Here is a 113673-nt window from a genome sequence, read left to right as displayed (position 1 = left end):
ACTCCCTGCCGGGTTCACACACCGGAAGCAGCACTCTGTGTCCGCTGCTGTGCAAAGCATTCACGAGCGGCAGGGTGGGCGGTTCTTGTCCCACGCCGAGGTACACGCACGCTATGCCGGGCTGGCCGCCGGTAACCGTCCCGGCCCAGGCTTCGCCGTGCACAGCCAAGGCGTTGCCTGCCGCTTCCAGTTGCGCCGGGGTTAGGCCCGCTCGCCGGCGTCGGTGGGCGGCCCGGATATCGTCCTTGACCGCGTTCGTTTCCTGCAGCATGGTGTCCTTCCTGCGTTGCCGGCACTCAGCGGCTTCTGGCCGGATGCCAGCCTGCCGCGCCGGTGGTTACTGAAATGCTTGACGCTGACGTTAGATTAGTCCGGTGAGCACCAGTAACCCCAGAGTCCGCAAAGCCGTCATTCCCGCCGCGGGCCTGGGCACCAGGTTCCTGCCCGCCACGAAGGCGATGCCCAAGGAAATGCTTCCCGTCGTGGATAAGCCTGCCATCCAGTATGTGGTGGAGGAAGCCGTGCATGTGGGCCTCAACGACGTCCTGATGATTACCGGCCGCAACAAGCGCGCCCTGGAAGACCACTTCGACCGGGTGCCCTCCCTCGAATCGACGCTGGAGGACAAGGGCGACACGGAAAAGCTTGCGTCCATCCAGGCGGCCAGCCAATTGGGCGACATCCACTACGTCCGGCAGGGCGACCCCCACGGACTGGGGCATGCGGTGCTCCGGGCAAAGCAGCACGTGGGCAACGAAGCCTTCGCCGTCCTGCTGGGGGATGACCTGATTGATGCCCGCGACGAACTGCTCAGCACCATGATCGACGTGCAGGCGAAAACGGGCGGGTCCGTCGTCGCGCTCATCGAGGTGGAGCCCTCGCAGATCAGTGCTTACGGCTGCGCCGACATCCAGGAGATTGACGGGGAAGACTACGTCCGCGTCAACCGGCTGGTGGAGAAGCCCACGCCCGAGGAAGCTCCGTCGAACCTTGCGCTGATCGGGCGCTATGTCCTGCACCCGGCCGTGTTCGAAGTCCTCGAGCACACCGAGCCGGGGAGGGGTGGAGAAATCCAGCTGACGGACGCCCTCCAGGAGCTGGCCACCGGTGATGCCGAGGGGCATGGTGTCTACGGAGTGGTGTTCCGCGGCCGCCGCTACGACACCGGAGACAAGCTGAGCTACCTCAAGGCCTGCGTCCAGTTGGCCGTCGACAGCGAAGACCTGGGCCCGGGCCTGCGGGAATGGCTGCCCGGCTTCGCCGCCGACCTTTCCCGGTAACCCAATGCACACAGGTCCTATTTGGCCAGTCACCCTCGAGTCGGGCGACCTGGTCCTGCGGCCCATCCGGTACCGCGACAAGAAAGAGTGGACCGAGGTACGGTCGCGCAACAGTGAATGGCTGGCGCCGTGGGAGGCATCCAACCCGGACCCGGCGGGCGGCCTCCCTGACTACCGGCACATGGTCCGCTCGCTCAATATGCAGGCTGCCCAGGCCACTGCTCTGCCTTTCCTCATCACCGAGTGGCAGCCGGGCCTTCGGAAACCCGCCATCGTGGGGCAGTTGACAGTATCTTCCATCGTCTGGGGTTCGGCCATGATGGCCACCTTGGGATACTGGGTGGACCAGGGCAGGGCAGGACGGGGGATAGCGCCCACCTCCGTGGCGCTGGTAACCGACCACTGCTTCCAGGCGCTTGGCCTTCACCGCATGGAAATCAACATCCGGCCCGAGAACGGACCAAGCCTGCGGGTGGTGGAGAAACTGGGCTTCCGGGACGAAGGGTACCGGCCACGTTTTCTGCACATCAATGGCAAGTGGGCCGACCACCGCTCGTTCGCCCTCACCGCGGAAGAAGTCCCGGAGGGCCTGTTGGGCCCTTGGCTGGCATCGCGCCGGTCATAAATCCAATGGTTTGCCCTCAGGGGCACGACACACCCTTGGTAATGCGGCCTGAGCAGGCATGATGCTCATACGGTTTTGAGTGTGGACTTCCCCCTTAGCAGCTCAGTGATCCTTGTGGTTGCCGTCGCGCTCTGGATTGTATGGGTTGCCCCTTACGTCCTCCGGAACCGCAGGCACCAGTTCCAGCCCGCCGGCGACTTCCTGGCAGACGCCCCCGCCGATGAAAGGCCGGACCCGCACCCCGGCCTGGTCCTGAACGTCGCCGCCCAGCAGGAGAAAGCCATGGAACCCGTGAAGAGTGCCGCAGGCGCTGCAAGCACCCCACCCCCGGCCAGGTTCCGCGTCCGCTACGGCCGCACTGCCCTGGCCCTTGTGGGACTGCTGTCCCTGGTCACCGCCTTCATCTCGGGTGTGCTGCTTCCGTTCGGCATCGGATCGCCTGCTCTTCCCTTCACCTGCACCCTGGTGACCGTCGCGTCGGTGGCACTGCTGCGCTGGCTCGCTGTCCGTGACCGCAAGGCGAAGGTGAACGCCGCCTTCGGCTCTGCCATGAGTGCCCCGGCACGCCGCCCGCAAGACGCCGTCGTTATTCCTGCCAAGCCCGAGGCGGCTCCCGTGCTGCCGGAAAGCACGCTCTTCGATGCAGAGGCGGGCCAGGCGAAGGTGCAGCCGCTGACGGCCGTGGAGCTGCGTGAAGCGGCCCTCGCCGTCGCAGTGGCTGCCGGTGACACCAGCGCCGCAGCTCCGTCCCCCATTCCCGTGGGCACGCCCTGGGAGCCCGTGGAGGTTCCCAAGCCTGTTTACGTGGAGGCGGCCAAGGCTGAGCGCCCTGAGCCGGAGCCGTTGGAGCTGCCGGAAGCGCCCAAAGCAGTCGGCAAGCCGTCCTTGAAGAAGGGGGCTGCGGAGGCAACGGCAGCAGAGGGCGGCGAAACGGAACAGTTGAGCGCCCAGCAGTTGTCCAAGGCACAGAGCGCCCTGAGCAACCTCGACGACGTCCTCCAGCGCCGCCGCGCCTAGGGCCACGCGGGGGAGCTTCGCATTACCGGCAGATGCCCGTGTGCGTCGATTGGCGTTGGGGATGGAAAATTTGTAGCCTAGGGACACCGGTTCCGCACCAGCCTGGGATATCTTGCAGGAGCAACTGGTTCCGGGGCTATAGCTCAGTTGGTAGAGCGCTTCGTTCGCATCGAAGAGGTCAGGAGTTCGAATCTCCTTAGCTCCACTAAAAGAGCCCGCTGGAAACAGCGGGCTCTTTCGTTGCCTCTTGCCCCATGCTGCGAAGCCTGTCCGCGAAACGCCGGGCAATGCGCGCGCGCTTCCTGCAGCACAGGCCTAGAGTAAGCCCATGGGAATCATCATCGGCCTTCTGGTCCTCTGGCTCATCCTGTCCATCCTTGGCTTCGTCGTGAAGGGCCTTCTCTGGCTCGCCATCATCGGCCTGGTCCTCTTCGTCGCCACCGGCGTCTGGGGTTGGCTGAAACGCAGGGCCAACGCCTGATCATCATCCGCCTGCCGGGCTGCTGTGCGGCCAGGTAGGCGGCTGGTACCAACCGCCCAAGGACCCTGGTCTTTTCGTACCGGCGGCGCCACGCTGGCTCCATGAGCCTTGCAGTGAAGCCGGGCGGCCTGACGCCATTGATTCCTCCGGTCCGGCGCAACCTTGCCGCCAACCACGCCCTGCACCCGGACCGCCCGTGGATCCGTGTCCTTCGGGTCCTCATAGGGCTGGCCGTCCTCGCCGCAGTGGTCCAGAAGACGGTGGATGCCACCCTGCCCGGCAATGATGTGGACATTGCCCAGCTGTATTCGGAATTCACCGTGCAGGGGAACCTCGCTTTTGGTCTTGTCCTGATCATTTCGGGAGTACGGCGGCGCGGCTCGCTGCCGTACTGGTGGGACCACTTCTTTGGCGGACTGGTCCTGTACCTGGTCATGACCGGGATCATCTACGTGGTGCTCGTGGCTCCGCCGGGCGAGCCCTGGTGGACCTGGGACCTGTACTGGCCGCAGCTTGTCCACCACCGCCTGGCCCCGTTGGTGGCAGCCCTTGACTGGGTCCTGGTAACCCGCACGATCCGCGGCCCCTGGTGGCGGCCCGCTGCGTGGCTGGGCTACCCCGTAGTGTTCCTGGCCTTCTCGTGGATCCGGGGCGGGCTGGACGGGTGGTATGTCTACGACTTCCTTGACCCCACCATCGACGGCGGCTGGCCCAGGGTGCTGGCAACCACCGGCCAGGTCCTGGCCGCGTTCCTGGCAGTTGCGGTCCTGGTGCACGCCGCGGGCAACGCGCGGGCGGCGCTGGCAGCCGGGAAGGCCGTCCGGGCCAGGGTTCCTAAATCCAGCCCTTCTTTTTGAAGATCCCGTACATGAGCGCCCCGGCGGCAACCATGAGGACCAGGGCGTAGGGATAGCCGAAGGTCCAGTGGAGCTCGGGCATGGTGTCGAAGTTCATCCCGTAGATGCCGGCGACGAAGGAAGGCGCGAACAGGATGGCAGCCCAAGAGGAAATCTTCTTCACCTGCTCGTTTTGCTCGGCGCTGGCCTCGTTCTGCCGGTTCGCCGTGAGGGTTCCGTCCAGGGTCAGGGCATTTTGCAGCAGGTCCCGGAAGGAATCCGCCCGGGAAATCACCCGCTCGACATGGTCTTCCACATCGCGCAGGCGGTGCCGCAGGTCGCCTTCAACCTGGTACTTTTCGAAGCCCCTTTTGAGCTGGTCCAGCATCTCCGGCAGGGGGTGGATGGCGCGCTGGAATTGGATGACTTCACGTGCCAGTTCATAGATGCGGCGGGACACGGAAGAGTCGCCGCTGAACAGCTGGTCCTCGATCTCGTCAATGTCGTTCTCCAGCCCGGCCACCACGGGCGCGTAGTCGTCCACCACGCGGTCCAGCAGGGCATACAGCACCGCTTCGGGTCCGTACTGGAGGAGATCATGCCTTTCCTCCAGCCGCCGTCGAACGGTGGCCACACCAGCTGTTTCGGCGTGCCGTACGGTCACCACGAAGTTCTTGCCCGTGAAGACGTGGAGTTCACCGAACTCCACCGTCTCGTCCTCATCCAGGTACCGCGCCGGCCGAAGTACCGTGAAAAGGTTGTCATCGTAACGCTCCAGCTTGGGCCGCTGGTGGGCCGAAACAGCGTCCTCCACCGCGAGGGCATGGAGCCCGAACTCGGCGGCCACAGCAGCCATTTCCTCAGCGGTGGGCCGGTAGAGCCCGATCCAGGCCATGCCGCCGTGCCGGGCCAGGGTCTCAAAGGTCTGTTCCAGGTTTTCAGGCTCTGCGTGGCGGACGCCGTTGACGTAGACGGCGTTATCGATGATGGTCATTCAGGAAATCCTAGCCGCCGGGGCTGTCGCGCTGCTGAGGCCGCTGATAAGGGGTTCGGTGCGGTAGGGGATGTGGGTGTGCAGGGCCAGCACCGTCTCCGTCCGGATCACGCCCCTGATCCTCAGGACCTGCCGGAGGGACGACTGGAGGTTGTGCGTGTCAGTGGCCACCACCCGGCACCAGACGTCCCCGCGTCCGGAGATCTCGTGGACTTCCAGGACCTGTGGGATGAGCCGCAGCCCCGCCACAACGCCGTCGAGCTCACGGTGGGAGACCTCGATGGTCACGAACGCCACCACGTCATAGCCCACCGCCTCCAGGTCCACTTCGCGGCCGCCCGGGCGCAGCACCCCGGCCCGCAGCAGGCGTCTCACGCGGGACTGGGCGGTGTTGCGGGCGATGCCCAGGGACTCGCTGAGCTCGCCGATCTGGATCCGGGGATCCCTGATGAGGGCCAGGAGGATCTTCAGGTCCGTGGGATCCAACTTATTCAAGATCGTCACTCTCCATCACGCTGCGCTTCGTAAATTGATTATTCTGCTCAATTATCCTCGCAGTAATGGATGGATAGGGCAGCAGTGCCGCACTCTTGAACCATCAATGTTGTATCCGCGCCGGGCTCCCACAAGGACTACCTGCCGTGGCGATCCCTAAGGCGGCAAAATGACGGTCTTCAGCGAACTGCGGATGCGCCCGGTAACGGCCATGCCCAGCGGGTGGAATGCCTCCACCACCGCGCGGCTGGTAATTTCCGGTGCGGCCATCTTCCTCCTCCTGGTGGGCGCCAACCTGGCCACGCCGCTGTACCCGCTGCTGCAGGCCAACCTGGGCCTGTCCAGCCTTGATGTGACCGCCGCTTTTGCCAGCTACGTTCTGGCGTTGGTGGGAACGCTGCTGCTCGCGGGGCACTGGTCGGACCATATCGGCCGGCGTGCTGCGCTCCTGGTTGCCGTGCTGACCGGGCTGGCGGGCGGCTGGATCTTCGCGGAAGCGGGAACACTGGCCGCCTTGTGCGCGGGCCGGGCACTACAGGGAATGGCTGTCGCGCTGGCCACCGGGGCAAGCGCCGCTGCCCTCCGTGAACTGCTCCCGTCCCGTCCGGAGTGGGCATCGCGCTTTACGTTGCTGGCCTCATCCGGGGGAGTGGCCGCCGGCCCCGTCATCGGCGGGCTGCTGTCGCTGCTTCCCGGCCCCACCACGGCCCCGTACGTCGTCCACTCTCTGCTGCTTGCCGGTCTCCTGGTCCCGCTGTACCTGGTCCGTGCCCGCCCGGCCATCATGGTGCCGGCAGTGTCCCGGCCGCTGCATGCCCTGGCCCCGCGCCGGCCTTCCGTTTCCCGCCAGGCGAGGGGCGCATTCTGGCTGGCGTCCGCCGTCGGCTTCCTGAGCTTCGCAGTCTTTGGCTTCTCGCTGTCCCTGGCACCGGGTTACTTTGCCCAGGTCCTTGGCACTGACTCCCGGCCGTTGATCGGTGTGTTGGCCGGCCTGCCACTGGGCGCGTCAGCACTGAGCCAGCTGGTCACCGTCCGGGGCCGCCTGACCGTTCCGGTCGGACTCGCAGTCCTTGGCGTCTCCGTCATCCTGCTGGGGGCCGCCGGCGCCTGGCACAGCCCCCTGCTGCTGGTGGGGGCCGCGGTGACTGCCGGGCTGGGGCAGGGCCTGTCGTTCCGGATTGTCTTCAACGACGTTGCGGACAGGGTGGAGCCCGCCCGCCATGCCCAGATCATCAGCACCGTCTACGTCATCACCTACCTGGGGAGTGCGGTGCCGGTCCTGGGCCTTGGCTGGGCCAGCGCGGCGTTCGGGATGGCGCCGGCCGTCCAGGGCTTCGTCCTGCTGTGCGGCGTCGCGGCTCTTGGCCTGTCAGCCTGGACGCTCGCAGCCATGGCCGTCCGGCAGCGAAAGTGACACCCCGCCTCCCCAAATGAGCAGGGCAGGGCTAGTCGGGAAGGGGCCCGTGGTTGCCCTGGATGTGTTCGAAGACCAGGGTGGTCTCGGTGTGCCCCACCACGGGATCGGTGGCGAGGTTGTCCAGGACCCAGTCCCGCAGGTCTTCGGTGCTTCCGACGGCGATGTGCAGCAGGTAGTCCACCGAACCTGAGGTGTGGAAGGTGGAGAGCACAGCCGGCAGGTGCGGGACGCGTGCGGTGAAGCGGTCGATTTGGTCCCGGTCGTGGGCGCGGAGCCGCACGGCCACCAGCGCCTGCACGGACCTGCCGATGGCCGACAGGTTCAGCTTCGCCTCATAGCCCTGCACGATGCCCCTTTCAGACAGCGCCCGGGTGCGCATCAGGGCCGTGGATGGAGCGATCCCCACCAGTTCGGCGAGCTGTTTGTTGGAAATCCTCGCGTCAGAGACGAGGGCTTCCAGGAGCCGTTCGTCGATGGCGTCGAGCGGTTCAAGATGTGGCCCGGGCCTGGGGTTCCTGGGATTCGTACTCACTGCGGTTCCTTCCACGCGATCTTTCGTTCATCCTAGACCGCAGAATCGTCGCCATCCGCTCAGCGCGGGCGTGCCCTGCCGAATATCCAAGCCCCTTTTAGAGCTGGGGAAGCCGCTTAATTCACGGACGGCGCGGCGGACCTTAGGAAGGGGCTGTTTCGGCCCGGGGATGGACGACGGCGACAGTTGCGGCAGTGACGCAGGCCAGCGCCATGACGGCTCCCGCCAGGGCGCCCCAGCCCCACGCCTGGAAGACCAGGCCGCCCGCCCATCCAAGGAGGCTGGAGCCCAGGTAGTAGGCCAGGTTGTACAGCGAGGCCGCCTGGGCCCGGCCGGTACTGGCGATGGCGCCGGTCCACCCGGACCCGATGCTGTGGGCGGCGAAGAAGCCCCCGGTGAACACCACCAGCCCGGACAGGATCAGCACCAGGGACGGGGTGAGGGTCAGGGCGAGGCCGGCCACTGCAAGCGCAAGTCCCGCGAGCAGGACGTTCCGACGGCCATACCTTGTGGTCAGGCCCGCAGCCCAGCGGGAGGAAACAGTGCCGGACAGGTAGGCCAGGAAGATCAGGCTGATCACGGTGGCCGGGAGCCCGAACGGCGCAGCGGACAGCCGGAAACCCAGATAGTTGTAGACGGCCACGAAGCCGCCCATCATCAGGAAGGCCTGGGCGTAAATGGCCAGCAGCCGGACATTCCGAAGATGGGCGGCGAGCGTCTGAATGGCGTTCCGGAGGCCGGCGGCCTGGGCCGGAACGAATCCCCGGGCCCGGGGCACCAGGACAAGGAATACGACGGCGGCAACGGTCGCCAGCAGGGACACGGCCAAGGCCGCCGAGCGCCAGCCCCAGAGTTCACCAACCGGCCCCGCCACGAGCCGGCCGGACAGGCCGCCAAGGGTGGTGCCGGCAACATAGCTTCCTGCAGCCAATGCGGCATGGGCTTTGCTGACCTCTTCGTTGAGGTAGGCAATGGCGATGGCGGGAATGCCGCCCAGGGCCATCCCTTCCAGTAGCCGCAGCACAAGCAGCATGGTGAAGTTCGCGGACAACGGCACCAGCAGGCCCAGGACGGTGGCCGCCGTGATGCCCCACATCATGGCCTTCACCCGGCCAATGCGGTCTGCCAGGAAGGACCAGGGGATCACCGTGGCGGCCAGCCCCATGGTGGACAGGGAGATGGTGAGGGCGGCCTCGGCAGCAGTGATGTCCAAGTCGGCCGCCATGAGCGGCAGGACCGCCTGGGTGGCGTAAAGCTGCGCGAAAGTGGCCACACCGGCGCACGCCAGTCCGGCGAGGACGCGGCCGTAGTCACGCGATCCCTTGAGATGCCCACTCCAGACGGGTGAGGGGCCGGTGCCGGCTGGTGCCTTCTGTCGCATCCAGCCAGCGTAGTCCTCCCGAAATGGATGCTTCTAATGCATCTTTCCTGTCAAACTGATATCAATAGTGGGTCATTCGAGGCACAGGTAAGGCAGCAATGGAACCGGACCGGAAACAGTTGGCGCAGCTGCTGCCGCTCCTGCCGGTACTGGCCGAGCTGGGCCGCACCGAGCACGTGACGGAGACAGCCGAGTTGCTTGGAGTACCCCAGTCAACGGTGAGCAGGGCACTGGCCCGGGCCAGCGCCGCCGTCGGCACCGAACTCCTGGTCCGGGACGGGCGCGGGGTCCGCCTGACTCCCGCTGCCCGCACGCTTCTGCCTTACATCGAGCACGCGCTGGCGGAGTTCCAGGCCGGGCTGGACCTGGTCCGGAACGAGTCCCAGGTGGTCAGGGGCACTGTGTCTGTGTCCTTCCAGCACACATTCGGCGAAGCCACCCTGCCCCTGCTGATCAGCGCCTTCCGTACCCGACACCCCGGAACCGCCTTCCGGCTTAGCCAGGGCGCCCGGAACAGCTGTTTGGAGGAGCTTGCTTCCGGCGAAGCCGACCTTGCCCTCACCGCGCCCGTGGCCCCACCCGGGAAGAACCTTGATTCGGCGCCGCTGTACCGTGAGCCGCTCCGGCTGGTGGTGCATCATGGCCACCCGCTGGCGCGGAAGCGGATGGCGGCCGTGGCCGATATCCGGACCGAGCCGTTCGTTGCCCTGGGGCCCGGGTACGGGCTGCGGTCCCTCACCGATGCACTGTTCCGCGAGGCCGGGTACCGCCCGCGGATCGCCTTTGAAAGCCAGGATTCCCACACGGTCCGCGGACTGGTCGCGGCAGGCCTCGGCGTCAGCATCCTCCCGCCGGGCGGTGAGGCGCCGGGCCGCACACTGCGCCCCGAAACGGGCGACCTGGGGTGGGTGGAAGTGCCACTGGATTCCCCGCTCGCCTTCAGGGAGGTCGGCGTGAGCTGGCGGCGCCGGAAGCCCGAAAGCGAACCTGTTCCAGCCAGGCTCTTCCGCGAACTGGTGGTCTCCCAAGGTCCGGGCCTGTTGGCTGGGCTGGTCACCAGGGCGGGCCGCTGAGCAAGTAAGACGGCCGACGGCGGAGCGCGCCGGCCAGGGCCAGGCGCGGCCGGGTGCCGCACGGCACGCCCTCCCCGCAAGTACCCTTGTGACGTGACGAACACCCAGAACCCTTTCGCCCATCCCGTCGAGCCGGCTGCGGAAGCGCCAAGCGACCCGCAGCAGGGCAACCCGCTTCCTGTAAACCCGCTTCACGGCATCACGATCGGGCTGGACATCGGGGGCACCAAAACCCACGGGGTCCGCTTTGAGGACGGCCGGCCGGTCGCGGACGACTCGGCAGGCAGCTCCAACGTCCAGAACGTCACCCGTGAACAGGCGGCCCGCAACCTCGCGGAGCTGTTCGCCCGGATCGGCGGAGGACGTGCGGACCGGGTGTATGCGGGCTCGGGCGGAATCGATACCGACGAGGACGCTGCAGCCCTGGCTGCCCTGATCCAGCCGCTGGCCCCGCAAGCACGCGTCACCGTTGTCCACGACTCGCGTTTGCTGCTGGCGGCAGGCCGTGCCGGCACCGGGGTGGCCGTCATCGCAGGGACGGGCTCAGCGGCCTGGGGACGCAATGCCGACGGCGGCGAGGCCCGGGCCGGCGGCTGGGGTTACCTGCTGGGGGATGAAGGCAGCGGCTATTGGCTGGGCCGCGAAGCGGTGCGGCACAGCCTCCGCAGGATGAACCAGGGCCTGCCCATCGACCAGCTCACCGCAGCCCTTCTGCGGTCCTGCGGGCTGGACCACCCCAACAAGCTGATTGCGCTGTTCCACTCCCCGGACACCGGGCGCCGCTTCTGGGCTCAGCAGGCCCGGCACGTGGTGGAGGCGGCAGCTGCCGGGCACCAGGACAGTGCAGCCCTGCTGGCCCAGGCCGGGCGGGACCTTGCTGCCCTGGCGGAACAGGTGCTGGGCCAGCTGAAACTCGACGGGCCGGTGATCCTGGGGGGCGGGCTGGGGATGAATGTCGTGCCCCTGCAGGAGTCATTCCGCCGGAACCTTGCCGCAGCCGGAATCATGGATGTGCGGGTCCTGGACCAGGAACCGGTGTTTGGTGTCCTGCAGCTCCTGGCAGAGCCCGCCTGACCCTTTAGGCAGGACTCCTAGCTGACGGACCGTTTGCGGGGTGTCAGCCGAACGCCGGGAAGCGGGGGAGCCGGGATGCGTCCTGCCTCCGCCCCGGCGTCCGGACCGTGCCCGGGCACCAGGCCGTAGCGGGCGGCGGCCGTTTCGGTGTCCGGCAGCCCCGCCTGCGCTTCCCAGTCATCCCGGGCCTGTTCCACTTCGTCGTGGGTGCGGCCCACAAAGTTCCACCACATCAGCAGTTCCTCACCGAACGGCTCACCGCCGATCAACAGGAAGCGCGTGCCAGGACGCGCCTGCATCCGCAGCTCGCTGCGGCCGGTGCCCAGGTAGCCCAGCGGCCCCGCCGGCAGTTCCTGCCCGTCCACCGCCAGGCCGCCGTCGAGCACCAGGATGCCGTGCTCGAACGCGGGCTCCAGCGGGAGCACCGCCTCCCCTTCGCAGGAAACGTCAGCGCCGACGATTGGCGAGTACATCGTTGCCGGGGACGCCACTCCGGCAAGCTTTCCCACCATCACGGTGGCGGTAAAACCCTGGCCGGCGGCGCGCGGCAGCTCGCGGTGCTGTTCGAACGCCGGTTCCCTGTGCCGGTCCCCGTCGGGAAGAGCAACCCACAGCTGCAGTCCCCGCTGCAACGGCAACTCCTGGCCGCCGTCGGAAGGATGCACCGCGAACTCCGAGTGCGACACGCCCTGCCCCGCAGTCATGATGTTCAGCTCCCCCGGACGCACCACCACGTCGCTGCCCACACTGTCCCGGTGCCGGATGTGCCCCGCCAGCGGCCAGGTCACCGTCTGGAGCCCAATGTGGGGGTGCGGGAGGACAGACATGGCGGTCCGGTCCGGGCCAAAGCTGTCCAGGAAGCACCAGGCACCGATCGTCGGCAGCCCGCGCTGGGGCAGCGTGCGTTTGACGTTCATGGCGCGGACTCCGCCCAGCGGCACTTCGCGCTCCGGCCACAGCTGCAGGCACGGGCCCGGGGTGCCTTCGGCAGCGGCAGGCGGGCACAGCTCTTCCTGGGGTGAAATTTCCAAGTTGGTCACGCCTTTACTCTAGGCGCGCTGATGCCACCTCAACAGGAGTGGTGCGCGTCCCATTCCGGACACCCATCCGTGCAGGACAGGGTACCGAATGGTCACAGTAGGGATTCCTTTGCGGGGATTGGGGCTTTAGCTGCTGAAGGCCGCCCCCGTTTGGGTTACCGTAACTATCAGCGTGCTGATGGCAGTGTCGCGGTGCTGAAAGCAGCCCGTCCAAGAGAACAGGTAAGTCCGCACCATGGACCAGGCGATGATTGAGTTCCAGAGCGTTACCAAGCAGTACCCGGGCGGCCAGCCCGCCGTGGACGGGTTGTCCATGTCCATCGCCAGGGGCACAGTCACAGTCTTCGTGGGCCCTTCCGGCTGCGGCAAAACGACGTCCCTCCGGATGATCAACCGTATGGTGGAGCCCACGTCGGGGACCATCACCGTGGATGGCCGGGACGTCACCTCCGTGCCGGCGGCCGAACTGCGCCGGTCCATGGGCTACGTCATGCAGTCGGCAGGGCTGCTGCCGCACCGCTCGGTGCTGGACAACATCGCTACCGTTCCCAGGCTGAATGGGGTTTCGAAAGCTGACGCCCGCAGGCGCGCCGAGGAGCTCCTGGACGTGGTGGGCCTGGCGCACTCCCTGGGCACGCGGTATCCGTCGCAGCTGTCCGGCGGCCAGCAGCAGCGCGTAGGCGTAGCGCGCGCCCTCGCTGCAGATCCGCCCATCCTCCTCATGGACGAGCCGTTCAGCGCAGTGGACCCGGTTGTCCGGGACGAACTCCAGCACGAGCTGCTGCGTCTGCAAAAGGACCTGGCCAAGACCATCGTGTTCGTTACCCACGACATCGACGAAGCCACCATCCTGGGCGACAAGGTTGCCGTCTTTGCCACCGGCGGCAAGCTGGCCCAGTACGCCACCCCTGAGGAAATCCTCCGGGCGCCGGCCAACAACTTCGTGGCGTCCTTCGTCGGCCGGGACCGCGGCTTCCGGCACCTGGGTTTCAGCCCGTCCGACGGCGTGGTGATCCACCCGGTGCCCACGATTATCCGCGCCGCAGGGGGATACGAGTCCGATTCCAGCGCAGCCGGCGGATGGCAGCTGGTGGTGGACGCGGACATGCAGCCTCTGGGATGGTCCGCGCCGGGCACTGAAACCGAGCTCGTTCCCGGCGGTTCGCTGTTCCGTCCCGGGGAAAGCTTCCGGCGGGCCCTGGACGCAGCCCTGTCCTCGCCGTCGGGCCTGGGCGTTGCCGTCGACGCCGACGGCAAGGTACTCGGTGTGGTCCGCGGCGGTGAGGTGCTGGCGCTCATCGAAGAAGCGCGCCAGGTGCGGCAGGCTGCCCTCTGATGGAATGGTTCCTTGCCAACACCGGCATGATCCTGGAACGCGGCGGCCAGCACCTGGTGCTGGCCATCGTTCCCATGGTCCTGGGCCTGCTGATTTCCATTCCGCTGGCGCAGCTGGCACGGCGGAACAGCGCACTGCGCTCCGTGGTGCTCACGGCCTCCTCGCTCCTGTACACCATTCCGTCGCTGGCTCTGTTCATCATCCTGCCGACCATCCTGGGCACCCGGATCCTGGATCCCCTCAACGTGGTGGTGGCACTGACCATCTATGCGGTGGCCTTGCTGGTCCGCGCCGCCCTGGACGCCTTCGACTCCGTTGACGCGGACATCAGCCAGGCCGCGCAGGCCATGGGCTTCAAGCCGCTGGCCCGGTTCCTTCAGGTCGACCTGCCGCTCTCCCTGCCGGTCCTGTTCGCCGGACTTCGCGTAGTGTCCGTCAGCAACATCTCGCTGGTCAGTGTTGCGGCACTCCTGGGTGTCGGCAACCTGGGGATGCTCTTTACCGACGGCCTCCAGCGGGATTTTGTCACCGAGGTGGTGGTGGGCATCATCGCCATCCTGGTCCTTGCGCTGCTGATGGATGCTGTCCTGGTCCTGCTGGAACGCATCCTCACCCCGTGGGAGCGGGCCGGCAGCCGGCGGGACCGCGGCGTTGGGCGTGCCCCTGCGGACGTGCCGGCGGCTGCGGAGCGGTCTGCGTCAACGGCGGGAGGAGCATCGTGAGCAACGTCTTTGCCGATACGTTCGCCTGGCTCACCGACCCGGAGCACTGGTCCGGAAGCATGGGCATTCCTGCCCGCATGGTCGAGCACCTCCAGTACACCGGCCTGGTCATGCTCATCGCCACCGCCATCGCCGTTCCCGTCGGGCTTTTCGTCGGCCACACCGGAAAGGGCCGGGTGGCCGTCGTGGCGCTGGCCGGGGCCCTCCGTGCACTTCCCACCCTTGGCCTGCTGATCCTGTTCGTGCTGCTGGCCGGAATCGGACTGATGCCCCCGGTGTGGGCCCTGGTGATCCTCACCGTCCCGCCGCTTCTGGCCGGAACCTATGCCGGAATATCCAGTGTGGACCGGAACGTGGTGGACGCCGCCCGTGCCATGGGCATGACGGAACTGCAGGTCCTGTTCCGGGCCGAGCTGCCTAATGCGCTCCCCGTCATGTTCGGCGGATTCCGGACCGGCGTGCTGCAGGTGATCGCCACTGTCTCCGTGGTTGCCTATATCAACCTCGGCGGCCTGGGCCGCTATCTCTTCGACGGCCTGGTCCTCAGCGACTTCCCCCAGATGCTGGGAGGCTCCCTCCTCATCGCGGTGCTGGCCATCGCCGTCGACCTCGTCCTGTCCCTGTTCCAGAGGCTGTTCCTGACCCAGGGGCCCTCGAAGCTGTCCTATCGCAGCCAGGAGGCTGCGGTTGATCTCACAGACCCCGTTGTTGCGGAGACTGTTGTACAAGGAGGTAAGTCATGAAAGATAGCCGTCCCCAGCGCCTCGGAAGGCGGGCATTCGGTGGCCTCGCCGCCGGGGTTGGCCTGGCCGTGGTGCTGTCCGCCTGCGGCGGTTCATCCGATCCCCTGAAAAACCCGCCGGCATCGAGCAGCGGGGCCTCCGGCCAAGCCACCTCCCTGGTGGTGGGTTCGGCCGACTTCCCCGAGAGCCAGATCATCGCCGAACTCTACGCAGGCGCGCTGAACGCCAACGGGATCACCGCCACCACCAAGCCGAACATCGGCTCCCGCGAGGTCTACTTCAAGGCAGTCCAGGACGGCTCCGTGGACGTGGTGCCGGACTACAGTGGCAACCTGCTGCTGTACGTGGACAAGGAAGCCAAGGAAGTCTCCGCCGGCGACATCGCCAAGGCACTGCCCGGCAAGCTGCCGGAGGGGCTCGGCGTGCTGGACGCATCCAAGGCTGAAGACAAGGACGCCATGGTGGTCACCAAGGCCACCGCGGAAAAGTACCAGCTGAAGTCCATCGAGGATCTGGCCAAGGTCTGCAGCGAGATCGTGGTGGGGGCACCCGCCACGTTCGCCGAGCGCGCCTACGGCCTGCCGGGTCTGAAGAAGAACTACAACTGCGTCCCCAAGAAGCTGGAGCCCTTCAGCGACGGCGGCGGCCCGGTGACGCTGAAGGCGCTGCTGGAGGACCAGGTGCAGGTGGCTGACATCTACACCACCACGCCCTCCATTGCCGACAACGACCTGGTGGTGCTGGATGATCCCAAGAACAACTTCATCGCCCAGCAGGTCCTGCCGCTGTACAACAAGGCGAAGATGACAGACAAGGCAAAGCAGGCACTGAACTCGGTGTCCAGCACGCTCACCACCGATGACCTGATCAACCTCAACCGTGCGGTCAGCGGCAGCCAGAAGCAGGACGCCAAGACGGCGGCCACCAACTGGCTCAAGGAGAAGGGCATCGTCAAGTAGGCATCACGCCCCTCCGGCGAGGGGAGCTTCGGTAATGACGACGGCGGCTGCCGGACCTTTGAAAGGTCCGGCAGCCGCCGTCGCCCATGTGGTGGATGTCTCAACGGGGATGCATCCTTCCTATGGCATATTTGAGGAATGGCAGAATTCAGGCAGTCCACGAAGCTTCACAACGTTCTCTATGACATCCGTGGACCGATTCTGCAGGCCGCCCAGCAGATGGAGGCGGAGGGCCACCGGATCCTCAAACTGAACATCGGCAACCCGGCCCCGTTCGGCTTCGAGGCGCCGGACGCCATCCTGGTGGACATGATCCGCCACCTGCCGCACGCCCAGGGCTACAGCGACTCGCGCGGCATCTTTTCCGCCCGCACTGCGGTGTCGCAGTACTACCAGACCCGCGGCATCCAGAACATCCACGTCGATGACATCTACCTGGGCAACGGTGTCAGCGAGCTCATCACCATGTCCCTGATGGCGCTGCTGGACTCAGGCGACGAAGTCCTCATCCCGACGCCGGACTACCCGCTATGGACGGCTTCCGTGGCGCTCGCCGGCGGTAAGCCCGTCCACTACCTTTGCGACGAGGAATCCGGATGGCAGCCAGACCTTGAGGACATGGAAGCCAAGATCACGCCCCGCACCAAGGGAATCGTGGTCATCAACCCGAACAACCCGACGGGCGCCGTCTACCCGGAAGAGACGCTGAAGCGCATTGTTGCCCTGGCTGAAAAGCACGGCCTGGTGGTCTTCGCCGACGAGATCTACGAAAAAATCCTGTATGAGGACGCCGTCCACGTTAACCTCGCCAAGCTCACCGACGACCACGTCCTGTGCCTGACGTTCAGCGGGCTGTCCAAGGCCTACAGGGTATGCGGCTACCGGGCAGGCTGGATGGCCATATCCGGCCCCAAGAAGGAGGCCGCCGACTACCTCGAAGGCATCAACCTCCTGGCCAACATGCGGCTGTGCGCCAACGTCCCGGCCCAGCACGCCATCCAGACCGCACTGGGCGGCTATCAAAGCATCAACGACCTCATCCTCCCCGGCGGCCGGCTGCTGGAGCAGCGGAACAAGGCCTATGACATGCTCAACGCCATTCCCGGCGTCAGCACCCAGCAGGCCAGGGGCGCGCTCTACCTCTTCCCGCGCCTGGACCCCGACGTCTACCACATTCGCGATGATGAGAAATTCGTCCTCGACCTGCTGAGGGAACAAAAGATCCTCGTCTCCCATGGGCGCGCCTTCAACTGGGTCCGCCCCGACCATTTCCGGATGGTGACGTTGCCGAATGTGAAGGACATCGAGGAGGCCATTGGCCGTATGGGGGACTTCCTAAGCAGGTACCAGGGGAACTAGCCTGTGGTCACGGGCGCTGCCCGTGCAACCCTTGGCGAAAGGATTCCCATGGCCCGCGTCGTTGGCTTCGACCAGCATCCTGCCCAAACCCTTCGCGCGGGGGAGGGTTTCTCCCTTGCCGCCGTGGATCCCAACTCAACGCCCGGCTACAGCGGGACCAAGGATGACGGCAAGCTGCTCCTCGCGGAGATGGACGACGAACTTTCCGAACTGCAGGAAAAGCTCTTTGCGGAATCCCGCTTCGGTGGAACCAAGCGGGTCCTGCTGATCCTGCAGGCCATGGACACCGCGGGCAAGGGCGGGATCGTCAGCCACGTCATGGCATCGATGAACCCGCAGGGCGTCCACTTCAAGGCATTCAAAGCCCCCACCGACGAGGAAAAGTCCTACGACTTCCTATGGCGCATCGAGAAGGAAGTGCCGGCCGCCGGGATGGTGGGTGTGTTTGACCGTTCCCATTACGAGGACGTCCTCATCCACAGGGTCCACGGCTGGGCCAGTCCGGATGAAATCAAGCGGCGGTACGTTGCCATCAATGAATTCGAGGCGAGGCTGACGGATTCCGGTACCAAGGTGGTCAAGGTGATGCTGCACATCAGTGGGGACGAACAGAGGGAACGCCTGCTGGCACGGCTGGACAACCCTGCCAAGCACTGGAAGTACAGCCACGGCGACCTGGACGAGCGCGCTTTTTGGGACGATTACATGAGTGCCTACCAGGCTGCGATCGACGAAACGAGCACGCCGGTCGCGCCCTGGCACGTCGTCCCGGCCAACAAGAAATGGTATGCCCGGATCGCGGTCCAGCAACTGCTGCTCGGTGCCCTCTCCGGGATGAACCTCAAATGGCCAAAGGCTGAATTCGACGTCGCCACAGAGCGGGAACTGGTGGCCCGTTCCTGAGGATCGCTTCGTGAATCGACTGCGTAATCGTTCCGCTGGCCTGCTGCTGCCGGTCCGTTGACTGGGCTGCGCTGACCGGCTGGCGACAGTGGCCGGGCTGCCTATAGCGGCTGGTCGCGGGCTGCCGCCAGGCGCTTCCGGGCGCCTTCCAGCCACTCCTCGCAGCGCGCCGCCAGCGCCTCGCCGCGCTCCCACAGCGCCAGGGATTCCTCGAGGCTGGCGCCTCCCGCCTCCAGCTTGCCCACTACAGCGATGAGCTGCTCCCGCGCTTCCTCATAGCTCAGTGCTGCGACATCCGGCCCTGGATTTTGTTCAGTCATGCTTTTTCTTCCAATTCCTGGTGGTGGTCTGGTTTCTGGTGGTGGTCTTGGTTTCCTGCCTGGAATCCGCCGGTGGACTGAACGGGTCCGGTGGACGTCGCGCCGAAACGTCCCTCCGCCACGCGGATGGACAAGGCTGCACCCGCAGGCGCCTCGGCAGGGCGGCGGACCACTGCGTGCCCGGCTTCGGCGATCCGTGCGGCCTGGTCTCCTGCCAGTTCGACGACGGCGTACCCCCTGTCCAGCGTCTTCTGCGGGGACAACGCGCGTACCTGGGCTTTGAGGTGCTCAAGCTGGTCTGCTGCCCGCACCACGGTGGAACTTACTGAAGCGGAGGAACGGCGCAGGAGCCGTTCAATTTCCTCGGCCCGGAGCGAGACCATGCCCTCGGGCGCCGCCATGACCGGCCGGGAATGCAGTGCCGCCAATCGGTCCGATTCCCGGTCCACCAGCCGCTCCATGCAGCGGCGCAACTGTTCACGCGCCTGGCGCACTCCGGCAAGCTCTTCTGAGACTTCCGGCACGATCCGCTTGGCGGCATCGGTGGGGGTTGAGGCGCGCAGGTCCGCGACGTAGTCCAGCAGCGGGCGGTCTGCCTCGTGGCCGATGGCGCTCACCACGGGAGTGGCGGCCGCAGCCACCGCCCGGATCAGGTCCTCGCTGTTGAAAGGCAAGAGGTCTTCCAGCGCACCGCCGCCACGGGCGATGACGATGACGTCCACCTCCGGCCGGGCATCCAGTTCCCGCAGGGCACGGACCACCTGGGCCACAGCTGTGTTTCCTTGGACGGCCACCTCGCGGATCTCAAATTCCACCGCCGGCCACCGCAGGGCTGCATTGCGCAGGATGTCCTTCTTTGCATCGGAGTCGCGGCCAGTGATGAGGCCGATCCGGTGCGGCAGAAGGGGCAGGGGCTTCTTCCGGGAATCTGCGAACAAGCCTTCCGCCGCCAGGGCCTGGCGCAACCGCTCGATCCTGGCCAGCAGGTCACCCAGTCCCACGGGCCTGATGTCCCGCACCAGCATGTTGAGCCTGCCCGTTTTCAGCCAGAATTCCGGCTTCAGCAGTGCCACCACCCGCGACCCGCGCTCCAGTGGAAGGTTCTGGCGTTCCAGCACCTTGGTCCATACGGAGGCAGGCAGTGAGACCTCGGCGTCCACGTCGCGAAGGGTGAGGTAGGCGTTACTTCCGCGCCGGTTCAGCTCGATGACCTGGCCTTCCACCCATGCGGACGGAGTGCGGTCAATGTGGGCCTTCAGCTTCTGCGACAGCAGCTGCAAGGGCCACGGGTTATCCGGGCTGGTTTCAGCTGCGGTAGCCGGCAGCGTCGTGGGGGCGGTACCCGGAAGGGATGCCTGCTCAGGCATGCGGATGCCATTGGGAAGCTGGTGCTGCGGGCATGCGGTCCTTCATCTCTTGGGGGCGTTCAATCAACCTTATCCATATGGTCTAGCACCGGGGGCTGACAGGGACAGTCCTCCGTCCTGCCTAGGATGGGTAAAGGCCCCCAACCCCGAAGGACCTGTTGTGCGCACCTTTGTCTCTGCCATTGCCACCGTGCTGGGCATCCTCCTGGCCGCCGTCGCCGTTCCCGCTATATGGGTGGATCGGAACATCGTCCAGGAAGATGGGTTCGTCCGCCTCGCGGCTCCGCTGGGCAAGGACTCGGACTTCCAGCGAAAGCTTGCTGCGGCGGCGGTGGGAACAATTGACACCGGAGCAGTTCCGGGCTTTCTTTCGGGGCTGGTCGAACCGATGCTTGAGAAGGCGGCGGAGTCGTTGACCGGGCTTCCCGGTTACCCGGCGGCTTGGGAGGAAACGCTGCGCCGAAGCCACCGCCTGAGTTTTGCGGAGCCTTCGGCGGATCCCCAGGATGGCGCCTCGCCGTCGTCGCTGACTCTGGACGTGGCCCCTTTGGTAGCCCTCGGCTCGGAGGAAATCTCCCGGACCACTCGGCTTCCACTCAACCCACCGGAGCAAACCCTGATCAACGTAGGCCAGCCTGCGCAAAGGGAGTGGACGGAACGGCTGGCCACCTATGCGCCGATGGGCTACATCCTGGCCATGGGTTCGGCCGTAGCCTTTCTGCTGGCGCTGGTGGCTGCACGGCGCCGCTGGACCGTTTTGTTGGCAGCCGGCCTTGGGGGATTGGCGCTCGCCGCTCTGTGGGGAGCTGGCTCTCAGCTGGGCTCGGCCCGTGCCCAGTCGACGGACACCGGCAACGCCGTGGCCAACATGTTCCGTGACGAGTTCCTGGCCGCCGCGGGCGCGGACTTCCAAGGATGGATCACCACCACCGCAATCACGGGTGGCGTCCTGGTGGCCGCGGGCATTGTGACCTTGTTCGCATCCCGGAAACGGGCGCGGACCAGCCGGTAACATGGAGGGATGACCACCACGGCCGTACCCCTTTCGATGCCAACCATTCCACGCAGGCGCCGTTCGCCTGAGGAAGTAGCAGCCGCAGCTCCCGTCAACGGCACCAAGAAGGTGCTGCTGGCTGCCCCGCGCGGCTACTGCGCCGGCGTTGACCGGGCCGTCATCGCGGTCGAGAAGGCGCTGGAGCACTACGGCGCGCCCGTGTATGTCCGCAAGCAGATTGTCCACAACGTCCACGTGGTCAGCTCCCTGGAGGAAAAGGGTGCCATCTTTGTGGACGAGACCGACGAAGTCCCGGAAGGCGCGCTGGTTATCTTCTCCGCCCATGGCGTCTCCCCGGCAGTGGTCCAGTCCGCGGAAGACCGCGGCCTGCGCACCATCGATGCCACCTGCCCGCTGGTCACCAAGGTGCACAGGGAAGCCGTCCGCTTCGCCAAGGACGATTTCGACATCCTCCTGATCGGCCACGACGGCCACGAGGAAGTGGAAGGCACCGCCGGTGAAGCGCCGGAGCACATCCAGATCATCAACGGCCCCCACGAAGTCGACAAGGTGACCGTCCGCGACCCCGAAAAGGTCATCTGGCTTTCCCAGACCACGCTGAGTGTTGACGAGACCATGGAAACCGTCCGGCTGCTCAAGGAACGGTTCCCCACCCTGCAGGATCCGCCCAGCGATGACATTTGCTACGCCACCACCAACCGACAGGTGGCCATCAAGAAGATCGCGCCCAAGGCTGACCTGGTGATCGTGGTGGGCTCAGCCAACTCGTCCAACTCCGTCCGGCTGGTGGAGGTGGCGCTCGAATACGGCGCCAAGGCCTCGTACCGGGTGGACTTCGCCAACGAGGTGGACGAAGCGTGGTTTGAAGGCGTCGCCAGCGTGGGTGTCACGTCGGGGGCCTCCGTTCCCGAGGTGCTGGTCCAGGACGTGCTGAGGCTCCTGGCCGACTACGGTTACGGCAAGGTGGAGGAAGTGGTCACGGCTGAAGAAGACCTGCTGTTCTCGCTGCCCAAGGAACTCCGCGCAACCCTGAAACAGTCCGGTGACGTCAGCCGTGCCCTGGGCGGCCGCAGGGCCCGCAACTGAACGCAACCACGGCACATAGCCGGCGTACGTAGAACGGACGGGGCCGGGCAGTCAGCGACTGCCCGGCCCCTCCTGCCTTCACCGGCACTTCAGGCGGCTTCGTCATCACCTTGAAGTTCGGGCGCCACCAGCGCGCGCGGGGTTACCTCCACCAACGGAGGCGCGGCGAGGCCCGACTCTTCCAGGCTGTTGAGCTTCCGCGCGGTGGGCAAAATCCGCGCTTCCAGGGTGCCGACCATCGCGTTGTACCGGTCCACGGAGGTCTTCAGTGAGGAACCCAGCTTGCTGACGTTCTCACCCAGCGTGCCCATCCGGTCGTACAGCTGCCGCGCGAGCTCGAACAGTTCGCGTGCACTGTCCGTCAGGACGTCCTGGCGCCAGGTGAAAGCCACGGACTTCAGCACGGCCAGCAGGGTGCTTGGGGATGCGAGGACAACATTGCGGGACAGCGCATGGTCCAGGAGCCCGGCGTCAGCTGTCAGGGCGGCGGCCAGGATGGACTCGGCCGGGATGAAGCAAACCACCAGTTCCGGCGAATTCCCCGGGATGTCCCAGTACTTCTTGGTGCCCAGCGCATCGACATGGGCCCTCAAGGCCTTGGCGTGCGCGGCGAGCAGGGCCTGTTGGTTCCTGCCATCGCTCGCCGAGGGTCCGGCCAGCCGGCCCGTGCCTGGATCCACGGCGCCCAGTTCCTGTGCCTCGAGGTAGGACGAGAGCGGGACCTTGGCATCGACCACCAGCTGCTTTTCACCGGGCAGCTGCACCACCAGGTCCGGGCGGACAGCTGAGTCGTGGCCGGCGCTGTGGACCTGTTCCACGAAGTCCACGTGGCGGAGCATGCCTGCGGCCTCTACCACGCGCCTAAGCTGCACCTCGCCCCACTGGCCCCTGGCGCTGTTGGAGCGCAATGCCGACTCCAGGGCATGCGTGGACCGGATGAGCTGTTCATCCGACAGCCTGGCCTCCTGCAGCTGCTGGGCCAGCTGGCCGTATTGCTCAACCCGGTCCCGCTCCAGCAGTGCCACCTGCTGCTGGACGGCAGAGAGCTTCTCGGCCACCGGGGCCAGGGCGCGCAGCACGCTGCCGTCCTGCGTCCTTGCCTCGCCCAGCTCACGGTTCTGTGCAGCCAGAAGCCGCCGCTCGGCGTCGGCCGCTGCAAGCTGGGCCGTTACTTCTGAAAGGCGGGACGATACCTGGTCAAAGTCTGCCTCCAGCCCATGCGAGTTCCGGCGCAGGGAAAAGTAGGTGGCAGCGGCGCCGGCAAGGGCGCCCAGCAGCAGCATGAGAAGGGCCAGAATCAAGGCAAAAGCATCCATGGCTTCACTGTTGCACGGGGCTCTGACATTCACCGGCAGTGACATTCCCCGGTACTGTCCCCGGCGGCCCGGCGGGTAGAATCAATGCTCGTGGCTCTTACTATTGGCATCGTCGGACTGCCCAACGTCGGCAAATCAACCCTCTTCAACGCGCTTACCCGCAACCAGGTCCTGGCCGCGAACTATCCGTTCGCCACGATCGAACCCAATGTGGGGGTGGTGAACCTCCCGGATCCCAGGCTTCAGAAGCTTGCCGGCATCTTCGGTTCCCAGCGCATCCTGCCCGCAGCCGTGTCCTTCGTCGACATTGCCGGGATCGTGAAGGGTGCGTCCGAGGGGGAGGGGCTGGGCAACCAGTTCCTGGCGAATATCCGCGAGGCCGAAGCCATTGCCGAGGTTGTCCGGGTCTTCGACGACCCCGACGTGGTGCATGTCGACGGCAAGGTGGACCCGCGCTCGGACATGGAGACCATCAACACCGAACTGATCCTCGCGGACCTGCAGACCATCGAGAAGGCCATCCCGCGGATCGAAAAAGAAGTCAAGATCAAGAAGCGCGAAGCCGCCGAACTCGCAGCCATCAAGGCCGCGCAGGCAGTGCTGGAGCGTGGTGACACCATCTACTCCTCCATCAAGAGCGACAAATTGGAGATGGAACACCTCAAGGAACTGGGCCTGCTGACGGCCAAGCCCTTCATTTACGTCTTCAATGCCGACGAAGGCATCCTGGGCAGCCCGGAGAAGCAGGAGGAGCTGCGGGCCATGGTCGCTCCGGCAGACTGCATTTTCCTTGATGCCAAGCTCGAAGCGGACCTCGTCGAACTGGATGAGGAAGAAGCCCGCGAGATGCTCGAGATGAACGGCCAGGACGAGTCCGGCCTGGACCAGCTGGCCCGCGTCGGCTTCCACACCCTGGGGCTGCAGACCTACCTCACGGCCGGCCCCAAGGAAGCCCGGGCCTGGACCATTCGGCAGGGGGATACGGCACCGCAAGCGGCGGGTGTCATCCACTCCGATTTCCAGCGCGGTTTCATCAAGGCCGAAGTTGTTTCCTTCAATGACCTGGTCGAGGCCGGCTCCATGGCCGAGGCAAAGTCCCGCGGCAAGGTGCGGATCGAAGGCAAGGAATACGTCATGGCCGACGGCGACGTGGTTGAATTTCGGTTCAATGTGTAGTTTCTGACCCTCGTGAAACCTCTGGGAAGGCCGCCAAGAACACTGTTCTTGGCGGCCTTCGCCTGTATCCACGGTCGATAAAACCTATCCCGGCAAGAATCGATTGGGGCTCGTTTTCGAGGGGATAAGCGGGTCGTTGAGTTTTCCCCATACGCCCGTCCGGGGCATGAGTAGGAGCGTTTTGGAATCAAGGTTTGATGAGCAGGGGCGTGACGGAAACTTGGCTCTTTGCCGCGCTCGAAGCAATGTACCCCGCCAACACTGCCCCAAGGCCAATGACTCCGCCGCGCAGCTCAGCTCGTGCTATCGAGGATCAGGCGTGCCGTTTCCGTTGGTTGGTCCCAGTGTGGGAAGTGACCGGAGTTTTCGAACCAGTGGAGGGTGGCATCCGGGAACAGCTCCGCGGCACGCGCCGCCTCACTGGGAGGGGTGACCTTGTCCTTCCGCCCCCATCCGACTACCACTTTTCCCTTGAGTGAACCGGCCGGTGCGCCTTCCTGGCGGGGACCGTGAATCAGCGCGTTGAGGGCCGGGTCCAGGCTGGTCGATGTCTTGAACCCGCGAAGCTCATGCAGGACAAGATCCTGCGGCAGTTTCCAGGGATGGGCGGAGAACTGAGCCAACAGGGCCGTGCGGCCCAGGGGTTGCCCGTGAGGAAGGGGAGTGCCGGTTGGATGCGGCGCACCAGTGCGACGGATGCTTTGATGCTTGCCCCAAAGATCGCTGCCTGGCGGTCATTCCAGAAGCCACCAGGGTCCAGGGCGATCGTGGTGGCAGCGTGCCCTCGTCGCGCCATTTCCATTGTCATCCGGGCGCCCATGGAGCTGCCTACAAGATCAATGTCATCCAGTTTCTCGTCGCGGATAAAGGCTTCGACGGCATCGGTCAGCGTGGCAATGGTGGTTTCGCCGGTCAGCGGCGCGGATTCGCCGCAACCGGGGAGGTCGATGGCAATCACATCGCGTTCAGCAGCCAGCGCCGGGATTACCGGGTTCCAGTTACCAATACTGGAACCGAGTCCATGGATCAGGAGGAGTGGCTTACCGGAGCCTTGCCGGGTTGAGTGCAGCATGCCTTCACTCTAGGGGGCGGTGCAATGTATCTGGCCCACACCGGCCTCGTTCCGCGTCAACGTCTGGGCCCGTGGCGGCCACGGCACCATGACGTGCCCGCTTCCTTGGGGGGGCTGCCGCCGCTACCGCGCCCGAAGCTTGTAACGGACCACCTCGATGGCGGCCCCGATATCCTCCGGCGAGCGGATCCGGACGACGACCGGCAGCATCGCTCCGGACATCTCCACCCCGGTGATCTGGGCCCGGAGGTTGTCAGGGAGGGGCAGCGCGGCGAGGTCATTGCGGTGTCGGGCGGAGAAGTAGCACGTGACCGTGGCGTAGCCGTCCCAGACCGCCAACCACGCCATATTCTTGCTGCCCCGGAGAGCCTTGCACAGCCATCCGCCGTCCCGGTAGTGGTGCCACGACAACTCCAGGCCAAGGTCGGGTCGGGACAACAGCTCCTTGAGGTCGTGCCAGGCGGCGAAGGAAGCACCCAGATGCTGGCGGATCTGTTCGTCGTCGGGCATGCGGCCGGGATCGGTCAGGACAGCGACACGGCCAGGCACGGGTTCATAGTAGCGGCCCGGTGGGGGGGGGGGGACTACAGGGTCCAATGCCCCACATCAACGACTGACCGGCCTGACAGCTTATCCTGAAGTGGTAGGGCGCGATTGGGCGGCCCGGGTCCCCTCCTGGAGAGGGAAAAACACAAGGAGGCGGCATGCCGGTACGGCGTCTGATTCAGTTGCTCGTCGCCGCATTGTCGGCCGCCCTTGTTCTTTCCGGCTGCTCGGGTGGCAGCGCCCCGTCCGTTGTGGTGGGGGAGGCGAAGCGCGGCGGCAGCGTCACGGTGGCGGAGGTCAATGCCTTCTCGTCGTTCAACCCCTACAGCGCCAACGGCAACACTGACATCAATTCGAAGATCGGTGCCATCACACATTCGGGCTTCTTCTACCTTGATGACACGTCCAAGGTTGTCCGGAACGACAAGTTCGGCCATTTCGAGAAGGTATCCGACCAGCCGCTCAAGGTGAAGTACACGGTCAACGAGGGCGTTAAGTGGTCGGATGGTGCGCCCATTGGCGCAGCCGACCTCCTGTTGAGCTGGGCCGCCGGGTCCGGCTACTACGATGATGTCGATCGTGCTGCCGGCAAGGGAACCAAGTACTTCTCGGTTGCCTCCGACACCACGGGGCTCGCCGGCACCCTGTTCCCGGAAATCGGATCCGACGGGCGTTCCATCACCATTGAGTACGCGGCACCATACGCCGACTGGGAAGTGGCGTTCGACGTCGGGCTCCCCGCCCACGTCGTTGCTGCCAAGGGCGGACTCAACGATGAGGAAGACCTGGTGACGTTGCTCAAGGACACGCCTCGGGGCAACCCGGAAAAGCCGGTGTCCAACCCCGCACTCAAGAAAATCGGCGACTTCTGGAACACCGGATTCAATACAAAGGCCGTTCCGGATGATCCGGCACTCTACCTGTCCAGCGGCCCCTACATCGTCCGCGATATCGTCCCGGAAGTCTCGATGAAGCTGGTTCGCAACCGGGACTACACATGGGGCGCGGAACCCTGGCTGGACGAAATCAATGTCAGGTTCACCGGGGCAGTACCGGCGGCAGTGGATGCCCTCCGCAACGGCCAGGCTGACATCATTTCGCCGCAGCCCTCAGCCGCTACGGACAGTCTCCTCACCGGCCTGTCGGGCCAGGGCATCACCGTGCAACGGTACAAACAGTCTGGCTATGACCACCTGGATCTCAACTTCTCCGGGACCTTTGCCGACAAAGACGTCAGGGAAGCCTTCCTCAAGACCGTGCCGCGGCAGGCAATCATGGACGCCGTGGTGGGAACCCAGGTGCCGGACAACAAGCCATTGGACTCGCAGGTATTCCTGCCGGGACAACCGAAGTACGACGACACCGTGAAGAATAACGGCTCTTCGGACTACGCCAAGGTGGACATTGACGGGGCAAAGAAGCTCCTGAAGGACACCACCCCCAGCGTCCGCGTACTTTACAACCGGGACAACCCGAACCGGGCCAAGGCGTTCGCCCTGATCCGCGACTCGGCCGCGCTGGCCGGATTCCGGGTGGTCGACGGCGGACAGGGCAGTGCCGACTGGGCTGCCGCGCTAAGCCGGGGCGGATATGACGCCGCCCTGTCGGGATGGATCGGCACAGAGGCCGGTGTCAGCCGGGTGCCGCAGATCTTCCGCACCGGTGCGGGCAGCAACTTCACGGGATATTCCGACGGCGGCGCGGACAAGGTTATGGAGCAACTGGCCGTGACCACGGACCTGGGCAAACAGGATGAGCTCCTGGCGGAAATCGATAAGCACATCTGGGAGGACGCGTATGGCCTCCCGCTCTACCAAACGCTGGGAACAACCGCCTTCAATTCCCGGGTAGCGGGCATCAAGACCAGCCCCGGCCCCCTCGGCATCTGGTGGAACGTCTGGGAGTGGCGGCTGTCCAACCCTGCCAGGTGACCTAGGGTCTTTCGCCCCTTGCGCAGCGCTCTTTGGCCCGATTCGCCGTACGGCTTACCGGCGAGTAGCATGTGACGTGCCTAACTTCCCTCCATTTGCCGGGGTATTGCACTGCGCCGGTCACGGTTTGGCAACGGAGTACCAATATCTGGACTACGTGCGGTTAGGCTAACTCGTATTGTGTAGGTTTCGTCACAGCGGTGAGCTGCGTGCAGCCTGCAGGGGAAGCACAAGATTCCCCTATATATCTCTCCCACAACTCATAGGAGGCGGAATGCGTTTTACGCGCACTTCCAAAGCACTGGGCATCGTGGCAATCGCCGCGCTTGCCCTGACCGGGTGCGGCGCCGGCGGCGGCGGCAGCACTGAAGGGTCCAGCAATGCTGCCGGCGATCCGAACAAGGTCATCACTGCCTACAGCAACGAGCCACAAAACCCGTTGCTGCCGGCAAACACCAATGAGGTTTACGGCGGCCGCGTGGTCGAGCTCCTCTTCGAAGGCCTGCGCACGTACGATGCCAGCGGCAAGCCGGTCAACGCCCTCGCCGATTCCATCGAGTCGTCCGACGCCCAGAACTGGACCATCAAGGTCAAGCAGGGCCAGAAGTTCACCAACGGCGAGGCCATTACGGCTAAGACCTTCGTTGACTCCTGGAACTTCGCTGCAAACTCCAAGAACCTGCAGAACAACGGATTCTTCTTCGAGTCCATCGCCGGTTACGAAGACGTTTCGGCTGTGAACTCGCAAAAGGGTGCTGACGGCAAGACCACCACCACCCCGGCCCCCAAGGCTGACACCATGTCCGGCCTTGCAGCAACCGATGATTCCACCATCACGGTCAAGCTGGCCCAGCCTGAGGCTGACTGGTCCCTGCGCCTCGGCTACTCCGCCTTCTTCCCGCTTCCTTCGGCAGCGCTGACCGACCCCAAGACCTTCGGTGAAAACCCCGTCGGCAACGGTCCGTACAAGTTCGAAAAGCAGGGTTCCTGGGTCCACGACCAGTCCATCTCCCTGGTAAAGAACGCGGACTACAAGGGCCCGCGCGAAGCCAAGAATGGTGGCGTGACCTTTAAGTTCTACACGGATCCGGGCCCCGCATACACGGACCTGCAGTCGGACAACCTGGACATCACCGACGTTCTTCCGTCCAACGCACTGAAGACCTACGTTTCCGACTTCCCGGACCGCAACGCCACCAAGGCCGTTGCCACCAACTCCACGCTGAACATCCCGCCGTACAACCCGAACTTCCAGGGTGAGGCCGGCAAGCTGCGGCGCCAGGCACTGTCCTACGCCATCAACCGCGAGGAAATCGCCAAGGTGGTCTTCAACGGCACCCGTACCCCTGCCAAGGCATTCGTCCCGCCGGTCATCGACGGATTCAAGGAAGGCCTGAAGGGCAGCGAAGTCCTCAAGTTCGACGCCGCCAAGGCCAAGGACCTGTGGGCACAGGCTGACAAGATCCAGCCCTACGACGGCTCCAAGCCGCTTCAGATCGCCTCCAACACCGACGGCGGCAACAAGGAATGGATCGACGCCGTGGCCAACGGCTTCAAGAACAACCTCGGCATCCAGGCTGAAATCCAGCCCTTCGCCAAGTTCGCTGAAGTCCTGAACCTGCGCAAGTCCCAGCAGCTGCCCGGCCTGACCCGTGCGGGCTGGCAGGGCGACTACCCGTCGCTGTACAACTTCCTGGGACCGGTATGGGCCACCAACGCTTCCTCCAACTACGAGAAGTACTCGAACCCTGAGTTCGACAAGCTCCTCAAGGAGGGCCTGGCTGCCAAGAGCACGGATGAAGCCAACGACAAGTTCAACCAGGCACAGGAGATCCTGTTCCAGGACCTGCCCGGCCTGCCGCTCTGGGATCAGGCCCGCCCGATCGTTTGGAGCAACAACATCGTGAAGGCCGAAACCGGCTGGAACGGCGGCATCCTGTACTACGGCATCACGGCCAAGTAGTTCCAAGAAATAACTTGCCGACAAGCTGATGGGGGTTCCGGTTACGTCCGGGCCCCCATTGGCTTGCAAGCGGCAGGAAGGCATTCATGAACGTGTTCTCCCCCTTACCGGAAGGCAGGTGATCCTGTGATCCGGTTTATTCTGCGCCGACTCCTGCAGGTGATCCCTGTTTTCCTCGGCACTACCCTCCTGGTGTACTACATGGTGTTCGCCCTGCCCGGCGACCCCATCGCCGCGCTGTTCGGCGACCGCCAGCCCCCGCAGGCAGTCATCGACACCCTGCGCAGCCAGTACAACCTCGACCAGCCCTTCTGGGTCCAGTACGGCCTGTTCCTCAAGAACCTCTTCACCTTCAACCTGGGCAATGACTTCACCGGCCAGCCCATTGCCGCCAGCCTGGCCCGTGTCTTCCCCGTCACAGCCATGCTCGCCATCGAGGCCTTGGCGATCCAAGCCATCTTCGGCGTGGCCTTCGGCGTGTTCGCCGGCCTGCGCCGCGGCGGTTGGTTCGACTCCACCGTCCTGGTGGCTTCGCTGGTGGTCATTGCAGTTCCCACCTTTGTCCTCGGCTTCGTCTTCCAGCTCGTCTTCGGCGTGCAGCTGGGCTGGGCCAAGCCGACGGTGGGTGCGAATGCGAACTGGGGCACACTGTTGCTGCCCGCAATTGTTTTGGGGCTTGTCTCCTTTGCCTACGTCCTGCGCCTGACCCGCGCTTCAGTCAGCGAAAACATGAACGCGGACTACGTGCGGACCGCCACGGCCAAGGGCCTGTCACGTCCCCGGGTGGTCCTGGCACACATCCTGCGCAACTCGCTGATCCCGGTGGTGACCTACCTGGGCGCCAACCTTGGCGGCCTGATGGGCGGTGCCATCGTTACCGAGGGCATCTTCAACGTTCCGGGCGTTGGCAACAAGCTTTACCAGGCAGTCCTCCGCAGTGAAGGGCCCACCATCGTCTCCATCGTCAGCGTGCTGGTGCTGGTGTTCGTCGTGGCCAACCTGCTTGTCGATCTCCTGTACGCCTGGCTTGACCCGAGGATCCGCTATGACCAGTAATAACAGCCACTTCGTGGCCCCCATTGAAGAGACGCCGCTGCAGGCAACGGATGCCGTCAAGACTGACCAGGCCCCACTCAGCCTGTGGGCCGACGCCTGGCGCAAGCTCCGCCGTCGTCCGCTGTTCATCATCTCGGCACTGCTGATCCTTGCCCTGATCGTCATTGCGCTGTTCCCTGGACTTTTCACGTCCACGCCGCCCAACGAAGGCTGCGAACTCGGGAACTCGGAAGGCGCGCCCAGCGCCGGACACCCGTTCGGCTTCACTTTCCAGGGCTGCGACGTGTACTCCAGGGTCATCCACGGCACCCAGGCCTCGCTGTCAGTGGGCCTGCTCTCGGTGCTGTGCGTCCTGGTGATCGGCGTGACCCTTGGCGCCCTCGCGGGATACTACGGCGGCTGGATTGACGCTGTGCTTGCCCGCTTGGGTGACATCTTCTTCGCACTGCCGCTGGTACTCGGCGCTCTGGTGATCACCCAGCTGCCGCTGTTCCGCGAGAACAAGAGCGTATGGACCGTGGTGTTCGTCATCTCGCTCCTGGCCTGGCCACAGATGGCGCGCATCACGCGCGGTGCAGTCATTGAGGTGCGCAATTCCGACTTCGTCACCGCAGCCCGCGCGCTGGGTGTTTCCAAGTTCGGTGCACTGATGCGCCACGTCCTGCCGAACGCCCTGGCCCCGATCATTGTCCTGGCAACGCTGGAACTTGGCGTGTTCATCGTGGCCGAAGCCACCCTGTCCTTCCTGGGCATTGGCCTGCCGCAGAGCATCATGTCCTGGGGCAATGACATCGCAGGCGCCCAGGCATCGATCAGGACCCGGCCGGAAATCATGCTCTACCCGGCCGCGGCGCTGTCCATCACGGTGCTGAGCTTCATCATGCTGGGCGATGCAGTGCGCGACGCCCTTGACCCGAAGAGCCGTCAGCGATGAGAGAAAATGAGATGACAACTCCAGACGTCCGCATTGATGAGGCCGAAACCACCGGCGTCAGGCCGCTGCTCGAAATCCGTGACCTCGCCATTACCTTCAAGACCGGCGGCGGTGAGGTCCAGGCCGTGCGGAACGCGCACCTGACCATCATGCCGGGCGAAACGGTGGCGATCGTGGGGGAGTCGGGGTCCGGCAAATCCACCACGGCGCTGGCGGCCATTGGCCTCCTGCCCAACAACGGCAGGGTGTCCGGCGGCCAAGTCCTGCTCGACGGCGAGGACATTGCCCATGCCACCGAGCAGCGCATGATCGAGCTGCGCGGCAACACCATCGGCATGGTTCCGCAGGACCCCATGTCCAACCTGAACCCGGTGTGGAAGATCGGCTACCAGGTCCGGGAAACACTGAAGGCAAACGGCCGCCCCAGCGGGCCGGACGATATCGCCAAGGTGCTCTCCGAAGCGGGGCTGCCCGACGCGAAGCGCCGGGCCAACCAGTACCCGCACGAGTTCTCCGGCGGCATGCGCCAGCGCGCGCTGATCGCCATTGGCCTCTCCTGCCAGCCCCGCCTGCTGATTGCGGACGAGCCGACGTCGGCCCTCGACGTCACCGTCCAGCGGCAGATCCTGGACCACCTGGAGACGATGACCAACGAACTGGGAACCTCGGTGCTGCTGATCACCCACGACCTGGGCCTGGCAGCCGAGCGGGCAGACAAAGTGGTGGTCATGTACCAGGGCCGCGTGGTTGAAGCCGGTCCGTCGCTGGAACTGCTCCGCAACCCGCAGCACCCGTACACCAAGCGGCTCGTAGAGTCCGCGCCGTCCCTGGCCAGCCGCCGTATCCAGGCTGCCAGGGAGCAGGGCGTGGAGACTGCGGACCTGCTGGCGCCGGCGGCCGAGACGGCCAAGTCGGACACCTTCCTGCAGATCCAGGACCTGCGCAAGGTCTACAAGCTCCGCCAGGGGCTGGGCAAGGCGACGGACTTCGCGGCGGTGGACGGCGTGAGCTTCGACGTCAGGCGGGGAACCACGACGGCGATTGTGGGGGAGTCGGGCTCCGGCAAGTCCACGGTGGCCAAGATGGTGCTCCAGCTGGAAAAGCCCACGGAAGGCAGGATCCTGTTCGACGGCGTCGACACCTCGGCCCTGAAGCCTGCCGAACTGTTCAAGTTCCGCAGGCGCGTCCAGCCCATCTTCCAGGATCCGTACGGCTCCCTCGATCCGATGTACAACATCTACCGCACCATTGAAGAACCGCTTCGGGTGCACAAGATCGGGGACCAGGCCAGCCGGGAAAAGAAGGTGCGGACACTGCTGGACCAGGTGGCCCTGCCCCAATCCGCCATGCAGCGGTACCCGAACGAGCTGTCAGGCGGGCAGCGGCAGCGTGTTGCCATCGCGCGCGCACTGGCGCTTGACCCCGAGGTCATCATCTGTGACGAGGCAGTTTCCGCCCTGGACGTACTGGTGCAGGCGCAGGTGCTGAATCTGCTGGCTGACCTGCAGGTCAACCTCGGCCTGACCTACCTGTTCATCACCCACGACCTTGCCGTCGTGCGGCAGATCGCGGACCACGTGTGCGTGATGGAGAAGGGCCGGCTGGTCGAGACCGGGTCCACGGACGAGGTTTTCGAGTCGCCCCAGCAGGACTACACGAAGGCCCTGCTCAATGCGATCCCCGGCGCGAAGCTGATGCTTCCGCCCGAGGTGGCATGACCCTGGCGTAGCGGGGAAGCCCCATGTCAACGGCTGGAGCCGGGACCTTCGGGTTCCGGCTTCAGCCGTTTGTGCCGTTCGCTCCCGTAGCTGCCAGCGACGGCCCGCCACCCGGCGCGGCGGGAACACCGAGTTCACGCAAGCGGCGCTCCAGGACCCCGCCAAGCTGCTTCCGGCCTTCGGCATCCATATGGACGGCGTCGGCCAGGTGCTGGGTCAGGTTGTATTTGGTCAGCCAGTCGCCGGCGCTCACGAACGTGACCTGCTGCCGGGCTGCGATCCCCGCCAGCAGTGCATCCACCTGGCTTCGCCGGCCGCCGCCGTTTTGGGCTCCGCGGGCAAGGGTGCCCACCACGACGATCCGCGTGTCGGGGTATCGGGCTTTTAGTGCGTCGATGAGCCGGTTGGCGTTGGCACTGATCTGCGCGTCAGAGGCGCCCCGGGCAGCGTCGTTGCCGCCGCCTTCAATCACGATCAGGCCGGGTGCTCCGGCCGGCATCAGCCAGTCGCCGTGTTCAAGGGCATCGATGTAGTTGCCCACCTTGCCGTTGGCAGCGGTGAACCCCGTGCCGCCGTAACCGCAGAAGTGGACGCTGTAACCCAGGCCCGCCAAGGCCCTGCGAGGCCAGCTGTCGTCGGGGACGGACTGGGAGTCGCCAATCAGCACAGCAGTGCTTCTGGCATTTGCCACCACAACCTCGTTGCGCTTAAACACAGGGTTGCGGTAAATCTCGCCAGGGAACAGCGCAGGGCGGTTAAGTACCGTTGACAGGTCGACGTTTGAGGCGAATCCCGTCGCACTGGGTTGGCCAACGGCGCTGGCCCGGAGCAGCGCGGACGGAAGGTACCCCTCCACGGGCGACGCCTGACCAGGAGCCACATCCACCTGCTGACCGGGCGCCGCAAGGACCAGCCCCGCGGCAAGTGCCAGCACCGCAGCGCGCGTGAGCACACGCGCGGGACGGGGGGATTCTTTGCGGGGCGATGGGCTGCTCATCAACAGCAATAATGGGGCATTGGCGGGTATTTATCCAGTGAGTGTGACCTGGCGATCAGGGGTGATTCCGGGTTGCGTGCGGCAGCGGCGCCGCCGCCCGGATTTAGGCCATCACTTGCCGCAGCGTTTAGACTGGAAGTAGTCGCCCTGTGTTAAGGGCCAAGTCCGTCGTGCGTTCCAGTTGGAAATGTCGCGATACAACAGCTGACTCCACTGAATCGAGCCATTACGCATGTCTGAAACCACCACCAACACCGCGGTAGCCACTGCATCGCGCAGTGACCTGCGCAACGTCGCGATTGTGGCCCACGTTGACCACGGCAAGACCACTTTGGTCGATGCCATGCTCAAGCAGACCAATTCCTTTGCCGAGCACAACCACCTCGAAGACCGCGTGATGGACTCCGGTGACCTTGAGCGCGAAAAGGGCATCACCATCCTCGCCAAGAACACCACGGTGGCCTACAACGGGCCGTCCTCCAATGGCGAGACCATCACCATCAACGTCATCGACACCCCGGGCCACGCCGACTTCGGCGGTGAGGTGGAGCGCGGCCTGTCCATGGTCGACGGCGTCGTCCTCCTCGTTGACGCATCCGAGGGTCCGCTTCCGCAGACCCGCTTCGTCCTCCGCAAGGCCCTGGCCGCCCACCTGCCTGTCATCCTGCTGGTCAACAAGACCGACCGTCCCGATGCCCGCATCGAGGAAGTCGTCCACGAGTCCATGGACCTGCTCCTGGGCCTGGCCTCAGACCTCGCGGACGAAGTGCCCGACCTGGACCTGGACAAGATCCTCGAAGTTCCCGTCGTTTACGCTGCAGCCAAGGTTGGCCGCGCCTCCCTCGAACAGCCCGCTGACGGCACCGCCCCGGAGAACGAAGACCTCGAGCCGCTCTTCAAGACCATCGTGGAGCACATCCCGGCTCCTACGTACAACCCCGAGGGTGTCCTGCAGGCACACGTGACCAACCTGGACGCTTCCCCGTTCCTGGGCCGCCTTGCCCTGCTGCGCATCTACAACGGCACCCTCCGCAAGGGCCAGCAGGTTGCCTGGGCCCGCCAGAACGGTGAGCTGAAGACCGTCAAGATCACCGAACTGCTCGCCACCAAGGCGCTGGAGCGCGTTCCCGCCGAGTCCGCGGGCCCCGGCGAGATCGTCGCCGTCGCCGGCATCGAGGACATCACCATTGGTGAAACCCTCACCGACGTCGAGAACCCGCAGCCGCTGCCGCTGATTACCGTGGATGACCCCGCGATCTCCATGACCATCGGTATCAACACCTCCCCGCTGGCGGGCAAGGTCAAGGGTGCCAAGGTTACCGCCCGCCAGGTGAAGGACCGCCTGGACAAGGAACTGATCGGTAACGTCTCCATCAAGGTGCTTCCCACCGAGCGTCCCGACGCCTGGGAAGTCCAGGGCCGTGGCGAGCTGGCGCTGGCCATCCTGGTTGAGCAGATGCGCCGCGAAGGCTTCGAGCTGACCGTGGGCAAGCCGCAGGTTGTCACCAAGACCATCGATGGCAAGATCCATGAGCCCATGGAGCACATGACCATCGACGTACCCGAGGAATACCTTGGCGCCGTCACGCAGCTCATGGCAGCCCGCAAGGGCCGCATGACCAACATGGCCAACCACGGCACCGGCTGGTGCCGGATGGAGTTCATCGTTCCGGCCCGTGGCCTGATCGGTTTCCGTACCCGGTTCCTCACCGACACCCGCGGCGCCGGCATCGCAGCCTCCATCTCCGAAGGCTATGAGCCCTGGGCCGGCCCCATCGAGTACCGCACCAACGGCTCCATGATTGCCGACCGCGCCGGCGTGGTCACCCCGTTCGCCATGATCAACCTGCAGGAACGCGGCTCCTTCTTCGTGAAGCCCACCTCCGAGGTGTACGAAGGCATGATCGTCGGCGAGAACTCGCGCGCCGATGACATGGACGTCAACATCACCAAGGAAAAGAAGCTCACCAACATGCGTGCCGCTTCCTCCGACACCTTCGAGAACCTGACCCCTCCGCGGGAACTCACCCTCGAAGAGTCGCTGGAGTTCGCCCGCGAGGACGAGTGCGTCGAGGTGACCCCGGAGGCCATCCGGATCCGCAAGGTGATCCTGGACACCAACGAGCGCGCCAAGGCCAACCGCGCCCGCGCCAAGGCCTAGCAACGCAAGGAAAGCCGGAACGGCAGGCGGGGACCCCGCCGTCGTTCCGGCTTTTTTCTTTTCCCTCTGGCGGGGGTTAGCGTGCAGCCGGGCGGCGCCGCGGGGGAGCCGGCGGGACTTGTTTGGCTGCCACAACGCGCTCAAGGGGAATGACGACGTCGGCCTGCCGGGTGCGGACGGTGCAGGAACCGGCGTCGCAACCCAGCAGGTGTCCCAGGGCGTCCGTGAGGCCGCCCTCGATTCGGTAGCGCACCACCACCCGGGTTCCCGGCTCAGCCGAGGCAAGGAAACGCGCTGGCGCAGGTACTGGCTGACTCACCAGTTCATACTAGGTTGCCCGGCTAGGTTCGCGGGAATGGGCTGGGAGATAATAGGCTCAGATGTCAGACTCCGGCTGTGCCGCCGGATGCAAGAGCCGGCGGGACGCCGGAACCCCAACGTGGAGAGGCCAGGGACGTGACGTACGTAATCGCGCAGCCGTGTGTGGATGTCAAGGACAAGGCATGTATTGAAGAATGCCCCGTCGACTGCATCTATGAAGGCGAGCGTTCGCTGTACATCCATCCGGATGAGTGCGTCGACTGTGGAGCCTGCGAACCGGTGTGCCCGGTTGAGGCCATTTACTACGAGGACGACACCCCGGAGGAGTGGGCCGACTACTACAAGGCCAACGTGGAGTTCTTCGATGACCTCGGCTCCCCGGGCGGCGCAGCCAAGATCGGCAACACCGGCAAGGACCACCCGATGATCGCAGCCCTGCCCCCGCAGAACCAAGACCACTAAAGCGGACGGACATCGTGACCGCAGCAGTTAATTCGTTTGGCCTGGACCTGCCCGACTACCCCTGGGAGGCCATGGCACCGTATGTGGCCAAGGCGTCTGAGCATCCCGGTGGAGCCGTCAACCTCTCGATCGGGACGCCGGTGGATCCGACGCCGCAGCTGGTGCAGGATGCCCTGAAGGCCGCCGCCAACGCACCCGGCTACCCCACGGTCCATGGGACTCCGGCGCTGCGGGAGGCCATCGCTGCCTGGTTCGAACGGCGGCGCGGTGTGCCAGGCCTCGATCCGCGCAACATCATGCCCACGGTGGGCTCCAAGGAACTCGTTGCGTGGCTGCCGCTGCTGCTTGGCCTTAAGCCCGGAGACGTCGTCGTACGTCCCAAGGTGGCCTACCCCACGTACGATATCGGCGCGACCCTCGCCGGGGTCACATCCGTGGCAACAGACAACCTGGACGAACTGGACGAGGCCACCCGCTCGCGGGTCCGGCTCATCTGGGTCAACTCGCCGGGCAACCCCACCGGCAGCGTGCGGGACGCAGACTCCCTGAAGGCGCTGGTGGTCCAGGCCCGCGAACTGGGTGCCGTTGTGGCGTCGGACGAATGCTATGCGGAGCTCGGTTGGGGCGACTGGGACGTCCAGCGCGGCGGCCAGCGGGTCCCCAGCATCCTCGATCCCCGCGTGGCGGGCGGCTCGCACCAGGGCCTGCTCGCCGTCTACTCGCTCAGCAAGCAGTCCAACCTGGCCGGTTACAGGGCGGCGTTCGTCGCCGGTGATCCGGACCTGATGCCCAACCTGGTCAACAGCCGCAAGCATGCAGGCATGATCGTGCCCTACCCCATCCAGGAAGCCATGCGGGTGGCGCTGGGCGACGACACCCACGTTGAGGCGCAAAAGGAGCTGTACCGGGGCCGGCGCGAACGCCTGCTGCCGGCGCTGCTGGACTTCGGCCTGGAGATCAAGGAATCCGACGCCGGCCTGTACCTCTGGTCGACGGCAGGGGAGGACACCTGGGAGACCGTTTCCCGACTGGCTGGGCGGGGCATCGTGGTGGGGCCAGGGGTCTTTTACGGCGACGCCGGCAACGGCTACGTCCGTGTTGCCTTGACGGGGTCGGATGAACGGATCGATGCAGCGGTAGCCCGGCTGGCCGAAGCTAGCTCCTAGGGTACGTAATATTCGTGTGACTCGCCCCACATGTGGTGTGTTTTAGGCCGCAGGGGCGGGCCCCGGATTAGTGACACCCGCCAAGGAGCGGTACTTTTTAACTGATCAATGGTGGCTTTCTACAAGAAGGCAGCCCGGGTGTTGGAACCTGTCTCTTCAGGCTTCGTGCACGGCTCACCTGATGTTGGATCAAGCTTTCGACAGAGGCCAAAGACGCCTCATGAAGGGGACTCCATGACTGAGACCAACAATGCTGCGACCCTGCTCCACGCAGGTGGCGAGCTGAAGCTCCCGCGCATCCAGGTTGTTGAAGGGAACGAAGGTTACGACGTCTCCAAGCTGCTGAAGCAGACCGGAGCCGTTACCTTTGACCCCGGCTTCATGAACACCGCAGCAACCACGTCCGCCATCACCTACATCGATGGCGATGCAGGCATCCTGCGCTACCGCGGATACCCCATCGAGCAGCTGGCACAGCATTCCAGCTTCCTGGAGGTGTCCTACCTGCTGATCTACGGCAACCTGCCCACGCCCACTGAGCTGGACGAGTTCGACCAGAAGATCCGCCGCCACACCCTGCTGCACGAGGAGCTCAAGGGCTTCTTCGGCGGCTTCCCCCGCGACGCGCACCCCATGCCGGTGCTGTCCTCGGCCGTGTCTGCGCTGTCCACGTTCTACCAGGACTCGCTGGACCCGTTCAACGCCGAACAGGTGGAGGTCTCCACCATCCGCCTCATGGCCAAGCTGCCGGTCATCGCCGCGTACGCGCACAAGAAGTCCATCGGCCAGCCCATGCTCTACCCGGACAACTCCATGAACCTGGTGGAGAACTTCCTGCGCCTGAGCTTCGGCCTGCCGGCCGAGCAGTACGAGCTTGACCCGGTCATCGTCAAGGCACTGGACCTGCTCCTCATCCTGCATGCTGACCACGAGCAGAACTGCTCCACCTCCACCGTGCGCCTGGTGGGCTCCTCCAACGCCAACCTGTTCGCCTCCGTCTCCGCCGGCATTAACGCCCTCTTCGGCCCTGCCCACGGCGGCGCCAACGAAGCCGTCCTGAAGATGCTCCGCCAGATCCAGGCCGAGGGCCTCAAGCCCGAGGATTACATGGAGAAGGTTAAGAACAAGGAAGACGGCGTCCGCCTCATGGGCTTCGGGCACCGCGTCTACAAGAACTACGATCCGCGCGCCAAGATCGTCAAGGCCACGGCCCACGAGATCCTCAGCAAGCTCGGCGGCAACGACGAACTGCTGGACATCGCCATGCGCCTGGAAGAGAAGGCACTCAGCGATGACTACTTCATCCAGCGCAAGCTCTACCCCAACGTGGACTTCTACACCGGCCTGATCTACAAGGCCATGGGATTCCCTGAAAAGATGTTCACCGTCCTGTTCGCCATCGGCCGCCTGCCGGGCTGGATTGCCCAGTGGCGCGAAATGATCAGCGATCCGAACACCAAGATTGGCCGCCCGCGCCAGCTGTACATCGGCGAGCCCGAGCGCGACTACCCGGCCCGCTGATCTCTGCCGGCCACAACAGCAGTTACGACGACGGCCGCCCACCTTTCTCAGGTGGGCGGCCGTTTCGCGTTAATCACCATCCGCTGCTGCGTACTTGTCGTTTTGGGCCGCCAAAACGACAAGTACGCGGCAATCGACGGGGATGGTCAGGGCCCGAGCTTGCGAGGGCAGGGAGCCGGCGGGGAGCAATCGACGGGGATGGTCAGGAGGCGTAGCCCTGGGGGTTGTTCTTCTGCCAGCGCCAGTGGTCCTCGCACATCTGGTCCACGGTCTTGGTGGTGGACCAGCTCAGGTCCGCCAGCGCGGAGGTAGCGTCGGCCCAGAAGGCAGGAAGGTCTCCAGCACGGCGTCCGGTGATCTCGTAGGGGATGGGCTTGCCCACGGCCTTCTCGAAGGACCGCAGGACCTCCAGGACGGAGGAGCCCTTGCCGGAGCCCAGGTTCCAGCGGAAGACGCCGGTACGCCCTGCGATGTGGTTCAGCGCAGCGACGTGGCCTTCGGCGAGGTCCACCACATGGATGTAGTCGCGCAGGCACGTTCCGTCCGGAGTGTCGTAGTCGCCGCCGAACACCATGAGCTTCTCGCGGCGGCCCACGGCCACCTGGGCAATGAACGGGACCAGGTTGTTGGGGATGCCCTGGGGGTCTTCGCCGATGCGCCCTGACGGGTGCGCGCCCACGGGGTTGAAGTAGCGCAGCAGTGCTATGTGCCAGCGGGAGTCGGCGGCGCCGAGGTCGGAGAGGATGTCCTCGATCTGTTCCTTGGTGCGCCCGTAGGGGTTGTTGGCGCCGATCTCCATCTTTTCCACGTAGGGAATGGGATTGTGCTCCCCATAGACGGTGGCCGAGGAGCTGAAGACGATGGACCGGACATCGTGCCTGTCCATGACGCGGATCAGGTTCAGGGTGCCCACCAGGTTGTTGTAGTAGTACTTCAGCGGCTCCTGCACTGACTCCCCGACGGCTTTGAGGCCTGCGAAGTGGATGACGGCGTCGATGCCGCTGCCGGCAAAGACTTTCTCGACGGCGGCCTCGTCCACCAGGTCCACGTGGTGGAACTCGGCGGGCTTGCCGCTGAGTTCTGCCACCCGCCGCAGCGATTCCTCGCTGGAATTGACCAGGTTGTCGATGACGACCACGTCGTGGCCGGCTTCCTGCAGGGAAAGAACAGTGTGGGAACCGATGTAGCCGGTGCCCCCGGTAACCAAGATTTTCATGCCTCAACGCTATCCCACGCGGACCGCTCGCCGCCGCAGCGTTCCGGATGCCGGGCGGCCGGGTGCCGTGATGGAAGCACATCTGTGCTAATAAGGATGGTGCCCAAAATAGTTGACGCCGACGCCAGGCGGCAGGATGTTGTCCAGGCGGTTCTCCGCATCATCGCCGTCGACGGGCTGGAGCGTGCTTCGCTGCGGGAGGTGGCGGACGAAGCCGGGCTGGCGGTTGGTTCTGTCCGGCACTACTTCCAGGGGAGCGAGGAGCTGCTGGCCTTCTCCTTCGGCACGGTTGTTGACCGGGTAGTTTCCCGGTTGGAGGGACTCCTGCCGCCCGTGCAGGACGCGGCCGCCGGCAGCCCTGAGCAGCGCGGCGCTGTTTTAACCCTCCTGGGCGGCGTCCTTCCCCTGGACGAGGAAACAGCAATGGACGCCTGCGCCTGGCTGGCTTTCAAGAACGCCGCTCGGATCAGGCCCTTCCTTGCAGCCGAAGCCGACCGCAGCCACCGTGAAGTCGCGGCCATCGTGGGCGGCGTGGTGGCCTCCCTGCTCCCGGATGACGAACCGCAGGAGAACCTGGTGGTCGAGGCCGAACGGCTCCTGGCCACACTGGACGGTCTGTGCATGCATGCCCTGCTGCAACCCGCTTGGATGACCGCGCAGATGTGCCGCGACGTCCTGGAGCGGCACCTGGACGGGCTGGTCCGTTAAAAGGCCTGCACTACCGCGAATTGGCTGCGGGAATAGACTGATAGCCGGGTAGCGCGGGAGCTGTCATGGCGCCCCGGCAGAAGCAGGCCAGGGAAGGACTTCGGATGCAGCACGCAAGCGGTTCAGGGTGGCAGATCACTACGGACACGTCCGGGCCGATGATGATTGCGCTCTACGTCCGGGACACGGCCGGCCTGAACGGCGTGGGCCGCCCCATGCTGTCCCATGCAACGCCCAAAATCCGCCCGGCCGACCACAGGCACCTGACTTCAGACGTGGGCGGCCTCAGCGCACTGAAGACCGAATGGGAGGCCTGGTGGGAACAGCTGCTCAAGGCCTATCCGCAGGCGTCGCCCGAACTATCGCCGCCCAGCTTCGAAGCCTTCGGCAACTCTCCGGCCCTGCAGCGGGTACTGCAGGCACATTTTGGTTCCGCGCTCACCTGGGCCAGGGAGCGCAGAAGCGAATATGCCGAGCTTGAAGCCGAACGCGTTGCCACGGGAACCGACCAGCTGCTCCAGGACATGGTGGACGACAGGCTGATGGAAGTGGGGCGGGATTCGCGGGACTTCAAGCTGACCATTATCGAACTGCCGCTGGATGAGCAGCGGGCCTGGTACCTGGAGCCCGACAAGATCATCATGAGCCAGGAACTGATGAGCCAGCCTGAACTGTTCCGCAGCTACGTCCAACCGGTGCTGGAAATCCTGGTCTAGCCCCCAGGCGGGAGGCCGACGGCGGCACTCAGCTGCCGCCGTCGGCCGTCCGCACCGTGATGCGCACCTGGCCGTCAGGGGAACCCGTGACCTGCCAGCCGTCGCCACTGGCGCGCTGCCAGGTGTGCCCCTCCGCTTCGACCCGCACCACGGACAAGTCCTTGGCGTTGGCAACTGCCCACTGGGCCACGGACCAGGCCAGCGTCCCCTGGGAGTCCACCACCAAGGTGGAACCATCCACCCGGCTGTCAACGCCACCGTAGGCCTGGTCAAGTTCGGTGGCCACCGATGCGGAATTTCCGCCCGCGGTGGGGGAGCGGAGTGTGCACTGGACTCCGGCCGGAGTCTGTCCGGTGAGCCCCGACGCGAACGCCCGTCCCATCTCTTCATGCTGCGCGTACGCCTTGGGGTAGGCGGACCGCTGGACCTGCTGGGCTGCGTCGGTGATGTCCAGCGTCTCGTAGCCGGGAATCTTCACCAGGGCGTCGTAGAACGCATTGACGGCGTAGTAAGGGTCCATGATTTGCGCCTCCGTGCCCCAGCCCTGGGACGGCCGCTGCTGGAAGAGCCCGCGTGAGTCCGGTCCGGCTTGGTCGCCGTGGCCGATGTTGCGCAGCTTCGACTCCTGCATGGCCGTGGCCAGGGCGATGGTGGCGGCACGCGGGGGAAGGCCCCGCCGGACAGCTGCTGCGGTGATCAAAGCCGCATTGGCCGCCTGGTCAGGCGCCAGCTCCCCGCTCCGGCCCGCGGCCTTGGCTGTGCAGCGTTCCGAAACGAGGGTCTCGGAACGCTGCACAAAGTACACCGCCGTATAAATGCCTCCCGCTACCAGCGCGAGGGTGAGGAGCAGCACCGTCAGGCGGCGCAGGCCGCGTCTGCGCGCCACAGACAGAGGTGCCATGAAGGAACTAGTTGGCGTGCAGTGCGTCGTTCAGTTCAACTGTCTGGCCCTTGCGGGGCAGGGCTTCAACCGCACCGGTGGTGGAGTTGCGGCGGAACAGGAGGTTGGGAACGCCGGAGAGTTCGGCAGCCTTGACGATCTTGGTGGTGTCCTCGCCCACCTCGTCCTTGGGCCCGGGAACGCGGACCCGGGTGCCTGCCGTGACGTAGAGGCCTGCCTCCACCACCGAATCGTCACCGATGCTGATGCCCACGCCGGAGTTCGCGCCGAGCAGGACGCGCTCGCCGATGGTGATCTTTTCCTTGCCGCCGCCGGAGAGGGTGCCCATGATGGAGGCGCCGCCGCCCACGTCGCTGCCGTCGCCGGCCACTACTCCTGCGGAAATGCGTCCCTCCACCATGGAGGTGCCCAGGGTGCCGGCGTTGAAGTTCACGAAGCCCTCGTGCATGACCGTGGTGCCGGCCGCGAGGTGCGCACCGAGGCGAACCCGGTCGGCGTCGGCAATGCGAACACCGCTGGGTACCACGTAATCCACCATGCGCGGGAACTTGTCGATGCCGTAGACGGTGACGGCACCACGGCGGCGCAGCTTTGCGCGCGTCAGTTCGAAGCCTTCCACGGCGGCCGGCCCGAAGTTGGTCCACACGACATTGGGGAGCTTGCCGAAGATGCCGTCCAGGTTGATGGTGTTGGGCTGGACCAGGCGGTGTGACAGCAGGTGCAGCCGCAGATAGGCGTCAGCGGTGTCCGCGGGGGCCTCATCCAGGTTGATCTGGACGAAGACCACCTTCTGTTCCGTGCCGCGGTCCTCGTCGACGCCGTTCTCCGCGATGCGGGTCAGTGCTTCGTCGGCGTTCTCCACCGAGCGGAGGTCTTCCGCCGCAACACCAAGCGCCGGTGCCGGGAACCAGACGTCCAGGACGGTGGCGTCACCGCCGGCGGTGGCGATGGTGGCCACGCCAAAGCCATAGGCGGAACGGTCATCAGCGGTTGAGGTCAAGGTTTCGGGCACGGCGGAGGAAGCGGTCTCAGTCATGTGCCCCAGTCTATCGAGGGCCGGGCGGGCGGTTCGAACTAGACTGGCTTCGTGACTGCTGAAACCGCCCCTGAACCTGCCGTGTCCGTCCTTGACCTCCGCCAGGATGTGGCGTTGCTGACCGCAGCCCTGATGGACATCAACAGTGTGTCCGGTAATGAAACCCAGCTGGCGGACGCCGTCGAAACCGCTTTGCTGGAGATTCCCCAGCTCAGCGTCGTGCGCGACGGGGACGCGATCATCGCGCGGACGGAACTGGGCCGCCCTGAGCGCGTCATCCTCGCCGGACACCTGGACACCGTCCCGCTGCCGCTCACCGAAGGCTCCAAGGGCACCGTCCCTTCCAGCTGGGAGTCCGGGGTTCCCGGCGAGGGCATCCTGTATGGCCGCGGCGCCACGGACATGAAAGGCGGCGTGGCGGTCCAGCTGGCTTTGGCCGCAGGGATGTTCGACGGCGGCGCCCAGCCCAAGCGGGACGTCACCTTTGTGTTCTACGACCACGAGGAAGTGGAGGCGGTGAAGAGCGGCCTGGGGCGCCTGGTCCGCAACCACGGAGACCTGCTGCAGGGAGACTTCGCCATCCTGCTGGAGCCAACCGACGGCACCGTGGAGGGCGGCTGCAATGGCACCAGTCGGTTCGAGGCCACCACGGCGGGGGAGGCTGCGCATTCGGCCCGCGCCTGGATGGGCAGCAACGCCATCCACGCGGCAGCGCCCATCCTGGCCCGCCTGGCAGCCTACGAACCCCGGACCATCAACGTCGACGGCCTTGACTACCGGGAAAGCCTCAACGCGGTGAAGATCAATGGCGGCACAGCGGGCAATGTGATTCCGGACCGCTGCGTTGTGGAGATCAACTACCGGTTCGCCCCGGACAAGACGCCTGATGAGGCCGAGGCCCACGTCCGGGAACTGCTGGCTGGCTTCGACGTGGTCCGCACCGACGCCGCCGCCGGCGCCCGGCCCGGGCTGCAGCACCCGGCCGCCGCCTCCTTCGTTGCCGCCGTGGGAGCCGCACCCAAGCCCAAATACGGCTGGACCGACGTCGCGCGTTTCAGCGAACTGGGCATCCCGGCGGTCAACTTCGGCCCAGGAGATGCGCTGCTGGCGCACAAGGATAACGAGCACGTGGACGCCGACGCCGTCCGCAAATGCCTTGCCGCCCTGCAGAGCTGGCTGGCGGCCTGAGGGAGCTTAAAGACAAAAGAGGGCCGGAACTCCCGCGGGAGTTCCGGCCCTCTTTTGTCGAAGGCTTCGCGGACTAGGGAGCCGCAGCCTCCAGGACGTCCGGTTCGGCCTTGGCCACACCGCCGGCAGCCTTCTTGGAGCCGCGGCGCTCGATCCACACAGCCAGCCGCGATACGGAAATGTTGATGGCGATGTAGATGGCGGCGGCCACGAAGAAGACGGGGAACAGGTACTGCGGCCCCAGGAAGTCTGCCATGACCTGCACCGCGCGCAGCAGTTCACCGTAGGCCACGATGTAGCCCAGCGAGGTGTCCTTCAGGAGCACCACCATCTGCGCCACGAGCGACGGCATCATGCGGCGGATAGCCTGCGGCAGTTCGATGAGCATGCGGGACTTGTAGCTGGTCAGGCCGATGGCCAGCCCCGCCTCGCGCTGTCCCTTGGGCAGTGACTGGATGCCGGCGCGGATGATCTCCGCGAACACGGCGCCGTTGTAGAGCACCAGGCCGGCGATAACGGCAATGAACGCGGAGGTGCGGAATCCCAGCAGGATGAAGAGCATCATCAGGACCACTGGCATGCCGCGCAGGAATTCCAGAATGATCCGGGTGGGGATCCGGATGACAGCAGCATCCGAGATCCGCAGCAGGCACAGCAGCAGCCCCAGCGGGAAGGCGATGACTGCTGCGATGGCGGCTGCGGAAAGAGTGGCACCCAACCCGTTGCCGAGCAGCCGCCACACGTCGGCGCGGGTGAAGATCTGCCAGCGGCGCGCCTCGAGGATTCCCTGCTGCGCGAGGGTCATGACGACCCACGCCAGCAGGCCGAGAATCAACAGGCCGCCGATGATTGAGGCAATCAGGGAGATCCGGCGTGCTTTGGGGCCGGGAACGTCGTACAGAACGGAGCTCATCGGGCAATCGCCACCTTTCGTTCCACCGTGTTGGCGAGGATTCCCAGCGGAACGGTGAGGAGCAGATAGAAGAACGCAGTGCCCAGCAGGACGGTGATGACGGCGTCACCATTGGCGTTGGCCAGTTGCCGGCCGTAGCCGAACAGTTCCAGGACGAAGAAGGCACCGGCCACGGAGGAGTTCTTGACCAGGGCGATCAGGATGTTGATCAGCGGCGGGATCACTGTCCGCAGGGCCTGGGGGAGGATGATGAGCGTGAGTACCTGGCCGAACTTCATGCCGATACTGCGCGCGGCCTCCGCCTGGCCCACGGGCACGCTGTTGACACCTGAGCGGACAGCTTCGGCGATGAACGCTGCGGTGTAGGTGCTGAGGGCGATGATCGCGGCGACCTCGAACTGCTCGAACTTGACCCCAAGCCGGGGGAGCACAATGGCTGCGAAGAAGAAGGCGATGGTCAGCGGGGTGTTGCGGAGGATCTCCACGTAGACGGTGCTGAAACCGCGCAGCGCCGCAACCGGGGAAACGCGCGCTGCCGCCAGCAGGGTTCCGAGGATCAACGCGAAGATGCCGGAGACGACGGAGAGGAAAAGTGTGCGGAGAAAACCAGTCCAGTAAAGGGGCAGGTTTTCAATGATGACGTCCATAGGATCCTTCGGCTGTAAGCGTGGACGGATTAAAAGCTGTGCTGCCGGGGCCGCTGTGCAGCCCCGGCAGCTGGACGCTGGTTAGTAGCGGTCGATGGGCGGGAGGCTGGGTGCGGTCTTGATGACCGAACCTGCGGTGGCTTCCCAGGCCTTCTTGTAGGAGCCGTCCTTTTCGAAGGATTCCAGCTGGTCGTTGATCCAGCTGCGGAATTCCTTGTCGCCCTTCTTCAGGCCGATGCCGTAGGGCTCCTTGGTGAAGGTTTCATCGGAGGCCAGCTTGAAGGCGTCCGGTTCCTTGTCAACGAAGCCGGCGAGGATCACGTTGTCAGTGGTGACCGCTTCAACCTGCTTGTTGCGCAGCGGTTCCAGGCACGCGGAGTAGGTGGCGGCCGGAACCAGTTCCGCGCCGTACTTGTCCACGATGGTGGCAGCCGGGGTGGAGCCGGTGACGGAGCAGACCTTCTTGCCCTTGACGTCTTCAGGCTTCTTGATGGTGTCGTTGTCCTTGTTCACCATGAGCGCCTGGCCGGCCTGGTAGTACGGGCCGGCGAAGTCCACAACCTGCTTGCGCTTGTCGCTGATGGTGTACGTGGCGATGACCAGGTCCACCTTGCCCTGCTCGATGAAGGGCTCGCGGTTGGCCGAAACGGTCTCCGACCACTCGATCTTGTCTGCGGGAATGCCCAGCTTGGCGGCGATCAGCTTGCCGATTTCAACGTCGAAACCGACCGGCTTGCCGTCCAGGCCCACCTGGCCGAACAGCGGCTGGTCGAACTTGGTGCCGATCTTGATGGTGCCGGCGGAGGACAGCTTCTCCATGGTGGTGCCGGCAGCGAAGGAAGGCTTTTCGACCGGGCTGGGGTTGCTGGACCCGCCGGAGTCGCCGCCGCCGCAGGCGCTGAGGGACAAGGCGAGGGCAGCGGTAGCCGCCACGACGAAGGACTTCCGCCGGGACATAAATGTCTTCATGACATTCCTTTCATTGATGGCCGTGGGTTTCCGGCCTGGATGCGAACTGAAGTGTGTTGGTTCGGTTGAATCAGTGGGTGAGCAGCTTGGACAGGAAGTCCTTGGCGCGGTCACTCTTCGGGTTGGTGAAGAATTCCTCCGGGGTGTCGTCTTCAACAATCTGGCCGTCTGCCATGAAAACCACGCGGTCGGCGGCCTTGCGGGCGAACCCCATCTCGTGGGTGACCACGATCATGGTCATGCCTTCCTTGGCGAGCTGGACCATGACGTCCAGGACCTCGTTGATCATTTCGGGGTCCAGGGCGGACGTGGGCTCGTCGAACAGCATGACCTTCGGCTTCATTGCCAAAGCGCGGGCAATTGCGACGCGCTGCTGCTGGCCGCCGGAGAGCTGGGCCGGGAGCTTGGGAGCCTGGTGCCCCACGCCTACCCGTTCCAGGAGTGCCATGGCGTCCTTTTCAGCCGCCGCCTTGGAAACGCCCTTGACCTTGATGGGCCCAAGGGTCACGTTTTCAAGGATGGTCTTGTGCGCGAACAGGTTGAACGACTGGAAAACCATTCCGACGTCGGCGCGGAGCTGGGCGAGTTCCTTGCCTTCCTCGGGGAGGACTTTCCCGTCGATGCTGATGGTTCCGCCCTCGATGGTTTCCAGGCGGTTGATGGCCCGGCAGAGGGTGGACTTACCGGAACCGGAGGGCCCGATGACCACAACAACCTCGCCCTTGCGGACCTGGAGGTTGATGTCCTTCAGAACGTGCAGCTGGCCGTAATGCTTATTAACGGCGTTCAGGGAGACGAGAGCATCGCCGGGCACATGAGTAGTCATAGGAAAGAATCTAGCGAACAACGGTGGGTTATGACGCCAATCACCCCAACTTCATGCTGATCGTGATTCAAGAGATACCTGTGGTTGGAGGTTAGCCTAGGGGAATGAGCATCAACGCAGATCCGGCCAAGAATTCCCAGCCGCGCCGTAAGGGGCCCCTTGAGCTGCGCCGCAAGCAGGCGGCAGTGGAAATGTCGGACCAGCATCTGCTTGATACCAAGGGCCCCGGCCAGTTCGTCCACACCGATCCCTGGCGCGTCCTGCGCATCCAGAGCGAGTTCGTGGAAGGCTTCGGGGCGCTCGCGGATATTGGAAAAGCCGTCAGCGTCTTCGGGTCAGCCCGCACCAAACCCGGCAGCATTTACTACGAGATGGGCGTCGAAGTGGGCCGCAAGCTCGCCGAGGCCGGAGTAGCAGTGATCACCGGCGGTGGCCCGGGCTCCATGGAGGCGGCCAACCGGGGGACGGTGGAGGGCAACGGCGTGTCCGTTGGCCTCGGTATCGAGCTGCCGTTCGAGCAGGGCCTGAACCAGTGGGTGGACCTCGGCATTAACTTCCGTTATTTCTTCGCCCGCAAGACCATGTTCGTCAAATACGCGCAGGGCTTCATCGTGCTGCCCGGCGGCCTGGGGACATTGGATGAGCTGTTCGAGGCAATGGTCCTGGTGCAGACCCGGAAGGTGACGTCCTTCCCTATCGTGCTCCTGGGCGTCGATTTCTGGGGACCGATGATCGACTGGATCCGGGGCACGCTGGTGGCCGAGGGAATGGTTTCCGAAAAGGACTTGGACCTCATCCAGCTGGTGGACGACCCCGCGGAAGCCGTGGACCGCGTCCTGCATGGCGCGGTGACTCCTTCCATGAACGGCGAGCAGCGGCCGGAGTAACGTGGCGCAACGGTTCCAGCCGGCGGTCTGGCACGATGGAACCGTGAGTTTCTTCCTCGTTTTCCTCGCCGTCGTGCTGGTGGTGGCGGTCCTTTGGGCCGCCCTGGGCGGGCGTTCCCGCACACCGGGCGGCGCCGGGCTGCCTGCACTCCTGGACGGTGGTTTCGAAGAACCGCCCGCGAACCTTCCGCCGGTGCTCCTTCCCGAGCACGCCGTTCCGGAGGACGTGACGCGGCTGCGTTTCTCGCTGGGCCTGCGCGGCTACCGGATGGACCAGGTGGACCAGGTCCTGGACGAGCTGCGGGACCAGCTGGCCGCAAAGGATGCCGAAATAGCTGAGCTGCGCGGCCGGCTGGAGGCCCCTGAGGAACCTTCTGAGCAGACTTCCGACGGCGGAACCGCCGCTGCTGATGCGGCAGGGCAAGAACCCGGCACAGGAAGCGCCGGAGAGGCTGGCCTCCGGGGCGGCCCCACTCCCGTCCATGAGGATGCAGCCCCGGGGAAGGGCGGCCTGTGAGCACGGTGGACCGCCGCAGCCCGCTGGCATCCGCGGGCAACGCAGCCCACCGCGTGGCTTCCGCCGTCCGCAGCTGGCCCTCCTGGCTCCAGGTGACGGCCCTGTACGCGGCGGCGAGGGTGGTTACCGCGTGCATCTTCATGGCCGCGGCACTCCACCAGGGCCCCAACCCCTGGTTCCCCCCGAAGCCGGACTACTGGAACTTCATCAACATCTGGGATGCCCGCTGGTACGGCCAGGTCATCGCCAACGGCTACCCGTCGATCCTTCCCACGGACAGTGCCGGCAACGTGCAGGAAAATACGTGGGCCTTCTACCCGCTCTTCCCAGCCCTGGCCGGTGGACTCAGCCGCATCACCGGCCTCAGCCCCGCCGCCTCGCTCACGCTGATCGCCATGCTCGCTGGCTGGGGCGCAGCGCTGGTGGTGTACAAACTGTTCCGGCAGAAGGCCAGCCATGCCACCGCCATGTGGGGTGTTGCGTTCTTCGCGGCCTTCCCCGTTTCCGCCGTCCTCCAGGTCCCCTATGCCGAACCCCTGTCGCTCATGCTGCTCGCGTGGGCCCTGCTGCTGGTGGTGCGCCGGCAGTACCTGTCGGCCATGCCCGTAGTGGTCCTGCTCTGCCTCTCCCGGCCCCTGGGTGTCCCCTTTGCCGCCATGGTGGGGCTGCTCCTGGTCTTCCGGGCCATCGCATTCGTCCGTGCCAGCCCGCAGCGGGGCAGCAATGAAGCAGCCCATTCCGGCCGGGACCTGGCCGCACTGACGGGGCTAACCGCCGTCGCGGGCGTTTCCGCCCTCGCCTGGCCCGCCGTCGCATGGGTGGCCACCGGTGACCCGCAGGCCTATACCAAAACAGAAACCGTGTGGCGTGGCCAGGATCTGGTGCCTTTCAAACCGTGGTTCGACACCGGCGTCGAGCTTTTTGGCCCCGTCCTGGGCGTCCTTGCCCCCGTAGTTTTCGTGGCGCTGTTCGCCGCGATGCTGTTCCTCCCCCCGGTGGTGCGGCTCGGCGTCGAACTGCGGCTGTGGTGCGCCTGCTACATGGGATACCTGCTGGCCTTCCTCCACCCGCAGACCAGTACCTTCAGGATGCTGCTGCCGCTGTTTCCGCTGGCCCTGGGCGCGGCTTTCCTCTCCCGGTCAAGGGCGTACCGGGGGACCGTGGTGGTGATGTTCCTGCTGCTCCAGGTCGTGTGGATCGTGTGGCTGTGGGCGTGGGCGCCGCTGCCCGGCGGAGGGGATTATCCGCCCTAGCAAAACGTGCTTCTGTGCAGGTCAGGACGGGAATAACACGCGCAGGAAAATGTCCATCGATTAGCTACGGGCGGGTAATTCCGCGATAATGATAGGTAAGCAAGGACAAAAGCATTCAGAAAACGCGCAGCCTTGGCGGTGGAACCACCAGCCCGCCATGGCCGCCTGATCGACATGCGGACACAGCCCGCCCGGGCTGATCAGTCCTGGGACAAAATGGAGGGGAATTCCTCATGGCGGCTATGAAACCACGCACCGGCGACGGCCCAATGGAAGTCACCAAGGAGGGCCGCAGCCTGATCATGCGCGTCCCGCTCGAAGGCGGCGGACGCCTGGTGGTCGAACTGAACGCTGCCGAAGCAGCCAACCTCAAGGAATGCCTCGTCGGCGTTACCGAGTAATTGTGCCGGACGGGGTCCGCAGCCTGCGGGCTGCGGACCCTGTCTGTCTTCGGGGGTACCTACTTCTTAACGGCCACCAGCAGGCCGTCCCCGGTGGGAAGCATTGCGGAAGCCAGCCTGTCGTCGTCGCGGATTGCCTTGCCCACCTGGCGCAGGGTCACTGTGTTGGGCTCCCGCCCGGCGGGGTTCGCCACCTTGTCCTTGTCCAGGGCGTCGTTGATGACCAGCAGCCCGGAACGCTTGAGCAGCCGGACGGCCTGTTCCACATATCCGGGGAGGCCTGGCTTGTCCGCGTCGATGAACACCAGGTCGTAGGCCCCGTCAGTCAGCCGTGGCAGGACATCGCCGGCGCGGCCGGAAATAGTGCGCGTACGGTTGGCCGGACTGCCGGCTTCGGCGAACGCCTCGCGGGCCGCCCTCAAGTGTTCGACGTCCACGTCGATGGTGGTCAGGACCGCATGCGGGCTCAAGCCGCGCAGGAGGCACACGCCGGAGACCCCGGCGCCCGTGCCGATCTCCACCGCGGTCTGGGCCTTGGAGGCAGCGGCCAGCACCGTAAGGACGGCGCCTACGCCGGGGCTGATCGCATTGACGCCCAATTCAAACGAACGCTCCCGGGCCCGAAGCATTACCTCATCCTCAGCGGGCAGATCTTCTGCATAGGACCAGCTGCTGGACTTGTCGGCGCTCATGGATTTCGCTTTCTGGGCGTAAGGGGGAATGTCTCCCCAAGCCTACTGTGTTTGGCCGGGCAGGCCGGGGAAGCACCCGTTGCGCCCAAGGCTGAAGTTCGCCTGCAGTCAGGAAATTCCCAGCGAAGTTTGACATGATTGGTATCCGCTCATCCAAAAGGTGACCGGCGCCGAATCAGAGATGTCAACAGTATCCGGGCGTTAGCATTCCATGAGGGGAGTGGACGATGTCATCTTCAGTTGTGGCACCTGTCCCTGCAGTCAACAATCCCGATGATGGGTGGGTGCGTCCCACTTGGGAAGAAGTGGTCACCAACCATTCGGCGAAGGTCTACCGGCTGGCTTACCGCTTGACCGGCAACAAGTTCGACGCCGAGGACCTCACCCAGGAGGTCTTCGTCCGCGTCTTCCGTTCGCTGGACAACTTCAAACCGGGGACGCTCGACGGCTGGCTGCACCGCATCACCACCAACCTGTTCCTTGACCAGGCCCGCCGGAAGACCCGCATCCGTTTCGACGCGCTGGCGGAGGACGCAGAGTCCCGGCTGCCGGGCCGTGAGCCGGGCCCCGAGCAAAGCTTCGAACTGAACAACCTGGACCTGGATGTGCAGGCCGCGCTGGAGGAACTTCCGCCGGACTTCCGCGCCGCCGTGGTCCTGTGTGACCTCGAGGGGCTGTCCTACGACGAAGTCGCGGAGGCTCTGGGCGTGAAGCTGGGTACCGTCCGCTCGCGCATCCACCGCGGCAGGACCATGCTCCGGGAGAAGCTCGCCCACCGCGATCCGCGCCCGCAGCAGTCCCGCCGCAAGCTATCGATGCCCCGCATCGCCGGCATCCTCTGAACGGCGCATGAGGTCCCAGTTTCCTTTCGGCGGCAGGCATCAGCGCACCGGCAGCCACCTTGAGGCCTGCCAGGAGTGTGCCGCCACCGTGCGCCGGGAACAGCAGTACCTTGAGCGCCTCCGGGATGCTCCCATTCCACCCGCCAGCGGTGACCTGACGGCCCGCCTGCTGGCGCGCACGAGTGAACTGGCGGCCCAGCCGCCTGCGCCTGTACACCAAAGCGGGACCTCGCTGGCCGCCCGGGCCCTGGCGCTGACGGCGGGAGGAACGGTGGCGGCTGCCGGAGTGCTGGCCGTCGGGGCGTTCACGGCGGCAGGAGACCCCGCGGCCGGCGGGGCGGGGGCCACCGAGGCGGCCTTTTCGCATGTCTCCTCGCAGACACCGGCGGACGGCAGGACGTTGACCGCAGCACAGCTCGCCACGCTGCGCTCCGAGGGCTGGGCCTGCCCTGAACTGCAGGCCATGGGATTCCACGTGGAATCGGCCAAGGCGCTGGTTGTTGACGGCCAGCCTGCGGTGGAGCTCCGGCTTACCGACGGCGCCCATCACGCCACCGTTACTGAACAGCATCCCGTCACCGGGCAGCCCGCAGCACAGGCCGCGGCCGCGGCTGCCGGAAGTGTGCCGGTGGAAGCCACCGGAGCCAGCGGCAAGGCGGGTCCGTCGCAGGATTGGGCCACATCGCCATGGGCCGCCACTTACCGCGCGGCAGGCCTCACCATCACCTATCGCTCCGACCTGCCCGCGGCGCAGGCCAACGAAGCCCTGCCCATCCTCAAACGCCTCGCCGACGGTGCCGCAGAAGGGGTGGCGGCCGCCGTTCCGGAGACTTCCGAGGGGCAGGCCGCCGAGCCACTGGAGACCCGGCTGGAGCGCGGGTTCAGCAAGATCGCGGCCCTGTTCAACCAGTGACGCGAACTGTTGCTCCGTCCCGCGGACGGGAATCGTCACTCGCAGCCCGGAAAGGGTAATCTTCCTAAAGTGTTTGGAATCAACGGCCCGGAGTTCATTCTTCTGCTGATCATTGGCGTACTGGTGATCGGCCCCCAGCGGCTGCCCGAATATACCCAGAAGCTGGCGAACCTGGTCAAGGAAGTCCGCCGCATGGCCAACGGTGCCCGCGAGCAGATCAAGGAAGAAGTGGGCATCGACATCGACGATGTCGACTGGAAGAAGTACGATCCGCGCCAGTACGATCCCCGACGCATCATCAAGGAAGCACTCCTCGACGACGACACCAAGCCCGTCAGCGCAGGCGCCCCGGCCGCCGTGGCTGCGGTGTCCGGCGCGGCGGCAGCCGCCGAGTCGGCTCCTGCGCGGCCCGAAAGGGTTGTGGAGCGGCTGGCGCCGGGCGAGACAGCCCCGTTCGACACCGAAGCCACCTAGGCCTGTCGCCCCACGGAGCCCACTGCCCGGCGGCAATTACTGGTCAACGGGGCTTACTGATTACCGGGGCTGCAGCCCCAGTTTCATCCCGGCCAGCCCACGGGGTTTGGCCGCCAACTGGCCTGCAATGGCTTCCAGCGCCATCGCGCCCGCCGAGCCCGGCTGGCCCAGGACGATCGGCACCCCCGAGTCCCCGCCTTCCCGCAGCTGGATGTCCAGGGGAATCTGGCCCAGCAGCGGAACGTCCGCCCCTACCGTGGCGCTGAGGCGTTCGGTGAGGACTGCCCCGCCGCCGCTTCCGAACAGCTCCATCCGGCCGCCGTCGGGCATCTCCAGGTAGGACATGTTCTCAATGACGCCTGCGATTTTCTGGCCGGTCTGTGTGGCAATGGCACCGGCCCGTTCTGCGACGTCCGCTGCCGCGGCCTGGGGTGTGGTGACCACCAGGATCTCGGCCTTGGGCAGCAGCTGCGCAACGGAGATGGCAATGTCACCCGTGCCCGGCGGAAGGTCCAGGAACAGGGCATCCAGATCGCCGAAGTAGACGTCAGTGAGGAACTGTTCCAGGGCCCGGTGCAGCATGGGTCCGCGCCAGGCGACCGGCTTGTTGCCGCTGACGAACATGCCGATGGAGATCACCTTCACCCCGTACGCAACCGGGGGAAGGATCATATCGTCCACTTGGGTGGGTTTTTGCGTGATCCCCATCAGCGCGGGGACGGAGAAGCCGTACACATCCGCGTCCACGATGCCCACGCGGAGGCCTTGGGCAGCCAGTGCGCTGGCCAGGTTGACGGTGACGGAGGACTTGCCCACCCCGCCCTTGCCGCTGGCTACGGCGTAGACCCTGGTGAGCGAGCCGGGTTCATTGAACGGGATGCTGCGCTGCCCGCCCGCGCCGCGCAGCTTCTCCTTGAGCGCGTCGCGCTGCGCCTGGTCCATCACCTTCAGTTCGACGTCGACAGCGGTGACGCCCGGAACAGCGAAAAGGGCCTTTTGGGAATCGGCGGTAATGGTGTCCCGCAGCGGGCAGCCGGCGATGGTGAGCAGGACCGCTACGGTGACCTTGCCGTCGTCGGACACCTGGACGGAATCCACCATGCCCAGCTCCGTGATGGGGCGGCGCAGTTCAGGGTCGATAACCGTGGCCAGGGCCTCGTTGACGGCGTGGTGCAGCGGGGACTTGCCTGCTGTTGCGGGATCGATGGGGGCGCTCATGGGAGGAGCCTCGGCTTTCATGCGGTTGCGGACCGCCGGTCAGTGGACGGCCTGACGGTCATTGGGCAGAGTGGCCGGGTTTGACCCGGGGGATCTGCTGGGTACGCGGGCTGCGCTGCCGGTCCCGTTGTTCGCGCAGTTTGTCCTTGACCTTGTCCCGCGGTGGTTCGTGGGAACCCGGGCCGGTGTCGTCGTGGGTGCGCAGCTCCTCCTGGGCTTCGAGCAGGTCCTCAAGGAGGGAGCGCAGTTCGGCACGGACGTAGTCGCGGGTGGCCACTTCGCGCAGGGCGATCCGAAGGGAGGCAAGCTCCCGGGTGAGGTACTCGGTGTCGGACAGGTTGCGCTCGGCACGCTGGCGGTCCTGCTGCAGCGAGACGCGGTCGCGGTCATCCTGCCGGTTCTGCGCCAGCAGCAGCAGGGGTGCGGCGTAGGAGGCCTGCAGTGACAGCATCAGGGTCAGCAGGGTGAAACCAAGGTCCCGCGAGTCGAACTGCCATTCCACGGGAGCCCACGTGTTCCAGCCGAGCCAGAAGATGCAGAACACCGTCATGTAGACCAGGAACTGGGGCGTACCCATGAAGCGGGCAAAGGCCTCGGTGGCGTGCCCGAATGCATCGGGGTCCGGGCGGAACGTGGGCAGGATCCGCTGCCTGCCGCTCAGGGGTGTGTCGAGGCTGCCTTTTGATTCCGCTTTGGCCAGGTTCCGCTGGTTGGGGTTCTTCGGAGCACTGATATCAGCCAATGCGGCCACCGAGCCTTCTTATCGGGGCTTCGCCATCATGGGCGCGCCAGTCGTCGGGCAACAAATGATCCAATACGTCATCAACAGTCACCGCCCCCACAAGCCGGCCGGCGTCATTGATCACCGGGAGGGAGTTCAGGTTATAGGTAGCCAGGGTCCGCGCCACTTCGCTGATGTGCGCTTGGTCGGACAACGGCTCGAGGTTCTTGTCCACCAGGTTTCCCAGTGCCTCGAACGGCGGGAAGCGCAGCAGCTGCTGGATGTGCACCACGCCCAGGAAGCGGCCCGTGGGCGTTTCCAGCGGCGGCCGGGCAATGAAGATCGACGACGCCAGTGCCGGGGAGAGCTCCTCGCGCCGGACGTGGGCCAGGGCTTCGGCCACGGTGGCTTCCGGGGGGAGGATGACCGGCACGGGGGTCATGAGGCCACCGGCCGTGTCCTCGTCGTATTCGAGCAGGCGGCGCACGTCCTCGGCGCCTTCGGGCTCCATCAGCTGGAGTAGTTCCTCGGCCTGCGCGGAGGGGAGCTCACCGAGGAGGTCGGCGGCGTCGTCCGGGTCCATCTCCTCCAGGACGTCGGCTGCGCGCTGGACATCCAGGGCGGAGAGGATCTCCACCTGGTCGTCCTCCGGGAGTTCCTGGAGGACGTCCGCCAGGCGTTCGTCCTGCAGTTCGCTGGCCACCTCGAAGCGGCGCTTGTCGCTCATCTCCTGGAGCGCCTCGGCGAAGTCGGCGGGTTTGAGGTCCTCGTGGTTGGCCACGAACTGGGTGGCGGCCTGCGGCTCGGTCTTCTGGCCCTGCTGGGCATCCGCCCAGTCGATGATCAGGGTCTCGTTGCGGCGCAGCCGGCTCAGGGGTGACAGCGAGTGTCCGCGCCGGACGAAGAGCTTGCTCACGAACCAGTCACGGGACCTGTGCTGGTCAATGGCGATGTCTTCGATGGTGGCGTCGCCGCTGCCGTCACGGAGGGTGACGCGCCGGTCGAACATCTCGGCCACCACCAGGGTTTCCGCGCCGCGCTGCTCAAACCGGCGCAGGTTGACCAGGCCGGTGCAGATGACCTGGGTCTGGTCGATCGAGGTGATGCGGGTCATGGGCACGAAGACGCGCTTCTTGCCCGGAACTTCCACCACGATGCCCACCACGTGCGGGGCGCCCTGGGTTCCCCGGGACAGCACAACAACATCGCGCAGCCGGCCCAGCCGGTCGCCCAGCGGGTCGAAGACATCGAGGCCCAGAAGGCGCGCCACGAAGACGCGTGTAGGTGTTGTGCTCACCACTACAGGCTACCGAGTCTGCTCTCTTTTAGCTGAATTTACAGGCAGTACCCACCTTGATGGGCAAGAATGGGACTATGTCGAACTTATTTGGTGCACCCAAGGCCGGCGCCCCGAGCGGACCGGACGATGCCCGGGCCGTTCCCACCGGTGACACCGTTGGCTCCTACACCTCCTACCTCGACGCCCAAAAAGCGGTGGACTACCTGGCAGACCAGCAGTTCCCGGTCCAGATGGTCTCCATCGTCGGCAATGAGTTGAAGATGGTGGAGCGGGTGACGGGGCGGCTGAGCTACCCCCGGGTGGCGCTTTCGGGGGCACTGAGCGGCATGTGGTTTGGCCTGTTCGTGGGAGTCATGCTGTCGTTTTTCGCGCCTTCCCCCGGATACTTTTCGATCATGACGTCGGTGCTGATGGGCGCCGCCTTCTTCATGCTCTTCGGCATCGTCACCTACGCCATGCAGCGCGGCAAGCGCGACTTCACGTCCACCAGCCAGGTGGTGGCAACTAGCTACGACGTCATCGTGGCCCCCGAAGCAGCCCATGAGGCCCGGCGCCTGCTGCAGCAGCTGCCGATGTCCCGTTCCGACGCTGCCTCGGCCCATGGCCCCTACACGCAGAACGACTACTACAACCAGCCCTATCAGCAGCAGCATCCGCAGCAGCAGGGGCCTGCGCGTCCGGCCGGTTGGAACGATCCCTACGGCCAGCGGCAAGGCGCGGTCAACGATACGTCCCCGTCCCACGAGGGATCAGAGCACGGCTCATCGTCCCAGGACGGACAGGCTCACCCGCACGACGGCGGCCAGCAGTATGGGGGCGGTCAGCAGCAGCAGCCCGTCCGTTCGGCCCGCTATCCGGACCTGCCGGACGGACGCCCGCAGTACGGTGTCCGGCTCCCGCAGGGACCTGCCGCAGATGCCGGGCAGCAAAGTCCGGGTCAGAGCCCGGAACATGGTGCGGAACAGCACGGTGGAGAACATCGTGCGGAAGAACGTCACGTGTCCGACGGCGACCAGCACCAGGGCGAAAACCGGCTGTAACAGCCAACAGATTTACAGGGCCTGACAGCAGGGCATACAAAAAGCGGGACCGCCGGAAAGAATCCGGCGGTCCCGCTCTTTGTAATTTCTGCCGCGTCAGGCTTCTTCGGTCCGGTAGATGCCGGCCATCCAGTCCTCCACGTCCTCCGCATTGCGTGGCAGGGCGGCGCTGAGGTTTACCGGGCCATCGGCAGTCATCAGGATGTCGTCCTCGATCCGGATGCCGATGCCGCGGTACTCCTCCGGGATCGCCAGGTCTTCCTTCTTGAAGTACAGGCCCGGCTCAATGGTGAACACCATGCCTTCGGTGAGGACGCCGTCGAGGTAGAGCTCCCGCTTGGCCTGCGCGCAGTCATGCACGTCCAGTCCAAGGTGGTGGCTGGTGCCGTGCGGCATCCAGCGCCGGTGCTGCTGGCCTTCGGGGCTGATCGCTTCCTCCACAGTGACGGGCAGGATTCCCCACTCGGCCAAACGCTCGGCCAGGACCGTGGTGGCGGCAGTATGGATGTCCCGGAACTTGGTTCCCGGCTGGGCAGCGGCGAAACCGGCGTCGGCGGCATCCAGGACCGCTTGGTACACCTTGCGCTGGATGTCGCTGAAGGCGCCGCTGGCCGGAAGTGTCCGGGTGATGTCTGCGGTGTAGAGGGAGTCGGCCTCGACGCCCGCGTCCAGGAGCAGGAGTTCGCCGGCATGGATGCGGCCGGTGTTGCGGGTCCAGTGCAGCACGGTGGCGTTGTTGCCGGACGCCGCGATGGTGTCGTAGCCCAGTTCGTTCCCCACCTCCCGGGCCCGGGCAAAGAACGCTCCCTCCACCACGCGCTCGCCACGGGCATGCGTGAGGGCGCGCGGCAAAGCCTTAACAACCTCTTCGAAGCCTTCCACGGTGGCGGACACGGCGATCTTCATCTGCTCGATTTCCCACTCGTCCTTGAGTAGGCGCAGTTCGGAGAGGGCCTCGCTGAGCTTCTCGTCCAGGGCATCCAGGACGCCCAGGTCCAGGTTCTCGGGGTCCCTGGCAGTGTTGTACCGTGCGGTGTCCACCAGGGCGTCGATGTTCTCGTCGACTTTGCGGACCAGGCGGATGGAGATGCCGCCGATTTCCGGGGCGCCCACGTCCTTGGTGACGGCTGTTTCCAGTTGGTCGATGTGCGCGGTGGCCAGCCCCAGGCGGGCCTCGAACTCTTCGAGGGTGGGCCGCGCACCAATCCAGAATTCGCCGGAGCGGGAATCCGCGTAGAACTGTTCCGTGTCCCGGCCGGCCAGTGGCCGGAAATAAAGCGTGGCGCGGTGGTTCCCGCCGTCGTCGCCCGTTCCCTCGTTGACCGGTTCCAGGATCAGGACAGCGTCGGGCTCGTGGTCCAGCCCGAGCCCGGTGAGGTGCGCGAAGCCGGAGTGCGGGCGGAAACGGTAGTCGCAGTCATTCGACCGCACCTTCAACGGCCCCGCGGGGATGACCAGGCGTTCGCCCTTGAACAGGGAGGAGATCGCCTTGCGCCGGTTTGCGGCATAGGGGGCGACGGCGTCCAGCTGCGGAAGCTCTTGGCTGGAAGGTGCCCAGTTGCTGGCCATGAAGGCCTTGAACGCGTTGGAACTGGGCCGCTGGGAGCGGTTGTTGACGCGCTCTTCCAACGGCTGGGAAGCAGAGTTTTGGGTGTTTTCGGCATCGTTCACGGCACCATCGTCTCACCAGCTTCGCGGCTAAGCGAACAGGCCTCCCCGGTCTCTTGTCCCCGGTCCACTACGCTGGATAAGTGAGGATTGACCTGCATGCCCACTCCAACGTCTCCGATGGCACCGAGACCCCTGCCGATGTCATGGCCTCTGCTGCCCGCGCGGGATTGGACGTGGTGGCGCTGACCGACCATGATTCGACGGCAGGTTGGGCGGAGGCTTCCGCGGCCGCTGCAACGTACGGCGTGGCCCTGGTTCCTGGCATGGAGGTGTCGTGCCGGACCGAGGAGGGCATCAGCGTCCACCTTTTGAGCTACCTGCACGATCCCACCCATCCCGGCCTCCTGGAAGAGATCACCAAAGCCAAGGATTCCCGACAGACCCGGGCTGAGCGGATGGTCACCATCCTGGCGGAGGACTACCCGCTTACCTGGGACGACGTGATCCACCACGTCGCGCCCGGTGCCACCCTTGGCCGTCCGCACATCGCGGACGCCCTCGTCGCCGCAGGGGTGGTGGAGGACCGTTCGGAGGCTTTCGCCTCCATTTTGACCTCCCGCTCGCGGTACTTCATCCCGCACTACGCTCCAGACCCTGCCACCGCCGTCGAGCTTGTCCGTGCCGCCGGCGGCGTGCCGGTGTTCGCCCACCCCGTGGCTTCTGCCCGGGGGCGGATCGTGGGGGAGCGCACGTACCGCGAGATGATCGACGCCGGCCTGGCAGGCCTGGAGATCGATCACCGGGACAATCCGGAAGAGGGCCGGGACTTCCTCCGCAGGCTCGCGGCGAAGCATGACCTGCTGGTCACCGGTTCCTCCGACTACCACGGAACCGGCAAACCCAACCTGCTCGGGGAGAACCTCACTGCCGCCGGCATGCTGGCGCGGATCGAGGAACTCGGCACGGGAACTGCCGTCGTCCGCCCCTGACGTTACCTAGCTGGGCTGGCGGCTTACCAGGGTGGCGTGCGCACCCAGCCGCTTGGCCATGATGTCGATGGCCGGCTGGTTCTGGTCCACGCACACGAACTTCCGGCCCAGTTTCGCGGCCACTGCCCCGAGGGTGCCGGAGCCGGCGAAGAAGTCCAGGCACCAGTCCCCGGGGCGGGACGATGCGGCGACCACCCTGCGGACCAGGCCCTCCGGCTTCTGCGTGGGGTAGCCGGTCTTTTCCTTGCCGGTGGGGGAGACAATCGTGTGCCACCAGACGTCGGTGGGCAGCTTTCCCAGCTCCCGTTTGGCAGGGGTCACCAGGCCGGGCGCCATGTAGGGTTCACGGTCCACCTCGGCGCTGTTGAAGTGGTACTTGGCCGGGTTCTTGACGTACACCAGGATGTTGTCGTGCTTGGTGGGCCACCGGTTTTTCGCACGCGCGCCGTAGTCGTAGGCCCAGATGATCTCGTTCAGGAAGCATTCCCGGCCAAAGATGGCGTCCAGCATGACCTTGGCGTAGTGCACCTCGCGGTAGTCCAGGTGCAGGTACAGGGTTCCGTCGTCGGCCAGGAGCCGCCAGGCCTCCACGAGCCTGGGTTCCAGGAAGGACCAGTAGTCGCTGAACGCGTCGTCGTAGCGGTGCAGGGCGCCCTTGATGGTGTCGTAGGAGCGGCCCTTGAAACCCACCCGGTCCCCGCCGCCGTCAGCGTTGGCCACCATCCGGGTTTGCTGGCGCTGCTGCGGCCTGCCCGTGTTGAAGGGCGGGTCCACGTAAATCAGTGTGAAGGCGCCGTCCGGCAGCGTGGGGAGGTACTCCGCGTTGTCCGCGTGCACCACCAGGCTGCCGCCGTCCGGCGCCCAAACAGTGTCAGTCATCGGGGCAGTTAGCCCTCGGAGTTGCCAGGCTGCGTGCCCTTGTCGGCGCCGGCCACCACTTCGCCGTTGCGTCGGCGGGTGCGGGTCCGGCTGCGGCGGGCGCGGTTCGGCTTTTCGGTGTCCGCTGCGGGTGCTGCAGCTTCGGCGGCAGGAGCTGCTGCAGAGTCCGGCGTACGACGGCGGCGCTCACCTGAGCGGCCAACGGAGTCACTGCTGCGGGCACCTTCGCGGTTGCCGCTTCGGCTTTCCCGTCCACGGCCGTCCCGGTCGCGTGAGCGGCCTGCGTCACGGCCGCCGCGGCTGTTCTTCTTGCCGGTTTCGCCCAGGTCCTCAAGCACCTCGGCATCGACGCCGGCCAGGGTGCGCTTGTCGCGCGGCAGGCGGCCCTTGGTGCCCTCGGGGATGTCAAGATCCGTGTACAGGTGCGGCGAGGATGAGTAGGTTTCCACGGGCTCCGGAACGCTCAGGCCCAGGGCCTTGTTGATCAGCGCCCAGCGCGGCATGTCGTCCCAGTCAACGAAGGTGACGGCGGTGCCCTTGTTGCCGGCGCGTCCGGTGCGGCCCACCCGGTGCAGGTAGATCTTCTCGTCTTCCACGCACTGGTAGTTGATCACGTGGGTCACGTCGTCAACGTCGATGCCGCGGGCAGCCACGTCCGTGGCCACCAGGACGTCCACCTTGTTGTTGCGGAACGCGCGCAGAGCCTGTTCGCGGGCGCCCTGGCCCAGGTCTCCGTGGATGGCGGCGGCCGCGAAGCCGCGGTCCACCAGTTCCTCGGCCACTTTGGCGGCGGTGCGCTTGGTCTTGGTGAAGATGATGGTCCGTCCGCGGCCGCGGGCCTGCAGGATGCGGGCCACCACCTCGGTCTTGTCCATGCTGTGGGCGCGGTAAATGAGCTGGCGGATGTCCCGCTTGGTCAGGCCCTCGTCCTCGGGATCCGCTGCGCGGATATGGGTGGGCTGGGTCATGTAGCGGCGCGCCATGGCAATGACCGGGCCGGGCATGGTAGCCGAGAACAGAAGCGTCTGGCGGACCGCAGGGGTGCCGGCGATGAGGGTCTCAACGTCCGGCAGGAAGCCGAGGTCCAGCATTTCGTCGGCCTCGTCGAGGACGACGAGCTTCACGTTCTTCAGGCTCAGGTGCTTCTGCTTGTACAGGTCGATCAGGCGCCCGGGAGTGCCCACCACTACCTCGACACCCTGCTTGAGCGCCTCAACCTGGGGCTCGTAGGCGCGGCCACCATAGATGGTGGTGATCCTGGCGTTGCGTTTGCGGGATGCCGTCTGCAGATCGCTGGCCACCTGCACGGCAAGCTCGCGGGTGGGGACGATCACGAGGGCCTGCGGGGCTCCGGGAACGGCGAGTTTGGCGTATCCGGGGTCGTCCTGGCCGATGACCCGTTGCAGTGCGGGAATACCGAAGCCCAGGGTCTTGCCGGTGCCGGTCTTGGCCTGGCCGATGATGTCATGGCCGGCAAGAGCCACCGGCAGGGTCATGGCCTGGATGGGGAAGGGGTGGGTAATCCCGGCGTCCGCCAGGGACTCAACGATGTCCGCGCGCACGTTGTAGTCGGCAAAGGACTTCTCCGCGATCTCGTGCGGCGTCTCGTCGGAGATGATGGTTTCTTCCGGCTCGATAGTTTCCGTGCCGGACTCATCGCTGAGGAGCTGGTGGGTATGCAATTCACTCACAGGGGAGTTTCCTTATTCATTTGGGCAATGGCGCTGCCTGCTCAACGGGCCGGCCAAGGCTGGCCGCTCCGGAGCACGCTCAGGCGCGCAAGCGATTCCAGTGGAAGCCGATCGCGGGCTATCTAAATGCTGGCACTGGTGACCAACGGGTAAATCTCAAGATCGCGTAGGGGCGGGCTTGTTGGTTTCAAATCGAGGAAATCAACGACCGGGCATCCAGTTCTACCCTTCAAGTCTAGCCGCATGGGCGTGGAACCACGGTTTCCTCCCGCCCGGGGCGTTCCGCTGGCCCTTTAGGAGACGAGTTCGAAGTGGATCTCCCGCGTGGTGATGTCTGAGGACACCAGCCGGACCCGGACCTTGGTGCCGGACTCCAGCTCGCCGGCGCAGCGCGCCGTCACTGCGGGTTCGGCAATCTGGATGATCCCGGAGCTGCCGTTGCCGTTCTTGCCGTTTTTCCCGTTGCCGTTAGTGTTCCCGTTCTGCGGCTTGGACCCGGAGATCACGATCGCGTCGAACTCCTGCCCGATGTGGTTCAGCAGCAGGGCCGCCTCCACAGTATCCAGGGCCAGGCGTTCCATCCGTGACGCCAGTTGGTCCGAGCCTGCCATGATGCCCGGCAGCAGCGGCAGGGCCTCCCGCGCCCAGCCGGGAACATCGCCGCCGTTGCTCAGGGCCTCGCAGATGACCAGCACGAAGCGGTCCACTAACCGGCGCAGCGGCGCGGTGGTGTGGGCATAGGCAGCGCCGATGGCGGACTGGATCCCATCCTCGGGGACGGTCCCGTCGAAGGCGGTGTAGGAGGCTCCGCGGAACAGCATGCCTGCCGAATGCATGATGGCCAGCTGCCGCGGATCGGTGGGGTCCAGGGACCGCAGATACTCGCCATAGCTGACTTCGCCGTCCCATGGCCTGCCCAGCACCTCGGTCTGCAGGCGAAAATGCTTCAGCGACCGTTCGTCCGGGGCCGGCATGGTGCGCAGGATGCCCACCTTGCCCTCCAGCATGAGCTGCGCCGCCGCCATCCCGGTCATCAGCGAAATCTGCGCGTTCCAGTCCTCCACCGGAAGCTGTGGAACAGCGTCAATCCGGTAGCCGCCGTCGGGCAGCTGGACAATCTCCTGCTCAGGCATGTTCAGGCTTGCACCTTCACGCGCCCGTTCCAGTGCCACCCGCTTCAGGCCCACCTCACGGAGCAGCTGGAGCACGGGCGGGGCGGTCCCGGCGTCGAGGGCTGCCTGGGCGCCCCGGTAGCTGAGCTTGTCGCGGCTGCGGACCCTCGCGCGACGGACGCTGACCGTCAGTACGGTTGCTTCGCCGTCGAGCGTGAAATCCCAGACGAAGGCCGAACACTCCTGGCCGGGCAGCAGGCTCCCGGCCCCTTCGCTGATGACCTCCGGGTGCAGTGGGATCCGGCCGTCAGGAGCGTAGAACGTCTGTCCGCGCCGCCGCGTCTCCGCGTCCAGGGGGCCTCCCGGCGCAACGAAGGCTGGAACATCGGCGATCGCGTACATCACGCGGTAGCCGTCCCCGTCCAATTCAATAAACACTGCCTGGTCCAGGTCCGTGGAGGATGCCGGGTCGATGGTGACAAACTCGACGGCGGTCAGGTCGTAGGACGGCAGCTGCAGCGCCGCAACGGCAGCCAGGGCGTCTTCCACGGCTTCTGCGGGATACGGGCCCGGAAGCTCAAGCTCCGTCCGCAGCAGGCCCAACGCCTCTTCCAAGGCGTTCTTATGGTCGTGGACGTTGGGAGCCAGCCGATGATGTGACACAAAATTCAGCGTAGCCCCAAGTTCCGCGATTAAGCAGGCTCAGGAACCGGCAGCGTCCAGCGCGTCGAGGAGGGAGGCAGCAGCTGCGGCGGGATCAGGGGCTTCGGTGATGGCCCGGACCACCACGATCCTGCGCGCACCCGCCTCCGCCACCTGGCGGACGTTGCCGTGGTCGATGCCGCCGATGGCAAACCAGGGCACCGGGTCCGCAGCCTGCCGTGACGCCTCGGCCGCGTACTTGACCAGTTCGGGACCGACGGCGGCCCTGCCGGGTTTGGTGGGCGTAGCCCAGACAGGGCCCACGCAGAAGTAGTCCAGCCCGGACGGTGCGGCAGTTGCGGCAAGGGCGGCATCCACCTGCTCGGGCGTATGGCTGGAGAGTCCGATGGCGGCGTTGCCGTCGACCAGCGTGCGTGCGGCCGCCAGCGGCAGGTCCTTCTGGCCGATATGGAACACCGGGGCCCCGGAAAGCACGGCGATGTCGGCGCGGTCGTTGACCGCCCACAGCTTGCCGCGCCGCACCGCCACTTCCTTCAGCACAGCCAAAAGGTCCAGTTCCTCGGCTGCCTCGATGGTCTTGTCACGCAGCTGAATGATGTCCACGCCGCCGGCAAAGGCCGCGTCCACGAACTCCGCAAAATCGCCGCGGTCCCGCCGTGCATCGGTGCAGAGATACAGGCGGGCAGCCTTAAGGGCCTCGCTGTCGCGGGCGTTGACAACCTCGGCATTGGCAACTCCGCCGGCCGGAGCGTGGGAACCTGCGGGAAGGGAAGGGGTGGTCGCATTCATGCCTGCAAGCCTAATTCCTCTAAACTGGGGAGGTACTGCGGGAGCCCGCGGCAGCTGTCACAAAGCGCCGGGCTGAGAGGGCGTCAGAGCCGACCGCTTGACCTGATCCGGTTAATGCCGGCGTAGGGAAGGAACCCAGATGCGTACCCCCGGCACCACCCAGCCCTCGTCCGTTGATGCGTCCATTCCCCCCACCCTTCGTGCCGACGTCGCCGTCATTGGCGGGGGAGTGGTGGGACACGGTATCGCCTGGGAACTGCAGCGTTCCGGACGCTCCGTCGTCCTCATTGACGACGCGCCAGGTTCCGGCGCGAGCTGGGCTGCCGCCGGCATGCTGGCCCCCGTGAGCGAACTGCACTACCAGGAGGAGGACCTCCTGGAACTCATGCTGGAGGCATCGTCACGGTGGCCGGCATTCGCGGCCGCCGTCGCCGATGCATCGGGCACGGATTCCGGATACCTCACGACGCCGACACTCGCCGTGGGCGCCGACGCCGCCGACCGCCGCGCCCTGATGGACCTGCGCACAGTTCAACAGGCGAGCGGGCTGTCCGTGGAACCCCTGACCGTCCGGGAGGCCCGCAAACGCGAACCCCTCCTCAGCCCCGCCATCGCCTGCGCCCTCGATACCCCGGGGGACCACCAGGTGGATCCCCGCCGGCTGGTGGCGGCCCTGCGGCTGGCACTGGCCGGCGGCGCCCGCGAAACGCACCACCTCGCCGTGGCAGGGGCAGTGGACGGTTACGCAGTGCCGGAGCGGGCAAGCGGGCTGTTGTGGGAGGACGGCATCGTTACGGGGGTTCGGCTCGCCGGTGGCGGCACCGTCCTGGCAGCGGAAACCGTGGTGGCCAACGGGCTGCAGGCGGGGGCGCTCGCGGACCTCCCCCATGGCCTCGAGCTGCCCCTGCGTCCCGTCCACGGGGACATCCTCCGGCTTGCAGTGCCCGGCCCCCTCCAGCCCCTGGTGACCGCAACGGTGCGGGGACTGGTGCACGGAGTTCCGGTGTACATCGTTCCGCGCCGGGACGGGACCGTGGTGATCGGAGCCACCCAGCGCGAGGACGCCCTGTCCGACGCCGTCAGTGCCGGCGGCGTCTACCAGCTGCTGCGCGATGCCCAGGCGCTGGTTCCCGCCGTCGCCGAGCTCGAACTTCTGGAATGCACGGCCCGGGCCCGCCCGGGAACCCCGGACAATGCGCCGCTGCTGGGAAGGGTGCCGGTGGACCTGGCCTTAAGAAGCGAAGGATCCGCAACGGAAGCCGGTTACGTTCCGGGGCTCATCATCGCCACCGGTTTTTTCCGGCACGGCGTCCTGCTCACACCCGCTGCAGCAGCCATCTGCACGGATCTGCTCGACGGAAAAGCCGACCCCCGCTGGGTCCCCTTCCGCCCGGGCCGGTTCTCCGGCCCGGGAACGGCCACCCACGGCCTCCACGACAATGGCACCCACACCAAGGAAACAGCGTGAACATCACCCTCAACGGAAACCCGCACACGGTGGCCGACGGCGCCTCCATCACCACACTCGTCAGCCAGGTCACCGGACGCCCGCTGGCTGACAACGGGCAGGCGACGGACGGCGGGAAGCTGGGCGTCGCCGTCGCCCATAACGCCCAGGTGGTGCCGCGCAGCCAATGGTTCGCCACGGCGCTCGCCGAGGGCGACGACATCGAACTCGTTACAGCAGTACAGGGAGGCTGACGCCATGACCGAAACCAGCACCATCAACCCCGCCGGGAACACCGGTGCCGGCGACGCCCTGGTGATTGACGGCGTCGCCCTGAAATCCCGCCTCATCATGGGCACCGGCGGAGCGCCCAGCCTGGACGGCCTGGGCGCAGCACTCCTGGCCTCCGGCACCGCCCTGACCACCGTGGCCATGCGGCGTTACTCACCCGCCGAAACCGGCTCGCTGTTCCAGCTGCTGGTGGACCACGGGATCCGGGTGTTGCCCAACACCGCCGGCTGCTTCACCGCCAGGGATGCTGTGCTCACAGCGGAACTTGCGCGGGAGGCCCTGGAAACGGACTGGGTGAAGCTCGAGGTCATCGCCGACGAGCAGACCCTCCTGCCGGACGCCGTGGAGCTCGTGGAAGCCACGGAGCAGCTGGTGAACCGAGGCTTCAAGGTGTTCGCCTACACCAACGATGATCCCGTACTTGCGCTGCGGCTCGAAAACCTCGGCGCCGCCGCCGTGATGCCCCTGGGCGCCCCTATCGGCACCGGCCTGGGGATCCTGAACCCGCACAACATCGAGCTCATCGTTTCGCGTGCGTCGGTTCCGGTGGTCCTGGATGCAGGCATCGGTACGGCGTCGGACGCCGCCCTTGCCATGGAGCTGGGCTGTGACGCCGTACTGCTGGCCACTGCCGTGACGCGGGCGCAGAACCCCGCCCTTATGGGCGAGGCGTTCAAACACGCCGTGATCGCCGGCAGGATGGCCCGGGCGGCCGGGCGCATCCCCCGCAGGGAGCATGCCCTCGCCTCGTCGGCAATGGAGGGCCGGGCGGAGTTCCTCTGACCGCGGACCTTAAACAGCTGTGGCCACCACCCGGACGGGTGGCGGCCACAGGCCGTTTACGGATGCCTTAGCGCCGCAGGATGGCGGTCAGCCGCTCCATATCGTGGCGTGTGCGGGTGCGGCCAAGATAGACCACAGCACCGATGGCGGCAGCAATGCCAAGGACCATGGGCAGGACCCAGGGGAGCCAGGTCAGGCCGGGCAGGTAGCCGAAACCGGCCGCCATGAGGATGATCCATGCCAGCGCCGCGACAGCCACGGCGACCCCCGCCGGCAGCACCGCGCCGTACTTGGCATGGCGCTTGTCATTGGCCCAGACAATGACACCGCCGGCGGCTGCAACCAGCACCACGATGGTCAACGAAAGCATGGATGCTCCCTTTCAGGCGCAGGCTAGAACTGGCCGAAGCCCACGCGGCGGACCTCTTCTGCCCCGATTTCCACGTACGCCAGGGCATTGCCCGGAACGATGATCAGGCGTCCCTTGTCATCCTTGAGGCGCAGCTCATTGCCTTCGCTGATGGCCTCGCCGACAACCTTGGCCACCGTCTCGGCATCCTGGGTCGATTCCAGTACGATTTCGCGGCCAACGTTCTGAACGCCGATCTTAATTTCCAAGGGGGCCTCCCAGCCTGTGAAGTTCTCGTACTTCTCTACGAGGTGTTGTCTTATTTGTAGTCTAGGACTCTTTGGGGAAGCGAGAGATTCCGCGCCAAGCTAAACGGTAGATGAGGTCGCTGGCCACATCGAGGTCCAGGTTGCCGTCGGTTTCCAGCCAGTACCGGGCACTGACCTGCGCCATTCCGGCCAGGCCGCGCCCCAGCAGTTCCGCCTCGAGATGGGGGAGCTTGGTGTCTTCCGCGATGACCCTTGCAATGGCGTCGGCGAAGGTGCGGTTGAAGGTTTCCAGCCGGGAGCTGACGTCGGGGTCGTTGATCAGGTCCGATTCGAAGACCAGCCGGTGGGCCTGGTCGTCGCTGGCGATGAAGTGGAAGTACGCACGCATGACGGCCTGGACGCGTTCGTCATTGTCCGTGGTGGAGTTCAGTGCCCCCAGCATCAGTTCGGTCAGGGACGCCAGGTGGCTTTCCAGCAGGGCGAGGTACAGGTCGCGCTTGGAAGGGAAGTGCTGGTACAGCACCGGTTTGCTCACATGGGCGGTTTCCGCGATCTCGTCCATGGCAGCGCCGTGGTAACCGTTGGCAACGAACACTTCCTGGGCCGCAGCAAGGAGCTGGGCACGGCGCTCATCCCGGGGCAGCCGGGCGGACCGTTGGCCTGCGGGGCGGGAGGGAGTTTGCGGTTCGGCTGCGGGCGGGCGGTCGGCCCGTGCTTCAGGGACCACAGTTATCCTTCTTTCCATTGCAGTTACCTTCACTTTACTGCGGGGTAATATGACCTGGCGGTATCCCGGGGCATACATTGAAGTATGGCTTCGTCTTTCACCGCAAATGTTTCAACTATTTCCCTCGATCCACTGGTGGAACCGGCTGCGGACCTGACTCCTGACGAGGTGGAACGGTATTCCCGGCACCTGATCATTCCCGAGATTGGTGCCCTGGGGCAGCGGAGGCTCAAGAACGCCAAGGTGCTGGTGATCGGCGCCGGCGGCCTGGGCGCCCCGGCACTGCTGTACCTTGCCGCAGCGGGTGTGGGCACCATTGGAATCATTGACGACGACGTGGTGGACCTGAGCAACCTGCAGCGCCAGGTGATCCATGGTGTGAGCGACGTCGGACGGCCCAAAATCGAATCGGCGCGGGATACCATTGCGGAGCTGAACCCGCTGGTGGACGTCCGGCTGCACAACGTGCGCCTGGACTCGTCCAACGCCCTAGGGCTGTTCAGCGGCTACGACCTCATCCTCGACGGTGCCGACAACTTCGCCACGCGCTACCTGGTCAATGACGCCGCCGCCATCCTGGGCAAGCCCTACGTGTGGGGTTCCATCTTCCGATTCGACGGCCAAGTCAGCGTCTTCTGGGAAAAGCACGGCCCCACGTACCGCGACCTGTATCCGGAGGCGCCGCCGGCGGGCTCCGTCCCTTCCTGCGGTGAGGGAGGTGTGTTCGGCATGCTGTGCGCTGCCGTGGGATCGCTGATGGTGACCGAAGCCGTAAAGCTGATTACCGGCGTCGGACGTTCCCTGCTTGGACGCGTGGCACTGTTCGACGCCTTGGGCGGCAGCTGGCGCGAGATCCGCGTGGCCAAGGACCCCGCCGCGGAACCCATCACCGAACTTACGGACTACGAGGCGTTCTGCGGCATTGCCCCGGCAGCGCAGGCCGATATCGAACACACCGTCACTGCCACCCAGTTGGCCACCATGCTGGCGTCCCGGAAGGCCGGGCTCAAAGACTTCGAGCTGGTGGACGTCCGGGAATCGGGAGAGTACGACATTGTCCGGATCGATGGTGCCAGGCTCATCCCGCAGGGACGCATCCTGGCCGGTGAGGCCTGGGACGAACTTCCGCAGGACCGGGACATCGTGTTCCACTGCAAGGCCGGGACCCGGTCCGCCAACGTGCTGGCGGCGGCACGGCAGGCCGGCTACCAGCGGGTCAGCCATCTCGACGGCGGGATCCTGGCCTGGGTGCGCGACGTGGAACCCGAAAAGCCCGTCTACTGACCGGCATGCTCTATCAGATATGGCTCCCAAACCGGTGGTTTGGGAGCCATATCTGATAGAGCAACTTGGGTCTTGAAGGGACCTCAGGCGGTTTCGCGGCCCTTGTGGTCCACCGGGCACTCGGCCTGGGCCAGTGCAGCGGAAGCGGCGGGGGAGGCGGCGGGCTGTTCGACCGTGATGCCGTACAGCGCCTCCAGCGCAGCCACGTAGTCGTCCTGCTGGCCGTTGGCGGCGAGTTCGCGGGCGCGGACCGTGGGAACGTGCAGCAACTGCTTGACCATGCGGCGGAGGGCGAACTCCACTTCTTCGGCGGCGGCGGTGCAGCCGTGCCGGGCCCGGACCTTTTCCATCTCCGCGTCCAGCACGTTCATCGTGTGGCGCCGAAGGGCAACGATGGCCGAGTCGACAGAGCGTGCTTCGCGTTCCTGCTCAAAGGCCTTGGCCGCACCTTTCACGATGCCGCTGGCCTGGGCGAGTGATTCCGCCTGTTCCTGCGGTGCCGCGAGCCGCACCGACTCAAGGGTGAGCAGTTCAACGCCCTCCAGCTCGCCGACGGCGGGGTCGAAGTCATGGGTGAGGGCCAGGTCGATGGCGATCAGGGGCTGCGCGGAGTCGGCGCGTACCTGGGCCAGGTCATCAGCCTCAACGCGGGTGTCCGAGCCGCTGCAGCCGATCATGACGTCGGCAGCAGCCACGGCGGGACGCAGGGAGTCCGCGTCCAGGGCCACGCCGCCGCGCGAGGCCACGAACCCTTCGGCCCGGCCGGATGAGGAGAAGACGGAGATGTCCGTGCAGCCGCGCTCGCGCAGCAGTGCCATGGTGGCGCCGGCGTAGGCGCCGGTCCCGAAGAGCACCACCTTCTTGGTGGACCAGTCGGGGCTTTCGGAAAGATCGGTGGCCAGGTCCAGCGCCACGGAGACGATGGAAAGCCCGCGGGAACCAAGGGCGGTCTGCGCGCCCACGTCCTTGGCGGTCTTCGAGGCCGCCTGGAACAGCCGGACCAGGCCGGCGCTGGCGGTGCCGTCGTGCTGGGCGTTGATCAGCGCCCGCCGCACCTGGCCGGCGATTTCACGTTCACCCACGACGGCGGAGTCCAGTCCCGCGCTGACGGCGAACAGGTGCTGGGTGACTTCCGGTCCGGTACGGGTGCTGAAGGACCGCGAAACGAGGGGTTCGGCCAGGCCGCTGGCCTCGCTGATCCGGGATACGAGGGCCGCCCGGGCCGCTTCGACGTCGTTGGGGTTGGGGGCTTCGCCGTAGATTTCGTAGCGGTTGCAGGTGGCAAGGACCACCGCCCCGGCCACGGCAGGGGATTCGGTCAGCGCGGATGCGGCAATCCCGGAGGAACCGTTGCTCAACTGAGCAACGGTTTCGAGATCGATGTCGGCGTGTGTAGCCACCAATGAGAAAAGAACCACAGCAGACCAATCATAGCTTTTTCGTTGTCCGGTAGAACAACCTCCGGAAAGGATAGTCGCCACACTCTGCAGTGATTCGCGCCACCTTGCCGAAGTGGGCCCGGACAGCGACAGGTTGTCGTTATCTTTTGCTGCTCTTTTTGGGCACAATCAAAAGCATGACTCCTAGCCCCGCCGTCTCAGCTGCCGGCGCCCTCGCCGCAGACCATCCATTGATGGACGGCCGCACCGCCGACTCCCCGCTGATCACGGCGTACCGCGGGGGCAAGCCGTCCCGCCGTCCCGTGTGGTTCATGCGCCAGGCTGGCCGGTCGCTGCCGGAATACCTGAAGGTACGCGAGGGCATCGCGATGCTGGACTCCTGCCTCCGCCCTGAACTGGCATCCGAGATCACGCTCCAGCCCGTGCGCCGCCACGACGTGGATGCCGGTATCTTCTTCTCCGACATCGTGATCCCGCTGAAGCTGGCCGGCGTCGGAGTGGACATCGTGCCCGGGGTGGGGCCCGTCCTGGAGAAGCCCGTGCGCACAGCGGCCGACGTTGCCGCCCTGCCGCAGCTCACCTGGGAAGCGCTGGAGCCCATCCGCGAAGCCGTCCGGCTCACGGTGGCGGAACTGGGCAAGACGCCCCTCATCGGCTTTGCCGGTGCACCGTTTACCCTGGCTGCCTACATGGTGGAGGGAAAGCCGTCCCGCGACCACCTTGGCCCCCGGACCATGATGCATGCGGATCCCGAGACCTGGGCCGCCCTCGCCAACTGGGCTGCTGACGCCTCCGGCATGTTCCTCCAGGCCCAGCTCGAGGCAGGTGCCTCGGCCGCCCAGCTCTTCGACTCCTGGGCGGGTTCGCTGGGACTGGCCGACTACACGAAATATGTTGCGCCGGCGTCGGCCCGTGCCCTGGACCATGTCCGCCACCTCGGCGCCCCGCTGATCCACTTCGGCACCGGCACCTCCGAGCTCCTCGTTGCAATGCGCGATGTCGGTGTGGACGTGGTGGGCGTTGACTACCGGCTGCCGCTCGATGAGGCAAACCGCCGCCTGGGCGGAACCGTCCCGCTGCAGGGAAACATCGACCCCGCGCTGCTGTCGGCCCCCTGGGAAATCCTCGGGGCCCACGTCCGCGAGGTCATAGCCGCGGGATCGGCAGCTCCTGGCCACGTCCTGAACCTCGGCCACGGGGTTCCCCCGGAAACGGACCCCGACGTCCTGACCCGGGTCGTGAAACTCATCCACTCCATCTCGCCGGAGTAAACCCATGGGCAGCTCGCCGGCCGCGGCCGGCACAGCGCTGGTGGTGGGCGGCGGGATCTCCGGGCTCCTGTCCGCCCGGGAACTTGCCGCGGCCGGTTATGAGGTGACCGTCCTTGAAGCGGGGACGGCGTGGGGCGGCTGCGTGGGCAGCCACATGGTTGCCGGGCTCACGCTGGACAGCGGCGCCGAGTCGTTCGCCACAAGGTCCGACGCCGTTGCCCGGCTCTGTGTAGAGCTCGGCCTGGGCGAAAAGATCGTTCCTCCGAGGCCAGGCGGTGCGTGGGTCCAGCTTCCGGACGGGCCCCGCGAACTGCCCAGGACAGGAGTCCTGGGCATCCCGGCGAACCCGTGGGATCCTGAGGTTCGCCGCACCCTGGGCATGCTTGGCTCGTTGCGCGCCTCCCTGGACCGCTTCCTGCCTGCCTCCGTAGGCGCCGGTGCGGGTGTTACCAGCGTGGCCGCCCTGGTCCGGGCCCGGATGGGTTCGCGGGTGCTGGAGCGGCTCGTCTCGCCGGTGGTGGGCGGCGTGCACTCGGCCGACCCCGGACTGCTCGACGTCGACATGGTGGCTCCGGGCCTGCGTGCAGGCCTGCGGAAACACGGTTCGCTCGCTGCCGCGGTGTTGGCGCAACGCCGCCGCGCCGGTGCTCCGGCCGCCCAGCAGGCACAGCAAGGACAGTCACCGCAGCCTGGTAAGCCGGCCAAGGCAGGTTCCGCCGTGGCCGGCCTCGAAGGCGGCATGCACACCCTGGTGGATGCCCTGGTATCGGATCTCCAGCGCCTGGGCGTGACGCTGCTGCCGGGCACTGCCGCCACGGCTGTCGCCCGCACCCGGGACGGCTGGCGCGTCGAAGTGGCCGGAACTTCCTATAGCGCCGCCCTGCTGGTCATGGCCGTGGACGGACCCGCCGCCGTCGAACTCCTGGAAGGTGCGGTTCCTGCCATCGCAGGGAAAAAGCCCGCCTCCGGGCCGGACGTCAAGCTCGTGACGCTGGTCCTGGATAAACCGGACCTGGACGCAAGGCCGCGTGGAACCGGAATCCTGGTGGCCCCGCAAACGCCTGGGATCCAGGCTAAGGCCCTGACGCATGCCACCGGCAAATGGGACTGGCTCGCTGCTGCCGCCGGTCCGGGGAGGCACGTGGTGCGCCTCTCCTACGGCCGGATGGACGGCGAACCTGCCCCGGCAGCGGCATCGCCATCCGAAACAACGGTGCAGCCGGGCGGCCCCGAAACTGATGATGAGCTTTTTGCGGCTTCCCTCCGGGACGCCTCCGGACTCCTCGGTGTCCGGATCGCGGAGGAGGACGTGCAGGGCTGGGACGTGGTCCGCTGGCGCGGAGCCCTGCCGTTCGCGGCCGTGGGCCACCGCGCGCGGGCAGCGGAAATCCGCAAGGCCTGCACAGCTGCCGGCGGGCTGGCCGTCGTTGGCGGCTGGGTGGCCGGGAACGGACTGGCTGCCGTGGTCGCCGACACACGTGAGCAAATCGGCCAACTGGCCGCCGCCTGAGCATCGCTGCTGGTCAACCGGCCACCCCGGGATTCCGGGGCCGTCCAGGGCACACCCTGCCGAGCCTTCCGGTTTTCAAACGGCCCACCATTCTGGTTAGGGTCGATGACTATGGTTTCAAACAGGTCCGAGCTTTCACTGTCCCGGACCGGTATCCATGGGGGACTTCGACGCGGCACCGCAGCAGCGGCCGTCGGAGCGGTACTGGTTCTTTCCGCCGGCGTCCAGGCAGCATTGGCTGACGATGCAGTTTCCACTCCCCAGGACCCGCCGGTGCAGGCGTCCCCGGTGGCAACTGCTGATGCGGGTGTCGCCCCACGCCAGGAGGCCATGACGGTTCAGCGCGGTTCAGAGGGGGATGGGAAGATGCCTGCCGCCGACGCCCAGCGTCCGACGGCTCCCGCCCTCCCCGCAGTGCCTGGGGCGTTGCGTCCAGCCGTGACGGCTTCCCTGTCCACCGCCATCCCCACGGCAACGGCTCGGGCCACAGCCGCCGCCTCCATGACGGCACTTCCCCTTCCCGACCTTCCGCTCCCGATCGTCTCAGGCACGCCGCTGGTTACGGGCGGGCAGGCCAGCGCGCCTACGGCCACATCTTCTCCGGCACCGTCTTCTCCAGTGCCTGCCTCGCCCGGATCGCCAACTGAGGCCGGGCCTTCCGCGGCCTCCGTGCCAGGCACTGCCCCTGCACCCGGCAGGTCGCCTGCATCCGGCACCGCCCCTGCCGTGGGCGCCCCGGTTGGAGCAGGCGCGCAGGCCCCAGCACCGGTTCCTCCATCGGGCGCATCGGGAACCGACCCACTGGCTGTGGGGCAGACCGGCGGGGCGCAGGCATCCGGGACTGGTACGGCGGGGGCGGCAGGAATGCCAGGGGCAGCCGCTTCCGGCATTGCGGGATCTACCGCAGCCGACGCGAGCCAAGCATCTTCGGATCCTGTGAGCGCATCGGCTCCGGTGCTGCCGACTGATCTCCCCACCACCCTGTCCATCAACGCCCGCCAGTCCCTGCCCACCCGTGCCCCGCAGGCTGCCGGTGAGCCCGCGGAGCCGGGCCGGGCCGTTTCATCCACCGGACCGCTGCCGGACGTGCCCGATGCCATGGTGTGGCTGGGGGCTGGACTGGTCGGCGTGGGGGCCGCGGCAGGGCTGGTATTCCTGCGCATGCGCCGCCTCTAGCAGTCCTCCTGGAGACTGCCTGCTGCACTGCCAAATGTGACTTTGCTCACTTCTACGTGTTGTAGAAGTCTTCGGTTTCGTCTTGGAGGCGGGGAGGGGGCAAACTTGTAACCATGAGCCACACTTCTGCCGAATCTGTCACTAAAACCGAAGAATCAGCCGAGCAGTTCTTTACCCTTTGGACGGTCTTCAAGCGGTCGGAATCAGTGGTCCGCAGCGCCGACGCCGCCGCCGACTTTGAAGCGCTGCTGGAGCGGCTCGCCGCTGCCGGCGTGACGCACCGGGGCAGCTACGACGTCTCAGCCATGCGCGCCGACGCCGACGTCATGGTGTGGCTCCACGGTTCCAAGCCGGAAGCGCTGCAGCAGGCCATCCGGGACATCCGCCGCAGCACCCTCTTTGCCGGCACCGAGATTGTCTGGTCCGCCATGGGCGTGCACCGCGAGGCCGAGTTCGCCAAGAACCACACCCCCGCCTACTCCCGGGGCGTAGCTCCCGCCGAGTGGCTCTGTGTCTACCCGTTCGTGCGCTCCTATGAGTGGTACATCCTGCCGGAGGCCGAGCGCGGCAAGATGCTCCGCGACCACGGCCTGCTGGGACGTGACTTCCCGCAGGTCATCTCCAACACCGTGTCTTCCTTCGCGTTGGGTGACTGGGAATGGATCCTGGGCCTGGAGGCGCCGGAGTTGGTGGACCTGGTGGACCTGATGCGCCACCTGCGTGCCACGGAGGCCCGCAACCACGTCCGTGAAGAAGTCCCGTTCTACACCGGACGTCGTGTCTCCGCCGACGAGGTTGCCGAGGTGCTGGCATGAGCCCCGAGCAGCAGGCAACATCGGTCAACCTGGTGACCGAGGCCGGCCGCATGGCGCCCAAGAATTACGACGCCGTCCTCCTCGCCTCCTTCGGCGGTCCGGAAGGGCAGGAGGACGTCATTCCGTTCCTCCGCAACGTCACCCGCGGCCGGGGGATTCCGGACGAGCGGCTTGAGGAAGTCTCGCACCACTACCGCGCCAACGGCGGAGTCAGCCCCATCAACCAGCAGAACCGCGAGCTCAAGGCAGCGCTGGAAGCCGAACTCGCTGCCCGCGGCATCGACCTGCCGGTCCTGTGGGGCAACCGCAACTGGGCGCCCTACATCCCGGAAACCCTGCAGGAAGCGTACGACGCCGGCCACCGCCGGGTGCTGATGCTCACCACCAGTGCCTACTCCTGCTACTCCAGCTGCCGCCAATACCGCGAGGACATCGGCATGGCGCTGACGGAGACCGGCCTGGACGGCCGCCTGGAAGTGGACAAGGTCCGCCAGTACTTCGACCACCCCGGCTTCGTGGAGCCGTTCGTGGAAGGCACCGCCGCCGGCCTGGCCGACGTCCGCGCCAAGCTCGCGGAAGCGGGTACGCCGGACGCCCCGATCCACGTCCTGTTCGCCACCCACTCCATCCCCACCCGGGACGCCGAGGCCGCGGGCCGGTCCGAGGGGGAGCCGCGCGGGTTCGAGGAAGGGTCCGCCTACGTGGCCCAGCACCTCGCCAACGCAGGCGCCGTCATGGACAAGGTCAAGGACGAATCCGGGCAGAGCGCACCGTGGTCCCTGGTGTACCAGTCACGTTCCGGTGCCCCGCACGTGCCGTGGCTGGAACCGGACATCAACGACGCCATCGAGGAGCTTGCCGGTCAGGGCGTCAAGGGCATCGTCATTGTTCCCCTCGGCTTCGTCAGCGACCACATGGAAGTTGTCTGGGATCTGGACACCGAGGCGATGGAAACCTGCGCCAACCTGGGCCTGGCCGCCACCCGCGTCCCCACGCCCGGGACGCACCGGAAATTCGTCGACGGCCTGGTGGACCTGATCTGTGAACGCACCGTTGCCAACAACATCGCCGACCGGCCCGCCGTCACGGACCTTGGCCCCTGGTACGACGTCTGCCGGCCGGGATGCTGCGCCAACTTCCGCGGCGAAAAGCCCACCATCGCAGGGGCAGACACCACCGTCGGCACCGGCCACGATCCGTACCCTGCCGACGCAGCCGGGAAAACGGCCCAGCTGTGACGGTCCGGATCGGAACCCGCGCCAGCAAGCTGGCGCTCACCCAGACCCAGCAGACCGCAGACCAGCTGGCCGCCGTCGGAGGTTTCCCGGTGGAACTGGTGCACGTCCGCACCGACGGCGACGTCCTCACGGGGTCGCTGTCCCAGATGGGCGGCACGGGCGTGTTTGTTGCTGCCCTGCGCGACGCGCTGCTGCGCGATGAGTGCGACGTGGCCGTTCACTCGCTCAAGGACCTGCCCACCGGGGCAGCGGTAGGGTTGGCTCTCGCCGCCACCCCGCGCCGGGTGGATGTCCGCGACGTCCTGTGCGCCCGCGACGGGTTCAAGCTCGCAGACCTGCCGGCCGGTGCCCGCGTCGGCACAGGTTCGCCCCGCCGCGCAGCCCAGTTGCGCGCCGCCCGTGCGGACCTGGACATCGTGGATATCCGCGGCAACGTCGATACCCGCCTGGGCCGTGTCCCCGGGTTGCCCGGCAACTCCACTGACCAGGTGGTGCCCGGCAAGTCCTGCGACCTGGATGCTGTGGTCCTCGCCGCGGCCGGCCTGGAGCGGATCGGCAGGCTGGACGCCGTCACTGAGTACCTCGAAACCGACGTCATGCTGCCCGCCGCCGGCCAGGGATCCCTGGCCATCGAGTGCCGCACGGCCGACGCCCCGCCAAAGCCGGGATCAAGCGAGGGCTCCCGGGCCGTCCTGGCCCAGGCCCTGGCCGCGCTGGATGACCCCGACACCCGCCTCGCCGTCACCGCCGAACGCGCGCTGCTGGCCCGGCTCGAGGCAGGGTGTGCAGCCCCCGTCGGCGCCTACGCCTACCGGAAGGGCAGCATGCTGCATCTGGAGGCCGTGGTGTGCGCCGTCGACGGAACGGACATGGTGCGGGACAGGCGCGCCACGGACGGGCTGACAGAAGTCGGTGCCACCCTGCTGGGAATCGAACTGGCCGAAGCCCTCCTCGCCGCCGGAGCCGCCGACATCGCAGACCTGCAGGCGTCCTGACCTGGCAATGACGCAGCCTTCCAGCAGATCCGGACAGAACCACCCGAACGGCGGCAAGCTGCCCGGCGGAGTCCGGGTCCTGGTCACGCGCAGCCCCGAACGCTCCGCAGACCTGGTCGCGGCACTGCAGGAAGCCGGTGCCTCGCCGGTTCTGCTTCCGCTCATCGACTTCGAACGGGCCCCGGACCAGCACGCGCTGGATGTCGCCTGCGACGCCCTGGCAGCGGGTGCCTTCGACTGGCTGGTGGTCAGCAGTGCCACCACCGTGCACGTCCTGATGGAAAAGGCGGCCGAACGTGGCCTGCGCATGGACCAGATGGTTTCTTCCGGTACGCAGGTCGCCGCCATCGGTCCGGCAACACGCCGCCTGCTGGACTCGGGCGGAGTTCAGGTAACCCTCACGCCGGACGCCGAGCAGTCTGCTGCCGGCCTGCTTGCTGTGTGGCCCGGCGGCGGCACAGTGTTCCTGCCCCAGGCGGACATTGCCGCACCCACCCTGGCGGAAGGCCTGACAGCGGCGGGCAGTGCCGTTGAGGCGGTAACCGCCTACCGCACCGTTGACTACCCGGCGGCAGCGGAGCGAAGGCTCGGCGTGCATCCGGAGGACGGCGACGCCGGCCCGCAACCGCCGTCGTACTCCCTCCTGACGCCTGAAGCCGCCACGGCAGAGATCGCGGCCGGAAAGATCGCCGCCGTGATCGCGGCCTCCCCGAGCGCCGTCCGGCGGATCGCTGCGCTGGGGCCGCTGGCGGCTTGCAGGCTGGTGGCCATAGGACGCTCGACGGCGGACCAGGCCGCCGCCCTGGGCCTGGACGTGGCGGCGGTGGCGGCTGAGCCGACGCCGGACGGGCTGGTGGCGGCCGTGGCCAAAGCACTCAACCCGCCCTGACCGGGACCGGCACGTTTACCTCCAAAAAGGCTTCACAACCAATGCGAAGGACAGGATCCATGACTTTCCCCAACCAACGCCCCCGCCGCCTGCGCACTACCCCCGCGATGCGCCGGCTGACCGCCGAAACCCGCCTTGCACCGGCCGAACTCATCCTTCCGGCCTTCATTCGGGAAGGCCTCACCGAACCCAACCCCATCACGTCGATGCCCGGGGTGGTCCAGCACACCACCGACACCCTGAAGCGCGCCGCGGCGGAAGCCGTTGAGCTCGGCCTCGGCGGCATCATGCTCTTCGGTATCCCGGAAACCCGCGACCCGGAAGGCTCGGCTGCGCTGGACCCGGACGGGGTGCTGAACAAGGCCATCCGGGACGTCCGTGCCGAGGTGGGCGACGACCTGGTGATCATGAGCGACGTGTGCCTGGACGAATTCACCGACCACGGCCACTGCGGAGTGCTCGACGCCGACGGGTACGTCGACAATGACCGCACCGTGGAGATCTACGCCCGGATGGCCGTTGCACAAGCGGAGGCCGGGGCGCACATGCTTGGCCCTTCGGGCATGATGGACGGCCAGATCGCCGCGATCCGCTCGGCCCTGGACGAGGCCGGCCACGTCAACACCTCCCTCATCGCCTACGCCGCAAAGTACGCCTCGGCGTTTTACGGTCCCTTCCGCGAAGCCGTGGACTCCCAGCTCAAGGGCGACCGGCGGACCTACCAGATGGACGCCGGCAACCGCACCGAAGCCCTGCGCGAGGTCGAACTCGACCTCGCTGAAGGTGCGGACATCATCATGGTCAAGCCGGCCATGAGCTACCTGGACATCGTGGCGGATGTGGCCGCGATGAGCCCCGTGCCCGTGTCCGCGTACCAGATCTCCGGTGAGTACGCGATGATCGAAGCCGCCGCCGCCAACGGCTGGATCGACCGCCGGGCCGCCATCACCGAATCCGTGCTGGGCATCCGGCGCGCGGGCGCCCACACCGTCCTCACCTACTGGGCAGCCGAACTGGCCGGCTGGCTCAAGGAATCCCGATGACGGACGGGCCTGCTGCTGGGCGCACCGCACCGGGACCCACCGCACCGGTGGGGGAGGAGCGGATCCTCCTGGGCCTGAACACCTTTGGCGACGTTGGCGAAAATCCCGACGGCAGTCCTCAAAGGCACGCTGAGGTCCTGCGCCAGCTGCTGGAGCAGGCGGAACTGGCCGACGCCGTCGGGCTTCATGCATTTGGCGTGGGGGAGCACCACCGCAAGGACTACGCTGTGTCCGCGCCGGAGGTCTTCCTGGCTGCCGCTGCGGCGCGGACGTCCCGCATCCGGCTGGGCTCCGCCGTAACGGTCCTGAGTTCCGACGATCCCATCCGGGTTTTCCAACGGTTCGCCATGGTGGACGCCATCTCCAACGGCCGCGCCGAAGTGATGCTGGGCCGCGGATCGTTCGTGGAGTCCTTTCCGCTGTTCGGGCTGGACCTGGCGGACTACGAGGTCCTGTTCGAGGAGAAACTCGAGCTGTTCGACAAAGTGCGGGCGCAAAAGCCCGTGCACTGGGAAGGCCGCACCCGGCCCGCACTCGCCGGCCTGAGCGTCTACCCGCCGCTGGAGCACCACCTGCTCCCAACGTGGATCGGGGTGGGCGGAACGCCCGAATCCGTGCTCCGCTGTGCCCAGTACGGCTACCCGATCATCTTCGCCATCATTGGCGGCCAGCCGCGGGCCTTCAAGCCCCTGGCGGATCTCTACCGCGAGGCGATGGTCAAGTACGGGCACCCGATGCAGCAGATTGCCACCCACTCGCCGGGGCATGTGGCCGAAACCGACGAACAGGCCCGGGAAGAGCTGTTCCCGCACTGGCTGAAGCTGCGCAACAAGCTGGGAGCCGAGCGCGGTTGGGGGCCGGCGGGGCGGGGCGAGTTCGACGCCCTCTGCTCCACGGAAGGTGCCCTCTACGTTGGATCGCCGGAAACGGTGGCCCAAAAGATCGTCCGGCTCAAACGGAACCTCGGCGTGGACCGCTTCGACCTCAAGTACAGCAATGGGCCGCTTCCGCACGCGGCCATGATGCGCTCCATCGAACTGATGGGTACCGCGGTGGCGCCGCGGGCGGCGGAGCTGCTCGCCGGCTGACCGGGCCTTCCGGTTGACTGAGCTGCCCTGCCAACTCTGCTCTTCGGCAAACTGAGAGAATAGGAACCATGACTTCCAGCAATCCTCGCAATGAGGCACTCTTCGACCGCGCCCGCCAGCTGATGCCGGGCGGCGTCAACTCCCCGGTCCGGGCTTTCGGTTCCGTCGGCGGAACGCCGCGCTTCATGGTCTCCGCCAAGGGACCGTACCTGACGGACGCCGACGGCAAGGAATACGTGGACCTCGTCTGCTCCTGGGGCCCGGCGCTCCTGGGCCACGCCCACCCGGCCGTCCTGGATGCCGTGCACGCCGCTGTCGATCGCGGGCTGTCCTTCGGTGCTTCCACCCCTGACGAGGCCAACCTCGCCGAGATCGTCAAGGAGCGTGTTCCCGCCGTCGAACGCCTCCGCATGGTGTCCACCGGCACCGAGGCCACCATGACGGCCGTCCGGCTGGCCCGCGGGTTCACCGGACGCAACCTCATCATCAAGTTCGCGGGCTGCTACCACGGCCACCTGGACGGCCTCCTGGCCGCGGCCGGTTCGGGCGTGGCCACCCTGGCCCTGCCCGGCTCCGCAGGTGTCACCGAGGCCACCGCCGCCGAGACCCTGGTGCTGCCCTACAACGACCTCACGGCTATCAAGGAAGCCTTCGCCGCCCACGGCCAGAACATTGCGGCCGTCATCACCGAGGCAGCCCCTGCGAACATGGGTGTCGTCACCCCTGCCGAAGGATTCAATGCAGGGCTCTCCCGGATCACCCGCGAGCACGGCGCACTCCTCATCGTTGATGAGGTCCTGACCGGCTTCCGCACCGGCTACTCCGGCTACTGGGGCCTCACCGGCGGCGCGCCCGACGCCGAGGACCCTTGGACGCCCGACCTGCTCACCTTCGGCAAGGTCATCGGCGGAGGAATGCCGACGGCGGCACTCGGCGGCCGTGCAGACGTCATGGACTACCTGGCCCCCACAGGCCCGGTGTACCAGGCCGGAACGCTGTCAGGAAACCCGGTGGCCATGGCGGCAGGCGTTGCCACGCTGACCCATGCCACCCGCGACGTCTACTCCTTCATCGACGTCCGGTCGCTGGAACTGTCATCCGCCCTCTCCAACGCCCTGGATGCCGCGGGCGTGGACCACTCCATCCAGTTCGCCGGGAACCTCTTCTCGGTGGCCTTCGGAACCTCGGCCACCGGCGTGCACAACTACGCCGACGCCCAGGCGCAGGAGGCGTTCCGCTACGCGCCGTTCTTCCACTCGATGCTGGAATCCGGGGTCTACCTGCCGCCGTCGGTCTTCGAGGCCTGGTTCCTTTCGGCCGCCCACGACGACGACGCCATGAACCGTATCTACGACGCCCTTCCCGCGGCAGCGAAGGCAGCCGCCGCCGCACAGGGATGAGCCCCCGGCGATAGGCGCCTCCCGCCGTCGTCCTCCACTCGCGAGATGGCATTTAACGGCAGTTCCCGGACATGGGACTGCCGTTAAATGCCATCTCGCGGAAGGCAAAAGGAACCCCCGCCTGCAGGCCGCAGGCGGGGGTTCCCTTGTGTGCTTAAGGTGCTACAGGACGTCCGAGAGGAAGCTCTTGAGCCGGTCGGTCCGCGGCTCGGTGAAAAGCTGTTCCGGGGGGCCGGATTCCACCACCACTCCGGCGTCCATGAACGTTACCGAGTCCGAGACGTTGCGGGAGAAACCCATTTCATGGGTCACCACCACCATGGTCATGCCGCCCTTGGCGAGGTCCGCCATCAGCGCCAGCACGCCCTTGACCAGCTCAGGATCGAGGGCGGACGTGGCCTCGTCGAAGAACATTACCTCAGGCTTCATGGCCAGGGCGCGGGCGATAGCCACACGCTGCTGCTGGCCCCCGGAAAGGTTGGCCGGACGGGAATCGGCCTTGTGCTTCAAGCCCACCAGGTCCAGCTGCTCCAACGCTTCGGCTCGGGCCTGCTCCTTGGAAAGCTTGCGCAGTTTCCGCAGGGCCAGCGAGACGTTTTCCTCCACGGTCTTGTGAGGGAACAGGTTGAACTGCTGGAACACCATGCCGATCCGGCGCCGGAGCTCGTCCGGATTGTCCTTCAGCACGGATCGTCCGTCCAGCAGGATGTCGCCCTGGTCAGGTTCGATCAGCCGGTTCATGACCCGCAGCAAGGTGGACTTGCCCGAGCCTGATGGCCCGATGACCGATGCCGTAGTGCCCTGCGGAACGTGCAGGTCAATGCCCCGCAGGACGTGATTGCTGCCGAAGGAAAGGTGGATGTTCTTGGCGCTCAGTGTTCCCGATGCGAATTCGCTCATGCCTGGGCTCCCTTTCCAACGACGGCTGCTGCCTCGTCCGGTTCTTTCTTTTCCGGCCGGCCTGTCCGCAGGCGGGTATCGATGTAGTTGACCAGGTGGGTGAGCGGGATGGTCATGGCCAGGTAGAAGATGGCAGCTGCCACATACGGGGACAGGTTACCGCTGCGGGCGGCAGCGTCCTGGCCGATCTGGAACAGTTCCCGTTCCGTGGCCAGCAAGCCCAAGGTGAAGACCAAGGAGGAATCCTTGATCAGGGCAATGAACTGATTCATGAGGGCAGGAAGTACCCTGCGGATACCTTGTGGCACCACCACAAGACGCATCGAGGGACCGTAGCCGAATCCCAGGGCGCGCGATGCCTCAAGCTGCCCCTTGTCCACGCTCTGAATGCCGGAGCGGAAGATCTCACCCGTGTAGGCGGCAGCCATGAGTGACAGCGCCGCGACGCCCATGGGGTACGGGCTGTTACTGCCTGTCAGTTCGCGGAAGATCGGTCCGAATCCAAGGCCGATGACCAAGATGGTGAGGACCGCCGGGAGCCCACGAAACACGTCCGTGTACACCCGGGCAGTCCACCGCGCCACAGGATTCCTTGAGATTCCCATGAGAGCCAGGAGCAGGCCGACGACGGCCCCGATCAGTCCCGAGGTGATCGCCAGGACCAGCGTATTGGGCAGGCCCACCGCGAACATGCTTGGCAGAACCTCGGCGATCTGCTTCCAGTCAAGGAAGGTCTCTCCGAGTCGTGTCAGGAAATCCATATGGCGTCGCTATCTTTTGTGGTTGGCAGGTTTCTACTTTGCTGGGACCTTGACGGCCTTGCTGCCCGGCTTCCAACCCTCGGGGGTCTGCTCGGCAGCGGTCGGACGGTCCTTGTACCACTCGGCGGTCAGCTTGGACCAGGTACCGTCGGCAACTACGGCATCAAGGGCAGAGTTCAGCGCTTCCAGCAAGGCAGGGTTGTCCTTGGCAACGGCGTAGGCAGTGAAGTTCTGCGTGTTGAGCTTCTTCTCGGCAATCTTCGTGCCGTCACCGGGCTTTACCTGGCCGGTTGCCTGCTGCGACGGTGCCACCCAGGCATCCACCTGCCCGCTCTTCAAGCTGGCGAAAACGGTGTTGTAGTCAGGGAAGGAAACAGGCTCAAGGTTCAGGGTGTTCTTGACGTAATCTTCCTGGACGCTGCCGCTGACAACGCCAATGCGCAGGCCGCTCTTCAGTTCAGCGAACGTCTGGACCTTGGCGTCTTCCTTGGTCACCAGGGCCATGTAACCGAAGTCGTAACCATTGGTGAACGCAACTGTTTCACGGCGGGCGTCCGTGGTGGAGATCGAGGAGGATCCGACGTCGAACTGCTTGTTCTTGACCTGGCTGAGAAGCGCCTGGAATTTGGTGGAAGCAAACTCGACCTTGAGCCCCAGCTTGTCGGCCATAGCCCGCAGAAGCTCGTTGTCGTAGCCAGTGAACTTGCCGGACGAATCAACGAAGATATTCGGCGGGGCGTCTGACAGGGTTCCGACGCGCAGGGTGCCCTCAGTAACGAGGCCCAGCTTGCTCTTGTCGATTTTGTCGAGGGGGGTGACATCGGCAGTGGTGTACTTGTCCAGCGTCTGCTGGTCGCTGCCCTTCAGGGCGTCCGTGGGGGTGCCGCTGGGCTGGGAAGACCCGCCGCCGCAGGCTGCGAGGGAAACCGCGAGGGCAAGTGCAACGGGAGCGGTAGTGAGCCACTTCATCGCTTTGATTTTCATCTGGTTGTCACTTTCATGAGAGTCGTAAGTCGACCGGGCCGCAAGGCAGCGCTGGGGCGCCTGGCACCTGCCCGGCGCTCATCCAACTCTCCGGGACAGGGGTGACTGCAAAACTTTATTGTCTCACCAGGGCAGAACCGGGCTGGCGCCGAAGAAAAAGAGTAGCTTTCCGTCTAGAGGCGAATTTAATGCGCTCCACGACGGTTTCAGGCGTCAAGGGAAGTGCTAGTGGTCCCTGCAGGCGAACGCTGCTCAGCGAGGGGCAGGCTTTATGTTTCCCGACGTGACTGTGAGATGCCTCCCACTTGGAGGCACGGCGATGGTTCTAGAAGCCGCCTGCCGTGGCATCCTGCGGCGGAAGTACGGGCCAGTCTCCCTCAATGACGGCCGCGGGCTTCGTCTTCCGAAGATACCCCTGGAAGTCGGCGGCCTGGCTGACGGCCCAATCCACCTGGAGCTGGTGGAGCTGGCTGGCGGGCATCATCAGCTTTGGGAACTTCCCTGCCATCGCATCAAGGACCCGGAGGGTTGCCAAGGCATCAGCCGCCGACGTGTGGGCGTTGTCCAGCACCACTCCGTACTCCTCGCAGAGCGCGGTGAGTGTGCGTTTGCCCTTGCGGTACCGGTCAACCTGCTTGTTCATGATGTACGGGTCCAGGACCGGGAAGCGGGTGAGCTGCGGGATTCCGTAGCGGGCCGACTCGGCGGCAAGGACCGTGAAATCGTAGCTGGCGTTGAATGCAATCACCGGGGTCCCGGAATCGAAGAGCTCCTGCAGCGCCGCCGCCACTTCGCGTGTGACCTCGTGGGCGGGCCGGCCCTCCCGCCTGGCCTGTTCTGTGGTGATGCCGTGCACGTCGCTTGCCTCGGTGGGGATCTCGACGCCTGGATCGGCCAACCACTCGTGTTCCTTGATGACCTGGCCTTCGTGGTCCACCACGGTGATCGACGCCGTGACGATTCGTGCCGCCCGTGAATTACGGCCGGTGGTCTCAAGGTCGAAGGCTGCGCGGGGGAGTGTGTTCCAGGAGCTCATGCTTCAACGCTAAGGGGACCCGCCGACAATTCCCGGGAGCGCCACTGCGGCTACATTGGATCAATGCGGAATGAGTACGTCCAAGCGGTCCTGGCCGTCGTGAGGCTGGTGCCCGCAGGGTCCGCAGTGTCGTACGGGGACGTCGCCGAGCTCCTGGGGTCAGGAGGCCCGCGCCAGGTCGGTTCCGTCATGAGCCACCATGGCGGAGGTGTTCCATGGTGGCGTGTCCTGAAAGCCAGTGGCCATGCACCCGAGGGCCACGAAGCCGAGGCGCTGCTCCTTTACCTTGAGGAAGGAACCCCGCTTCTGGGGGATTACAGTTTGTACTTGCGCAGCGGGGAGGGGCGGTGGCGGGTGGATCTGGCCGCGGCGCGCTGGGCGCCGACAGAAAGTGATTTTGACACCATCGATGAAGTTGCCGAGGCCCTGGAGCGCCGCCTCCACCGATTGTCGGTGGCTGATGATGGAATGAGTTTGTGACCGTAACTATTCCTTTGACCGGCCCCTGGGACCCCCACCGGCAAGAGCCCGGGACTGGCCAGGAACCGGCAGCACCGGGTGCAGGAGGCACTGGAACCAGCAGTGCCCTGCCGGGGTCGCCGGCCCTTCGGCTGCTTCCGCCACGTCGGTTGCATGTGGAAGTGCCCCGGCTCACACCCGATCAGCAGGCAGCGGTCGACGTCGTGCAGGGTTCGGGACCCGTACTGGTGCCTGGCGCCCCGGGTACCGGGAAGACCACCGTCCTCGTCGAGGCCGCCGCCCAGCGCGTCTTTCGCGACGGCGTCGACCCCGAACGCATGCTGATCCTTGCACCCACCCGCCTGGCAGCGGACTTCCTGCGCGACCGTTTCACTGCCCGGCTGGACAGGAGCCTGAGCACCACCCCGGCCAGGACATGGGCTTCATATGCGTTCGACGTCATCCGGCGGGCGAAGGCCGAAGGCGTCATCCCGCTGTCCAGGCCGCCGCGCCTGCTGTCGGGTCCGGAACAGGACCTCATCATCAAGGAACTCCTAGGGGGCCACCAGCTGCCAGGACTGGAATTGCCCTGGCCTGCCGACCTGGAAGGCGCCATGGAGACCCGCGGCTTCCGCCAGGAAGTGCGCCAGCTCTTTGACCGCATCATTGAATCAGGCCGTACAGCCGAAGACCTTCCGCAGCTCGCGGATGACTGCGACCGGCCGGACTGGAAGGCCGCAGCGGCCCTCTATGCCGAATACCGGGACGTCCTGGACCTGCGGATGCCGGAGGCCTTCGACCCCGCTGGGATCATCACGGCGGCCAGGCAGATCTTCCAGGACTCACCCGATTTCCTCGCGGCGGAGCGCGCCCGGCTGCAGGTGGTCCTGGTGGACGATATCCAGGAGGCCAACCCGGCCATCTTCGAGTTACTGGCGGACATCACCGGCGGCAAGGACTGCTACGTGACGTCATCCCCGGACACGGTGGTCCAGGGCTTCCGGGGTGCCCGGCCCGATCTGGTGGCTGAACTGCCCCGTCTGCTCTCGGCCACGGGGGCCGTCATCGAGCGCCCGCTTTGGAATGCCCACGGCCTCGCGCCTGCCGTGGCGCAGGCCTGGTTGAACGTCGCAGGCCGCATCTCGCAGCGCGCGGGCGGGCAGCTGGCCCGCCGCCTTGAGCAACCCACGTGGCTTGCGCAGGGTGAGGACGCAGGGGAGCCTGAAAATTCCGGACAGACCGCAGATGAGGCGTCGCAGGGCAGCGTGGAGGCCCACCTGGTCCCCACTCCCGTGCACGAGCTGCGGTATGTTGCCCAGCGGATCCTGGACCAGCACATCAACCACGACCGCGACCTGGCGGACATTGCCGTCATCGTGCGCAACGGCGGCCAGGTCAGCGAGCTGCAGCGGTACCTTGCCGGACAGGGCATTGCCGTACGGGTACCGGTGGCGGAGACCGCAGTCCGGGACGAGGTAGCTGTACGTCCCCTCCTTGATGCGTTTGCCGTCGCCCTGGATCCGGCGCTGTTGACGCCGGAGGCCGCGGTTTCATTGCTTACCTCCCGCATCGGCGGGGCCACCTCCATTGAGCTGCGCAGGCTGCGGCAATCGCTGCGGCGGGAGGAACTCCTGGGCGGGGGTGGGCGGGCAAGTGACGCCCTGTTGGTCGAAGCACTGCTCGAACCGGGCGCGCTGGGTGCGTTGGGTATCGAGGGCCGCGCCGCCCGCCGCACTGCCCGCATGATCCATGCTGGGAGGGAGGCAGCAGTCCTGCCCGGAGCCAACGCGGAGTCAGTGCTGTGGGCACTGTGGGACTCCACCGGGCTCTCGCGGGTGTGGACAGCCGCGGCACTGGAGGGCGGACCCCATGGCGCCCGCGCCGACCGTGACCTTGACGCAATGATGGCGCTCTTCCACACGGCGGAGCGCTATGTGGACCAGATGCCCGGCGCCGGGCCCGAACAATTCCTCGAATACCTCCTGAACCAGGAGCTTCCCATGGACACCCTCGCAGCCCGCGCCCAGCTCGACGATGCTGTGGAACTTATGACTCCTGCCAGTGCGGCAGGCCGGGAATGGCCGGTTGTGATCATCGCCGGGCTGCAGGAGGGAGTATGGCCCAATACAAGGCTCAGGGGTGAACTTCTCGGAAGCACCCTGTACGCGGACGCTGTGGAGCACGGTCCCGCCTACGCCCTCCAGCGCGATCCCTTGAGCCGGCTGCGGGACATCCGCTACGACGAACTCCGAAGCTTCTCCACCGCGGTCTCGCGGGCACGCGAACTGCTGGTGTGTACCGCGGTGTCTTCGGAAGACGACCAGCCATCGTCCTTCCTGGATTTCGTTGCGCCCTTGGTGCCCGGCCAGGAGGCAAGGCCGTTCACCCAAGTGGAACGGCCCATGACTCTGCGCGCCCTGGTCGCTGAACTTCGGCAGCATGCCCAGCTGGATGGAGATTTGCCCCAGGCGCAGGAAGCAGCCAAGGTCCTGGCACACCTTGCCGCCGCGCAACCGGCCGTTGCCGGCGCGCACCCGGACAGCTGGTGGGGATTGGCCCCCCTGACATCCTCCGAGGCAGTGGTTCCGCCCGGCGGGACCGTTTCTGTATCCCCATCGAAGGTGGAGACGGTGCAAAAGTCGCCCTTGGACTGGTTTGTCCAGGCAGCAGGTGGCGAACCGGCCACCGACTTCGCCCGGAGCCTGGGAACCCTGGTGCATGCAATCGCCCAGGACATGCCAGACGCATCCGGATCCGAATACGTGGCTGAACTCGTTCGCCGCTGGCCGGCGCTGGGCATGAAGGACAACTGGGAGGGAAGGCTGGACTTCCACCGCGCCGAGGCCATGGTGCGGAAGCTGGCGCAGTATGTGCTGTCCATGAGGAGCGAAGGCCGCAGCCTTCTGGGCGTGGAGCAGGACTTCGAAGTGGCCCTTGGCGAGGTGGCGGTGGATGAAGCGACGCCGCGGGAAGCGGTTCTCCGTGGGCAAGTGGACAGGCTGGAGATCGACGGCGAAGGCCGCCTGGTGGTGGTGGACCTCAAGACCGGGAAGCGGCAGCCGGGCAAGGGCGAGCTGTCCCGCCATCCGCAGCTTGGTGCATACCAGGCCGCAGTACTGGCCGGCGGCTTCGACGCCGGACCCGCCGGAGCCCGGCAGCCCGGGGGAGCGGTGCTGGCACAGCTGGGGACCACAGCCAAGAGTCCCGCCATCCAGCAGCAGGAACCACTAAACCCGGAGGAGAACTGGGCCTTGGACATGGTCAAGGACGCCGCCACCGTCATGGGCGGCAGCGAGTTCATTGCCCGGCACGACCCCTCAAAGGGCAGCCATGGGGGCCATGGTTGCCGGCTCCCCGAGGTATGCCCCTTGTGTGTGCGCGGAAGGCAGGTGACCGAATGAGCGAGGCACTTTCCACGCTGCCTGCGGCACAGGATGTACTGCCCGTACGCTTCAGCCCGGAAGAACTTTCCGTGCTGCTCGGCGAAAAGAACACCCCTACACCTGAGCAGTCGGCCATCATTTCCTCGCCCCTGGCACCCCGTCTGGTGATCGCCGGAGCAGGATCGGGAAAGACCGCCACCATGGCGGACCGGGTGGTTTGGCTGGTGGCCAATGGCTGGGTCACCCCAGAGGAGGTCCTGGGGGTGACCTTCACCCGCAAGGCTGCAGGCGAGCTGGCCAGCCGCATCAGGTCAAAGCTCCTGGCCCTGCAGCGCCTCGCCGCCAAGGACACCAGGATGTTCCCGGAGGGCCTGCTGAGCACCGACGCCCTGGAGCCCAAGGTGTCCACGTACCATTCGTTCGCGAGTGGCGTCGTCTCGGACTATGGGTTGCGGCTTGGCGTGGAGCGTGACGTGGTACTGCTGGGCGGAGCGCAGGCCTGGCAGTTGGCAAGCGAAGTGGTGGAGGCGTACGACGGCGAATACGCCCACTTCCGGGCCGCCAAATCCACCTTGGTCAAAGCCGTCATCCAGTTGGCGGGAGAGTGTGCCGAGCACCTCCAGGAACCCGAGGACGTCGAAGCGTGGCTCATGGCGCGCCTTTCGGAGTTTGAGTCACTGCCTTACCTGGCCGGCAAGATGAAGAACCCGCCCAAAGCGGCCGCGGACCTTGCGGGTATGCTGCGGACCCGCGCAAGCGTCGCGGACATGGTAGGCCGTTACGCCGCGGCCAAGCGTGCCCGGGGCGCACTCGATTTCGGCGACCTGGTGGCGCTCGCCGCCAAGGTGGCACAGGATGTCCCGTTGGCGGCCCAAATGGAGCGGCAGCGGTACAAGGTGGTTCTGCTGGACGAGTTCCAGGACACGTCCTACGCGCAGCTGGTCCTCTTTTCCCGTCTCTTCGGCGGCGGCCATGCGGTTACAGCGGTCGGTGACCCCAACCAATCAATTTATGGGTTCCGTGGCGCGTCGGCCGGACAGTTGTTCCACTTCGTCCGCGAGTTTCCGGTCCGTACCCGCGCGGCGGAACCTGGAGCGGGTTGGGCGCCCGCTCCAACTTCCTACCTGACGACAGCGTGGCGGAACGGCCGGTCCATCCTCTCGGCCGCCAATGTCATGTCGCAGTCCCTCGGCAGGGCAGCTGTACAAAATGGACCTGCCGGGGGCAAGGCCGCCGCCGCTGAGGTCCCTCCATTGCAGCCGAGTCCATTTGCCGTGGAGGGGACTGTGGTGCTTGGCCGCTTTGCCAGCGACGTGGAGGAGGCCGCCGCCTTGGCCGACGACGTCCTGAAATACCGGGTCACCGACTTTGAGCTGAAACCCGACGGCACCGCCGAACCTCCGGCCATCGCAGTGCTGTGCCGCAGGCGCGCCCAGATGGAGACCGTCCGGCGGCAGTTTGAAGCCCGGGCAATCCCTTACGAAATCGTGGGTCTTGGCGGTCTGCTGGACACCCCGGAGATCGTCGACCTTGTTGCCACCCTGCGGGTGCTTGCCGATCCTGGCCGCTCCGATGCCCTGATGCGGCTGCTTGCCGGTGCCCGGTGGCGGATAGGTCCCGCCGACCTCATGGCATTGCGCGACTGGTCAAGCCAGCTGGCGCGGAGCCGTGGAACGGCTGCACAGGGATTCGACGACCACAGCCTTGACACGGACAGCGACGAGACGGATGCGCCAATCCTCGAAGGTGACCTGACTGACGGCGCCAGCCTGGTGGAAGCTTTGGACTTCCTTCCCCGGGACGGGTGGACGTCGCCGACTGGACGTACCCTCAGCATGGGGGCGCGCAGCCGGTTGTCGCGCTTGTCGATTGAGCTGCGGCAGCTGCGGGCCTATCTGGGTGACGACCTGACCACACTTCTGGGTGAGGTAGAGAGGGCCATGCTGCTGGATATCGAGGTGGCGGCCCGCCCAGGGATCAGCATCCACCAGGCCCGCCGCAACCTCGACGCCTTCCAGGATGCAGCTGCCGGCTTCCTCCGCACCTCCCAGCGGGTGGACATCCTCGCCTTCCTGTCCTGGCTGGAGGCTGCATCGGCGGAAGAAAACGGGTTGGAAGCGCCGGCCAGCGACGTAAACCGGGAAGCGGTGCAGCTGCTGACCGTGCACGCGTCCAAGGGCCTGGAATGGGATGTGGTGTTTGTCCCCGGAATGAATGCGGGCGCCTTCCCCAGCGACAGGGACTCCCGCTGGAGCAGCGGCGCCGCCGCGCTGCCCTGGCCCCTGCGCGGGGACCGCGCGGACCTCCCCCAGTGGGACCTTGACCAGCCGGACCAGAAAGGCTGGCTGGATGCCGAGAAGGACTACAAGGCCGGCGTACAGGCACATGGCGAGTCGGAGGAACGGCGCCTGGCCTATGTTGCCTACACCAGGGCCAAGCACGTGCTGTGGGTGTCCAGCGCCGCCTGGGTTGGTTCACGGGCCGGGCGGGCGGAGATGTCACCCTTCCTTGCCGAGCTTGAAGCCTTGACCCAGCCGGCGGACGGCGTCCCGTCTCCGAATGCGGTGGTCCACCCGCTGTCGCTCGCGGAAGCCGACCTTCCTGACCAGAGCCCGCTGACCCTCGAAACAGAAGAAGCAGGCTGGCCGTACGATCCACTGGAAGGACCGGTGGATCCGCGGAGCGGTGAACGCCTTCGCTTGGCCCGCGGACGGCGTACAGCCATGGAAGCAGCAGCCCAGCGCGTGCGGGGGATCCTGGAGGCAGGCGCCGGCAGGCCGGTTCCCGGAGAGGTGGCAGGGAACCACAGCGCTCCCGGGAAGGGGAACAGCCCACTGTCCGGGGCCCGGCCCGAGCTTGCGGGTGTGGCGGCAGGCTGGGCCCGTGAAGCAGCCTTGCTGCTGGAGCGCAGGGCAAAGAGGTCCGGTGGCCGGGATATTCATCTGCCCACCCACATTTCCGCTTCAACCCTGGTTGACCTCGGCGACGACCCCAGCGCCGTATTGGGACGGCTGCGCCGGCCCGTGCCGCGTGAACCTGGTATGTCGGCGCGAAAGGGCACCGCTTTCCACGCCTGGGTTGAGGAGTACTTTGGAACGGCAGGGATGCTGGACCTCGGTGAAGCGCCGGGTTCAGACGACCACATCGATGCCGCTTACAACCTCGACGAGATGGTGGCCACCTTCAAGGCCTCCCCGTGGGCCGACAGGTCACCCGCGTTCGTTGAGGTCCCGGTGGAAACCAGGGTGGGCGAGGTTGTGGTCCGCGGACGGGTGGATGCCGTCTTCCAGGACGCCGATGGCCGCTGGGACCTGGTGGACTGGAAAACCGGACGCCGCCCGTCCGGGGAACAGCTGAAGACCCGTTCAATCCAACTCGCGGTGTACCGGCTCGCGTGGGCGCGACTGAAGGATGTGCCGCTGGAGGATGTGCGGGCAGCATTCTTTTACGTTGGCGATAACGCCGTCGTCCGGCCGCACGACCTGGGAACGGCGGCTGAGCTGGAAGGAATCGTTGCTGCGGCGCTCAGCCGCCCCTAGGACCGGCGGGCCAGGACCGCCGCGCCTGGGGGCACCGGCACCAACGCGTCGCGGCCTACTCTCCAGCCGACACGGGCCGCTCCCTGCGAAGCTCAGCCCTGTTTGACGTTGATGACGGAAATAGCGGCAGTTGAGGTGTCGTCCGGACCCTTTTCTTCCTTACCCGGCCCCGCCTGGGCCTCGCCTTCGGCCGCGGGTGGTTCCACCGGAATGGGGGCTACATGCACGGCAGGACGGGGGCGTCCTGCCAGCTCTGCCTGGGCTGCCGGCTGGGCGCCTACGGCAGGCCGTGCCTGTCCGGAAGGTGTGGCCGGACCAGGCTGAACGGTCGCAGGTTGGGCGCCCGCAGGGCTGCCGGGATCGGCGTGGGTGCCCTCAGGGCTGGCAGGGCCAGGTTGGCCAGGGCCGGTTTGCGCGGGGACGGGGATGACAGTAACGGCGGGAGTGACGGCTGAACTGCCACTCCCCGTTTCATGGGCTGTTGCGGAAGCTCCGGCAGCGGCAGGTGCTGCTGCTCCGGACGTATCCGGCCCGTTCTTGGCCGGCAGCGGCTCGACGCTGATGGGCTGCCCGCCGTACTCGGCGATGTCGCTGGCGAGGCTTTCCAGCATTCCCTCCGCTTCGCTGACCATTTCAGGATCACCCGTGGCCAGGCCTTTGACCAGGTACTGCGCCAGGGCGAACTCCGCGGACAGGGCGGCCCGGCGCAGCAGGTGCTGGTCCGGGACGTCGCGCCGGCTGGACGTGTAGGCGGCCAGCACCGTGTCGATGAAGTCCTGCTCGTTGGATGCCACCAACCAGGCAAAGTCGTCGGCAGGGTCGCCGATGCGCAGATCCGTCCAGCCGGTGACTGCGGTAACACGTCCGGACTCCACCAGCAGGTTGTCCTCGTGCAGGTCGCCGTGCACCACACAGGGGTTGAACCGCCACAGCGAAACATCCTCCATGGCGTGTTCCCACCGGCGCAGCAGGGTGGCGGGTATCTTCCCGGTGGTTGCAGCCTGGTCCAGTTCGTTCAGCCTCCGTTGGCGGAACTCGTTGGGGGTGTAGCTGGGAAGATCGGCGTTGCTGACCAGTGACCGCGGCAGGTCATGGATTGCAGCCAGGGCGGAACCGATTTCGCGGCCCAGCGCGGCGGGGCCCGACGTCAATTCCTCGACGCTGCGCGTGCTGCCGGACAGGTGCGAGTATACGAAAGTGGTTAGGGCCCCCAACCGGACGCTGCCCGCCACGGTCGGCATGAGGAACGGCAGTTCCGCCCGGACCCCCGGCGCGAAAGCACGCAGCACGAGGAACTCCGTTTCGAGCCGGGCGCTGGCTTCGGCGTGCCGCGGCGACCGTACCCGCCAGCGCTTTCCCTCGGAGTCAAGGAGCAGGGCTGAGTCGAAGTCCGCTGGGTCATCCGGCGCAGAGCTAACGGCCGTCGGGGTCAGTCCGGGGACTGCCGCGGTTGCAATCGCCGCCAGTTCAATCGGTTTTCTTCTCACCGTTCCACGGTAAGTTGCGCGCCGTCCCAGAAGGCGGTCCGGCCGCGGCGAGTCTTGAGATAGCTGCAAATCCCGGAAACCAACCCGGACGGACGCCCGGGAAATGTGAAATGTCGGTGGCAGTCAGTACGGTGGAACCATGAGCCACGCGGAGTCCGTAACACCCGTCCATCAGGCCGTGCCCGCACCACTGCCGGCAAACCACCTTGTGGACACCCTTCTTCCGGTGAGGCCGGCCCTGGTGGACCGCGGATCTGCCGTGCGCGGCAGGCCCGGCATGGTGGATGAGCTGCTGGCCGGTCCGGAGGCTGTGGCCGCAGTCCTGTCCCGGCGCCAGGGGCTGGTGCGGGGGAGCAGCCTGGTCCTGACTGGGGCCAGGGACCTCCTTGCGGAACTCAATGCGGCAGGATTCGCGCCGGAGCTCGTCGTATACCTGGGGTCGGCCCTGCCCCCCGCCGATCTCCCAGCCGGGACCGAGCTGTTGCTGTTCGTGCTGCCTGAACCCCCGGAACCTGGCACCGCCGGGATTCCTGCCGACGCAGCCTGGGCCGGGTTCCGGGAGGTCGCGGCAGGATTGACCGCCACCTCCACTGCCCTTTTCGTCGAGTCCAGCGCCATCGCCAACTGGCACGCAGCCCACACGCACTGCCCCCGTTGCGGGACACCCACAGAGGTGGAAGCCGGCGGCTGGGTGCGCCGGTGCCCGGCAGACAATTCAGAGCATTTTCCCCGGACTGATCCCGCCATCATTGTCACGGTGGTAGGACCGGACGGCCGGCTGCTCCTGGGCGGCGGCGGCCCTCCGGAAGCCCGGAACTACTCCACGCTGGCCGGCTTCGTCGAGCCAGGGGAGTCGCTCGAGGAAGCCGTAGTCCGCGAGATCCAGGAAGAGGTGGGGGTGCGAGTCACCGCCTGCCAGTACCTGGGCTCCCAGTCGTGGCCGTTCCCGGCCTCCCTTATGCTTGGATTTACCGCCGTTACCGAGGACGCCGAAGCAACGCCCGACGGCGTGGAGGTCACCAGGGCCCGCTGGTTCAGCCGCGGGGAACTCCAGGATGCGGTGCTCAGTGGGGAGATCACCATTTCCACCAGGCTTTCCATCGCCCGTTCCCTGATCGAGCACTGGTACGGCGGCCGGATCCAGGACCTGGCCGACGCCTAAGTTATTCCATTCACCAGACACCAGCACGCGGTAGTCGAGAAACAAAGCAGCAGAAGTGACTACAGAGAATTTTGATGGATCCGGTTCCCTTGAGGACCGGATCCTTGGAGGGCTGGACGACGAACAGCGTGAGGTGGCCAGCACCCTGAACGGTCCGTTGTGCGTGCTGGCCGGGGCGGGAACCGGGAAGACCCGCGCCATCACCCACCGCATCGCCTACGGCGTGCACTCCGGGGTTTACACACCGCAGCGCGTTCTCGCAGTCACCTTCACCGCCCGCGCGGCCGCTGAGATGCGGAGCCGCCTGCGGGACCTCGGCGCGGGAAATGTGCAGGCAAGGACGTTCCATGCTGCCGCCCTGCGCCAGCTGCAGTTCTTTTGGCCGCAGGCTGTGGGCGGCACACTGCCCAACCTGCTGGACCACAAGGCCCAGCTTCTTGCGGAGGCGGCCCGCCGGCTCAGGCTCAGCACCGACCGGGCGTCCATCCGCGACCTTGCCTCGGAAATCGAGTGGGCGAAGGTATCGATGCTGACGCCTGCCAACTACCTGGAAAACGCCCAGGGGAGGGGCGCACCCGGCGGGTTCGACCTCACAGCGGTGGCGCGTGTCTTCCAGTCCTACGAGGATGTCAAGACCGACCGCAACGTGATTGACTTCGAGGACGTCCTGCTGATCACGGTGGGCATCCTGCAGGAGGACGAAAGGGTAGCCGCCACCGTTCGCGAACAGTACCGGCACTTCGTGGTTGACGAATACCAGGACGTGTCACCGCTGCAGCAGCGGCTCCTGGAGCTCTGGCTCGGCGGGCGGGACGAACTCTGCGTGGTGGGTGACGCCAGCCAGACCATCTACTCCTTTACCGGCGCATCGCCCCGGCACCTCCTGGACTTCAAGGCCCGCTACCCGCAGGCCAACGTGGTCAAACTCATCAGGGACTACCGTTCAACGCCTCAGGTGGTGAAGCTGGCCAATGACCTGCTGGCTGGCCGCCCCAGCGGAGGGCCCACCGCTGACGCCGCCTGGGCCGCGCCCCTGCAGCTTGTGGCCCAGCGTCCAGCCGGGCCTGCACCGCAGTTCACGGAGTGCACGGATGATGAAGCGGAAGCCGCCACCGTGGCGCAGAAGATCAAGGCACTGCTCGACGCCGGCACTCCGGCCAGCCAGGTGGCAGTCCTTTTCCGCACCAACGGGCAGTCTGAGGCGTACGAGCAGGCATTGGCAGCGGCGGGCATCGGCTACCAGCTCCGCGGCGGTGAGCGCTTCTTTGCCCGCAAGGAAGTCCGGGACGCCATCCTCCAGCTGCGCGCAGCCACCAGGGCTGTGTCCCCAACGGATGCCCCGGAACCTCTCGGGCAGCTGGTGCGCGACATCGTTTCCTCCTTGGGTTACACAGATTCCGCGCCGCACAGCGGCGGGGCCCTGCGCGAACGCTGGGAGTCGTTGGCGGCACTGGTGGCGCTGGCCGATGAACTCGTGCAGAACCGCGGAGCCCAGTTCGGCCTGGGGGACTTCGTCAACGAACTCCAGGAACGCTCCCTCGCCCAGCACGCGCCCACCGTGCAGGGCGTTACGCTCGCTTCCCTCCATGCTGCCAAGGGCCTGGAATGGGATGCCGTCTTCCTGGTGGGCCTCAGCGAAGGGCTGATGCCCATCTCCTTCGCCGATTCGCCTGAATCGGTGGATGAAGAGCGGCGGCTGCTGTACGTCGGCATCACCCGTGCACGGGAACACCTGTCCCTCTCGTGGAGCACGGCAAGGACACCAGGGGGCCGGGCCAACCGCAAGCCGTCCCGGTTCCTTGACGGCCTGCGGCCTGACTCGGTGGCAAGTTCAAGCACCCGCGCAAAGGGAACCGTACCGCGCCGCAAGGCTGCCGCCCCCGCCGTCTGCCGGGTCTGCGGCAGCATGCTTGCCACGGGAGCTGAACGGAAGGTGGGCCGCTGCAACGCGTGTCCGCCCACCTATGAGGAACAGACCTTCGACGCCCTGCGCAGCTGGCGCCGGGAAGTGGCGCAGTCAGCGGACGTTCCGGCATTCGTGGTCTTCACCGATGCCACCCTTACTGCCATCGCCGAAGCCAGGCCCGCGTCGATGGAGGAACTGTCGGGCCTCGCCGGCGTGGGTCCCTCCAAGCTGGAAAAGTACGGGGAAGACGTCCTCCGGGTCCTGGCCGAAAGCTCGGTCCTGTGAGGCCCAGCCCCAACAGCAGCTCGCGGCAGGCAGCACCCCAGCCGGCCGCGGCCCTGACCACAGCGGACGGTTCCCCCGTGGAGGTGCGGCGGTCTGTCCGGCGCACCCGCACGGTTGCTGCGTTTTGGGAGGACGGGACGGCGGTGGTTGCCATCCCGGCCCGGTTCACGGCAGCCCAGGAGCGCGAGTGGGTTCACCGCATGCTGGCCAAACTGCACAAACAAGGGGAGCGGCACGCTGCATCCGGCCGGCGGCGTCCTGCCACTGATGAGGCCCTTGCAGCCCATGCGGCACAGCTGTCCGCCCAGTATCTTGGCGGCCGGTCACGTCCTGCTGCCGTCCGATGGGTGGGCAACCAGAACTCCCGGTGGGGGTCCGCCACCCCGGCCGACGGAACCATCCGACTGTCGGACAAGCTACAGCCCATGCCGCAGTGGGTCATCGACTATGTCCTGCTCCACGAGCTTGCCCACCTCCTGGTGGCCTCGCACAACGCGGCTTTCTGGAAGCTGCTGGAGGCCTATCCGGAAACCCAGCGGGCCAAGGCGTTCCTTGAGGGCGTCTCGTTTGCCACGTCCCGCGGCCTGGCGCCCCGGGGTCTGGACAAGGACGGGGCGGAGAGCCAGGCAGGCACTGGGCAGCTGCCCGGCGAGTGGTCCGACGACGCCGACTAGGACTTTTCCGGGCACTCCGCCCCTGCTCCCGGTCCTTGAACACGGCTCCCGGACCTTCAACACGGTTCCTGGTCCTTAAACACGCTGGCGGGCCAGGAAATCCTGGCCCGCCAGCAAAGTGTCAGCCCCTTGGCTGGTCTGTACCGCCGTCGTCGTCCTGGCCTGGGGAGTCCTCGCCTCCGGAGTCCCCACCCCCGGCGCTGTCGTCAGTATCGTTGGTGTCCTCGAAGCCGCCGCTGAGCAGCTTCTGCAGCGCATCGTCCACCTCGCTGTCGCTGGCCTCGGCGAGCTTACGGCGGGAGCTGAAGCCCTTGGGGTCATCCAGGTCCTCGGCAGTGGGCAGCAGGTCGGGGTGGTGCCAGATGGCGTCACGGCCCTCGATGCCCCGCTCCTCCTTCAGGGTGGCCCACAGGGTGGCGGCGTCGCGGAGCCTGCGCGGGCGCAACTCAAGTCCCACCAGGGAAGCGAAGGCGTGTTCGGCGGGGCCGCCGGTTGCGCGCCGGCGCCGCACTGTTTCGCGCAGCGCGCCGGCGGACGGCAGGACCTTCTCGGTGGCAGCAGCGGTCAGTTCATCCACCCAGCCCTCCACGAGGGCCAGCGCGGTCTCGAGCTTCTCCAGCGCCTGCTCTTGGGCGGGGGTCCGCTGTGGCATGAAGACGCCCTGGGACAGGGCCTCCTGGATGCCCTCGGGATTGCTGGGGTCCAGGTCGCGGGCAAGCTCCTCAATGCGTGAGGTGTCGATGTGGATGCCACGGGCGTAGGCCTCGATGGCGCCCAGCAGGTGTCCGCGCAGCCACGGGACCTGCACGAAGAGGCGCGCGTGCGCGGCTTCGCGCACGGCAAGGAACAGCCGGATGTCGTTCTCGGGCAGGGACAGGCCTGCACCGAATGCGGCGACATTTGTTGGCAGGAGCGCCATTTCAAGGTCGGCGAGCGGCACACCGATGTCGGTGGAGCTCACCACGTCCTGGGACAACGCGCCGATGGCCTGCCCCAGCTGCATGCCGAAGATCGCGCCGCCCATGTTCTGCAGCATGGACGAGGCGCCGCCCATCATGGCCTTCATTTCCTCGGGCATCTGCTCCGTCATGGCGGAGGAGAGGGCGTTGGCGATGCTGTTGGCCACGGGCTCCGTGAGCCGCTTCCAGGTCCCCAGTGTGGCTTCCACCCATTCGGCGCGCGACCACGCCTTGCCGATCAGGCCGGTGGAGGGCAAATCGGTGACGGGGTCCAGCCACAGCTCAGCGACGCGTAGGGCTTCGTCCACATCCCGCGACTGCTGCGCCGTGACCGACGGATCAGAGCTGCTTGCGGCCACACGGCGGGCATTGTCGTGGGCCAGGGTCCAGTTGACGGGGCCCTCCGACGGGGCGCTCATCATCGCCTGCACCTGTGAGAACATCTGTGCCAGCAGGTTGGGGTCATCCGGCAGCCCGGCCGCCTTGGCCAGTTCGGCGGGGTCGAAGTTCTCCATCCCCTTGCCGCCCATCAGGTTCTGCAGCATTTCGGTCAACGGATCCTTCGGATTGTCGTCGCCGTTGGACGGATTGAGTGGGTTGGAGGTCATGGTCCCGCCGATCGCTGGTGTGACTGTTGATCAACCTTCACGGTACCCCGGCGCGGGTCGGCTGTCTGCCGCCCGCCGCCGTCGTTCGCTGTAGGCAAAGCGCCCCCGGCGAGCCGTCACCGCGTAGTGTTGGTAGGGTGACTACAACCCGTGGCGGACATCCCTCCGAGGACCACGTTCCCGACGTTTCCCCCTTCTCCGCTCCCGGCCCCTTTGGCCCTGGCAGCACGCCGGAAAGCGCCGGCAGCGGCGACGCCGTGGAGGCGGACCGCGGGGTTGAAGCGGCCGACGGCGGACGTCCCGGCAGGCGGCTGTCCACCATGATGATCGCCGGGCTGGCTGCGCTGGGGTTGGGAATTGCGGTGGGTACACTGCCGGTGCCTTACGTCATCGAGTCGCCCGGCCCCACCTACAACACGCTGGGGGAGAGCCAGGGCCACCCCGTGATTAATGTGAGCGGCCATGAAACGTATCCCGCTGCCGGGAGCCTGGACCTGACCACCGTCTACGTTGACGGCGGCCCCACCGGCTCCGTCAGCATCCTCAGTGCCTTCTCCGCCTGGCTGGACGGCTCCAAGTCCGTCTATCCGGTGGAACTGATCTATCCGACCGGCACCACGAAGGAAGAGGCGCAGGAACAGAGCGCGGTGGCCATGGCCACGTCGCAGGAGAATGCCGTGGCCTCCGCACTGAACGAACTGAAGATCCCGTTCGGACAGCAGCTGCAGGCCGCGGGTCTGTCCAAGGATTCGGCGTCGGCAGGCAAGATCCAGCAAGGGGACATCCTCAAGGCCATCAACGGCAAGGACATCACCTCGCTCTCCGTTGTCCAGGATGAACTGGCCGAGGGCAAGGGGGCCCCGGCAACGGTGACAGTTGAGCGTGCAGGCCAGCCGGTCACTGTCCAAATCACTCCCAAGGACAATGGCCAGGGCCGCTTCATCCTGGGTGTCATGCTGAAATATCTCTTCACTTTCCCTTTCCAGGTGCAGATCTCCCTGGACAAGGTGGGCGGCCCCAGCGCAGGGCTTATGTTCTCGCTGGGCATCATCGATACGGTCACGCCCGGTGACCTCACGGGCGGCAAGCACATTGCCGGCACCGGCACCATCTCCCCGGAAGGAACGGTGGGCCCGATCGGTGGCATCGGCCAGAAGATGCGGGGTGCGCGCTCCGCCGGTGCCACCCTTTTCCTGGCGCCCGCCGGCAACTGTGACGAGGTTACCGGCCACGTTCCCGACGGACTCCAAGTAGTCAGGGTGCAGAACCTGGCCGAGGCCCGGCACGCAGTGGAGCTGGCCGGAAGCGGGCAGGATACCTCCGCACTTCCTGCCTGCACCGGCAAATAGCACCTGCGCCAGCACTAGACTGAGCCCAACTAGACTCGACAGGAACTAAGCTCCACCGCCACTCGTGGCACAGATGACGGACGAAACCAGCCGTTTGACCGGTACCGTACGTCGCTCGCACGCTTCGAATCTCGACGACCAGCTATGAGGTACCCAGTTTGTCCCGTCCCGCCAGCACCATGTCCACAGGCAGACCCCCTTCACGACGCGGCGCCCTGACGCCCACGTTGATCGTTGTCGCCCTGGTGGTAGTGGGCTTCATTTTCTTCGCCAACGTCTGGACCGATGTCCTCTGGTACCGGCAGCTGGGCTTCGTCGAGGTCTTCGTCACCGAGAACCTCGCCAAGATCGCAACCTTCGTGGCCGGCTTCGCCATCATGTTCGCGGCCGTCTTCTTCTCGATCCGCATTGCCTACAACGCCAGGCCGGTCTACGCGCCTGACTCGGAGGTCCGGGACAACCTCAACCGGTACCAGGCACAGCTGGAGCCTGTCCGCAGGATTGTCATGATTGGCCTGCCCGTCCTCTTTGGCTTGTTTGCCGGCAGCGCAGCCGCCAGCCAGTGGCAGAAAGTCCTGCTGTTCTTCAACCAGGTGGGCTTTGGCCAGGCCGATCCGCAGTTCAACATGGACATCAGCTTCTACCTGATGACCCTGCCGTTCCTCGGGTTTGTAACCGGATTCCTGATCAGCGTGGTGGTGATTGCGGGCATCGCCGGCATCCTCACCCACTACCTCTACGGCAGCATCCGCCTAATGGAGCGCGGCGTGTTCACCAGCCGCGCCGCACAGATCCACATCGCAGTGACCGGCGCCGCGTTCCTGGTGCTCCTGGGCGTCAACTTCTGGCTGGACCGCTACTCTTCCGTGCAGAACAACGGCGGCCGCTGGGCCGGTGCCCTCTACACGGATGTCAACGCCGTCATCCCCACCAAGGCCATTCTCGCCGTGGCCGCCGTGCTGGTGGCCATCCTGTTCATCGTGGCGGCCGTAATCGGCCGTTGGCGCCTGCCGGTGATCGGCACGGCAATGCTGATCATCACGTCCATCCTGGCCGGCGGTGTTTATCCCTGGGTCATCCAGCAGTTCCAGGTCCGCCCATCGGAGCAGACGCTGGAAAGCGAATACATCAAGCGCAACATCGAGAACACGCGCAAGGCCTACGGCCTGGACGGTATCGAGGAAACCCGGTACGAGGCCACCAACACCGCCAACACCGGCGCCCTGGCCCCCGATGCGCAGACCACGGCCAACATCCGCCTCCTGGACCCGAACCTCATTTCAGACGCCTTTGCGCAGCTGGAACAGTACCGCCCGTACTACCAGTTCCCCAAGGCCCTCAACGTGGACCGTTACGAGGTGGACGGCAAGATCCAGGACACCGTCATCGCGGTGCGTGAACTGAACCCCACGAACGTGGCCACCAACCAGCAGGGCTGGCTGAACCAGCACGTGGTGTACACGCACGGCTATGGGGTTGTGGCTGCCAAGGGCAACAAGTTCACGGCTGACGGCAAACCCGAATTCCTTCAGTCCGGTATCCCGTCGACAGGCGTGCTGGGCAATGACAACACTTACGAACCCCGCATCTACTTCGGCGAGTCCTCCCCTGAGTACTCAATCGTGGGCGCCCCCGACGGCGCTACGCCCCGCGAGCAGGACCGGCCTTCCGGCAAGGAAGGGGAGGGGGAGACCCAGTACACCTTCAAGGGCAACGGTGGCCCCAACGTTGGCTCGTTCTTCAACAAAATCCTCTACGCCATCAAATTCCAGTCCTCAGACCTGCTGCTGTCCGACGGCGTGAACCCGGAGTCGCAGATCCTCTACGACCGCAACCCGCGCGAGCGGGTCCAGAAGGTGGCCCCCTACCTGACCGTTGACGGCGGTGCGTATCCGGCAGTCGTGGACGGCCGGGTCAAGTGGATCGTGGACGGCTACACCACCAGCCAGTACTTCCCGTATTCACAGCAGAAGTCATTGTCCGATGCCACCGCTGATTCGCAGACTACTTCCGGCCGCGCCGTGGCCCTGCCCAACAGCACCGTGAACTACATCCGCAATTCGGTGAAGGCAACGGTGGATGCCTATGACGGTTCGGTCACCCTGTATGCCTGGGACGACACCGATCCTGTCCTGAAGGCCTGGCAGAAGGTCTTCCCGTCGACGCTGAAGCCGTACTCCGAGATGTCCGGCGCCCTGATGAGCCACGTCCGGTACCCGGAGGACCTGTTCAAGGTCCAGCGTGAGCTGCTGGGGCAATACCACGTGACGGATCCCACCAGCTTCTACAAGAACAACGATGCCTGGAGCACCCCGGCTGACCCGACCGTGAGTACGGATGTGAAGCAGCCGCCGTTCTACATGTCGCTGCAGATGCCTGACCAGGAGAAGCCGGCCTTCCAGCTGACGTCCTCATTCATCCCGCAGATCGTCAACGGAAATGCCCGCAACGTGCTGTACGGCTTCCTCGCCGCCGACTCCGATGCAGGCAACCAGGCCGGCGTGAAGGCGGACGGCTACGGCAAGCTGCGGCTGCTGCAGATCCCGCCGGAGACCCAGGTTCCCGGTCCCGGCCAGGCGCAGAACAAGTTCAACTCCGATCCCACCGTGTCGCAGGCGCTCAACCTGCTGCGGCAGGGAGCATCGGACGTCCTGAACGGCAACCTGCTCACCCTGCCCGTGGGCGGCGGCATCCTCTATGTCCAGCCGGTTTACCTCAAGTCGACGGGTGAGACATCCTACCCAACGTTGCAGCGCGTCCTGGTGGCGTTCGGCGACAAGGTGGGCTTCGCGCCTACCCTGGACGCTGCGCTCAAGCAGCTCTTCGGTGGGGATTCGGGTGCGGCAGCGGGTGACTCCGCCAACAACGGACAGACTCCGGCAGGTCCGGCAGCGCCTGCCACCCCCGCCGAGGCGGATGCCAAGGCCCAGTTGAAGGCGGCGCTGGATGAGGCGAACTCGGCCATCCAGGCCGGCCAGAGCGCGCTTGCAGCCGGCGACTTCGCTGCCTACGGCGACGCGCAGAAGAAGATTGCCGCGGCGCTGAAGAAGGCCATGGACGCGGAGGCCAAGATCCCGGCGACTGCCCCGCAGGCCAGCCCGGCCCCCGCAGCCTCCGCCGCGCCTTCGGCCACGCCTTCACCGTCCGCGTCAGCGGGCAGGTAGTACGACGTCGGCAGCCCGGTATCTGCGCCCACGGGAGCAGATGCCGGGCTGGCGTAACGGACGTCACGCCGCTTTGATTTGGCCTGCGGTTCACCTCCCGGTAGAGTAGTTCTTGCGACGCGGGGTGGAGCAGTTCGGTAGCTCGCTGGGCTCATAACCCAGAGGTCACAGGTTCAAATCCTGTCCCCGCAACTGAGGAAAGGCCCGGACATTGGAAACAGTGTCCGGGCCTTTTTGCTGTCCCCGGCAGCCGCGGCAGCACCGCCGTCGAACTTTGCCATAGCGACGGACGGGACCAGGGTGGCCGGTCAGGAGTTGGAACCCGGGTGGCCGCGCTGGGTGGTCAGTCCGCCGGCAAAAGTAGGGTAGTGTTGATCAAGCGACGCGGGGTGGAGCAGTTCGGTAGCTCGCTGGGCTCATAACCCAGAGGTCACAGGTTCAAATCCTGTCCCCGCAACTTATGAAGGCCCCGACCGGCAGTTACGCCGGTCGGGGTTTTCCGTTTCCTTGGATGGGCCCAGTTCCTAGTATTCTCTTTCGAAGGGCCCCACGATCTGTGGGCAGCCCCAGTCATTCCTGAGAGGTATGTTGTTCGATGGCCACACCCACGAAGAAGCCCGGCACCGCGACGGGCAAGCGGTCCCGGCTTTACTGGATGGTTCCCGCCGTCCTCGTGGCCGTGGTCCTGGTGGTGTTGGTCGCCAAGCTGCTCATGGGGCTTCCGGCCGTGGCTTCCTTCGTCAGCGACTACCCGGGCCAGTCGAAGCTGCCGGCCAATGCCCCGGTGGGATTTCCGGCGTGGCTGGCCTGGCAGCACTTCCTCAACGCTTTCTTCCTGCTCCTGATCATCCGAACCGGCTGGCAGGTGCGGACCACCACGCGGCCCAGCGGCCACTGGACCAGGAACAACAAGGGTTTGATCCGCACCAGGAACGCGCCCGCCAAGATCAGCCTTGAGCTCTGGTTCCACCTGACACTGGATGCCCTCTGGATCCTGAACGGGCTCATCTTCGCCGTCCTGCTGTTTGCCACCGGGCAGTGGACGCGCATCGTCCCCACCAGCTGGGACGTCTTCCCGAACGCGCTCTCGGCGGCGCTGCAGTACGCCTCGCTTGACTGGCCCACGGAGGACGGCTGGATCAACTACAACGCGCTGCAGCTGCTGGCATACTTCGTGACCGTCTTCATCGCCGCGCCACTGGCGTTTATCACCGGCCTCCGGATGTCCGGGGCCTGGCCCAAGAAGGCTGCCGGCCTCAACAAGGCGTTCCCGATTGAGTGGGCCCGCGCCGTCCACTTCCCGGTGATGATCTACTTCGTGGCCTTCATCGTGGTCCACGTCTTCCTGGTGCTTACCACCGGTGCCCTGCGGAACCTGAACCACATGTACGGGGTCCGCGACGACGACGGCTGGTTCGGTTTCTGGGTGTTTCTCGCCTCCGTCGCCGTGATGGTGGCTGCCTGGTTCCTGGCCCGTCCCATCTTCCTACGTCCCATTGCTTCCCTGATGGGCAAGGTCAGCCGCTAAGCCTGGCGCCGCCAGCAGTGGTCAGGCGTTCTTGATCTGCTGGTAGGCCTCAAGCGCGCGTTCCCGCGACTCTGCCAGGTCCACAAGCGGTGCGGGGTAGCGGTCAACGTCGGCCGTCCAAGGCTCGTGGATCTTCTTGCCCTGGACGTCCCGGAGCTCCGGAATGAAGGTCCGCAGGTAGCTGCCGTCGGCGTCGAATTTCTTGCTCTGCGTGACGGGATTGAAGATCCGGTAGTAGGGCGAGGCGTCCGCCCCGGACCCTGCAACCCACTGCCAGTTGGCCGGGTTGTTGGCAGCGTCCGCATCCACCAGCGTGTCCCAGAACCATTCCTCCCCGATCCGCCAGTCGGTGAGGAGATTTTTGACCAGGAAGGATGCAGCGGCCATCCGCACCCGGTTGTGCATCCAGCCTGTCTGCCACAGTTGCCGCATCCCGGCATCCACCAGCGGGTAGCCCGTGTTTCCCTGCTGCCAGGCGGCAAGCTCTTCACGGTTGGTGGGGGCCCAGCGGAAGTTGTCGAAGGCCGGCCGGAAATTGCGGGTGGCCAAATCCGGGTTGTGGTACAGCAGGTGCCAGTTGAATTCGCGCCAGCCCAGTTCAGCCCGGTAAATACCGACGTCGGAAGGGACCGTGCCCGGATGCCGGCGCCGGATCTCGCGCCACACGCGGAACGGACTGACCTCCCCGAACCGGAGGTGCGGCGACAGCCGGCTGGTGCCCTCGGTGCCGGGCAGGTTGCGGCCGGTTCCGTACTCCTCGATGGGCCCATCCAGGAAGTCTTCCAGGCGCTGCTGGGCGCCCATTTGGCCTGGCCGCCACGTGGCAGCCAGTCCGCCGCTCCAGTCGGGGGAGGAGGGCAGGAGATTCCAACTGGCCAGGCTGTCACTGGCCGGCAGCCCGCGTCCGGCAGGAGCGGGGTGGGGCGGCGTCTCCGGCGCCTCGAAGGGATCCCGGATGTCCTGTGACGCGAGGCAGGCGCGCCAGAATGGGGAATAGACCTTGTAGGGGCCGCCCGCCCCGGTCCTGACGGTCCAGGGCTCGAAGAGCAGGTTCGCCTGGAAGCTGGACGCCTGCATCCCGTTGCCGCCGGCCCACTCCTTGAGGTCGGCGTCGATGCTCCGTTCCGGCTGCCCGTACCTGCGGTTCCAGAACAGGTGGCTTGCCTTCGTCTGGGAGGCCAGCGTCCTGATGGCCTCTCCGGCAGGGCCTCGACGAAGGACCAGGCGTGATCCGCGGTTTTCGAGATCCGCGGAGAGTGCGGCGAGGGAGTGGTGCAGCCACCAGCGGGCGGCGCCGCCGAGGGGCCGGACGCCGCGGGACTCCTCATCCAGGACGTACACCACCGTGAGCGGCATGCCCCGGTGCACCGCTTCGGACAGGGCCGGGTTATCGTCCAGCCGCAAATCGTCGCGAAGCCAGACCAGGGACGTTCCTTCAGAAGAAGCCATGGCCCCACGCTACACAGCGGATACAACTATGGCCGGGACCGCGGTCCCGGCCATGGCCGTGTATCATCCGCCGACGTGATGGCGGGCCTTACAGCTTGTCGAAGTCTGCCTCCTCGACCGTTGATTCAGACGAAGCCGGGCTTGCCGCACCCAGGGCAGGCTTGGAGTTGCCGCCGGCCTTGAGCGCCGCCAGGCGGGCTTCGATCTCGGTCTGCTCACCCAAGTCCTCCAGCTGGTTGAACTGTGCGTCCAAGCTGGATGCCGCGAGCTCCTGCTGTCCGCGGACCTTGGCCTCTTCGCGGCGGATCTTCTCCTCGAAGCGGCCCACCTCGCTGGTCGGGTCCATGATGTCGATGCTCTTGATCGCGTCGTGGACCTGGGACTGAGCGGCTGCTGTCTTGGACCTGGCCACCAGCTCGTTGCGCTTGCTGGTCAGCTGGTTGAGCTTGTTCTTCATCTGGTCCAGGCCGGTCTTCAGCTTGTCCACCACTTCCCGCTGGGAGGCGATGGCAGGCTCTGCGCCCTTGGCTTCGTTCTCGGCAGCCATTTGGCGCTGCAGGGCGACCTTTGCCAGGTTGTCGAACTTCTCTGCGTCGGCAACGTCGCCGGCAGCACGGAACTCGTCAGCCTTGCGGGAGGCGGCCAACGCCTTGCTGCCCCAATCGCGGGCATTCTTGACGTCTTCGTTGTAGTCGTCTTCCAGCATGCGGAGGTTGCCGATGGTCTGCGCCACTGCGGACTCGGCTTCGGCGATGTTATTGGTGTAGTCGCGGACCATCTGGTCCAGCATCTTCTGGGGGTCCTCGGCGTTGTCCAGCAAAGAGTTGATGTTTGCCTTTGCCAGCTGCGCGATCCGGCCGAAAATGGACTGCTTAACCATGGTGTTTGCCTTTCATCCTGCTCTTTGTTGACCACTGGAACCGGTGCACAGTGGTGTACTTCGTCTCTCCGCCCCGCCGGGATCTTCCAGCGTGTCCGGCGGAAGTCTTTAGAAACTGCCGGAGTCGCCGCCGCCGAAATCGCCGCCGCCAAAGTCCCCGCCGCCGAAGCCGCCCGAGTCTCCGCCAAAGCCGCCTCCGCCGTCGCCGCCCCAGCCACCGCCGCCGCCCCAACCGCCATGGCCCCCATGAAGGATGGAATTGATTAGGATCCCGCCCAGGATGGCGCCGCCCAGTCCGCCGCCGCCTCCGCCGCCAAACATGCCGCCGCGCCCAAAGCCCGAGTTTGCGTAGCCGTCGAAGTGCTCAACGTCGGCCTGGGCCAGCTGCGCCGCCTGCGCCGCGAGGGCATGCGCCTGCTGCGCGTAAGTAAGCGCGGTGACGGGATCGGTCCTCGCGATGGACAGCGCGTAGTCGAGGTTCCGCTGGGACTCTGCCAGCCGGGTCCGTGCCTCGGTTCCCACACCGCCGCGCCGGGCGGTGATGTAGTCGGAGGTGGCGCTGATCTGGGCCTGTGCGGACATGATGGTCTGCTGCAGTGACGCCTGTGCCCGCCTCGCCTGCTCCTGCTGGTCGCGGATGCCGGCCAGGGCCTGGTCCAGGGACTGGTGGGCCGTCTCCACCCGCTGAAGGGTGGCGATGGGATCGATCTTCCCACCCTGGATCTCGGTCTTCACCTGGGCCAGCGCCGCTTCCACCGCGGCCACCGGACCTGCCAGTTCGGTGTGTGCTCCGGACTGGATCATGGCCTTTGCCTGGGCCAGGTCCTGGGAAGTGTCCACAACCGCTGCTTCGAGACCGTTGCGGGCCTCGTCGAGATTGCCGGCTACCTTGGAGATCGCGTCCAGGAGGACGTTGGTCTGGTGCAGGCTTTCCTCGGCCGCACGGACGGCTACCGCGGCCAGGCTGCCCTCGCCCTCACCCAGCTTCTGCCGCGCCGTCTCGGATGCGTTCTGCACGAAGGCCAGGCGTTCCTTGGCCTGCACGATATTGTCCGAGACCTGCACCAGCGCGCTGTCGGCATACTTGGACCGCATGGCCGCCAGGGACTGTTCAGCGCTGGAGATCTTGGCGTCAGCCTCGCTGGCTCCCGCGTTGACGGCCGCAAGGGCCTGCGGAGCGTTCTTCTCCAGCTCACGCAGCGAGTCAAAGTCCGCTTTTTGCTCTTGGAGCGATTCCAGGGCTGCCTCCGAGCGGCGGATGATCTCACCCATCCAAGTCCGCTGCTGTTCCTCGGTATCCGGGATGTGGTCATCGAGCTGCTGCTGCAGCTTGAAGGACTCCGCCATGTGGGCCTTTGCTTCCGCCAGGGCCTTGGTGAAGTTCCCGACGGCGGAATCCCCGTACTGCGCCTGGGCGAAACCGAGTTCCTGCTCGCTGGATTTGATGGCGTCGTCGGCTTCGATCAGCAGGGAACCACTCTTGCGTCGGAGTTCCTCAACGCTGAGTGACGCCAGCGGGTCCAGCTCGGCGCCCTGCGGGCCGTAGCTTCCGCTGGAGGCCGCTTGGCCGGCGGCTTTCTTCCGGCGGTTCCGGTAGTACAGGTACGCCCCGCCTCCTGCGACCACTACGCCCGCACCCACCAGGACGCCGGCGCCGGCTCCGTTCCCGGACGAGACG

104 protein-coding genes, 3 tRNA genes and 1 riboswitch (2 of these 108 only partly in view) are annotated in these 113673 nt (G+C 66.1%); of the genes, 64 read left to right on the top strand and 43 right to left on the bottom strand.

The annotated features are described in order from the left end of the window. Nucleotides 1-271, bottom strand: the beginning of a protein-coding gene (locus LFT49_RS14565) for a 5-formyltetrahydrofolate cyclo-ligase (RefSeq protein WP_236799030.1). It extends 350 nt beyond the left edge of the window; the window shows 271 of its 621 coding nt (coding positions 1-271); the start codon lies at nt 269-271; its stop codon lies off the left edge, out of view. A gap of 103 nt (nt 272-374) precedes the next feature. On the opposite strand from LFT49_RS14565, the gene galU reads away from it, so the two are divergent. The 6 genes from galU (at nt 375) to LFT49_RS14535 (ending at nt 4260) form a co-directional block, all read left to right on the top strand. Beyond that, nucleotides 375-1280, top strand: coding sequence for a UTP--glucose-1-phosphate uridylyltransferase GalU (gene galU / locus LFT49_RS14560; RefSeq protein ID WP_237428593.1), 906 nt, complete (start codon nt 375-377; stop codon nt 1278-1280). Nucleotides 1281-1284: 4 nt separating this feature from the next. After that, nucleotides 1285-1905: a GNAT family N-acetyltransferase gene (locus LFT49_RS14555; protein ID WP_237428592.1), complete on the top strand. Its 621-nt coding sequence runs from the start codon at nt 1285-1287 to the stop codon at nt 1903-1905. A gap of 105 nt (nt 1906-2010) precedes the next feature. Continuing rightward, complete coding sequence (locus tag LFT49_RS14550; protein ID WP_237430524.1) at nt 2011-2922, top strand: hypothetical protein; 912 nt, start codon at nt 2011-2013, stop codon at nt 2920-2922. 132 nt (nt 2923-3054) lie between these two features. Then, nucleotides 3055-3127 (top strand) — tRNA-Ala (locus LFT49_RS14545). Between the two features lie 123 nt (nt 3128-3250). Next, nucleotides 3251-3403, top strand: a complete 153-nt coding sequence (locus LFT49_RS14540) for a hypothetical protein (RefSeq protein WP_236799027.1) — start codon at nt 3251-3253, stop codon at nt 3401-3403. Between the two features lie 101 nt (nt 3404-3504). Next, nucleotides 3505-4260 carry a Pr6Pr family membrane protein gene (locus LFT49_RS14535; RefSeq protein WP_237428591.1) on the top strand — a complete coding sequence of 252 codons (756 nt, stop codon included), beginning with the start codon at nt 3505-3507 and terminating at the stop codon, nt 4258-4260. Here LFT49_RS14535 and corA read toward each other — a convergent pair. Together corA and LFT49_RS14525 are read right to left on the bottom strand one after the other, a co-directional pair. Next, nucleotides 4238-5233: a magnesium/cobalt transporter CorA gene (corA, locus tag LFT49_RS14530; protein WP_237428590.1), complete on the bottom strand. Its 996-nt coding sequence runs from the start codon at nt 5231-5233 to the stop codon at nt 4238-4240. The two genes, LFT49_RS14535 and corA, sit on opposite strands and share 23 nt — an antisense overlap. Beyond that, nucleotides 5234-5728 carry an Lrp/AsnC family transcriptional regulator gene (locus tag LFT49_RS14525; RefSeq protein WP_237428589.1) on the bottom strand — a complete coding sequence of 165 codons (495 nt, stop codon included), beginning with the start codon at nt 5726-5728 and terminating at the stop codon, nt 5234-5236. Nucleotides 5729-5897: 169 nt separating this feature from the next. Between LFT49_RS14525 and LFT49_RS14520 the strand changes: the two genes are divergently transcribed. Further along, nucleotides 5898-7142: an MFS transporter gene (locus LFT49_RS14520; RefSeq protein ID WP_237428588.1), complete on the top strand. Its 1245-nt coding sequence runs from the start codon at nt 5898-5900 to the stop codon at nt 7140-7142. 31 nt (nt 7143-7173) lie between these two features. Here LFT49_RS14520 and LFT49_RS14515 read toward each other — a convergent pair whose 3' ends face one another. Next, on the bottom strand, nt 7174-7677 hold the full coding sequence (locus LFT49_RS14515) for an Lrp/AsnC family transcriptional regulator (RefSeq protein WP_236799022.1): 504 nt from the start codon (nt 7675-7677) through the stop codon (nt 7174-7176). A 142-nt stretch (nt 7678-7819) separates the two neighbouring features. Beyond that, the gene (locus LFT49_RS14510) at nt 7820-9058 is read right to left on the bottom strand and encodes an MFS transporter (protein ID WP_237428587.1); all 1239 of its coding nucleotides are present in this window, start codon (nt 9056-9058) and stop codon (nt 7820-7822) included. 98 nt (nt 9059-9156) lie between these two features. On the opposite strand from LFT49_RS14510, the gene LFT49_RS14505 reads away from it, so the two are divergent. Both LFT49_RS14505 and LFT49_RS14500 read left to right on the top strand, forming a co-directional pair. Next, nucleotides 9157-10131: a LysR family transcriptional regulator gene (locus tag LFT49_RS14505; protein ID WP_237428586.1), complete on the top strand. Its 975-nt coding sequence runs from the start codon at nt 9157-9159 to the stop codon at nt 10129-10131. A 93-nt stretch (nt 10132-10224) separates the two neighbouring features. Next, nucleotides 10225-11205 carry an N-acetylglucosamine kinase gene (locus LFT49_RS14500; protein WP_373462120.1) on the top strand — a complete coding sequence of 327 codons (981 nt, stop codon included), beginning with the start codon at nt 10225-10227 and terminating at the stop codon, nt 11203-11205. A gap of 17 nt (nt 11206-11222) precedes the next feature. On the opposite strand, the gene LFT49_RS14495 is transcribed toward LFT49_RS14500, so the two are convergent. Beyond that, complete coding sequence (locus LFT49_RS14495) at nt 11223-12245, bottom strand: pirin family protein (RefSeq protein WP_237428585.1); 1023 nt, start codon at nt 12243-12245, stop codon at nt 11223-11225. 235 nt (nt 12246-12480) lie between these two features. Between LFT49_RS14495 and LFT49_RS14490 the strand changes: the two genes are divergently transcribed. The 6 genes from LFT49_RS14490 (at nt 12481) to LFT49_RS14465 (ending at nt 18267) form a co-directional block, all read left to right on the top strand. After that, nucleotides 12481-13581: an ABC transporter ATP-binding protein gene (locus LFT49_RS14490; protein WP_272912520.1), complete on the top strand. Its 1101-nt coding sequence runs from the start codon at nt 12481-12483 to the stop codon at nt 13579-13581. After that, a complete protein-coding gene (locus tag LFT49_RS14485) occupies nt 13581-14303 on the top strand; it encodes an ABC transporter permease (protein ID WP_237428583.1) in 723 nt (240 codons plus the stop codon). The genes LFT49_RS14490 and LFT49_RS14485 overlap by 1 nt, the downstream gene beginning before the upstream one ends. Further along, nucleotides 14300-15046, top strand: a complete 747-nt coding sequence (locus LFT49_RS14480; protein WP_237428582.1) for an ABC transporter permease — start codon at nt 14300-14302, stop codon at nt 15044-15046. Before LFT49_RS14485 ends, LFT49_RS14480 begins: the two co-directional genes overlap by 4 nt. Then, the gene (locus LFT49_RS14475) at nt 15043-16005 is read left to right on the top strand and encodes an ABC transporter substrate-binding protein (RefSeq protein WP_236799015.1); all 963 of its coding nucleotides are present in this window, start codon (nt 15043-15045) and stop codon (nt 16003-16005) included. The genes LFT49_RS14480 and LFT49_RS14475 overlap by 4 nt, the downstream gene beginning before the upstream one ends. 138 nt (nt 16006-16143) lie before the next feature. Continuing rightward, nucleotides 16144-17364, top strand: coding sequence for a pyridoxal phosphate-dependent aminotransferase (locus tag LFT49_RS14470; protein WP_236799014.1), 1221 nt, complete (start codon nt 16144-16146; stop codon nt 17362-17364). A gap of 48 nt (nt 17365-17412) precedes the next feature. Next, on the top strand, nt 17413-18267 hold the full coding sequence (locus LFT49_RS14465; protein ID WP_236799013.1) for a polyphosphate kinase 2 family protein: 855 nt from the start codon (nt 17413-17415) through the stop codon (nt 18265-18267). Nucleotides 18268-18368: 101 nt separating this feature from the next. On the opposite strand, the gene LFT49_RS14460 is transcribed toward LFT49_RS14465, so the two are convergent. Together LFT49_RS14460 and xseA are read right to left on the bottom strand one after the other, a co-directional pair. Beyond that, nucleotides 18369-18587, bottom strand: a complete 219-nt coding sequence (locus LFT49_RS14460) for an exodeoxyribonuclease VII small subunit (protein ID WP_237428581.1) — start codon at nt 18585-18587, stop codon at nt 18369-18371. Next, nucleotides 18584-19954, bottom strand: coding sequence for an exodeoxyribonuclease VII large subunit (xseA, locus tag LFT49_RS14455; RefSeq protein WP_237428580.1), 1371 nt, complete (start codon nt 19952-19954; stop codon nt 18584-18586). The genes LFT49_RS14460 and xseA overlap by 4 nt, the downstream gene beginning before the upstream one ends. A gap of 160 nt (nt 19955-20114) precedes the next feature. Between xseA and LFT49_RS14450 the strand changes: the two genes are divergently transcribed. Both LFT49_RS14450 and LFT49_RS14445 read left to right on the top strand, forming a co-directional pair. After that, nucleotides 20115-20966: a hypothetical protein gene (locus LFT49_RS14450; RefSeq protein WP_237428579.1), complete on the top strand. Its 852-nt coding sequence runs from the start codon at nt 20115-20117 to the stop codon at nt 20964-20966. A gap of 9 nt (nt 20967-20975) precedes the next feature. Further along, nucleotides 20976-22055, top strand: a complete 1080-nt coding sequence (locus tag LFT49_RS14445) for a 4-hydroxy-3-methylbut-2-enyl diphosphate reductase (protein WP_237428578.1) — start codon at nt 20976-20978, stop codon at nt 22053-22055. 89 nt (nt 22056-22144) lie between these two features. Here LFT49_RS14445 and LFT49_RS14440 read toward each other — a convergent pair whose 3' ends face one another. Then, nucleotides 22145-23371 (bottom strand): DNA recombination protein RmuC, encoded by a 1227-nt coding sequence (locus LFT49_RS14440; RefSeq protein ID WP_236799008.1) that lies wholly within the window; start codon nt 23369-23371, stop codon nt 22145-22147. A 90-nt stretch (nt 23372-23461) separates the two neighbouring features. Between LFT49_RS14440 and ychF the strand changes: the two genes are divergently transcribed. Beyond that, nucleotides 23462-24547, top strand: coding sequence for a redox-regulated ATPase YchF (ychF, locus tag LFT49_RS14435; RefSeq protein WP_236799007.1), 1086 nt, complete (start codon nt 23462-23464; stop codon nt 24545-24547). A 293-nt stretch (nt 24548-24840) separates the two neighbouring features. Here the strand turns inward: ychF and LFT49_RS22705 are convergent, their stop codons facing one another. The 3 genes from LFT49_RS22705 to LFT49_RS14425 form a co-directional block, all read right to left on the bottom strand. Beyond that, complete coding sequence (locus LFT49_RS22705; protein ID WP_336886853.1) at nt 24841-25170, bottom strand: alpha/beta fold hydrolase; 330 nt, start codon at nt 25168-25170, stop codon at nt 24841-24843. Next, on the bottom strand, nt 25062-25619 hold the full coding sequence (locus LFT49_RS14430; RefSeq protein WP_237428577.1) for an alpha/beta fold hydrolase: 558 nt from the start codon (nt 25617-25619) through the stop codon (nt 25062-25064). Before LFT49_RS14430 ends, LFT49_RS22705 begins: the two co-directional genes overlap by 109 nt. Before the next feature lie 123 nt (nt 25620-25742). Beyond that, on the bottom strand, nt 25743-26168 hold the full coding sequence (locus LFT49_RS14425; RefSeq protein ID WP_237428576.1) for a DUF3788 family protein: 426 nt from the start codon (nt 26166-26168) through the stop codon (nt 25743-25745). Nucleotides 26169-26323: 155 nt separating this feature from the next. Between LFT49_RS14425 and LFT49_RS14420 the strand changes: the two genes are divergently transcribed. The 5 genes from LFT49_RS14420 (at nt 26324) to LFT49_RS14400 (ending at nt 33767) form a co-directional block, all read left to right on the top strand. Beyond that, a complete protein-coding gene (locus LFT49_RS14420) occupies nt 26324-28096 on the top strand; it encodes an ABC transporter family substrate-binding protein (RefSeq protein WP_237428575.1) in 1773 nt (590 codons plus the stop codon). 274 nt (nt 28097-28370) lie between these two features. Further along, the gene (locus tag LFT49_RS14415) at nt 28371-30059 is read left to right on the top strand and encodes a peptide ABC transporter substrate-binding protein (RefSeq protein ID WP_236799004.1); all 1689 of its coding nucleotides are present in this window, start codon (nt 28371-28373) and stop codon (nt 30057-30059) included. 126 nt (nt 30060-30185) lie between these two features. Beyond that, the gene (locus LFT49_RS14410; protein WP_236799003.1) at nt 30186-31115 is read left to right on the top strand and encodes an ABC transporter permease; all 930 of its coding nucleotides are present in this window, start codon (nt 30186-30188) and stop codon (nt 31113-31115) included. After that, a complete protein-coding gene (locus LFT49_RS14405; protein WP_236820136.1) occupies nt 31105-32049 on the top strand; it encodes an ABC transporter permease in 945 nt (314 codons plus the stop codon). Before LFT49_RS14410 ends, LFT49_RS14405 begins: the two co-directional genes overlap by 11 nt. 11 nt (nt 32050-32060) lie before the next feature. Then, nucleotides 32061-33767 (top strand): dipeptide ABC transporter ATP-binding protein, encoded by a 1707-nt coding sequence (locus LFT49_RS14400; RefSeq protein WP_237428574.1) that lies wholly within the window; start codon nt 32061-32063, stop codon nt 33765-33767. Between the two features lie 61 nt (nt 33768-33828). On the opposite strand, the gene LFT49_RS14395 is transcribed toward LFT49_RS14400, so the two are convergent. Continuing rightward, on the bottom strand, nt 33829-34764 hold the full coding sequence (locus LFT49_RS14395) for an SGNH/GDSL hydrolase family protein (protein WP_237428573.1): 936 nt from the start codon (nt 34762-34764) through the stop codon (nt 33829-33831). Between the two features lie 232 nt (nt 34765-34996). Here LFT49_RS14395 and typA point away from each other — a divergent pair, with 232 nt between their 5' ends. Further along, nucleotides 34997-36925 (top strand): translational GTPase TypA, encoded by a 1929-nt coding sequence (gene typA / locus LFT49_RS14390; RefSeq protein ID WP_236798999.1) that lies wholly within the window; start codon nt 34997-34999, stop codon nt 36923-36925. Between the two features lie 76 nt (nt 36926-37001). Here the strand turns inward: typA and LFT49_RS14385 are convergent, their stop codons facing one another. Continuing rightward, entirely contained in the window at nt 37002-37244 is a 243-nt protein-coding gene (locus LFT49_RS14385; RefSeq protein WP_237428572.1) for a putative acetyltransferase, read from the bottom strand. 137 nt (nt 37245-37381) lie between these two features. Between LFT49_RS14385 and fdxA the strand changes: the two genes are divergently transcribed. From fdxA to LFT49_RS14370, 3 genes are all read left to right on the top strand, one after another. After that, on the top strand, nt 37382-37708 hold the full coding sequence (gene fdxA, locus LFT49_RS14380; RefSeq protein WP_013601705.1) for a ferredoxin: 327 nt from the start codon (nt 37382-37384) through the stop codon (nt 37706-37708). 14 nt (nt 37709-37722) lie between these two features. Continuing rightward, complete coding sequence (gene dapC / locus LFT49_RS14375; protein ID WP_272912519.1) at nt 37723-38874, top strand: succinyldiaminopimelate transaminase; 1152 nt, start codon at nt 37723-37725, stop codon at nt 38872-38874. 234 nt (nt 38875-39108) lie between these two features. Further along, complete coding sequence (locus LFT49_RS14370) at nt 39109-40395, top strand: citrate synthase (RefSeq protein WP_056334606.1); 1287 nt, start codon at nt 39109-39111, stop codon at nt 40393-40395. Between the two features lie 202 nt (nt 40396-40597). On the opposite strand, the gene galE is transcribed toward LFT49_RS14370, so the two are convergent. Beyond that, nucleotides 40598-41611 carry a UDP-glucose 4-epimerase GalE gene (galE, locus tag LFT49_RS14365; protein WP_236798997.1) on the bottom strand — a complete coding sequence of 338 codons (1014 nt, stop codon included), beginning with the start codon at nt 41609-41611 and terminating at the stop codon, nt 40598-40600. A 99-nt stretch (nt 41612-41710) separates the two neighbouring features. Here galE and LFT49_RS14360 point away from each other — a divergent pair, with 99 nt between their 5' ends. After that, nucleotides 41711-42319 carry a TetR/AcrR family transcriptional regulator gene (locus LFT49_RS14360; RefSeq protein ID WP_237430521.1) on the top strand — a complete coding sequence of 203 codons (609 nt, stop codon included), beginning with the start codon at nt 41711-41713 and terminating at the stop codon, nt 42317-42319. Nucleotides 42320-42423: 104 nt separating this feature from the next. Continuing rightward, nucleotides 42424-43035 carry a hypothetical protein gene (locus LFT49_RS14355; RefSeq protein WP_237428571.1) on the top strand — a complete coding sequence of 204 codons (612 nt, stop codon included), beginning with the start codon at nt 42424-42426 and terminating at the stop codon, nt 43033-43035. 28 nt (nt 43036-43063) lie between these two features. Here LFT49_RS14355 and LFT49_RS14350 read toward each other — a convergent pair whose 3' ends face one another. Further along, the gene (locus LFT49_RS14350) at nt 43064-43921 is read right to left on the bottom strand and encodes a hypothetical protein (protein ID WP_442863739.1); all 858 of its coding nucleotides are present in this window, start codon (nt 43919-43921) and stop codon (nt 43064-43066) included. Between the two features lie 22 nt (nt 43922-43943). Beyond that, nucleotides 43944-44972 (bottom strand): 2,3,4,5-tetrahydropyridine-2,6-dicarboxylate N-succinyltransferase, encoded by a 1029-nt coding sequence (gene dapD, locus LFT49_RS14345; protein ID WP_236820135.1) that lies wholly within the window; start codon nt 44970-44972, stop codon nt 43944-43946. Nucleotides 44973-45023: 51 nt separating this feature from the next. Between dapD and dapE the strand changes: the two genes are divergently transcribed. Further along, nucleotides 45024-46160 (top strand): succinyl-diaminopimelate desuccinylase, encoded by a 1137-nt coding sequence (gene dapE / locus LFT49_RS14340; RefSeq protein ID WP_236798992.1) that lies wholly within the window; start codon nt 45024-45026, stop codon nt 46158-46160. Between the two features lie 73 nt (nt 46161-46233). Here dapE and LFT49_RS14335 read toward each other — a convergent pair whose 3' ends face one another. From LFT49_RS14335 to LFT49_RS14320, 4 genes are all read right to left on the bottom strand, one after another. Continuing rightward, entirely contained in the window at nt 46234-47073 is an 840-nt protein-coding gene (locus tag LFT49_RS14335; protein WP_237428569.1) for an amino acid ABC transporter permease, read from the bottom strand. Continuing rightward, nucleotides 47070-47720 carry an amino acid ABC transporter permease gene (locus LFT49_RS14330; RefSeq protein ID WP_236798990.1) on the bottom strand — a complete coding sequence of 217 codons (651 nt, stop codon included), beginning with the start codon at nt 47718-47720 and terminating at the stop codon, nt 47070-47072. Before LFT49_RS14330 ends, LFT49_RS14335 begins: the two co-directional genes overlap by 4 nt. Nucleotides 47721-47801: 81 nt before the next feature. Continuing rightward, on the bottom strand, nt 47802-48689 hold the full coding sequence (locus tag LFT49_RS14325; RefSeq protein ID WP_236798989.1) for a glutamate ABC transporter substrate-binding protein: 888 nt from the start codon (nt 48687-48689) through the stop codon (nt 47802-47804). A 70-nt stretch (nt 48690-48759) separates the two neighbouring features. Further along, on the bottom strand, nt 48760-49515 hold the full coding sequence (locus LFT49_RS14320; RefSeq protein WP_236798988.1) for an amino acid ABC transporter ATP-binding protein: 756 nt from the start codon (nt 49513-49515) through the stop codon (nt 48760-48762). Between the two features lie 104 nt (nt 49516-49619). On the opposite strand from LFT49_RS14320, the gene LFT49_RS14315 reads away from it, so the two are divergent. The 4 genes from LFT49_RS14315 (at nt 49620) to LFT49_RS14300 (ending at nt 52573) form a co-directional block, all read left to right on the top strand. Beyond that, nucleotides 49620-50402: a TIGR00730 family Rossman fold protein gene (locus LFT49_RS14315; protein ID WP_236798987.1), complete on the top strand. Its 783-nt coding sequence runs from the start codon at nt 49620-49622 to the stop codon at nt 50400-50402. A 43-nt stretch (nt 50403-50445) separates the two neighbouring features. Then, on the top strand, nt 50446-50919 hold the full coding sequence (locus LFT49_RS14310) for a DivIVA domain-containing protein (protein ID WP_237428568.1): 474 nt from the start codon (nt 50446-50448) through the stop codon (nt 50917-50919). Continuing rightward, a complete protein-coding gene (locus LFT49_RS14305; RefSeq protein ID WP_237428567.1) occupies nt 50916-52172 on the top strand; it encodes a hypothetical protein in 1257 nt (418 codons plus the stop codon). Before LFT49_RS14310 ends, LFT49_RS14305 begins: the two co-directional genes overlap by 4 nt. Nucleotides 52173-52405: 233 nt before the next feature. After that, entirely contained in the window at nt 52406-52573 is a 168-nt protein-coding gene (locus LFT49_RS14300; protein WP_009357720.1) for a DUF3117 domain-containing protein, read from the top strand. Between the two features lie 59 nt (nt 52574-52632). Here LFT49_RS14300 and LFT49_RS14295 read toward each other — a convergent pair whose 3' ends face one another. Next, nucleotides 52633-53265, bottom strand: coding sequence for an O-methyltransferase (locus LFT49_RS14295; protein ID WP_237428566.1), 633 nt, complete (start codon nt 53263-53265; stop codon nt 52633-52635). Between the two features lie 227 nt (nt 53266-53492). On the opposite strand from LFT49_RS14295, the gene sigE reads away from it, so the two are divergent. The 3 genes from sigE to LFT49_RS14280 all read left to right on the top strand — a co-directional run bounded on the left by sigE (nt 53493) and on the right by LFT49_RS14280 (nt 55494). Beyond that, nucleotides 53493-54107 carry an RNA polymerase sigma factor SigE gene (gene sigE / locus LFT49_RS14290; RefSeq protein WP_237428565.1) on the top strand — a complete coding sequence of 205 codons (615 nt, stop codon included), beginning with the start codon at nt 53493-53495 and terminating at the stop codon, nt 54105-54107. Between the two features lie 7 nt (nt 54108-54114). Next, the gene (locus LFT49_RS14285) at nt 54115-55020 is read left to right on the top strand and encodes an anti-sigma factor (RefSeq protein ID WP_237428564.1); all 906 of its coding nucleotides are present in this window, start codon (nt 54115-54117) and stop codon (nt 55018-55020) included. 69 nt (nt 55021-55089) lie between these two features. Further along, nucleotides 55090-55494: a Sec-independent protein translocase TatB gene (locus LFT49_RS14280; RefSeq protein ID WP_237428563.1), complete on the top strand. Its 405-nt coding sequence runs from the start codon at nt 55090-55092 to the stop codon at nt 55492-55494. A gap of 60 nt (nt 55495-55554) precedes the next feature. Here the strand turns inward: LFT49_RS14280 and LFT49_RS14275 are convergent, their stop codons facing one another. The 3 genes from LFT49_RS14275 to LFT49_RS14265 are packed head-to-tail and all read right to left on the bottom strand — an operon-like array spanning nt 55555 to nt 58730. Further along, a complete protein-coding gene (locus LFT49_RS14275) occupies nt 55555-56712 on the bottom strand; it encodes an Mrp/NBP35 family ATP-binding protein (RefSeq protein WP_237428562.1) in 1158 nt (385 codons plus the stop codon). Between the two features lie 58 nt (nt 56713-56770). Continuing rightward, nucleotides 56771-57463: a DUF1003 domain-containing protein gene (locus tag LFT49_RS14270; protein ID WP_236798979.1), complete on the bottom strand. Its 693-nt coding sequence runs from the start codon at nt 57461-57463 to the stop codon at nt 56771-56773. Next, entirely contained in the window at nt 57447-58730 is a 1284-nt protein-coding gene (locus LFT49_RS14265; RefSeq protein ID WP_236798978.1) for a magnesium transporter MgtE N-terminal domain-containing protein, read from the bottom strand. Before LFT49_RS14265 ends, LFT49_RS14270 begins: the two co-directional genes overlap by 17 nt. A 77-nt stretch (nt 58731-58807) precedes the next feature. On the opposite strand from LFT49_RS14265, the gene LFT49_RS14260 reads away from it, so the two are divergent. After that, nucleotides 58808-59773: a general stress protein gene (locus tag LFT49_RS14260; RefSeq protein ID WP_237428561.1), complete on the top strand. Its 966-nt coding sequence runs from the start codon at nt 58808-58810 to the stop codon at nt 59771-59773. A 96-nt stretch (nt 59774-59869) separates the two neighbouring features. Here LFT49_RS14260 and LFT49_RS14255 read toward each other — a convergent pair whose 3' ends face one another. Further along, nucleotides 59870-61444, bottom strand: a complete 1575-nt coding sequence (locus LFT49_RS14255; RefSeq protein ID WP_237428560.1) for an aminopeptidase P family protein — start codon at nt 61442-61444, stop codon at nt 59870-59872. 80 nt (nt 61445-61524) lie between these two features. Between LFT49_RS14255 and LFT49_RS14250 the strand changes: the two genes are divergently transcribed. Further along, nucleotides 61525-62373, top strand: coding sequence for a PHP domain-containing protein (locus LFT49_RS14250; protein ID WP_237428559.1), 849 nt, complete (start codon nt 61525-61527; stop codon nt 62371-62373). Nucleotides 62374-62379: 6 nt separating this feature from the next. On the opposite strand, the gene LFT49_RS14245 is transcribed toward LFT49_RS14250, so the two are convergent. The 4 genes from LFT49_RS14245 to thiE form a co-directional block, all read right to left on the bottom strand. Continuing rightward, nucleotides 62380-63252 carry a DNA-methyltransferase gene (locus LFT49_RS14245; protein WP_237428558.1) on the bottom strand — a complete coding sequence of 291 codons (873 nt, stop codon included), beginning with the start codon at nt 63250-63252 and terminating at the stop codon, nt 62380-62382. 8 nt (nt 63253-63260) lie between these two features. Next, nucleotides 63261-64943 (bottom strand): DEAD/DEAH box helicase, encoded by a 1683-nt coding sequence (locus LFT49_RS14240; protein WP_237428557.1) that lies wholly within the window; start codon nt 64941-64943, stop codon nt 63261-63263. Nucleotides 64944-65236: 293 nt separating this feature from the next. Then, entirely contained in the window at nt 65237-66718 is a 1482-nt protein-coding gene (locus LFT49_RS14235) for an RNB domain-containing ribonuclease (RefSeq protein WP_237428556.1), read from the bottom strand. A gap of 39 nt (nt 66719-66757) precedes the next feature. Further along, nucleotides 66758-67507 (bottom strand): thiamine phosphate synthase, encoded by a 750-nt coding sequence (thiE, locus tag LFT49_RS14230; RefSeq protein WP_237428555.1) that lies wholly within the window; start codon nt 67505-67507, stop codon nt 66758-66760. Nucleotides 67508-67534: 27 nt separating this feature from the next. Further along, nucleotides 67535-67653: riboswitch (TPP riboswitch) on the top strand. Here thiE and thiO point away from each other — a divergent pair. From thiO to LFT49_RS14215, 3 genes are all read left to right on the top strand, one after another. Next, nucleotides 67647-68975 (top strand): glycine oxidase ThiO, encoded by a 1329-nt coding sequence (gene thiO / locus LFT49_RS14225; protein WP_237428554.1) that lies wholly within the window; start codon nt 67647-67649, stop codon nt 68973-68975. (Overlaps the previous riboswitch by 7 nt.) Further along, nucleotides 68972-69208: a sulfur carrier protein ThiS gene (gene thiS / locus LFT49_RS14220; RefSeq protein WP_236798969.1), complete on the top strand. Its 237-nt coding sequence runs from the start codon at nt 68972-68974 to the stop codon at nt 69206-69208. Before thiO ends, thiS begins: the two co-directional genes overlap by 4 nt. A gap of 4 nt (nt 69209-69212) precedes the next feature. Next, a complete protein-coding gene (locus tag LFT49_RS14215) occupies nt 69213-70028 on the top strand; it encodes a thiazole synthase (RefSeq protein WP_272912518.1) in 816 nt (271 codons plus the stop codon). Between the two features lie 67 nt (nt 70029-70095). Here the strand turns inward: LFT49_RS14215 and LFT49_RS14210 are convergent, their stop codons facing one another. From LFT49_RS14210 to LFT49_RS14200, 3 genes are all read right to left on the bottom strand, one after another. After that, entirely contained in the window at nt 70096-70398 is a 303-nt protein-coding gene (locus LFT49_RS14210) for a hypothetical protein (RefSeq protein WP_237428553.1), read from the bottom strand. 23 nt (nt 70399-70421) lie between these two features. Further along, the gene (locus tag LFT49_RS14205; RefSeq protein ID WP_142133232.1) at nt 70422-70646 is read right to left on the bottom strand and encodes a DUF3107 domain-containing protein; all 225 of its coding nucleotides are present in this window, start codon (nt 70644-70646) and stop codon (nt 70422-70424) included. A gap of 61 nt (nt 70647-70707) precedes the next feature. After that, the gene (locus LFT49_RS14200; protein ID WP_236798967.1) at nt 70708-71373 is read right to left on the bottom strand and encodes a TetR/AcrR family transcriptional regulator; all 666 of its coding nucleotides are present in this window, start codon (nt 71371-71373) and stop codon (nt 70708-70710) included. Between the two features lie 84 nt (nt 71374-71457). Here LFT49_RS14200 and moeB point away from each other — a divergent pair, with 84 nt between their 5' ends. Continuing rightward, a complete protein-coding gene (gene moeB / locus LFT49_RS14195) occupies nt 71458-72657 on the top strand; it encodes a molybdopterin-synthase adenylyltransferase MoeB (protein ID WP_236798966.1) in 1200 nt (399 codons plus the stop codon). 83 nt (nt 72658-72740) lie between these two features. Here the strand turns inward: moeB and LFT49_RS14190 are convergent, their stop codons facing one another. Continuing rightward, entirely contained in the window at nt 72741-74075 is a 1335-nt protein-coding gene (locus tag LFT49_RS14190; protein ID WP_237428552.1) for a glutamyl-tRNA reductase, read from the bottom strand. Between the two features lie 158 nt (nt 74076-74233). Between LFT49_RS14190 and hemE the strand changes: the two genes are divergently transcribed. The 10 genes from hemE (at nt 74234) to hemL (ending at nt 85482) form a co-directional block, all read left to right on the top strand. Then, nucleotides 74234-75328: a uroporphyrinogen decarboxylase gene (gene hemE / locus LFT49_RS14185; RefSeq protein WP_237428551.1), complete on the top strand. Its 1095-nt coding sequence runs from the start codon at nt 74234-74236 to the stop codon at nt 75326-75328. A 4-nt stretch (nt 75329-75332) separates the two neighbouring features. Continuing rightward, nucleotides 75333-76838, top strand: a complete 1506-nt coding sequence (gene hemG / locus LFT49_RS14180; RefSeq protein ID WP_237428550.1) for a protoporphyrinogen oxidase — start codon at nt 75333-75335, stop codon at nt 76836-76838. A 105-nt stretch (nt 76839-76943) separates the two neighbouring features. Beyond that, on the top strand, nt 76944-78014 hold the full coding sequence (locus LFT49_RS14175; protein WP_237428549.1) for a hypothetical protein: 1071 nt from the start codon (nt 76944-76946) through the stop codon (nt 78012-78014). Nucleotides 78015-78127: 113 nt separating this feature from the next. Further along, nucleotides 78128-78829, top strand: a complete 702-nt coding sequence (gene hemQ, locus LFT49_RS14170) for a hydrogen peroxide-dependent heme synthase (protein ID WP_237428548.1) — start codon at nt 78128-78130, stop codon at nt 78827-78829. Then, nucleotides 78826-80067 (top strand): ferrochelatase, encoded by a 1242-nt coding sequence (locus tag LFT49_RS14165; protein WP_237428547.1) that lies wholly within the window; start codon nt 78826-78828, stop codon nt 80065-80067. The genes hemQ and LFT49_RS14165 overlap by 4 nt, the downstream gene beginning before the upstream one ends. After that, nucleotides 80064-81062, top strand: coding sequence for a hydroxymethylbilane synthase (gene hemC, locus LFT49_RS14160; RefSeq protein WP_237428546.1), 999 nt, complete (start codon nt 80064-80066; stop codon nt 81060-81062). Before LFT49_RS14165 ends, hemC begins: the two co-directional genes overlap by 4 nt. Before the next feature lie 7 nt (nt 81063-81069). Then, the gene (locus LFT49_RS14155) at nt 81070-81951 is read left to right on the top strand and encodes a uroporphyrinogen-III synthase (protein ID WP_237428545.1); all 882 of its coding nucleotides are present in this window, start codon (nt 81070-81072) and stop codon (nt 81949-81951) included. Nucleotides 81952-82010: 59 nt separating this feature from the next. Continuing rightward, nucleotides 82011-82994 (top strand): porphobilinogen synthase, encoded by a 984-nt coding sequence (hemB, locus tag LFT49_RS14150; protein WP_236798958.1) that lies wholly within the window; start codon nt 82011-82013, stop codon nt 82992-82994. Further along, nucleotides 82991-84082, top strand: a complete 1092-nt coding sequence (locus LFT49_RS14145; RefSeq protein ID WP_237428544.1) for an LLM class flavin-dependent oxidoreductase — start codon at nt 82991-82993, stop codon at nt 84080-84082. Before hemB ends, LFT49_RS14145 begins: the two co-directional genes overlap by 4 nt. Before the next feature lie 68 nt (nt 84083-84150). Beyond that, nucleotides 84151-85482 carry a glutamate-1-semialdehyde 2,1-aminomutase gene (gene hemL, locus LFT49_RS14140; protein ID WP_237428543.1) on the top strand — a complete coding sequence of 444 codons (1332 nt, stop codon included), beginning with the start codon at nt 84151-84153 and terminating at the stop codon, nt 85480-85482. Nucleotides 85483-85644: 162 nt separating this feature from the next. Here hemL and LFT49_RS14135 read toward each other — a convergent pair whose 3' ends face one another. The 4 genes from LFT49_RS14135 to LFT49_RS14120 form a co-directional block, all read right to left on the bottom strand. Continuing rightward, the gene (locus tag LFT49_RS14135; RefSeq protein ID WP_237428542.1) at nt 85645-86382 is read right to left on the bottom strand and encodes an amino acid ABC transporter ATP-binding protein; all 738 of its coding nucleotides are present in this window, start codon (nt 86380-86382) and stop codon (nt 85645-85647) included. After that, a complete protein-coding gene (locus LFT49_RS14130) occupies nt 86379-87143 on the bottom strand; it encodes an amino acid ABC transporter permease (RefSeq protein WP_236820124.1) in 765 nt (254 codons plus the stop codon). Before LFT49_RS14130 ends, LFT49_RS14135 begins: the two co-directional genes overlap by 4 nt. 33 nt (nt 87144-87176) lie before the next feature. Next, a complete protein-coding gene (locus LFT49_RS14125) occupies nt 87177-88127 on the bottom strand; it encodes a substrate-binding periplasmic protein (RefSeq protein ID WP_236798953.1) in 951 nt (316 codons plus the stop codon). A gap of 325 nt (nt 88128-88452) precedes the next feature. Beyond that, nucleotides 88453-89163, bottom strand: coding sequence for a 3'-5' exonuclease (locus LFT49_RS14120; RefSeq protein WP_236798952.1), 711 nt, complete (start codon nt 89161-89163; stop codon nt 88453-88455). A gap of 63 nt (nt 89164-89226) precedes the next feature. Between LFT49_RS14120 and LFT49_RS14115 the strand changes: the two genes are divergently transcribed. From LFT49_RS14115 to LFT49_RS14105, 3 genes are all read left to right on the top strand, one after another. Next, entirely contained in the window at nt 89227-89643 is a 417-nt protein-coding gene (locus LFT49_RS14115) for an MGMT family protein (protein ID WP_236798951.1), read from the top strand. Between the two features lie 161 nt (nt 89644-89804). Beyond that, nucleotides 89805-93023: an ATP-dependent helicase gene (locus tag LFT49_RS14110; RefSeq protein ID WP_236798950.1), complete on the top strand. Its 3219-nt coding sequence runs from the start codon at nt 89805-89807 to the stop codon at nt 93021-93023. After that, nucleotides 93020-96544, top strand: a complete 3525-nt coding sequence (locus tag LFT49_RS14105) for an ATP-dependent DNA helicase (protein WP_236798949.1) — start codon at nt 93020-93022, stop codon at nt 96542-96544. Before LFT49_RS14110 ends, LFT49_RS14105 begins: the two co-directional genes overlap by 4 nt. Nucleotides 96545-96636: 92 nt before the next feature. Here LFT49_RS14105 and LFT49_RS14100 read toward each other — a convergent pair whose 3' ends face one another. Further along, nucleotides 96637-98031 (bottom strand): macrolide 2'-phosphotransferase, encoded by a 1395-nt coding sequence (locus LFT49_RS14100; protein ID WP_236798948.1) that lies wholly within the window; start codon nt 98029-98031, stop codon nt 96637-96639. A 139-nt stretch (nt 98032-98170) separates the two neighbouring features. Between LFT49_RS14100 and nudC the strand changes: the two genes are divergently transcribed. From nudC to LFT49_RS22700, 3 genes are read left to right on the top strand one after another with little or no spacing between them, the layout of a single operon-like run. Beyond that, nucleotides 98171-99193: an NAD(+) diphosphatase gene (gene nudC, locus LFT49_RS14095; protein ID WP_236798947.1), complete on the top strand. Its 1023-nt coding sequence runs from the start codon at nt 98171-98173 to the stop codon at nt 99191-99193. A 55-nt stretch (nt 99194-99248) separates the two neighbouring features. After that, nucleotides 99249-101384: an ATP-dependent helicase gene (locus LFT49_RS14090; protein ID WP_236798946.1), complete on the top strand. Its 2136-nt coding sequence runs from the start codon at nt 99249-99251 to the stop codon at nt 101382-101384. Then, entirely contained in the window at nt 101381-102058 is a 678-nt protein-coding gene (locus LFT49_RS22700; RefSeq protein WP_373462119.1) for a M48 metallopeptidase family protein, read from the top strand. The genes LFT49_RS14090 and LFT49_RS22700 overlap by 4 nt, the downstream gene beginning before the upstream one ends. Nucleotides 102059-102179: 121 nt before the next feature. On the opposite strand, the gene LFT49_RS14075 is transcribed toward LFT49_RS22700, so the two are convergent. Beyond that, nucleotides 102180-103625, bottom strand: coding sequence for a zinc-dependent metalloprotease (locus tag LFT49_RS14075; protein WP_237428541.1), 1446 nt, complete (start codon nt 103623-103625; stop codon nt 102180-102182). A 137-nt stretch (nt 103626-103762) separates the two neighbouring features. On the opposite strand from LFT49_RS14075, the gene LFT49_RS14070 reads away from it, so the two are divergent. The 5 genes from LFT49_RS14070 (at nt 103763) to LFT49_RS14050 (ending at nt 109666) form a co-directional block, all read left to right on the top strand. Then, nucleotides 103763-104974 (top strand): YlbL family protein, encoded by a 1212-nt coding sequence (locus LFT49_RS14070; protein WP_442863648.1) that lies wholly within the window; start codon nt 103763-103765, stop codon nt 104972-104974. 179 nt (nt 104975-105153) lie between these two features. After that, a complete protein-coding gene (locus tag LFT49_RS14065; protein ID WP_236798944.1) occupies nt 105154-108138 on the top strand; it encodes a UPF0182 family membrane protein in 2985 nt (994 codons plus the stop codon). Nucleotides 108139-108256: 118 nt separating this feature from the next. Next, nucleotides 108257-108330 (top strand) — tRNA-Met (locus LFT49_RS14060). A 191-nt stretch (nt 108331-108521) separates the two neighbouring features. Beyond that, nucleotides 108522-108595, top strand: a tRNA-Met gene (locus LFT49_RS14055). A 138-nt stretch (nt 108596-108733) separates the two neighbouring features. Then, nucleotides 108734-109666, top strand: a complete 933-nt coding sequence (locus LFT49_RS14050; RefSeq protein WP_236798943.1) for a cytochrome b/b6 domain-containing protein — start codon at nt 108734-108736, stop codon at nt 109664-109666. Nucleotides 109667-109687: 21 nt separating this feature from the next. On the opposite strand, the gene LFT49_RS14045 is transcribed toward LFT49_RS14050, so the two are convergent. The 3 genes from LFT49_RS14045 to LFT49_RS14035 form a co-directional block, all read right to left on the bottom strand. Then, nucleotides 109688-111115, bottom strand: a complete 1428-nt coding sequence (locus tag LFT49_RS14045) for a cryptochrome/photolyase family protein (protein ID WP_236798942.1) — start codon at nt 111113-111115, stop codon at nt 109688-109690. Nucleotides 111116-111203: 88 nt separating this feature from the next. Continuing rightward, nucleotides 111204-111995 (bottom strand): PspA/IM30 family protein, encoded by a 792-nt coding sequence (locus LFT49_RS14040; protein ID WP_236820118.1) that lies wholly within the window; start codon nt 111993-111995, stop codon nt 111204-111206. A gap of 108 nt (nt 111996-112103) precedes the next feature. Next, on the bottom strand, nt 112104-113673 hold the 3' portion of the coding sequence (locus LFT49_RS14035; protein WP_237428540.1) for a TPM domain-containing protein. It continues 491 nt past the right edge of the window; only the last 1570 of its 2061 coding nucleotides appear in the window; the start codon falls outside the window, past its right edge — the gene reads right to left on this strand; the stop codon is at nt 112104-112106.

It is taken from the genome of Arthrobacter sp. FW306-06-A (assembly GCF_021870055.1).
Taxonomy (GTDB): domain Bacteria; phylum Actinomycetota; class Actinomycetes; order Actinomycetales; family Micrococcaceae; genus Arthrobacter.
Note: the sequence above shows the minus strand (reverse complement) of the source record. Positions and strands in the feature narration are given on the sequence as shown.

What these genes read in the sequence shown, in the direction of transcription:
- LFT49_RS14555 (WP_237428592.1), top strand. Translation starts at nt 1,285, where the DNA reads ATGCACACAGGTCCTATTTGGCCAGTCACCCTCGAGTCGGGCGACCTG.
- LFT49_RS14540 (WP_236799027.1), top strand. Translation starts at nt 3,251, where the DNA reads ATGGGAATCATCATCGGCCTTCTGGTCCTCTGGCTCATCCTGTCCATC.
- LFT49_RS14535 (WP_237428591.1), top strand. Translation starts at nt 3,505, where the DNA reads ATGAGCCTTGCAGTGAAGCCGGGCGGCCTGACGCCATTGATTCCTCCG.
- corA (WP_237428590.1), bottom strand. Translation starts at nt 5,233, where the DNA reads ATGACCATCATCGATAACGCCGTCTACGTCAACGGCGTCCGCCACGCA.
- LFT49_RS14520 (WP_237428588.1), top strand. Translation starts at nt 5,898, where the DNA reads ATGACGGTCTTCAGCGAACTGCGGATGCGCCCGGTAACGGCCATGCCC.
- LFT49_RS14510 (WP_237428587.1), bottom strand. Translation starts at nt 9,058, where the DNA reads ATGCGACAGAAGGCACCAGCCGGCACCGGCCCCTCACCCGTCTGGAGT.
- LFT49_RS14505 (WP_237428586.1), top strand. Translation starts at nt 9,157, where the DNA reads ATGGAACCGGACCGGAAACAGTTGGCGCAGCTGCTGCCGCTCCTGCCG.
- LFT49_RS14490 (WP_272912520.1), top strand. Translation starts at nt 12,481, where the DNA reads ATGGACCAGGCGATGATTGAGTTCCAGAGCGTTACCAAGCAGTACCCG.
- LFT49_RS14485 (WP_237428583.1), top strand. Translation starts at nt 13,581, where the DNA reads ATGGAATGGTTCCTTGCCAACACCGGCATGATCCTGGAACGCGGCGGC.
- LFT49_RS14475 (WP_236799015.1), top strand. Translation starts at nt 15,043, where the DNA reads ATGAAAGATAGCCGTCCCCAGCGCCTCGGAAGGCGGGCATTCGGTGGC.
- LFT49_RS14470 (WP_236799014.1), top strand. Translation starts at nt 16,144, where the DNA reads ATGGCAGAATTCAGGCAGTCCACGAAGCTTCACAACGTTCTCTATGAC.
- LFT49_RS14465 (WP_236799013.1), top strand. Translation starts at nt 17,413, where the DNA reads ATGGCCCGCGTCGTTGGCTTCGACCAGCATCCTGCCCAAACCCTTCGC.
- LFT49_RS14460 (WP_237428581.1), bottom strand. Translation starts at nt 18,587, where the DNA reads ATGACTGAACAAAATCCAGGGCCGGATGTCGCAGCACTGAGCTATGAG.
- xseA (WP_237428580.1), bottom strand. Translation starts at nt 19,954, where the DNA reads ATGCCTGAGCAGGCATCCCTTCCGGGTACCGCCCCCACGACGCTGCCG.
- LFT49_RS14445 (WP_237428578.1), top strand. Translation starts at nt 20,976, where the DNA reads ATGACCACCACGGCCGTACCCCTTTCGATGCCAACCATTCCACGCAGG.
- LFT49_RS14440 (WP_236799008.1), bottom strand. Translation starts at nt 23,371, where the DNA reads ATGGATGCTTTTGCCTTGATTCTGGCCCTTCTCATGCTGCTGCTGGGC.
- LFT49_RS14430 (WP_237428577.1), bottom strand. Translation starts at nt 25,619, where the DNA reads ATGCTGCACTCAACCCGGCAAGGCTCCGGTAAGCCACTCCTCCTGATC.
- LFT49_RS14420 (WP_237428575.1), top strand. Translation starts at nt 26,324, where the DNA reads ATGCCGGTACGGCGTCTGATTCAGTTGCTCGTCGCCGCATTGTCGGCC.
- LFT49_RS14415 (WP_236799004.1), top strand. Translation starts at nt 28,371, where the DNA reads ATGCGTTTTACGCGCACTTCCAAAGCACTGGGCATCGTGGCAATCGCC.
- LFT49_RS14405 (WP_236820136.1), top strand. Translation starts at nt 31,105, where the DNA reads ATGACCAGTAATAACAGCCACTTCGTGGCCCCCATTGAAGAGACGCCG.
- LFT49_RS14400 (WP_237428574.1), top strand. Translation starts at nt 32,061, where the DNA reads ATGACAACTCCAGACGTCCGCATTGATGAGGCCGAAACCACCGGCGTC.
- LFT49_RS14395 (WP_237428573.1), bottom strand. Translation starts at nt 34,764, where the DNA reads ATGAGCAGCCCATCGCCCCGCAAAGAATCCCCCCGTCCCGCGCGTGTG.
- typA (WP_236798999.1), top strand. Translation starts at nt 34,997, where the DNA reads ATGTCTGAAACCACCACCAACACCGCGGTAGCCACTGCATCGCGCAGT.
- LFT49_RS14370 (WP_056334606.1), top strand. Translation starts at nt 39,109, where the DNA reads ATGACTGAGACCAACAATGCTGCGACCCTGCTCCACGCAGGTGGCGAG.
- galE (WP_236798997.1), bottom strand. Translation starts at nt 41,611, where the DNA reads ATGAAAATCTTGGTTACCGGGGGCACCGGCTACATCGGTTCCCACACT.
- LFT49_RS14355 (WP_237428571.1), top strand. Translation starts at nt 42,424, where the DNA reads ATGCAGCACGCAAGCGGTTCAGGGTGGCAGATCACTACGGACACGTCC.
- dapD (WP_236820135.1), bottom strand. Translation starts at nt 44,972, where the DNA reads ATGACTGAGACCGCTTCCTCCGCCGTGCCCGAAACCTTGACCTCAACC.
- LFT49_RS14335 (WP_237428569.1), bottom strand. Translation starts at nt 47,073, where the DNA reads ATGAGCTCCGTTCTGTACGACGTTCCCGGCCCCAAAGCACGCCGGATC.
- LFT49_RS14330 (WP_236798990.1), bottom strand. Translation starts at nt 47,720, where the DNA reads ATGGACGTCATCATTGAAAACCTGCCCCTTTACTGGACTGGTTTTCTC.
- LFT49_RS14325 (WP_236798989.1), bottom strand. Translation starts at nt 48,689, where the DNA reads ATGAAGACATTTATGTCCCGGCGGAAGTCCTTCGTCGTGGCGGCTACC.
- LFT49_RS14320 (WP_236798988.1), bottom strand. Translation starts at nt 49,515, where the DNA reads ATGACTACTCATGTGCCCGGCGATGCTCTCGTCTCCCTGAACGCCGTT.
- LFT49_RS14315 (WP_236798987.1), top strand. Translation starts at nt 49,620, where the DNA reads ATGAGCATCAACGCAGATCCGGCCAAGAATTCCCAGCCGCGCCGTAAG.
- LFT49_RS14300 (WP_009357720.1), top strand. Translation starts at nt 52,406, where the DNA reads ATGGCGGCTATGAAACCACGCACCGGCGACGGCCCAATGGAAGTCACC.
- LFT49_RS14295 (WP_237428566.1), bottom strand. Translation starts at nt 53,265, where the DNA reads ATGAGCGCCGACAAGTCCAGCAGCTGGTCCTATGCAGAAGATCTGCCC.
- sigE (WP_237428565.1), top strand. Translation starts at nt 53,493, where the DNA reads ATGTCATCTTCAGTTGTGGCACCTGTCCCTGCAGTCAACAATCCCGAT.
- LFT49_RS14285 (WP_237428564.1), top strand. Translation starts at nt 54,115, where the DNA reads ATGAGGTCCCAGTTTCCTTTCGGCGGCAGGCATCAGCGCACCGGCAGC.
- LFT49_RS14275 (WP_237428562.1), bottom strand. Translation starts at nt 56,712, where the DNA reads ATGAGCGCCCCCATCGATCCCGCAACAGCAGGCAAGTCCCCGCTGCAC.
- LFT49_RS14260 (WP_237428561.1), top strand. Translation starts at nt 58,808, where the DNA reads ATGTCGAACTTATTTGGTGCACCCAAGGCCGGCGCCCCGAGCGGACCG.
- LFT49_RS14245 (WP_237428558.1), bottom strand. Translation starts at nt 63,252, where the DNA reads ATGACTGACACTGTTTGGGCGCCGGACGGCGGCAGCCTGGTGGTGCAC.
- thiE (WP_237428555.1), bottom strand. Translation starts at nt 67,507, where the DNA reads ATGAATGCGACCACCCCTTCCCTTCCCGCAGGTTCCCACGCTCCGGCC.
- thiO (WP_237428554.1), top strand. Translation starts at nt 67,647, where the DNA reads ATGCGTACCCCCGGCACCACCCAGCCCTCGTCCGTTGATGCGTCCATT.
- LFT49_RS14215 (WP_272912518.1), top strand. Translation starts at nt 69,213, where the DNA reads ATGACCGAAACCAGCACCATCAACCCCGCCGGGAACACCGGTGCCGGC.
- LFT49_RS14210 (WP_237428553.1), bottom strand. Translation starts at nt 70,398, where the DNA reads ATGCTTTCGTTGACCATCGTGGTGCTGGTTGCAGCCGCCGGCGGTGTC.
- moeB (WP_236798966.1), top strand. Translation starts at nt 71,458, where the DNA reads ATGGCTTCGTCTTTCACCGCAAATGTTTCAACTATTTCCCTCGATCCA.
- hemE (WP_237428551.1), top strand. Translation starts at nt 74,234, where the DNA reads ATGACTCCTAGCCCCGCCGTCTCAGCTGCCGGCGCCCTCGCCGCAGAC.
- hemG (WP_237428550.1), top strand. Translation starts at nt 75,333, where the DNA reads ATGGGCAGCTCGCCGGCCGCGGCCGGCACAGCGCTGGTGGTGGGCGGC.
- LFT49_RS14175 (WP_237428549.1), top strand. Translation starts at nt 76,944, where the DNA reads ATGACTATGGTTTCAAACAGGTCCGAGCTTTCACTGTCCCGGACCGGT.
- hemQ (WP_237428548.1), top strand. Translation starts at nt 78,128, where the DNA reads ATGAGCCACACTTCTGCCGAATCTGTCACTAAAACCGAAGAATCAGCC.
- LFT49_RS14165 (WP_237428547.1), top strand. Translation starts at nt 78,826, where the DNA reads ATGAGCCCCGAGCAGCAGGCAACATCGGTCAACCTGGTGACCGAGGCC.
- LFT49_RS14155 (WP_237428545.1), top strand. Translation starts at nt 81,070, where the DNA reads ATGACGCAGCCTTCCAGCAGATCCGGACAGAACCACCCGAACGGCGGC.
- hemB (WP_236798958.1), top strand. Translation starts at nt 82,011, where the DNA reads ATGACTTTCCCCAACCAACGCCCCCGCCGCCTGCGCACTACCCCCGCG.
- LFT49_RS14145 (WP_237428544.1), top strand. Translation starts at nt 82,991, where the DNA reads ATGACGGACGGGCCTGCTGCTGGGCGCACCGCACCGGGACCCACCGCA.
- hemL (WP_237428543.1), top strand. Translation starts at nt 84,151, where the DNA reads ATGACTTCCAGCAATCCTCGCAATGAGGCACTCTTCGACCGCGCCCGC.
- LFT49_RS14135 (WP_237428542.1), bottom strand. Translation starts at nt 86,382, where the DNA reads ATGAGCGAATTCGCATCGGGAACACTGAGCGCCAAGAACATCCACCTT.
- LFT49_RS14130 (WP_236820124.1), bottom strand. Translation starts at nt 87,143, where the DNA reads ATGGATTTCCTGACACGACTCGGAGAGACCTTCCTTGACTGGAAGCAG.
- LFT49_RS14125 (WP_236798953.1), bottom strand. Translation starts at nt 88,127, where the DNA reads ATGAAAATCAAAGCGATGAAGTGGCTCACTACCGCTCCCGTTGCACTT.
- LFT49_RS14120 (WP_236798952.1), bottom strand. Translation starts at nt 89,163, where the DNA reads ATGAGCTCCTGGAACACACTCCCCCGCGCAGCCTTCGACCTTGAGACC.
- LFT49_RS14115 (WP_236798951.1), top strand. Translation starts at nt 89,227, where the DNA reads ATGCGGAATGAGTACGTCCAAGCGGTCCTGGCCGTCGTGAGGCTGGTG.
- LFT49_RS14105 (WP_236798949.1), top strand. Translation starts at nt 93,020, where the DNA reads ATGAGCGAGGCACTTTCCACGCTGCCTGCGGCACAGGATGTACTGCCC.
- nudC (WP_236798947.1), top strand. Translation starts at nt 98,171, where the DNA reads ATGAGCCACGCGGAGTCCGTAACACCCGTCCATCAGGCCGTGCCCGCA.
- LFT49_RS14075 (WP_237428541.1), bottom strand. Translation starts at nt 103,625, where the DNA reads ATGACCTCCAACCCACTCAATCCGTCCAACGGCGACGACAATCCGAAG.
- LFT49_RS14065 (WP_236798944.1), top strand. Translation starts at nt 105,154, where the DNA reads ATGTCCACAGGCAGACCCCCTTCACGACGCGGCGCCCTGACGCCCACG.
- LFT49_RS14050 (WP_236798943.1), top strand. Translation starts at nt 108,734, where the DNA reads ATGGCCACACCCACGAAGAAGCCCGGCACCGCGACGGGCAAGCGGTCC.
- LFT49_RS14045 (WP_236798942.1), bottom strand. Translation starts at nt 111,115, where the DNA reads ATGGCTTCTTCTGAAGGAACGTCCCTGGTCTGGCTTCGCGACGATTTG.
- LFT49_RS14040 (WP_236820118.1), bottom strand. Translation starts at nt 111,995, where the DNA reads ATGGTTAAGCAGTCCATTTTCGGCCGGATCGCGCAGCTGGCAAAGGCA.